The sequence below is a fragment of the Natrinema sp. CRL1 genome, assembly GCF_059162405.1.
Genome location: NZ_JBLVOY010000001.1, coordinates 381510 through 489959, shown reverse-complemented (window position 1 = coordinate 489959; position 108450 = coordinate 381510). Strand labels below are relative to the sequence as shown.

The window sequence follows — 108450 nt, the reverse complement described above, 5'->3', positions numbered from 1 at the left end:
TGGCATAACAATACCCCGCGTGCTGGAAGCGACGCCCGTTCCCGAGGGCGCGACGAGCCGGTTCGATTCCGGCGGGGAACCTATGAGTTCCGAGGGCGCGTTCCTGCGCCACCGCTTGCCGGGCGACGTGACGCCCGTCGACCTCGAGCGAGTGCTCTGGGCGGTCGTGATACTGGCCCTGCTCGCCGACGTCGTCACGACGTTCGTCGGCCTCCATATCGGCCTCTCCGAGTCGAATCCCGCCGCTCGCGGGGCGATCGAAGACTACGGGCTGGGCGGGATGCTCGCGCTGAAAGGGTTCGCCATCGGCGTCGGGCTGGTCTGTCGGCTCCTCCTCGAGCGGGAGTATCGCCCGATCGTCCCCGCCGGGCTCGCACTGCCGTGGCTGGCCGCCGCGGTGCTTAACGCCTACACGATCGCGAGCGTGCTCTGATTAGCCAGCCGTGGCCAGCAACAGGAACCCGTCAAACGGCGATATCGAAGGCCGCCGATCGACGAGTCGACTACGGGTTTCGCTCGAGGCCCCGTCGCCACTCCCGAACTTCGGCGAGGACCGCTTCCCACTGGTCGCGCCGGCCCGGAATCTCGCGGCCGGTCAGGCGCTCGCGTTCGGCCTCGAGTCGGTCGCGAATTTGACCCGGCTCCTCGACGTTCCAGAACGCGAGGTTCGAGCCGCCGGCGGTCTCGATCGTGACAGTCCCGTAGCCGACGACCCGGCCGATCGGATCCTGCTCAACGGTCGTGTTCTGGATCCGCTCGAGGGAGACGATTCGAACGGTCTGCCCGAGGACGCCGTGTCGGGTCGCGGCGACCGTATCCGTGACGACGAACGCCGTTCGCGAGACGCGGGCGTACTGCCACAGCGCCGGCGCGAGGACGACCGGCAGGCCGGCGAGGGCGACCGGCGGGAGCGCGTCGACGACGACCGCGGCCAGCAGGCCAATTGTGCCGACGAGCGCGAGCGTGGCCCACGGGAGGACGGTCTGGATTCGCGGGCCGGCCTGCCAGCGGATCCGATCGCCGTCCTCGAGCGGGAGCCACGGGGGAGCCGACGCCGACGGATTGGCGGCCGGTGTCGTCTCGTCGGCACCCCCGGACGACCCGCCGGCTTCAGATCGACTGGTCCTCGTCATACTCGTAGGACTGGCGGTCGTCGGCTCGCTGGGTCGCGGATCGGTTCTCGCTGGACGATTGGCCGGCTGCCCCGTCTTCGACGGCCGTTCGAATCGCTCGGAGTTCGGTGAGGATCTCCTCGAGCACGTCGTCTTTCGTGCGGTCGTCGGCGGAGTCGCCGCGCTCGCGTTTGATCCGCTCGCTGATCCGCTGCTGGACGGCCTTCGGGTCGGGAACTGACTTGAACGCCATCTCGACACCGGACCCGCCCGCAGTACTAACTTCGACGGACCCGTAGCCGAAGTGCGTGCCCAGCGCGCTCTGGCTGTAGGAGATGTCCTGGACCTTCTCGTGTTCGATCCGCTTGACGTCCCGCGAGAGCACGCCGGTCTTCTTGTACAGCGCGCGGTCGGTCACGACGTAGTGGGTGTTCGTCACGCGGAGGTACTCGCTGGCGATGATGACGACGCCGATCAGGACGATCGCCAGCGGAATCCCGATCGCAACGGCCGGAATGAGCGTTCGCCGATCCGGGCCGCCGGCCCAGACGACTTCCTCGTCGTCGTCCAGCGACAGCCACTCGAGGTCAGCGGTGTCGATGCCATCGGCTTCGATTCCGGTACTCATCGCGTTTCCTCCCCGTTGCTGGCCGCGTGCTCCCGTTTCAGCGAGAGCACCGTCCGATCGAACTCGCAGACGAGCGGTTCGTCCGGATCGTTCGCTTTGAACGCTTCGACGTGCATGGTGACAATTCCGCGCTCGCCGTCGCTGGTCTCGCGCTTGTCCGTGACCGTCGACCGGGCGCGGATTGTATCGCCGTGGAAGACCGGGTTCGGGTGTTCGACGCAGTCATAAGAGAGGTTCGCGACAATCGTCCCGTCGGTCGTCTCCGGGATCGAGACCCCGACGGCCAGCGACATCGTATAGAGGCCGTTGACCACCCGCTGACCGAATTCGGTGTCGGCCGCGAACTCCCCGTCGAGGTGGAGGGGTTGCTGGTTCATCGTCATATCGCAGAAGCGCTGGTTGTCGCTCTCGGAGATCGTCCGCCGGCGCTTGTGGTCGATGGTCTCGCCGACCGAAAACTCCTCGTAGTACAGTCCCGTCACGCGTTCGAAATCACGCAGATCCTACAAAAGCGTGGCGTCGTCTCGGGTTCGAGGCGCGTGCCGGAGACTGCCCTGCAACTCGACTTCCCCGATCCGAGCGACAGCGACGTTATTCGACCATGCCGGTCTCCTCGCCAGCGTCCTGCTGGACCCAGATGGTCTTCGTATTCACGAACTCCCGGATGCCGTGTCGGGAGAGTTCGCGGCCGTAGCCCGAGTCTTTCACGCCGCCGAAGGGCAGCCGCGGGTCGGACTTGACGAGTTCGTTGACGAAGGCTAGCCCGGATTCGAACTGGCGGGCGACTCGCTCGCCGCGCTCTAAATCTTCAGTCCAGACGCTTGCACCGAGCCCGAAGCGGGTGTCGTTTGCCTTCTCGATCGCGGTCTCCTCGTCCGGGACACGGAACACCGTCGCAACCGGGCCGAACAGTTCCTCCTGATCCGCGGGCGCGTTTTCCGGGACATCCGTGAGTACCGTCGGCGGGTAGAACGCGCCGTTGCGGTCCATCGGCTCGCCGCCGAGTTCGAGCTCGCCGCCCTGTTCGACGGTCTCCTCGACCTGCTCGTGGAGGTCGGCCATCAGATCGTCGCGGGCCTGCGGGCCGATATCAGTGTCATCGTCCATCGGATCGCCGACGACCTGCTCGTCCATCGCCTCGGTGAACCGATCGACGAACTCGTCGTAGACGTCCTCGACCACGATAAACCGCTTCGCTGCGATACAGGACTGGCCGTTGTTGATGAGCCGGGCCTGGACCGCCGTCTCCACCGTTTGCTCCATCGGCGCGTCCTCGAGCACGACGAAGGGATCGCTCCCGCCCAGCTCGAGGACGTTCTTCTTGAGCTGGCTACCGGCGGTTTCGGCGACCGCTCGGCCCGCCCCGTCGCTGCCGGTGATGGTGACGGCCCGGACGCGGTCGTCCTCGATCACCGCGTCGATCTCGCTGGAACTGATCAGCAGCGAGGTGAACGCGCCCTCCGGGAACCCCGCCTGTTCGAAGACGTCCTCGATGGCCCGCGCACAGCCGGGGACGTTCGAGGCGTGTTTCAACAGGCCGACGTTGCCCGCAGCGAGGTTGGGGGCGGCGAACCGGAACACCTGCCAGAACGGGAAGTTCCACGGCATGATCGCGAGCACCGGGCCGAGCGGCTGGTAGGCGACGACCGTGTGGGCGCTCTCGTCGCTCGCGATAACTTCGTCTTGTAGGTGTTCGGCGGCGTGTTCGGCGTAGTAGTCACAGACCCACGCGCACTTCTCGACCTCGTCGTGGGCCTGTCCGATAGGTTTCCCCATCTCCTCGGTCATCAGTTCGGCGTAGTCATCCGCGTTGTCCCGGAGGACCTCGGCCGCCTTCGAGAGGAGTCGCTGGCGGGTCCGGATCGGCGTGTCGCGCCACTTTTCGAAGGTTTCACTCGCTCGCGTTAGGTGTTCGTCTCGCTCCTCGGTCGACGTCTCTTCGAAGCTGTCGACGATGTCGCCGGTCGCCGGGTTGGTACTCTCGATAGACACGTGGCGATCGACCACGACGAACTGCTTAGTACGCGGGGTGTGTTTGGCAGCGACTAACGCAAGTCCTTTTGTAACGATAATTCATTTCGCACAACACCTATTCGTAAGGAGTTGCTAGCGACGACTATGACAGCAGACACGTCACGCGACGATTCACAGCCGCCGCCCGAAGCGCAAAAGACCGTCCTCTTCTGCCCGGAGTGTGGCCACGAGAGCCCGATCGCCGGCGATTGGGAGACGATGACGGCTGGCGACGAGCGATTACTCGTCTGTGCCGCCTGTGGGTCGGTCGTCGACCGCCGATCACGACGGCGAGTTGACCTCGCCGAAGCGGTGTAACACGGATTGCAGCTATTTTCGAGTGAAGTTACAAACGGCCGTGCAAACGGTCCGTCTGGAAAGAAATCGATATCGAAGCCGCTGGTGAGGGTCCCCCACCCCTCGTTCAGACTGAAAACGCGCTCGAGCGGGCGGGGTGGGTAGATGGATAAATACGAACGGGTCCCCGACCGGCAGCTGTCTCAGGAAAACGACTCGAGATCGACATCGCGGTCGATGTCGCGGTCCGCCGTCGACGAGTCTTGCTCACGGAGGTGGTCATAGGTCGGCAATTCCTCGAGCGAGGAATCGCGACGGACGGCCTTGACGATGTGTTTCGGATCGGTAACGAGACGGTGCAGGAGGTAACTGCCCTGTGACCGACCGCCGCCGGTCTTTTCGGACTCGATGACGCCGAGGAACGCCTGTTCCTTGAGTTGGCGGTAGAGTCCGTTCTCGGTGATCGGATCGTTGGCGACGAGTTCGCAGATTCCGACGTAGCGCTCGTAGACCTCTCGGGTTTTGTAGGTCTCTCGATCGCCCGTGATGATGCGGCTCGCGAGGGCGTATAAGGCAAGTTTCGCGTGGACGGTCGCGCCGCTGGTGAGTTCCTCGATGCGGTTGATCTCGGCGACCTCTTGGGCCTGCTGGATGTGCTCTTCCGAGACCGTCTCGCTGCCGGTGCGGCGGGCGAGTTCGCCGGCCTCCTTGAGGATCTCGATCGCCTTGCGCGCGTCTCCGTGTTTCTTCGCGGCGAGGGCCGCACAGAGTTCAATCGTGCCGCCCTCGAGCACGTCGGGCTGGAAGGCGTCCTCGCGATTGCGCATGATCTCCCGGAGCTGGGACGCGTCGTAGGGATGAAAGAACAGTTCGCGGTGGCCGAAGCTGCTGTCGATCCGTTCGTCGAGGGTCTCCCGATACTGGACCTTGTTGCTGATCCCGATCACGCCGATGTACGCGTCGGTTTTCCGGGCTTCGCGAGCGCGCGAGAGCTGCATCAGAATGTTGCTGTTGTCCAGTTTGTCGATTTCGTCTAAGATAACGATGACTGCGTCGAAACACGCCTCGAGAATGCGCCAGATGTGCTGGTAGTACTCCATCGTCCCGACGCCCCGAAGCGGGATGTTTTGGTGGTAGTCAGTCTGTTCTTTCAAATTGAGCGCCAACTGGCGCGTCGTTCGGGTTTCCGTGTTCGCCTCGGAACAGTCGACGTAGAGCACGCCGCAGTCGATATCGTTGCTCCGCGCTGCGTCTTGGGCTCGAGTCGCGACGTGCCGAGAAATGAGACTTTTGCCGGTTCCCGTCTTGCCGTAGAGCATTACGTTGTTCGGCGGATCGCCGCGCGTGATCGCACCGACCTCGGCCGCGACGGATTGGATCTCGTCGTCACGGCCGACGATCCGGTCCTCATCGGGGACGTGACCGACGTGGAGGAGTTCCTTCCGATTAAAGATGGGGTCGTGAGATTCGAAGAGCGGATCCCCACCCGTCTGCTCAGCCATAGTTTCGTTCTGGAAGACTGTCTTTATAAATCTATGGAAGGTAGTTCAGACTGATAGACGTCCGAGAGAGCCGTGACAAATGCTTTATAAGCCAGATATAGTACAGTTACACCGCTCAGCCGGATGCAGACTGAAATCACGTCCGGAGCGCTGCACACCCCTCGTTCAGACTGAAAGGACAAGGCAGCAGAAGGAGCGGATGGGAGGTATCCGGAGATATGAGATGACCCCGGTTGGACGGAGAACTGATCACTCTGTCGGGCGGAGTCACGGACCGATTTCTCGCTGGCTCGAGTCGCTCTCACGGTTGCCCTACTCGAAGGGGATCGGTTAGACGACAGTCGAAAGGACAGTTCGGATTCCCCGGCATCCATCGACGCCCATCCCTGCTCGGATCGGTTTTCACTCTGAACAGGGGGTGTGGGTCCCATCACCGTCAGTTATCCGTCTGACCGCCCCCTCGTGCAGAGTGAAAACGTCCGAAACTATGACCGATCGTTTCACTCTGCACGAGGGGTGGGAACGATTCTCGAACTGACGGACACTGGCCGAACGTTCGTCCCGCCGTCTGGCCCTAGTGTCCGTCGGCTCGTTTTTCACTCTGCACGAGGGGTGTCTGTCAGTTGAACACCGGTCACGGTGCCTGCGGTCCATTCAGCGATGGCAGCACAGTCACTGTCGGTCGAACCGCCTCGAGACGGGGGACACCCGAGCGACCCCCTCTCCGTCGAAACGCGCCGGCACACCGACGACTTTGACCCTGGCCATCCGAGATGGCAACATGGTCCGCAGAAGCGTGCTGTTCACGCCCGGTGATCGACCCGAAATGTGCCGGAAAGCGCCCGAGTCCGGAGCGGACGTGGTCGTCTTCGACCTCGAGGACGCCGTCTCCCCCCAGCGAAAGGCCGAGGCCCGCGAGGCCGTTCGAGATGTCCTGACCGACTCCGAGTTCGATCCCGGTTGCGAGGTCTGCGTTCGCGTCAACGGGACCGCCGAGACTCGAGCGGCCGATCTCGAGGCCCTGTTCGGAACCGGACCCGACGGCGCTCTCGAGAGCGTCATGCTGCCCAAAGTCGGCTCGCCCGACGATATCCGCGGGCTCGTCGACGAACTCGAAGGGCACGGCGCGTCGCCGCCCGTTTTCGCGCTGATCGAAAGCGCCGCCGGCGTCCTCGCGGCACCCGAGATCGCGGCCGTGCCCGCGACCGACGCGCTGGTGTTCGGCGCGGAAGATCTCTCGGCGGACATCGGGGCGACTCGGACCGCGGAGGGAACCGAAGTGCTCTACGCGCGAGAACGCGTCGTGCTCGCCGCGGCGGCCAACGAGTGCACCGCGATCGACACCATCGTCTCCGACTTCGAGGACGAGGAGGCGCTGCGCGAGGACGCCGACTTCGCGATCCAGTTGGGGTACGATGGCAAACTGGCGATCCACCCCGCACAGGTCGGCCCGATCAACGAGGCGTTTACGCCGTCGGCCGCGGACCGCGAGTGGGCGATCCGCGTCCTCGAGGCCAAACGCGAGGCCGACGCCGAGGGGCGTGGCGTCTTCGCGGTCGACGGCGAGATGATCGACGCGCCGCTGATCGCCCGCGCCGAGCGGATCGTCGAGCGGGCCGAGGCCGCCAACCAAACCTGAACAAACGATCAGTATAAAAGGTGCTTTGAACGATCAAATTGGACGGGGATCCCATTCCATGATAGATATTCGCTACGCTTATCCCTCGGTCGCCGGAATCATCTGCGTATGAGCGATGATACCAACCCGTTCGAAAGCCTGCAGTCACAGATCGACGACGCGGCGGCGTACCTCGATGTCGGCGACGACGTTATCGAGCGGCTCAAACACCCCGAGCGAGTGCTCGAGACGAATCTCACGATCGAACGCGACGACGGCGACCTCGAGCGGTTTACGGCCTTCCGCTCGCAGTTCAACGGCGACCGCGGCCCCTACAAGGGCGGCATCCGCTATCACCCGCAGGTCTCCCGCGACGAGGTCAAGGCGCTCTCGGGCTGGATGACCTACAAAACCGCGATCGTCGACATTCCGCTCGGCGGCGGCAAAGGCGGGATCGCGGTCGATCCGGACGACTACTCCGAAGCGGAACTCGAGCGGCTCACCCGCTCGTTCGCCAAAGAACTCCGCCCGCTGATCGGGGAGGACCGAGACGTTCCCGCCCCTGACGTGAATACGGGCCAGCGGGAGATGAACTGGATCAAAGACACCTACGAGACCCTCGAGAACACGACCGAACCCGGCGTCATCACGGGCAAAGCGCTCGACTCCGGCGGAAGCGAGGGCCGCGTCGAGGCGACCGGTCGCTCGACGGTCATCGCCGCCCGCGAGGCCTTCGACTACCTCGACAAAGATCTCGAGGACGCGACCGTCGCCGTACAGGGCTACGGCAATGCCGGCTGGATCGCCGCCAAACTGATCGACGAGATGGGCGCAACCGTCGTCGCCGCCAGCGACTCGAGCGGCGGTATCTACAACGCTGACGGCTTCGATCCGGTCGCGGCCAAGGATCACAAGAACGAGACCGGCAGCGTCGTCGGTTACGAGGAAAGCGAGGCGGAACTCACGAACGAGGAGGTCCTGACCCTCGACGTCGACCTGCTGATCCCGGCCGCACTCGAGAACGCGATCGACGCCGACCTCGCCGCGGACGTCGAGGCGAACGTCATCTCGGAGGCCGCGAACGGGCCGCTGACGCCCGCGGCCGACGAGGTACTCGAGGAGAAAGACGTCTTCGTCATTCCGGACATCCTCGCGAACGCGGGCGGGGTCACCGTCTCCTACTTCGAGTGGGTCCAGAACCGCCAGCGCTTCTCCTGGTCCGAAGAGCGAGTCAACGACGAACTCGAGACGGTCATCGTCGACGCCTTCGACGCCCTCGTCGAGACCTACGAGGAACACGACCTCGAGAACCCACGAACCGCGGCCTACGTCGTCGCGGTCCAGCGGGTCGCCGACGCTTTCGCGGAAGCCGGGAGCTGGCCCTGATTCGGGGCCGGTTATCCCAGTCACGAACCCGGTCTGTACGGCCGATCGAGTCACGGGCGCGGTCGATTTCCTTCCGGGCTGACAGACGGTCGTCGTTCCAACAAACACTTACCAACTGAACCGCCATTTCTCAGGAAATGAATCGACGAACTGTTCTCGCCGGCGCTGGAGCTGCAGGCCTCGCCGGCCTCTCAGGCTGTTTAGGACTGATCGGCATGGACGAACACGAGTCCTCGCCCGCCGGGGTCGAGGCCGACGCGCGATCGGCGACCGGCTACGACCAGATCGGTATCGAGGAGGTCGTCGTCGAGCGGGAGGTCGGCCCGCTCTCCGAGCAGGTCAGCGTCACGAACTACAAGACGACCCACGAGAAGTCGGTGGATATGGGCCCGCTGGGCCAACAGCGCGGTGCCGTCTTCATCGTCCTGACGACGCCGCAGGTCTCCCTGCTCGGTCGGGAGTTCAATCCCGTCGAAGAGATGTCCGCCACCGAACTCATGGAACTCGTCGCGAGCAACTACGACGGACTCGGCGACGTCTCCCCCGACGAGGAGTTCTCCGTCTCGATCCTCGAGGAGGAGACCACGCGCTCGCGGTTCACCGGCGAGGCCCAGTTCGACGGCGCGGACGTCGATGTCGACGTCCACGTCAGCGAAGCCGTCGAGGCCGGCGAGGACCTGCTCGTCAGTATCGGCGTCTATCCCCAGCAACTCCGGGGCCAAGAGGAGGACAACATCGTCTCGCTCATGGAATCCGTTACCACCGACGTCGACGAGGACGCCTCGAGCGGGGATGGCGGGTCCGACGGCGACGGCGGCAACGAGAGCAGCGATGACTCAGGAAGCGGCAACGAGACCAACAGCAGCGACGGCAACGAAAGCGACGACGGGCTCCTCAACTGAGCCGGTCCGGCGACCGGGTCGAACGGGAGAGTCGCTCGGTGTTCGACAGCCGCGCCGATCGCGAGAACTGCTCAGCATTCGGCAGCCCCACCGCCTCGAGCCCGCAGCTACCGGCACCGTCTACAGCCCCAGTTCTCGGCCGATCACTAAGTGTTGGATCTCGCTAGTGCCCTCGCCGATCTCCATGAGCTTCGCGTCGCGGTAGAACCGTTGCGGTGCGAAATCGGTAGTGTAGCCGTACCCGCCGAGGACTTGGACGGCGTCCTCTGCCACTTCGCGGGCCGCCTCGCTGGCGTCGAGTTTCGCGAGCGCGGACTCTCGGGTGACCGGATCGCCCTGGTCGTACGTCCGCGCAGCGCGGAGGGTGAGCAGTCGCGCCCGCTCGGTCTTGCGGTGCATGTCGACGATCGTGTCCCGGACCGCGTCGAACTCGCAGATCGGCTGGCCGAACTGTTCGCGCTCTTTGCTGTAGGACTTGGCGTGTTCGTAGGCCCCCTGTGCGAGTCCCGTCGAGAGCGCGGCGATGGAGATGCGACCCCCGTCGAGGGTCTTTTTCGTCTGTTCCCAGCCCTCGCCTTCCTCGCCGAGCAGGCGGTCCTCCGATAGGTGCACGTTCTCGAGGGAGATTTCGCAGGTCGGCGAGGCGTTCAGCCCCATCTTGTCCCAGATCGTCGTCACCTCGAAGCCGTCGTCTTCGCGCGGGTCGACGATGAACGTCGAGATGCCGTCGTAGCCCGCATCGGCGTCGGTGACCGCCTTGACGAGGATCGAGCCGGCCTCGGAGGCGTTCGTGATGAACTGCTTGGTGCCGTCGAGGACCCACTCGTCGCCCTCCTTTCGGGCGGTCGTGTCCATGTCCGACGCGTCGGAGCCGCTACTTGGTTCGGTCAGCGCCCAGCCGCCGACGTACTCGCCCTCGGCGAGCGGGCGCAGCCAGCGCTCTTTCTGGGCCTCGGAGCCGAACAGTTCGATGGGTTTCGACGCGAGCGACGTGTGAGCGACGTAGGAGAGCCCGACCGCGCCGGAGACGCGGCCGAGTTCCTCGGCGACCAGCGCGTACATGAGCGTGTCGCCGCCGAGCCCGCCGTACTCCTCGGCAATCGGGACGCCCATCACGTCGAGGTCGGCCAACTGGTCGAAGATTTCAGCGGGGAACCGATGCTCGTCCTCGATCTCTTGGGCGATCGGCTCGATCTCCCGTTCGCAGAAGTCCCTCACGGTCTCCCGGATCATCCGGTGTTCGTCGGGCAGGTCGAACTCCATACGTGACACTTGCTAGCGCCCGAAATAAGCGCACCGCCGATCCGTAGATCCCACGGCGATGGCCGTCTCCCGCGACCCGTCTCGACGGGTCTACTGCCAGCCGCGGTCGTCGTCCTCGTCGGAGTCGGTCGACCCGTCTCGATCGCCCCGCTGGTCCCGGCCGTCCGGCCCACTCCGATCGTCGGATTCGTCGTCCCAGCCGCCGGAATCGTCCCATCCGCTCGAGTCGTTTCGACCGTCCAACCGGTCCCGACCATCGGAATCGCCCCAGCCCGACCTGTCGTCTGATTCGAACCCGCCAGATTCGGTTCCGTCTCCGTCGTCGTCCCGGCCGGCCGGTCCGAGACCGCCGTCACGAACCGCCTCACGCCGATCGGGGATGAGGTCGAGGTCGCCGTCGGTGTCACCGAGGATCAATAACGCGTAATAGCGGAAGTACGTCGTGATCGGGACGTAAAACAGCAAGGCAAAGACCGCAAACAGGACGAGCCCGACGATGGCAACCAGAGCCGCCAGTATCAGGCCGATCATATCGAGGGCGATGAACAGCAGGAAGGCGACGATCCCGAACGGAATCGCCAGTATCAGCCCGCCGAATCCGAGGACGATCCCGGCGGCGATACCGACGATGAGCTGGAGAACCCAGACTAGCAGCAAATAGACGACGTAGTCGGCCCAGCTCGCTTTCAGCGTCGTCCAGAACCGACGCCACGAGGCGAGCACGCCGCGGTCCTCGAGCAGCATGATCGGCGTAACGAAGTCGGTAGTAAATCGCATCACGATACTGTAAATGATCCCCAGCGCGAGCGCATAGAGGATGTAGAGCAGGAGAAGGCCGGCCGAAACGCCGTCGAAGCCCGACTCCATCGAGAGGAAGACGACCGCGGCAGGGACGATCGCGAGGATGCCGAACAGGAGTTGGAGCCCGAGCCGGAAGAGGAACAGCCACAGTCCCGCCCCGAGGTTCGCCGAGAAGTAGCGCCGGAGACCCACGTCGGACGAGCGAAGCGACTCGAGGAAAACGAACTCCATGACCGCGGCGATGAACTCGTAGGCCAGCCAGAGCACGAGGAGGAGCGCGAGGATCGCAAGCGCCCAGAAGAGCACGTCGTCGACGGGAACGTCCGTGGCTCCAGTCGGCTGTTCGCCCTCGAACGTCGGCTCCTCGGTACCCGTTCCGAAGTTTCCGGGGACTCCGCCCATCCCGCCGATGCCGGACGAACCCACGAAAAAGACGACGAGCGCGAGCTTGAGCCACGTCCCTTTTCGAACCGGTGTCAAGCGGTTTCGCGTGACATCGATCGCATCGCCGAGATCGTCGATCGCATCCATATTATGCACGGATACTTTCGCCGCAGTGATAATAATACTGTTCTGACGGGCGGCGGCGGACGAGTCGAACGCTTGACCGGTCGATGGCAGACACGTTCTCCCGGCAACACTTCGAGGAACATTTAACCACAACTGCCGACAGTGCGAGTATGGATATCCGCCGGCTCGCACGAGGATCCGTCGAGTGGAGCCGCATCGAGCGTGTCGTCCGTACGCTGGCGGATCGCTACGACCGGGAGGAGGTCCGCGTCGAGTTCCTCGAGGCCGACAACTGGCTCTCGACGCCTTGCGTGATCGACGACGAGTGGTTCGTCAAGATCGTCACCCGGCAGAACGCGCTGGTCCACGCCGTGCTGACGACCGGCCGAAACGTCGGCGCGTTCTCCTCCGGAAGTGAGGGCTTTTTCGACCGGTTCGATACCCCCCGGGAGATGGTCGAACACGAGTACGCGGCCACCGAGCGAATGCGCGAAATCGGCGTCAACGCGCCCCAACCGATCGACGCCTTCGAGGTCAACGGCCTCGGGGTCCTCGTCCTCGAGTACCTCCCAGACTTTCGGTCCCTCGACGACGTCTCCGACGATATCGTTGCGGATCGAGCCCCCGAACTGTTCGCGATGCTCGCGACCGTCCACGACCACGGGCTCGCCCACGGAGACCTGCGGGCCGAGAATATCCTCCTCTGTGACGGCGAGTTCTACTTCATCGACGCCACCAGCGTCAACGACGACCGCGTCGACGAGACCACGGCCTACGATCTGGCCTGTGCGCTGGCCGTCCTCGAGCCCCGAATCGGTCCGCGGGACGCCGTCGACGCGGCCGCGACGGCCTACGACCCCGACGCGTTGCTCTCCGCGCGGGAGTTCCTCGACTTCGTCCGACTCCGGCCCGACCACGAGTTCGACTCGACGACCCTGCGGAGCGAACTCGAGAAGGCGGCCGATCTGGGCGGGCAGTGACCGGGCAGGAGGACGGCCGGCGACCGAGCCGACAAGCGGCCGCGGCACAGGCCAGTGCAGGCACCACGGGTTTTCCCGAAGTGGCGCTATGGTCGCGCATGTGCGCAACGTTTACCGACGAGGATGTCGGGAAGCGGGTCGAAACCGCCGGCGGCGACCGGCTCGGCACCGTTACGATGACCGAAGAGGGGACGGCATACATCGACGCCGACGAGGGTGCGACGAGCGCGATCCAGTCGATCCTCGAATGGGAGACCGACGAGGGCATCGTCCCACTCGATGCGAGCGCCGTCAGCAAGATCACCGACGATGCGATTCGGCTCGAGGCCGAGCACGACTCGCTCGCGGCGTCGGACGAGGGGGCCGATCCCGTCATCGAGCGCGACGAGAGCACCGACGCACGAACCGACAGCGACGAACAGCGGACCATGGGGCCGCCATCTGGAACGCCCGACGAACCGGCTGCAAGCGAAGAGGGACGGACCGGCGAGGGCCTCGAGCCCTCCACGGAGGGGATGACCGAAGCGGGCGACGAACGCCACGAGGATGTAGAGGACGCGCCGCCGGAAGGCGAGCGGACCGTGACCGAGGATCGCGGGAAAGAAGAGGACCGATAAGCCGGACTGTAGACTCTCGAAAGATCGGAGGTGGCCCCCGTGTGAGGATATATTACAGCAAAACGCGTACTGTGTGGTGTGTCCGAAAACCGCTCCACGCAACGGCGACGTCACAACCGATCCTTGCCCGTTCGCGGGGGACTCGCCGTCGTGGTCGCCGTGCTGGCGAACGCGGCCCTGGTTGTCGGCGTCGGCTCGCTCGATCTCGCCCCGGGGTTTCAGGCGTTGACGCTTCCACCGGTCGCCTTTCTGTCGGCACTCGGAGCCGCCGGTGCGGCCGTCGTCTACTGGCTGCTGAGCCGGTACGTCGCGGACGTCGATCGCACCTTCCTGCGCGTTGCGGGTGCCGTGTTGGTCCTCTCGTTCGTCCCCGATATCGCCTTGCTCACCGCCGACCCGGCGGCTACTGTGCTCGGCGTCGTCCTCCTCATGATCATGCACGTAATCGTCGCCGGCGTGGCGGTCGGGACGCTCGTCTACTGGGGCCGTGATCGATGACCCGAACCGTGCTCGTGACGGGAGCCACCGGAACCGTCGGGCAGCATGTCGCTGGTGCACTCGCGGACCGTCCCTGTGACAGCCGCGTCGGCGTCCGCGATCCGGAGGCCGCGCAGTCTTCCATCCCGCCTACCGCCGACATCGTGGCGTTCGATTTCGAGAAACCCGAGACGTGGGGACCGACGCTATCCGGCGTCGACAGTCTCTTCCTCGTTCGGCCACCCATAGTCGACGACGGGACCGTGGCGGCGTTCGCCGAGGCGGCAGACCGCGTCGGCGTCACCCACATCGCGTATCTTTCCACGCTGGGCGCGGACAAGAACGTCCTCGTTCCGCATCATCGCATCGAGAAACGGGTCGTGGCGACCGACGCCGCTCACACACTATTCCGCGCGTCGTTTTTCATGCAGAACCTCCTCGAGGTCCATCGGGCCGACATCGTCGGTCGTGACGAAATCTTCGTACCCGCCGGTGACGGGAAAACGAGCTTCGTCGACGCACGCGATCTCGGCGAAATCGCGGCGATCGTACTGACCGAATCCGGACACGAGGACCGAGCCTACGATCTCACCGGCCCCGAAGCACTCACCTATCACGAGGTCGCGGCGATTTTTAGCGACGTTTTGAATCGGCCGATCACGTATCCGCGGCCCTCTCTGGTGGAATTCGGGGCTCGCATGCGTCGGCGCGGGGCCCCACTGGGCTTTATCCTGCTCATGTGTGGAATCTACACGACGGCGCGTCTCGGGTTAGCCGGTCGCGTCGCCGATGACAGTCGGCGGATTCTCGGTCGGGACCCACACGGAATGGGGACGTTCGTCAAGGACTATGCGGATGACTTCCGAGCCGATTCCCCGACCACCGGGAGCCGAATCTGACGCGAGCGGTTCCACCTGACTCGAGCCGTGTGAATTACCAGCAGGATTTTCACCGCTGCCGCCGTTCGTTTGTATATGAGCCAGCAACTCGAACAGGGACACGGCCACTACATCGGCGGCGAGTGGACCGACGCGGAACGGAGTCCCTCGAGCAGTCGGACGAAGTCCGACGACGGGGACGGAACCACCTTCGAGAGCGAGAATCCCGCCACCGGGGAGACGCTGGCGACCTTCCAGCGCGGGACCGAAGCCGACGTCGACGCGGCCCTCGAGGCGGCCGAGGACGCGTTCGAGGAGTGGCGGGCCCTGTCCTACATCGACCGCGCGGAGTACCTCTGGGACATCTATCACGAGCTTCGGGAGCGCCACGAGGAACTGGGCGAGATCGTCTCGAAGGAGTGCGGTAAGGAGATCTCCGAGGGGAAAGCAGACGTCACTGAGGCGTGGCACATGGTCGAGTGGGCGGCGGGCAACGCGCGCCACCCCCACGGCGACGTGGTTCCGTCGGAGGTCGCGGGCAAGGACTCGTTCATGCGACGCAAACCGCGGGGCGTCATCGGCTGTATCACGCCGTGGAACTTCCCCGTCGCGATCCCGTTCTGGCACATGGCCATCGCCTTAGTCGAGGGCAACACCGTCGTCTGGAAGCCCGCCGAGCAGACGCCGTGGTGCGGTCAGATCATCGCCGAGATGATGGACAACGCCGGAATTCCGGACGGGGTCTTCAACATGGTACAAGGATTCGGCGACGCCGGCGCGGCCATCACTGACGACTCTCGCGTCGACACTGTGCTCTTTACCGGCTCCGCGGAGGTCGGCCACGAGATCGCCGGCAAAGTCGGCGGCGAACCCGGCAAACTCGCTGCCTGCGAGATGGGCGGCAAGAACGGGATCGTCATCACCGAGGAGGCAGATCTGGACATCGCTGTCCACGCCGCGGTGATGAGTTCGTTCAAGACCACCGGCCAGCGTTGCGTCTCGAGCGAGCGCCTGATCGTCCACGAGGACGTCTACGACGAGTTCAAAGCGCGGTTCGTCGACATCGCCGAGGACATCGCCGTCGGCGATCCGCTCGCCGAGGACACGTTCATGGGGCCGGCCATCGAGGCCGACCACCTCGAGAAGATCCGCCAACACAACGACCTCGCTCGCGAGGAGGGCGCGACCGTCTTGGTCGATCGGTTCGAACTCGAGGAGAGCGAGATTCCCGGCGGTCACGAGGACGGCCACTGGGTCGGCCCGTTCGTCTACGAGATCGACTACGAATCCGACCTGCGCTGTCTGAACGAGGAGTGTTTCGGCCCGCACGTGGCCCTGCTCGAGTACGCGGGCGACATTGAGGACGCGGTCGAAATCCACAACGACACCCCCTACGGGCTGGCGGGAGCGATCATTTCCGAGGACTACCGCCAGCTCAACTACTTCCGCGACCGCGCGGACATCGGACTCGCGTACGCGAACCTGCCGTGTATCGGCGCGGAAGTCCAACTCCCCTTCGGCGGGGTCAAGAAGTCCGGCAACGGCTACCCCAGCGCCCGCGAGGCAATCGAAGCCGTCACCGAGCGGACCGCGTGGACGATGAACAACGCCGACGATATCGAGATGGCACAGGGGCTATCGGCGGACATCAAGACATCCGAGGACTGAGGAAGACACTCGAGGCCGTCTCGACGCGCCACTCAAGGGCGAGCCCGACAGCGACGGACCGTCGTTCGATTTCCCAGCGGTATTAACCGAACACTCGTCTTTCAGTTTCTACTCGCGAACGAATCGCTTATCCGGGGATTCGTGGAAGGGGCGAGTACATGAAGGCAGTCGTTCTCGCGGCGGGTCAGGGAACACGAATGCGACCGCTGTCGGAGTCGGTGCCCAAACCGATGCTCCCGGTCGCCGACCGACCGCTCGCAGCCCACACCGTCGACGCGGCGATCGAGGCCGGAGCCGACGAAATCGTGCTCGTGATCGGCTACGAGGCCGAGACGGTTCGGGACTACTTCGGTGCCGAGTTCCGGGGGGTCCCCGTCTCCTATGCCGTCCAAGAAGAACAGGCCGGAACCGCCGACGCGGTCAACGCCGCTCGAGACCACCTCGAGGGTCCCTTCGCGGTCCTCAACGGCGACAACCTCTACGATCAGGCCGCGATCGATCGGCTCTTCGACGCCTGCCCGGCGGTCTGTGCGATCGAGGTCGACCGACCGAGCAACTACGGCGTCCTCAGCACCGAACCCAGCGGGGATCGCGTCACCGAAATCGTCGAAAAGCCCGACGAGCCGCCGACGAACCTCGCCAACGCCGGAGCCTACGCCTTCCCGGCCGAGGCCCGCGAGTGGCTCGAGGTGCCGGCAAGCGAGCGCGGCGAACACGAGATTACCGACGTGATCGCCCGCGTCATCGACGCATACGACGTCACACCCGTCACGCTCGAGCGCTGGCTCGACGTCGGCCGGCCGTGGGAGCTACTCGAGGCAAACGAGTGGAAACTCGGCGACCTCGAGCGCCGCATCGACGGCGACGTAAGCGAGGACGCCACGCTCGAGGGGCCGGTGGTCGTCGAGGAAGGCGCAACGGTCGACCCCGGCGTCGTGATCGAGGGGCCGGCACTCGTCCGGGAGGGCGCGGAGATCGGCCCGAACGCGTACGTCCGCGGTGCGACGCTGGTCGGCCGGGACGCGGAAGTCGGCCACTCGGTCGAGATCAAAAACAGCGTCGTCTCGCGGGGCACGTCGGTCAGTCACCTCTCTTACGTCGGCGACAGCGTGCTCGGCCGGAACGTCAATTTCGGCGCAGGGACGAACGTCGCGAACCTCCGCCACGACGACGCCGATATCAAGTTCACCGTCAAGGGTGACCGCGTCTCGACCGGCCGCCGGAAGTTCGGCGTCGTCGCCGGCGACGAGGCCAAGACCGGCATCAACACGAGTCTCACGCCCGGTCTGAAACTCGAGGGCGGTGCGACCACGCGCTCCGGCGAAACCGTCGACCGGGACCGGTAACCGGTACCGACGAATCGTCCCAAACGCCGTTTGCGGGCCGTTACCAGCGCTTTTGGCCAATAGTTTTCTTCCGGTAGCCGTTGCTCGAGCAACAGCCCTTATATTGTTCTGTTGACTGGTGGCACGCATGTCGACGGCGACGGTTCGCGGAACGATCAGGGGGATGGGGAAACGAGCGAATCCGGCGTTTGCGGTCGCTGTCGTGGTGGTGCCGCTCATCGCGCTCGGCTACGCGGTGACGGCCGCGACGGTCCAACAGCACACCTACGTCCACGTAATGGCGGGAGTGCTCTGGACGGGCTTCGATATCTTCATCGGAGCCGTCCTCGGGCCGGTCATCGGCGGTCTCGACGACGAACAGAGCGCGGCGGTGTTCCAACGGCTCACGCCCAAGACGGCGTTTCTCCTCCCGTCGCTGGCGTTCGTGACGATCGCCGGCGGCATCACGCTGGCCCAACGAATGGGCATGTTTCCCCATGCCGAGTCGTGGTTGGCGCTGTTTACCGCGGCGAACCTGATTCCGATCCTGTTGCTCCTCGGCTGGCGGCTGAACGCGTGGCGTGACCGGCGCTGGCAGGTCCCGTTCGTCCTCGCGACGGTCGGCTCGCTCGCGTGGGTCGGGCTCACCATCGACGGCTTCGCGATGACCGAGCCCGCGATCGCCGTCGCGCTCGGGATCGTCACGATCCTCTCGGTGCAGGGCTTTGGCTTCCTGCTGCCGGGCGAACTCCGAATGTACAAGGAGATGCGCTCGCCGAATCCGGATGCGTCGATCATCGCCGCGATCGGCCAACAGAACGCGATGCTCGGCGGCGTGCAGGGTTTTTTCCAACTCGTCCTCATCCTCGATATGGTCTACCTGCGCTACGGCGGATTCCCGTTCTGACTCGCGAGAACGACGAAGATGGCTCTGGAGAGTCGCGGAGCGACCGGCTGAACGGAATCGAAACGAGAGGCGAGGCGAAAGGTGGGACGAGGAGACGGGTGCGGGCGTGGCTCGGTTCCCGGGAAACCGAGCGCGCGACGGGCCGGAGCGACGCGCAATGCCGGTGAGACGTGAAAAGCGCCTATGCCGGCACCCGTACCCAGAACGTGCCGAGATAAAAAGTCAGCGGTCGGGGTCGACTCAGTGTGCGCAGCCGCGGCCGGGACCGCTACAAGCGCCGATCACGCAACGCCGGGAACTCCTCGCGAACGTTCGCCACCGTCTCCGGCTCGATCTCGGTCGTAACCAGCGCCGGCTCGTCGCCGCTCGAGGCCAGCGAGACGCCCCACGGGTCGTAGACGCTCGAGCGGCCCAACAGGGTGGCGTCGTCGAACTCGCCGGCACCGTTGATCGTCGCGACGTAGGCCTGATTCTCGATGGCGCGGGCCCGCGAGAGCGTTTTCCAGTGTTCGATGCGCGGATAGGGCCACGCGCTCGGGACGAGAATCAACTCGACGCCGTCCTCGACCAGCCGCCGGTAGAGTTCCGGGAACCGCAGGTCATAACAGGTGGTCACGCCGACGGTCAGCCCGCCGATCGACGCCGTCTCGAGTCGCTCGCCGGGGACCAAAAGCTCCGATTCGGCCGATTCGTAGCCGAACAGGTGGTGTTTCCGGTAGACGAGTCGAAGGTCACCGTCGGCATCGAACAGCGCAGCGGTGTTCGCCAGCCCGTCGTCGGCGGGCGTCTCGACGGTTTCGGTCGCCCCCAGATCCTCGACGATGCTGCCCGCGAGGACGGCGATTCCGTGGTCAGCGGCCGCCTCTCGGAGGCGGGTAAACGTCTCGCCCGCGAACGGCTCCGCGTTGCGCGCGTAGAGATCGAACGCGAAGTAACCCACGTTGAACAGTTCCGGCAGCGCGACCAGATCGGCCCCGCGGTCGGCGGCCCGCGCTACCGCCTCGAGCGCCCGATCGACGTTCGCCTCGACCTCGCCGGCTTCCACCCGGAGCTGTGCGAGCGCGAGGGTGAGCGAGTCGCCGGTGTCGCCTCCAGCGGCCTCGCGGTTCGTATCGACGGTCATACTCCCACCGTGGCCTCCAGCATCCTTACTGTGTCGTCTGGAGGTCCCGCTCGAGCGCGCGCTGTAAGTTCTCGAGTTCCGAATCGAGGTTGCGCTTGAAGAACTTCTCGACGCCCGGGAGCTTGCCGTCGACGACGAACGAGTTCTCGAGGCGCGCGCCGTCGTCGGTTTCGACGATTTCGTGTGTCCCGGTGACCTCGAGGACCTTCGATTTGCCGACGAATTCGACGTACTCGGGCGGTCTTCGGGTGACGTCTTCGGTGTTTACGGTGACAGTCTTGCGGACGAGCGGGATGGGGAGTTGCACGTGCCAGGTCACCCGCCGCCCGTCGGAATCGTCTACCGAATACTCCTCGACGACGCTGATCGCCCGGGCGCGGTTCGCCGGATCGGCGATGAACTCCCAGACCCGCTCGGGCGACGCTGACACGTCGAACGACCGGTTGACCCGTACAGTCATGCCCGTACGTGTGCGATTGTCGGATAAAAAGACCGTGGACCGCGGGCGGTTGGTGGGGGCGATTCGAGCGGTGGGTCAGTCCCGCCGGAGCCCGATTCGACGCTGCTCAACTGATCGTAACGCGCCACGTCGTCGACCGAGCGCGGCCCCACTTCTCGATATCGACTTCGTCCGTCTTCTCCGCGAGATGGGGGAGTCGAGCGCCTACCTGTTTCGACGAGAGTCCGATCGCGTCCGCGATGTTTTTCGCCCGGAAGTACTGCTCGCCGCGGGCGGCGCTCTCGCGGAGGTACGAGATAATTCGCTGCTCTTCGTCGGAATAGTCGGTCATCGTCCGTGGGTCCCTCTAGGTTGTCGTCGGTCTTAACTTTTAACGGCCGATACGGCCCGATCGCAAAGCGGTTGCCGTCGTCGCTCGGGGGCGAGCCGGGTTCGATCGTCGTCAGTGCCAGTAGAGATGGATGCCGACGACCGCCAGCGAGCTAAAGAGGACGGCCGCGGCAAAGCCCCACGCCGCGGTCACGTCCGGTGCGCCAGTAAGCATCAGTAGTGCGCCGATCACCGCGAGTGCGCCCAGAGCGAGCGCCAGTCCGACGCCCTTGTCGGTCGTCTCGGATTCCGTAGCCATGTCCGGGCGTTGTGTGTGGGGTCTCTTAACTTCACTCATTCGGACGAACTGTCGGGCTCGACAGGCAGCGGCTTTCAGCTCACCTCGACCAGCGACGATGGCCAGGCCCGCGCTGCAGCGGGTGGGGCCGATCAGTTGATTGTCGTGTGCTCGGACTCTTCGTTCAGCGCGAGATTCGCTGCGATTTCGGCGTTTCGCATCGCGTACTGTGCGGTCTGCTGGAGGCTGACGAGCACTTCACGGATCCGCAGCAGGTCCTCGTTGTCCATCTCGGGCAGCCCCGAGAGGATTTCCTGCTCGAGGTCGTCGATCTCGTGGAACAGCTTGCGGACCTCGTTCGATTTATCGTAATCGCGCTCGACGGCCGCTTCGACGGCTCGAGACGTGATCTCGTCGACGAGGTCGTTCAGCTCTCGGATCTGGCGCATCACCGAACTGTCGACGTTTAAGGTGTGGCCCTCGGTTTCGATGACAATCTCGGCGATATCCTCGCCGTTGTCGGCGGTCAACTCGAGGTTCTTCGCGATCGAGCGGTAGCCGATCAGCGGAAAGCCGGTGTTCAGGCCGACTGCTCGCGCGAGGTTGGGGTTCTGGTAGGCCGTAAAGATCAGGCGCAAGAGCAGGACGAAGATCTTGTTCGCCTGTCGCTCCCGGTTCAGAGCGCGCTGGGCCAGATCGGGGTTGCCGTGGGCAAGCGCTTTGATCCCCTCGCCGCGCATCGTCTGTCCCGTTCGTTCGAGGCGCTCTAAGAGGTTGTCGAGCGTGAAGTCCTCGGGGTCGACCGAACAGCGGATCGAGATGCTCTCGGGGGTCTCCTCGATGACGCCGAGCCCCATCAGCTGGGTCTCGGCCTGATAGACCGCGTTGATGTGATCGGACTCGAGGGCCCCGTCTTCGCGCTCGATGCGGATGATGCGCCGCCCGAGGACGTACTGGGCGACGATCGCGCGCTCGACGGCGTCAGCGTCGAGGTCGTCGGTGTGGATGATCGCTTCCGTTTCCTCCGAGTTAGCGGATTCGGGCATCACGGTCAGGGTCCCCTTCCCGCTGGTCCGCAGGGAGACCTCGTCGCCTTTCTCCACGTCGTGTTCGGACGCCCACTCCGCGGGGAGCGTCATCGCGAGCGTCGATGGGCCGAGTCGTTGCACTTTCCGCGTTTCCATGCAACACCCTACGATCGACCCGGCCTTAATCTTGACTATATGGTCATTATCCACAACCGAATCGTTATATGGTTGATTTCTACTGCCGTTCCGACGAACACCTTATATGCCCACGTGCAAACGGAGTAGTCCTTAGACACTGCAGCGGATACTCAGACGACGTTAACTAGACGGGTGGTAAACCGACCCGTGCGGACCTGCAGCCAGCCGCGGAGTTCCTCGTCGATTTCCTCGTCGTCGGTATCGACGCGCAGCGAATCGATCCCGTCGAGTTTCTCGGCGGCCGCGACGACCGCGATCTCGTCGGCTCGCCGAATCACCGCTGGCGAAATCTGGTGGTTCCCACGGCCGAAAACGAACCCTTGCCCGCCGATCGGCGAGACGACGATCGTGACCGGGTCCGTAAGGGCCTCGAGGATATCCGACTCCGCGCCGTCGCGGGCGAGTACTTCGCCGTGCTCCGCGCTCGAACTGTCCGCGTTTCCGTCCGCATCGTCGCGTTCGGCCGCACGCCAGACGTCGACGCCGAGCGGCGACGGCTCGATGCCCAGTTCTTTCTCGATTGCGCCGACGGTGCTTCCGGGTCCGAAGACGTAGGTCCGACCCGGTTCGACCTCGCGGGCGAATCCCGCGGCCAGCGAGTCGACGCTGCCGCTCGAGACCTGCTTGCTCGATTGGACCGCCGGCGCGACGGGGACCGGGACGACGGCTTTGAGTTCCGTCCGCACCTCGCCTTCGCGGTACGCGTCCTCGTCGATGTCGTTGACCTCGCGAGTCTCGGTCCGGTCGAACTCGGCGGCGATCCGGCCGGCGTCGGCCGGCGTCACGCCGAACACCGACGAGTAGATCTTGACGCCCGCTGGTACGCCGAGCAGCGGCGTCTCGCTCTCGGCCGCCTCGAGCACTTCGGCCACGTCGACGGCGGTTCCGTCGCCGCCGACGAAGAACACGAGATCGACCTCGCGCTCGAGTAGCGCGCGGACGGCCGCCCGGGTATCGGCTGCGGTCGTCGAGGCGGTTTCGGTGTCGCTGGCGTCGGTGTCGGCCGGTTCGTAGACGACAGTGGGCTCGTAGCCCGCGTCTCGCGCCGCGCGTTCGCCCATTTCGCCGGCAGCCGTATAGACGGTGAGCTCGGGCGCGCGACGATGCAGCGATCGCAGCGCCTCCCGCGCTCGGTCCGGCGCTCGCGGCTCCGCGCCGCGGCGGCGCGCCTCGGCGACGTTTCCGTCGGTTCCCTTCAGTCCGACCCGACCGCCCATCCCCGCGATCGGGTTGACGACGACGCCGATGGACTCCATGGCGGGGGATGGGAACCCCAGTCGGAAAGCCGTATCGCAGGACGTGCCGGGGCCATCCCGCCGATCGGGAGGCATCGACGCCTACGAAACTCGAGTCCGAGTCGCGGCGACCAACTCGGTTTCTGAAAGGTTAAGAGGGACGCGGACGGATCGCCGATCATGTCTGCACTGATCGACGCCGCCGTTCTCGCGACGGAAACGGGAGCCGAACCGGAGCTACCGATGGCCGTCGTCGGCTGGGGAGCGCTCGCACTGGGCTTGCTGGTCACGATCGCGTGGCTCGCCTCCTTCTACCGCTGATACGGTTTCCTGTAACGGTTTCCGGTTGGACCGCAGGACGGTCGCGGTCCCACCGGCACTGACTTACAGTAGACCGTATGAAAACTCACGACGTTCACGGAGAGTCGACGCGCTCGCGGAGCCACGCGGCCGCCTCCGCGACGGTCGCCCCGTCAGTCCCGTTCAGTTCGATCCGGACCGACTCGCCGGGATAACTCCCGACGGCGACGTCGAATCGCTCGCGGAGATCGGCGATCCGATCGAGCAGCGCGCTCTCCGGTTCGTCGGCAACGACCGTCTCCCGGTAGGTCGGCGTCCCCGTGAACTCCTCGGCGATCGACTCGAACATCGCTTTCATCTCCGAGGGCACGCCGGGCAGCACGTAGACGCCTTCCAGCGCCGCCCCGGGGGCGACTCCCGGTTCGTTGTGAAGCGCCCGCGCGCCCGCCGGTAACTCCGCCGTCCCCGACGCGAGATCCTCGCGGGTGTAGCCGTCCGCCTCGAGCCACGCGAGAGCGTCGTCGTGTTCCTCGACCGAGCGGCCGAGCGCGGCCGCGACGCCGTCCATGGTGAGGTCGTCGTGTGTCGGCCCGAGGCCGCCGGTGACGATCACGGCGTCGTACTCGGCGCGGTACTCGTTGACGACGCGGGCGATATCGCCGATTCGATCCGGGACCGTGGTCACCCGTTCGACATCGACGCCGCGGCCTGCGAGCCGCTCGCAGAGCCATGCGGCGTTCGTGTCCGTCGTTCGTCCGGCGAGCAGTTCGTCCCCGACCGTTACGACCGCGACGTTCATACCGGTCGTTCGCGCCCGGTCCTCAAATGGGTCTCGCCCTCGAGTGGATCACTGCCACTGGCACGAAGTTTGATCAAACACCCAACAGAATCATCAAATATCATATAAAGTAATACTCACGATAACCACAAGATTCAATTCAGGTAATTAGTAACGAAGAGAGTATGTCTCGGAGTCGGACACAACATACCGAAGCGGATTCGGCCGCCATTCTCGCCGCACTGGGGAACAAATACAGTGCGGAAATCCTCTGTGCAGCCGGAACGCCGAAATCTGCGCAGGCGCTGAGCGAAGACATCGAGATCCCGATTGCAACCTGCTATCGCCGGATCGAGGAACTCGTCGACGCCGGTCTGTTGACCTGCGAGGGACGACAGCTCTCCGAAGAAGGGCGACGGACGAATATCTACCGCCGCACGCTCGACGAGATCGAAATCGACTTCTCCGACGAGACGCCCGCGTTCTCCCGGAAACGCCGCACGGAAGCCAAAAACCGACTGCAGGACCAGCTCACCGACTGAGGACGGTCGGACGAGGGACTCGTCGGAACGTAACCTGACTCGAGCAAGTAGCCTACCGACTACTGTCACTGAGGATTTCTGATCGTCCCCTCGTTCTCGAGCGAACGCCTCTGTCAGCAGACAGCACTCGATTTCTCCCGAGAACCGTTCGACTCGCTCGTAGGAAGCCGGCCCGCGATCGAGGATACTCGGCCATCTTTAAGTATTCTCGAGAGGATACTGAGATATGACCGAACCAGCTGCGGAGCGCGACGCCTCTGACCCTGTAACGGACGACGGGATCGTCGGAACCCCTCGCGTTCTCCGCGTCGGGCACGATCGGCCGATCCGGATCAGCGCCGGCCACCGCCTCCAACACCACGACGGCAAGTGTTCGCGACCGCACGGACACAACTACGAGGTCGCCGTCACCGTCACGGGAACGCTGACGGAAGAGGGGTGGGTCGCCGACAAAGGAGATATTACCGACGTGATCTCCGAGTGGGACCACATGTTCCTGCTCGAGGCCGGCGATCCCCTCGTCGAGGCCTTCGAAGCGGCCGGGGACGACGACGGGGTCGTCATCCTCGAGCAGCCGCCGACGGCTGAAGTGATGAGCGTGCTCCTCGAGCGGAAACTCGCGGCGGCGCTGCCCGAGACGGTGACCGACGTGGCGGTCCGGGTCAGCGAGACGAGCGAACTCTGTGGGGGGAGCGAGCGCTGAGATGCCGGTTTCCGATTCCGTCGACCGCGAGGCCGGCACCGAGACCGATTCGGGAGCCGACGACGGCGACCGCCCCGAGGGGCTGCCGATCAACGAACTGTTCTACTCCCTACAGGGAGAGGGCACGCTCGCCGGCGTCCCCTCGGTGTTCGTCCGTACGAGCGGCTGTAACCTCCGGTGTTGGTTCTGTGACTCCTATCACACGTCGTGGGAACCCACCCATGCGTGGCTGGGACTCGAGGAGATCCTCGCCGAAATCGAGTCCCACGACGCCGACCACGTCGTCCTGACCGGTGGAGAGCCGCTGCTCCACGAGGAAAGCGCCGCCTTACTCGAGGCCCTCGACGACCGGGGCTATCACACGACCGTCGAGACCAACGGCACGATCTATCGCGACGCGCCGATCGATCTCGCCTCGATCAGCCCGAAACTCGAGAGCAGTACGCCGACGCCCGAGCGCGACCCCAAAGGCGAGGGCGAGTGGGAACAGCGCCACGAGCGCGACCGGATCGATATGGACGCGCTGGCGCGGCTCGTGGCAGACTACGAGTTCCAACTCAAGTTCGTCGTGACCGACGCCGAAGACATGCCGGAGATCCTCGCCCTGCTCGACGACCTCCGCGACGCCGCCGACGTGCCGATCCGTGACGACGACGTACTCCTGATGCCCGAGGGCGCGACCCGCGACCGACTCACGGAGACCCGCACCCGCGTCGCCGAGCTCGCGATGGAACACGGCTTCCGGTACACGCCGCGACTGCACGTCGACCTTTGGAACGACGCGCCCGAAACCTGAGACTGCGAGCGACCTATGACCGACACCACTGACACCGACGACACCGCGGCCGACGAATCGGCTTCCGAACGCAAACGCGCCGTCGTCCTCCTCTCGGGGGGCATGGACAGCGCCACCGCCGCCTACGCGGCTCGCCAGCGGGGCTACGAGATCTACGCCCTGCATACCTCCTACGGCCAGCGGACCGAGGACCGCGAACTCGAGTGTGCCCGCCTGCTCGCCGACGAACTCGACGCGGCCGACTTCCTGCGACTCGAGACCGACCACCTCTCGGCGATCGGGGCCTCGAGTCTCACCGACGAGGAGATGGCCGTCGCGGACGCCGACCTCGAGAGCGAGGAAATTCCGACGTCGTATGTTCCGTTCCGGAACGCGAACCTGCTCGCGATGGCGGTCTCCTACGCCGAAGCCAACGACTGTGAGGCGGTCTTCATCGGCGCGCACAGCGAGGACTTCTCGGGCTACCCCGATTGTCGTCCCGAATTCTTCGAGGCCTTCGAGACTCTGGTCGACGTCGGCACGAAACCCGACACCGAGATTTCGATCGAAGCCCCGTTCGTCGAGCACTCGAAGACCGACATTGCTGAGCGCGGCGTCGACCTCGGGGTTCCCTACGAACACACGTGGAGTTGCTACCGCGAGAACGAACCCGCGTGTGGCACCTGCGATGCCTGTGCGTTCCGGCTACAGGCGTTCCAGAATATCGGCGTCCGCGACCCGATCGAGTACGCCGAGCGCCCGTCGTACGTCGACGGCGATTCGTAGGGCTACATCGTCGCCCCGTTCTCGCGTTCGCCGGTCGATGGAAACCTTCACCAGTCAACGCGTTGAACAAACCGCTAAGGTTACAATGCTGGATTGGTTCCGAGACGAAGACGGCGGCTGGCAAATCCTGGACGGCCGACGCGGCGAGTTCGTGGCGTTGCTCGTCGGATTCCCGCTTTACCTCGTCTACATTCGCTGGGATATCGGGCTCCCGAAACCCCTCGAGTACTGGCCGGCGGTGCTCCTCGGCGCGTGCTGCGGGTTGCTCTACGTAACCACCTATCGGGACCGCATCGCCGACCGCGTTTCCGACTACACACCTGACTGGGCCGACGCGGGGCAACTCCTCTCGCTCCTCCTCGGCGGGGCCGGTCTGAGCCTCCTCAGGCTCGTCCACATCGCCGATCCGACGCTGGTGTTCCTGCTTTCGGCGTGCGGTACGATCCTGCTGTGTTACGCCGTCAGGCTGTGCTCGCCGGTCCACCCCGGCCTCGAGCCGCCGCCTCGCGGGGCCGACCCGCCGCCGGCGGTCGACGGGACGGACGCCAGCGTCGATCGCTGAGACCGCTCGGCGCTACCACGCGGCCTCGAGCACCGCTTCGATTTCGTCGATCGAGGGGTCCAGCCCCGGCGGCGCGTTCGCCATGAACGGGTCGTTCAGGATCGACTCCGCGACCGCGGTGAATTCCGCGGGCTCCGGGCCGTCGACCTCGCGGAGTCGCGAGGGCAGGTCGAGTCCGTCCCGGATTTCCGTAACCGCGTCGACGACCGCTGCCTCCCGATCCGCGGCGTTGTCGACGCCGAGCGCGTTCGCGAGCATCCCCGCCCGGGCGTCCACGCCGTCCTGATCGAACAGATACTCGAGGACGTGGGGGACGACGACGCCGTGGGCGGCCCCCTGCTGGACATCGTACGTCCGCGTGAGCCCGTGGCCGAAGGCGTGAACGATCGAGGCCGTCGTCTCGCCGGGCCGCGAGATGCCGTACTGGACGAGCACGATCCCCTCGAGAATCGTCTCGAACGTGTCGATATCGCGGTCCCCGTCGCCGAACGCGTCGAGTCCGTCCGCGAGTTTCTCGAGGCCGTGTCTGGCCGTCGCGTCGGTTATCGGCGTCGCGTTGCTCGCGTAGAGCGTCTCGATGCCCTTGTCGAAGCCGTTCATCGCCGAGCCCGCGAGCACCGACTCGGGCGTAGTCGCGACCAGTTCAGGATCGTAGAGCGCGGTCGCGGGCATCAATCCGGGATCGGAGAGTCCACCGCCGATTTCCTGGTCGACCAACCCCGAGTCGGGCGAGGCGGTGACCCCGGCCACCATCGAGAGGTCCGCGCCTGCGAGCGTAGTGGGAACCGTGACAATCGGGACCAATCCCTCGTCGGGCACCGAAAGCGTACCCGACTCGGCGAACTCCCGGCCGGCGGCCGCCGGGCCTCGCTTGGTCGCTGCGAGGACACTGATGACCTTCGCAACGTCGAGGCTGCTGCCGCCGCCGAGGCTCACGAGCGCGTCAGCGTCGACGTCCTCGAGTCGGTCGCGGCCCTCGAGGGCCGTCTCGAGGCGCTTCTCCGGCGTCGTCTCGTCGAAGACGCCGGCGAGCCGATCACCGAGCCCCGATTTCACCGGGTCGGTCACCGCGGGCGTTTCGCCTACCGTCGAGCCACAGACGACCAGCGCGCGCTCGAGGCCCTGCGCCTCGAGTTCGGCCGCGAGGTCGTCGACGCAGCCGGCACCGAATTTGATGGTCGGTGGCTCGTACTCGAACCGAAAGGACCGGTCGCGGTCGCTCGAACGAGACGGGGTCATGACCGTTCGTACGGCCGGCGCGTTGTTAAAAGGGACGCGGCGGCGCTCCGCTCGACGGCACCATCAGACGCTAAAATCGATACTGAGTCGCCGTTCGGCTCGGTCGGCCCACGGCCGCAAGATCGCGTGGACCGCCTCGTTCATCGGCGCGTCGACGCCCGCTTCCTCGGCGTGGCGGACGACGGAGCCGTGCAGCGCCTCGAGTTCGAGTCGCTTGTCGTGGGTTAGATCGTAGTGTAGCGACGAGTACATCTCGGAATCCAGATCGCGCGCGAACTCGAGCCACTCCTCGACGGTGTCTGCGGGGAGGTCGACGCCCTCGGCCCTGCCGACGGCACAGACCTCTTCGATGAGCCGGCGGTACATCGCCTACGAGGCGTCGGTCTCGCGGAGTTCGCCGACCGGCAGTCGAGTCGTCGCGGTCATCCCCGCCTGTGCGCAGATGAACGCGAACTTGCGCCAGAGTTCGACCCGGATGTCCGCGGCGAGTACCGCGTCGACGCCCTCGCTCTCGGAGAGGGCCGCGTCGAGTTCCTCGATTCGGTCGGTCCGCTCGCCGTCGAGTTCGCCGTAGACGAACCGCGCCGGGCCGCCGGTGTGCTCGACGATGCCGGGCTCGCCGATAGTCGAGAAGATGTAGGCCACGCCGCCGACGACGTGGTCTGCGCCGATTCTCTCGGCCAGCCACGCCTCGTTGTCGACGCCGTTTTGGAACGAGACGACAGTCGTCTCCTCGCCGAGTAGCGGCTCGAGATCCGCCGCGGCGTCGCGCGTGTCGTGGGCCTTCACGCAGAAGAGGACGGAGTCACACGGCCCGATTTCTGCCGGGTCGTCGGTCGCCGGGAGCTCGACCGCCGTGTCCCCGCGGACGCTCTCGAGGCGCAGTCCGTCTGACTCGAGGGCGGCGAGGTGGTCGCCCCTCGCGACGAGGTGGACCTCGTGACCCGCGTCGGCGAGGCGAGCCCCGAGGTAGCCGCCGACACCGCCGGCACCGAAGACAGCGAATTTCATACGCTCCGTACGGACAGATCGGCCAAAGAGGTTGTGGGCTGGCTGGGTCGAGAGTCCGGTCGGGTCCTCGCTCGCGTCGACGGGCGGTCCGTCGAATTCGGCCACTCAGTCTTCGATCCCGTCGCGTTCGTCCGCGAGTCGCTCGAGCGCCGCCGCGAACTCCTCGCGAGTGTTGACGTTCTCGAAGGTCTCGAGGCTCGCGTATTCTCGGACCTCCTCTTCGTCGACTACGACGTAGTCGAGTTCCAACAGCGGTTCGACGATCCGCCGCTCGTCGCGCTCGAGGGCGCGCTCGCAGGCGTCGACCATCGCCGCGGTCCGGTAGACGGCCTGGGTCGTCTGGAACCACTGGTCCTCGAGTTGGGGCACCGCGGCCTCGCGGCCGGCCGCCCGCTCGAAGAGGTAGTCGACGAGGTCGGGGTCGACGAACGGCATGTCGCAGGCGACGACGACGGCGTACTCACTCGCGGCGTCCCGGAGCCCGGTCATGATGCCCGCCATCGGCCCGCGGTCGGGGACCGGATCGACCGCGACGGATACCTCCGGCCCGCCGTCGAGCGCCTCGCGGATCGTCGGCACCTGCTCGTCCCGGCAGTTGACGACCATCTCGTCGACCACCGGCTCGAGCCGATCGACCACGCGGCGGAGCATCGGCGTGCCGGCGAGGTCGGCGACGGCCTTGTCGTCGTCGCCGAAGCGGGTCGAGTGGCCGCCGGCGATGATGACACCCGAGCGCCCGACTCCCTCGGTTTCGGGGGACATAGTCGACCGTTGGGCGACCGATCGCAAAAGTGTGCGGTCGCGTTTCGGGTCGCGATCGAGCGGACCGTTTCAACCCGACAACCGCCAGAGCGCCCGGTACAGCGTCCACAGCTCGCAGTCGAAGCGATCCGCGATCGATCGGTAGCGCTCGAGGTAGCGTTCGTAGTCCGACACCGACGGCGGGTCGGGATAGGGCTGCTCGAGTTCCTCCGCGTCCCGGAGCGCCGACCACTCCCGAGGACCGGTGACCACGTATTCGTCGGGATCGACGAACATGAGGAACGCCGAGGCGACGGAAACGTCGACGGCCGCGAGGTCGGTCAGTCGATCGATCGCCTCGGCGGCGGTCGTCGCGTCGACAGCGTCGCCGATGGCGCTCCGGACCGCGTCGAAGTCGTTGCTCCGGAATCGATCCTCCGCCGCCCGTCGCTTGTCGTCGGGATAATCGCCGAGGTGGCGACGGTAGTACCACCTGACGACCCACGCCGCGTCGCGGCGGCCGTACTCACCGGTCTCGAGGGTGGCCGGAAGCGTCTCGAGGGCCTCCTGTTCGACGGCGTACAGGGGTTCTCGATCGCGGTACTCGGCCGCTCGGTTCTCGACGAGCGACCGTGTGAGTTCCATCGTGTGAACACAGGTCACGCATGTCCCTCAGCGTTTCCCTGTCGGCGGGAGTGTGGCTATCACGGCCGGGCCGGCGACGATTCGATCGCTCGATCCGTCGTTCGAAGCCACATACCGTTAGTGTGTCAGAAAGCCTCATGCATGGTCGGGTGGTGTGTTTCGTCTAACGGGTGCGATACCTGGAGGTAGTACACAATGTCCAGCGAGAAACGAGAGCCAGTCAAGACGATCTGTCCGTACTGCGGTGTCGGGTGCGGCATTCAAGTACAGCCGGGCGAGGAACCGGGGGACGTCCAGTTCATGCCTTGGGGCGACGCCCCGGTCAACGAGGGACGAATCTGCATCAAAGGCGGTGCGGCGACGGAAGTGGTCGACCACGAGGATCGACTCACCGAGCCGCGGATCAAGGAAGACGGCGAGTTCCGGGAGGCCTCCTGGGAGGAGGCTTACGAGTACATCGTCGGAGAACTCGAGCGGATTCGCGAGGAATACGGGCCGGACGCGATGGGCTTTTTTGGCTCCTCGAAGGTGATGAACGAGGAGAACTACCTCCTCCAGAAGCTGGCTCGGCGCTACGGCACCAACAACGTCGACAACTGCACGCGGATGTGCCACGCCTCGACGGTCTGGGCACTGCGGACGAGTCTAGGTGCGGGGGCGATGACAAACAGCATGCGCGATCTTCGGGAGGAGGCCGATGTCTTCTGGATTCAGGGGGCGAATCCGGGCGAGCAACATCCCATCGCCAACAGTCAGTACTTCCGGCAGGCCGTCCTCGAGGGTGCGACGGTCATTCAGGTCGATCCCCACGCGAATAAGACAACGCGGTCGTTCCAGATCGACGATACGGAGCGCCATCAGCACCTGCAGTTGAATCCGGGAACCGATATTCCGCTGCTCAATATCGTCCTCAAGACGATCCTCGAGCACCACGAGGAAAACCCCGACGACGGGTGGATCGACGAGGAATTCGTCGACGAGCGCACGGAGGGGTTCGACCATCTGAGAGAGACCCTCGAGGACTTCGATACGGAGGCCGCGGCCGAGGAGTGTGGCGTCCCGCTCGAGGAGATCGAACTCGCGGCGAAGAAGTACGCTGAGGCCGACAACGCGGCCATCTTCACCGGCATGGGGATGAGCCAGCACGCCTGCGGCGTCGACAACGTCCAAAACGAGATCAATCTGGCGCTGATCACGGGCAACCTCGGCCGGCCCGGGACGGGGGTCAACCCGCTTCGCGGGCAGAACAACGTCCAGGGGACCTGTGACGTCGGGGCGATGCCGAACGTCTTGCCGGGCTACCAACTCGTCGATGACGACGAGGCCCGCGAATCGGTCGAAGACGTGTGGGGCTTCGAGATACCCGACGAACCCGGGCTCACGAACGTCGAGATCTCCTACGAGGCGGGTGACTCGATCAAGGGCCTCTACGTCATGGGCGAAAACCCCGTGATGAGCGAGCCCGACGCCAACGCCGTCGCCGAGCGATTGGCGGACCTCGAGTTCACCGTCGTACAGGACATCTTCCACACGGAGACCGCGGACTACGCCGACGTGATCCTCCCGGCGACGACGTGGGCGGAACGCGGCGGGACCGTCACCAACACTGACCGGCGGGTCCAGCGGATGCGCGGCGTGGGGAAAGTCCACGAGAACACGAAACACGACCGGGAGATACTGAGCGAGCTCGGAACGCGGCTGTTCGGCTCCGGTGGGTTCGACTTCGAGGACCCCGAGGAGATCTTCGAGGAACTCCGGCAGGTCTGTCCCAGCTACCACGGCATGACCTACGACCTGCTCGGTGAGGAAGGACTGCACTGGCCCTGCTACGAACCCGGCGACGAGGGCGATCCGTTCCTCTACGAGCACGAGTTCGACACCGAGAGCGGCCGAGGCCACATCGAGGGCGTCGCCCACCAGCCGCCGGCCGAGACGCCCGACGACGAGTACCCGCTGATCCTCACGACCGCGCGCCTCGAGGAACACTACAACACCGGGACGATGAGCACGCGATCGCCGACGCTCAATAAGCAGACCCCGGAGAACTTCGTCGACGTACATCCCGCCGACGCCGAGCACTACGGCATCGCGGACGGCGAGTACGTCCGCCTGCGCTCGCGGCGGGGCGAGATCACGCTCGAGGCACACGTGACCGACGACACGAAGGAGGGGGTCGTCTGGACGACGCCCCACTTCGCCGCCGCCTCGGCGAACAAGCTCACGAACCACGTGCTCGACGAGCGGTCGAAGATCCCCGAGTACAAGGCCGCCGCCGCGGAAATCGACGTCGAGGTCGAACCGCTCGGTGAGACCACAGACCCCGCGGCCGGCGACGACTGAAATCGACCGGAGGAGACTGCTTATTTTTCGGCCCTCGCCTCATCGGCCACCGCCACACCGGTCAGCTCGAGCCACGGGTCGGCCGCCGACTCGGCGAGGATGCGTTCGACCACCGGTCGGTCACACCCCTCACAGACCGACCGGATGCCGATGCGGGGTCGCCGACAGCAGTGCTCGAGGCGCTCGGCAGTGGTCGGGACCTGCTCGCGACAGATCGGACACTCGTCTCGCAACAGTCGCAGCCCCGTCAGGAGGTCGCGGCGCTCGTCGACCGCGAGGTCGTCCCAGCCGTCGATCCGGGTGCGGAGTTCGGCCGCCGCAGTGAGGTCGGCCGCGAGCGCCGCGGTCGATTCCCACCGGACCCGCTCTCGGCCGTCGAGGAGGAACGCAGTCTCGCCGACCTGCTTGCTTTCCGCTCCGCCGAGCATCGACCCGACCTCGGCCGCGCTCGAGTCGGCCGCGTCGGTCCTCGAGAGGCGGTCGTCCCACCGCCGTCGGAACGCGGGATCGAGTCGAATCGCGCCCTCGTCGGCCGTCACAATGCCGGCGGCGGTCAGGGTGCTCACGAGTTCGTCGGGGGAGACCGTCTCGATCGTCGGGTTGGCCGCTGTCGACTTGCCGAATCGCTCGAGAACGCGATCCGGGAGATACCGTCGGGTGATCGCCGGCGTGCCCGGGACGAGGTAGCCCCGGATGCGGATGAGCACCAGGCAGACGCCGAACGCGAGCGCGCCGGCGACTGCCGAGCCCGCGAGGGCGAGGCCGGCCGCGAGGGCGGCAGCGATGGCGACGTTCACCGCGGTACACGGCAGACACCGGTTGGAACCGGTGTACGCGGGCTGCTCGAGTCGGGCGAGCGTCTCGGGGATGTCGACCATCGGCGGTCTCGTGTACGCGTCGAACGATCAAAAAGCGCCACCGTGCTCGCTGGGAGACAGGGGAGCGTATAATGCCGTCCAAGGTATTTTACCTGTTTAATGAACACACTCATTTAGCCCGTTTCGAGCGGCCCCGAATCCATTGGTAAGTATTATCAAATCACGGGGTGGCGTCAACTGTGCCGTGGTATCATGGCACAAGTATCCACTGCCTCAGACATGACGGTCGCGGAACAACGCGATCTGGCGACGACCCTCGGCGTCGACACCCCAGGGGACGGGGCGATCACGTGGGAGCGACTCGCAGGACAGATCGAAGCACAGTCCGACTCGATGTTCGCCTCTCGCGGCGACGCGATTCGGGCCGATCTCGCCGGGCGACTCGATCGGGAGTTACTCGAGCGAGAACGGGAGGCCATCGCGGACGAGATCGGCCGTTTGCCGACCGTTCGCGACGGGGACATCCCGGACGAACCACACGGACTGTATACAGCGGTCGCTGAGCCCGGGTGGCGTCTCTACGACCACCTGCTCGAGGTCGGGTTCTTCGAGAGCCTCGACGAGAACCTGCCGCGGTTTACGGCGGCGCACGTCGAGACGACGGCGCGCGAACTAATTCTGGCCGACCCTCTGTCGTCGGCGCTCGACGAAGTCGGCTTCGACGAGTCGGAGAAAACGGCGCTGCTGGTCGATGTCACGAACAACGACGAGCGGCTGGCCCGCTGGGTGCCGTCGAATCAGATCCCGGCTGACGTCGAGTTCGAGACCGACACCGTCCCGCCGCTCCACCAGCGCGCGATGGGCGGGGCGCTGCTGTGGATCCGCGGGCTCGACAGACACCTCTGGCAGAACGAGGTGCTGATCACCGACGAGATCCTCGACGCGGCGGTCAGGTACGTCAAGGCGATGCTGGGCGGGCTGTTCGTCTCAGCGACCGCGGCCTGCGATCTCGCCGGCGAGGAACGCGTTACGGACGAACAGCTGACGGCCGCGTTCACTGCGGGCTCTGCCGTCCAGATCGTCAGTCAGGAGGAGCTGCTGCATACCGTCTTCTACATCACCGACGAGATGCGCGCTCCGAGCGAACTGAGGTGATCACGCATGGCACTACGCAACGACAGGGCCGTACAGGCCGCACGGGATATCGAACTGCGAGAGATCGAGGACGGCTATACGCTGGTCGGCGGGCCCGATGAGTCGGTCACCGAACAACACGACACCGACCGCATTCCGGAGGTCGACGTCGATCAGGCAATGCTGAGCGAGACGGGCGAGGACCCCGAGTCCTGGCTCATGTACGGCGGGAACTACGAACAACACCGAGCCACGCCCGCCGACACCATTACGCCCGAGAACGTCTCCGATCTCGAGCTCGAGTACGAGCTGTCCGTCGGCACCGGCTCGAGCATGGAGGGGACGCCCATCGTGATTCCGGGGGACCCGCCGATCATGTACCAGACGAACGGACCCAATCACATGAAGGCGATCGACCCCCGCGAGGGGGAGGTCCTCTGGAGTTACACCTACGCGCCGCCGATCGGGGTCGAACTGTGCTGTGACGACAACAACCGCGGGGCCGCCGTTCTCGGCGACAAGGTCTACATGACGACGCTCGATTCCGGCGTCGTCGCGCTGGACCGCTACACCGGAGAGGAGGTCTGGCACACCCAGACCGCCGACCACGAGGCCGGCTACTCGGCGACGTGGGCCCCGGTGATCCACGACAGCACGATCTACACGGGCAGCGCCGGCGGCGAGTACGGCGTCATCGGGTTCATCGCAGCCCTCGACGCTGAGAGCGGCGAGATACGGTGGCGAAAGCACACGCTGCCCGAAGACGAGTGGGTCGGCGAGAGCCGCACCCACGGCTGCGGGACGAGTTGGATGACGCCGACGATCGACGAGGAACGCGGCGTCCTCCACTCGCCGGTGGCGAACCCCGGTCCCGACTTCGACGGGACGGTCCGCCCGGGGCCGAACTTCCCGACCTGCGGGACGATCACGATGAACCTCGAGGACGGCGAGACAGAATGGGGGTTCCAGAGCAGCCCCCATGACGTCTGGGACTACGACGCGGCCGCGCCGCGGGTACTGCTTCGAGACGTGGAAGTCGAGGGCGGCTCGATGGACATGGTCGTCGGCTCGGACAAATCCGGCTGGGTGTACATGATGGACGCCGAGTCGGGCAAGCTCCACGAGCGCAGCGAGGAGATCTGCCAGCACATCAATATGTGGGAGATGATCCCTCACATTAGCGAGGACGAGCGGGTGCCGTTCGTCCCCGGCGCGCCCGGGGGCAACGACTGGCAGCCGCCGTCGTACAACCCGGCGACGGGGCTGGTGTACGTCATCCACCAGAACTACCCGCAGGACCTCTACTGGCGCTACGAGGAGTTCAGCGAGGGCAACCCCTACTGGGGCGGCGGCCTGGACGATCCGGCCAGCGAGTTCCCCGACGAGTGGAACGGCAACATTACCGCCTTCGCGGCGGTCGATCCGTCGACCGGCGAGCGCGTCTGGCGCGACTGGATCGAGAGCGAAGACGAGTTCTACATGTGGGGCGGCTCGCTGTCGACGGCGACCGGACTCGTGTTCAACGGAACCCAAAACGGCGTCTTCGTCGCGTACGACGGCGAGAGCGGCGACCGCCTCTGGGAACACCAGTTCGACGTCCCGATCAGCGCCTCGCCGATGAGCTGGTACGACCCCGGCGAGGAGAAACAGTACGTCGCCGTGCAGGTCGGCGGCAGCGGCTGGCTCCGACAGGGAACCCGCGGCGACACGCTCGCCGTGTTCTCGATAGACGCCTGAACACCACGACAGGACAACACAACAATGTCAAACGAAAACCAATCTCGCGAAGACGTTTCCCGTCGCGGGGTACTGAAGGGGGCCGCGGTCACCGGCACGGTCGCGATGACCGGCACTGCCGGCGCTTACCGCGACGAGATCGATTTCCGGCTTCCGGCCACGCAGAACGATGGTGAGGGCCGAACGCTGTCCTTGCTCGGCATCGTCGGCGGCTGGCAGGGCGTCGCACCGGCGGAAATCGACGGCGCCTCGAACCCGCCGCTGCGGCTGATCGAAGGTGAGGAGAACGAAATCGTCTGGACGAACGGCGACGGCTCGCGCCACAACTTCACGATCGAGGGCGAGAACGGCGAAGTCGTCCAAGCGACCGACTTCGTCGAGGAGCAAGGCGAATCCACCTCGCTCACGATCACTCCCGAGGAGCCGCTCGCACAATACTACTGCGTCCCGCACCCGGTCCAGATGCGCGGCCCGGTCGAACTGATCAGTCCGGACGAGGTCCACGAACTGCGAGTACAGGTCGAAGACGAGAGCGGCGAGCCGCTCGGTGCCGAGGTGTTCGTCGGGGAGGAACACGCGTTCTCCGACGTCGCCGCACGACCGGAGCCGCCGGAGAACGAACAGCAGACGCAACGAGAGCCCGGCGACGACGAGGGCGGAAACGAGTCGGATGGTAACGAAACGGAGACCGACGACGTTCAGGAGGAAGAGACGCCGGCCGCGGAGGACGCCCCGGCCGTCGCTCGCTTCGACATGCTCGAGGACGGCGAGTACGACCTCGAGGTCTGGACCTACGGCCACGAACGGGTGACCGATACGGTGGCGATCGACGGTGACGACACTGAGGTCACCGTCACGCTCCCGGCGATCGAGCCGGGAGAACCGACCGAGACCTACTCGCTGACACTCGAGGAGGGCCAGTGGGTCGGACAGGAGCCAGAGGCCATCGCCGACGAGACGAACCCCACCCTCGAGTTCGAGGCGGGCGAGACCTACGCGATCGAGTGGGAGAACGCGATCGGGCGACGCCAGCCCGACCGAGAGAACCGAACCTTCGAACCGCTGCCCGGCCACAACTTCGTGGTCGCCAGCGACGGCGACACGAACCAGTGGAACACCTACGTCCGCTCTGCCTTCCTCGACGAGGAAGGCGACACGCAGTCCGTCGAGTTCGTCGCCGAGGAGGACATGGGCGTCTACCTCGACCAATCCCAACTCGAGGCGGTCGGCGAGATCAACGTCGAGTAGCTCGTCGACCCGCCGATCAACCGCTCCGCTTTTTTTTTCCCGCTCGCCTCGAGAGGCACCACGAGTCGAACTGACGCCTCAGTCCGCCGGCTCGCCGCCGCGCTCGCGCTCGAGGGTCGTCAGGGCGACCCCCGCGATCACGACGAGGCCGCCGGCGATCGTGATCGCGTCGGGGACCTCCGCGAGCAAGACGACCGCGAGTAGGGTCGCGCCCACCGGCTCGCCGAGCCACGCGACGCTGACGACGACCGACTCGAGGTGCTCGAGGACCCAGTTGCTCACCGTGTGGCCGAAGACGCCGGGGCCGACGGCCAGCCCGAGGAAGCACAGCCACTCGCGGGGCGGGTAGCCGACGTAGCTGTGGCCCTGCAGGCCGACGAGACAGCACAGCGCGAGCACGCAGACGCCGTAGACGACGGTCACGTAGGGAAACAGCGGCACGCGCTGGCGGATCGAGCGGCCGGCGAGCACGTAGCCGGCGACGGTCACCGCGCCCACCACGGCGAGGGCGTTGCCGTACGGCGTCGCGCCGGAGAGGGCCCCACTCCCGGCGTCGCCGAGCGACATCGCGGCGGCCCCGACGATCGCGACGGCGATGCCCGCTACCGTCGCGCGGCCGATCCGCTCGCCGAGGAAGAACCTCGCACCGAGGGCCACGAAGATCGGTTGGGTCTGGACGAGCGTGACACTCGCCGCGACCGTGGTGTGCTCGAGGCTCTCGAACCACGCCGCGAAGTGGACCGCGAGCGCGAGGCCGGCGACGGCGGCACCCGCCAGATCGCGCCGCGAGAGTCGCCCGAAGGCCGCGCGGTGTCGGGTCACGGCAAGGGGCGCGACCAGCACCGTCGTAAAGAGGACCCGGTAGAAGGCCGCGACCGAACTCGGGGCCGCGCTCCAGCGAACCAGAATCGCGCTAGTGCTCGTCGCGAACACCGCGACGGCGAGGGCGACCGCCGGCGTGACCTCGAGGTCGAGATTCACACGTGATCGCACTCGCTCGAAGTCCCAAACGGGTTCCGGAACGAATCAGCGGATCGCTACTCGTCGGGGAGCCACGTGCCGCGGTAGATGGATGCGATCTCGAGATCGACCGCGTCTAGTCCGACGATGATATCCTCGTCGGGGTTCAGGTCCTCAGTCTCCCACTCCTCGAGGAAGGCGACGGCGTCCTCGCGGTCGCCGTAGGGGCGCGGGTCGATCCCCATCGGGTCGTCGGCGGCCTCGTCGTCGGTGATGAGGACGAAATGGGCCTCGGTCGCGTCGATGAGGTCGCCGGTCCGGCGGTCGACCGTCCACGCCCCGGTGATCGGTGACTCCGGCGTCGACGAGGCGATGTAGGCGAACAGACAGCCCGGGGACTCGAACGTCGCCCCCAGCCCGTTTTCGTGAACGAGTTGCCCACGACCGCCGAAGTATTTTTGAACCGACATACTGCAGACTGCACAGACATCGTCGTCACCGAACTCGACCGGTCCCTCCTCGACGCCCTCCATCGTCGGCTCGTACACCTGCGCCTGAGAGCCGTCGTCCTCGTCGTCACCGCCGAGACACCCCGCGATGCCAGCGGCTGCGCCTACCCCGAGCGCACCCAACAGTTCCCGGCGCTCGAGTCGCTTGCGGTCAGTCATGGTCCGTCCTAGCGGCCCAACGGGCAAAAACGAGCGTGGTACACCTCTCGAATCCGAACGGAACGGCCTCTCCCGACCGGCCTCGCCGATCACTCGAGTTGCGCTTTCGCCAGCCGGTGGCGTGCCCGGAACATGGCCTCGAAGCCGAGCGTCGAGACGGGCTCGACCGCGTCGCCGAGGCCGCCGAACGGCAGGTCGTACTCCACGCGATCCCGGATGACTGTCTGCTCCCGGTCGGCGAAGAACGCGTGCGTGTGCTCCCAGTGGTCGAACGGGCCGTGCACCATCTCGTCGCGAAAGTACGCCGTTCCCTCGCCGCGCTCGCGGGCCGTGATCACCGACGTCCAGTGCTGGCGCGGCCCCACGCCAAACGGGCGCATCGACAGCGCGATTTCCGACCCGGGCTCGAGTACGTCCGGCTCCGGCTCGCCGTCGGGACCGATCACGCGCTCGACGCGCAGATGGAGCCAGTCGGGCGTGACCGCCTCGAGCCCGGAAATCCGCGAATGAAACCCCCAGACCGAGTCGAACGGCGAGTCGACGGTCGTTTCGCGTTCGTATGTCTGCATGAACTATCCTGGAGTACGACGCCCAGCCTGAAAACTGAAATCCCAACGGCGACGACGGAGAGCGTCAGGGGAGTTACTTCAGCCGTTCCTGCAAGAACGAGGGATGGGCCGCGGTGACGCCGTCGATCTCGAGGAGTTCCTCGGAGATAATCTCGCCGAGGGCGTCGCCGTCCTCGGCGCGCACTTCGGCCATCAGCATGTGGTCGCCGCTGGAACTGTACAGCGCCTCGACCTCCTCGAGGTCCTTGATCGCTTTCGTCGCCTCGACGTAACGCTCGCTTGCCACGTCCAGTCCGACCAGCGCGATCGTCTGACTCGAGAGCTTTTTCGGGTCGATATCGGCTGAATAGCCGACGATGACACCCTCCTCCTCGAGTTGATTGATGTACTTGCGTACTGTGGGCTTCGAGACGTTCGCCCGCTCGGCGATCTCGGCGTAGGACGCCTGTGCGTCCTCCTCGAGAACATCGAGAATACGGTCTTCCGTCGCCTGCGTACTCATGAGAGTATGTTTTGCTCGGGCAGAAAAATATCTTTTGTATACGAAAACGACGGATATCCGAACGGAAGACGGCGAGCGGGCGGCTGTCAGGCCACAGTTCGACCGGATAACCGCCGGACTTATTCGCCCGCTGGGCCCAGATTCCACACCGGTATGGTCGACCCGAATCTCGTCAGCGGTTTCGTCTGGGTGCTCTGCGGGCTCGCGATTCTGGGACTCGGCTCTCTCATCGCGTTCCGCGGGCGCGTCGACCTCCACGCGAACTACGACGAGTCGGTCGACCCGGGCCACGCGGCCCGGTGGGCCGGCGGGACCGCCCTCCTCATGGGGGTCCTCGTGGTGGCGTACGGCATACGCGAGATGCGGGCCGGCTTCGATCCCCGCTTTCTCGCAGGACTGATCGTCGCCTTGCTCGTCCTGCGATACCTCTCGACCCTGTTCGCCGGCGGATTCGGCGCTCACGAGTAACCGGTGGCCAACTGCGGCGACAGCAGTACCCGGACCGACGAGTTAATGATTGCTGAAACGTGAGGTGGATAACATGTTGGCCAGCGATCGTGACCCCCGATCTCCCCTCTTCGCCGTCGCGCTGGCGCTCGTGCTCCTGACCGCGGGCTGTGCCACGCTGCCGAGTAGCGGCCCGACGCCGGCCGACCTCGAGCAGGAAATCAGCGAGGCCGAGCCACCGAACGACGTCACCGCGACGGTCGAGGTTCGCCGGACCGTTGACGGCGAAACGACTCAGTACACCGAAGACGTGTGGCTCCGAGCCGACGGGAAGAGCCGAATCGAAACCAGCGCCGGCGGCGCGGATACCGTCATCGCGGACGACGGCGACGAGCGCTGGCACTACGACGCCACACACAACTGGGCGACTCGCCTCGAGACCGATCCGAACGCGACATCGTATCTCGAGGGACTGTACGACCAGCAAGAGCGCTACCTCGAGGCCTACGAGATCACGGCGACCGAGGAGACGACGGTCGACGGCCGCGACGCCTACCGCGTCGCGTTCGATCCGCCGGACGGCGAGACGATCGAGCGCTCGATCAGTGTCCTGATCGAGGACACCGAGTACGTCATTCCGCTAGCGACCAGCGAGGGCGAGCCCGCCGACCGCAGCGTCGACCGCGTCGAGGTCTGGTACGATCAGGAGACGCTGTTCCCGGTCAAACACGCGGTCGAGGGTGAGGGGGTCTCCCTCGAGCGGACCTACCGAAACCTCTCGATCGACGGCGGGATCGACGACGAGCGCTTCGCGTTCGACCCGCAGGCGGCGGGTGCGAACGGCACGCACGTCGAGTCGATCGAGTTCCCGTCGATCGGCAGCTACGAGACCGTCGACGCGGCCGACGCGGCCGTCCCGTTCGCGATCGCCGAGCCGCCGGCGGACGCGCTGCCCGACGCGGTCGAACTCGACTCGATCACGAGCTACGAGTTCCCCGACGAGAACCGGACGCAGGTCTCGCTCCAGTACCGAACGCCGGACGACGAGACGGTGTCGGTCACGACCAGTGACGGCCCGCGACGGTTCGCGGTCGGCGGCGACGCGGTCGCGGTCGGAGCCACGAGGGGAACGATCGCCGAAACTGACGAGGGGACCGAGTTACAGTGGTCGTGTGGCGAGCAAACCTATTCGGTCTTCGCCGACGAGGCGTTCGACGACGGCACGGCCGTGGCGGTCGGCGAGTCACTCCGGACTGACTGCTAACGGAGTCGATATCCCGTTCCTGTCCCCGCACGTTGCACTCGTGGGACTGTGAACCGTCTCGAGTCGAGTCGGACGACTGCGAAAAAACGAACCGCGGAGATCGCGCGAATCGGGTCTACGTGTGGCGCTCGAGCAGGTCGTAGCTGCGCTCCCACTCGACGTCCTCGTCGAAGTACCGCTCTGCAAGCGGCTGGTCGGGAAGTTCGCCGACGGCGGACTTCTCTTCCTGGTAGGACGGGCGGTCCTCGTCGACGTAGTAGCGGCCGGTCAGGACGGTGCCCTCGTTGAGCACGTCCTCGGTCTCACGCATCATCTCGGCCGCTTCCGCGCGGTCGTGGATGTCGTGATCGTAGTCGTCGGACTCCTGGATGTCGACGTAGGGGACGTACTGTCGGGCGTCCTTGTTCCACGTCGGACACTGGGTCAGGAAGTCAATGTGTGCGAAGCCGTCGTGCTCGATGGCTTCCTTGATGATCTCCTTTGCCTGATTCGGATTGACCGCAGCGGTGCGAGCGACGTAGCTCGCGCCAGCGGTCAGCGACTGTGACAGCGGCCGAATCGGCGTCTTCGCGCTGCCCGAGGGCTGGGTCTTGGACTTGTGGCCCTTCGGGCTGGTCGGTGAGGTCTGGCCCTTCGTCAGGCCGAAGATCTCGTTGTTGAACACGATATAGGTCATATCGTGGTTCTCCCGCGCCGAGTGGATGAAGTGGTTGCCGCCGATTCCGTAGCCGTCGCCGTCACCGCCGGCGGCGATGACCTCGAGGTCGGTGTTGGCGAGCTTTGCGGCGCGGGCCACGGGCAGCGAGCGCCCGTGGATCGTATGGAACCCGTACGTGTCGAGGTAGCTGTTTAGCTTCCCGGAACAGCCGATCCCGGTGACGGTCAGCACCTCTTCGGGCGTCTTGCCGATCTCCGGCAGCGCCTGTTTCAGTGACTTCAGAACGCCGAAGTCACCACAGCCCGGACACCACGTCGGCTGCGGTTCGACGCCGGGGGTAAACTCGTCCCGGTCGATTTCCCGTTCCTCTCCGATCGCGTTGAATGCACTCATGGTTCAGTCACCTGCAGCGGGTTCGATTCGTACCTGTGCGGTCGGTTCGCGGTCCTCGTCGGCGAGGTTAACCTCGTAGCCCTCGACGATCTCGGCGGGCTCGAAGGGGTTGCCGTTGTACTTCAGCAGGCTGGTCAGCTTCTCGCCGAAGCGACCCAGTTCCTTCTGGAGCAGGCCGCGGAACTGCGCGGTGGCGTTCATCTCGACGACCAGCGCCTCGTCGACGCTCTCGAGGAACTCGGTCACTTCTGTCTCGGGGAACGGCATCATATCGGAGACGCTGATCCCTTTGACGGAGTGGCCGTTCTCGTTGAGTCGGCCGATGGCCTCCTCGACGGCACCCTGGCTCGAGCCCCACGTGATGATGCCGTAGTCGGCCTCCTCGGGCCCGAAGTAGGTCTGGGTGGACTCGCGCTCCTCGTCGAGTTCCCGACGGATCGACTCGAGTTTCTCGAGACGACGGTCCATCTGGGCGACGCGGTTGTCGGGGTCTTCGCTGATGTGCCCGACGGGCGAGTGCTCGTTACCGGTCGCGAGGTATCGCCCGCCCTTCTGGCCGGGCAGCGACCGCGGGCTGACGCCGTTCTCGGCGTCCTCGTGGTTGAACCGCTTGAACTTCCCGGAGTTGTCGTGTGCGGCCTCTCGAAGCTCGTCTTCGGTCAGCGTCGACCCGAGATCCGGCTTGGGTTCGCGGTCGAAGAACTCGAGATCGACGTTGGTGTTCTCGCCGCCGAGCTTCTGGTCGTAGATGAGGATCGCGGGGATCTGGTAGTCCCACGCGATCTCGAAGGCGAGTCGGGTCTGTTCGTAGGCCTCTTCGATGTTGCCCGGCGCGAAGACGACGCGCTGGGAGTCGCCCTGACTCGTGTAGAGCACGTGCTCTAGGTCGGACTGTTCGGGCTTGGTCGGCATCCCGGTCGAGGGACCAGCGCGCATGGCCTCGATGAGAACCAGCGGCGTCTCGGTCATCTCGGCGAGCCCGAGCGGTTCGCTCATTAGCGCGAAGCCGCCGCCCGAAGAGCCGGACATGGCCTTGACGCCGGCGTGACTCGCGCCCACTGCGAGCGCGGCCGCGGCGATCTCGTCTTCGACCTGCTCGGAGACGCCGCCCATGTCGGGGAAGTTCTGGCTGAGGATGGTGAACACGTCCGTCCACGGCGTCATCGGGTAGCCGGCAATGAACCGACAGCCGGCGTCGATCGCGCCGTAGGCGATCGCGTTCGAGCCCGACAGCAGCGCCTGCTGACTCTCGTGAGAGCCTTCGGGGACCCGAAGGTCGTGCTCGAAGTCGTACTCCTCCGTGACGATGTCGTGGGCCTCGTGGAGGATCTCGAGGTTCGACTCGAGGATGTCCCCGCCCATGGCGTCTGCCATCAGGTCCTCGATGTGCTCGAGATCCATGTCGAGCAGCGCAGCGGTGACGCCGACGCCGGCGGTGTTGCGCATGACCTCGCGGCCGTGCTCGCGAGCGAGCGACCGGAGGTCCATCGGGAAGACGTGCCAATCGTTCGCTTCGGCGCGTTCCTCGAGATCGATCGCCTCAACGTCTTCCTCACTGACGAGTCCCTCGTCGTAGACGATGATCCCGCCCTCGCGGAGGTCGTCTAAGTTCTCCGAGAGGGGTTTGATCTCTTCGTTTCCGTAGTAGGCCTCTTCCTGTGGGTTGCGAGCGAAGGAGTCGCCCAGTGCGAGCAGGAAGTTGTAGCCGTCGCCACGGGACTGTACTTCGTGGTCTGCGGCCCGGATCTCGACGTAGGTGTGGCCACCGCGAATCCGCGACGGATAGTGGCGGTGTGTAAATACGTCGAGCCCCGAGCGCATCAGCGCCTTGGCAAAGTTCTGGCTCGTCGAGTCGATCCCGTCTCCGGAACCGCCCGCGATTCGCCAGATGAGTTCGTCGCTGCTCATAGGTGGATCAGTGGCCGATGGGCCAACCGTACCCGGATTTTCGGTCTACCGTACCTAAAGCCTTTGCTATAGATTACCAAGGAACTTTCGTGAAGAATGGACAGCCATTGAAGAATATGTATGAAAGATCATTACTATAAGCGCAACGCGAGCGCCTACTTGTCCACATTCGTTCGGAGAACGGAAACCGCGTTCGTGACCATTGAACTACTCTGCCGTGTTCGACCGTTTTCCTAGGCTACTACGCGAGGGCGGCAGGATCGACCGGCTCGAGTCCCGTCTCCGCGACGAAATCGGCGAGGAAGTCGACGCGATCAGGGATCTCACTGGGACGATGAGAATCGGTGCCGACGGTGACGGCCACGTCGTGGTCGCGCAGAATGGACAGCAATCGGTCGGAGGGATGGACGATCTCGGCGTCGGTCAGCGCTCGGCCGGCGTTGATCTCGGGAACCGTTCGGGAATCGGCGAACGCTCGCGCCACCCGCTGATATTGCGCCTCCGTCGCCCGTCCCCGCAGTGGCGGTGTCCGCTCGAGCAGGTCGACATGGGCCGCGATATCGAACAGGTCCGACTCAACGAGCGCGGTCAGCGTCTCGAAGTAGTCGTCGATGACAGCATCGCGCTCGGCGTCGGACATCGCTGTGAAGTTCGACGCGACCTGGACGTTATTGCCGCCGATGTCGTGGACGCTCCCGATCGCGTAGTCGAACTCAGCCTCCTCGAGAAACGCATCGATCGCGCCCTCGTCGCGCGGGTCGTAGTCCATCTCGACCGCGTCGTAGATCTCGAGGTCGAACTCCTCGCGGACCCGTTCGATTCCTCGCCGACGCCGCTCGTAAGTGAGGTCGAGGTTGAAGCCATAGAGGCTGCGCATCGATTCGGGTCGCCCGCGCGGGGCCACGTTGCAGTGGTCGGCGAAGCCCACGCCCTCGAGGCCGGCGCTTTCGGCGGCGCGTACCATCCTCCTGAGAAAGCCGCCATCCGAGTAGTTCGAGTGGACGTGAAAATCGCGCATAGGCCGTCGACCACGAAAGACGGGTTAGTAGTTTCGCTCGCGGAACAGGTTCGAACAGTGAACCGCAGTTTTAAACATTGGATAGCGGACATATTCGCTGCTCGAACGGAGTAACATCGGTGTAATCACCTAACACTGGTATCCGCGAGCGCTTAAGTCGGACACGGCCCCATTCACGTGTACGGATACGTTCAAATGTCACAGCAAAAATCTGATTACGTAGACGACGCCGAGATCGACGCGACGCTCGACGAACTCCCGACCGACGACGCCGTCGAGACGGCCGTCGAGAACCTCGAGGCCAACGGTTTCGACGTCGTCGTCGCCGACTCGGCCGACGAGGCCCTCGACGCGGTCCAGTCACAGATCCCCGCCGACGCGTCGGTGATGAACGGCCACTCCACGACCCTCGAGGAGATCGGCTTCGCAGAGTACCTCTTGGAGGGCGACCACGAGTGGGAGAGTCTGGCCGACGAGATCTGGAGCATCGACGACGACGCGAAGCGCCAGGCCGCTCGCCGAGAGTCACAGACCGCCGACTACTTCCTCGGCGGCATCAACGCGATTGCCCAGACCGGCGAACTCGTCGCCGCCGACCGCTCGGGCAGTCGGATCGGGGCGTACCCCTTCGCCGCGAGCAACGTCGTCATCGTCAGCGGCGTCAACAAGATCGTGCCGACGCTCGACGACGCCCTCGAGCGCCTCGAATCGGTGGCCTACCCCCTCGAGAACGAACGCGCACAGGAGGCCTACGGCGTCGAGTCGGCCATCGCCAAGGAACTCATCTTCCGCCAGGAACTCGAGGAGGGGCGGACGACCGTCGTGCTCGTCCGCGAGCAGCTGGGATACTAACGAGCCGATCACGCTCGGATAGTCTCTGCAGTGCAGAGACACCCCTGACACGGTGTTTTCGCGCTACCGATTTCGCACAGTATCGAGACTGTCATGATGGTGGATCTATCACGTCGGCGCAGATATGTTAATCATTGTTCGTGATGTACAATCACTGATCAACGCAGATGCAACTCACAGAAACACGGGAAGTCGCGTGTCCCGAATGCGGTGAATCGAGTACCATACCGGTCCCTGACGCCGATGTGGAACTGAAAATCAGCCCGTATCGAGCGGCCTTCGGAGAACACACGAAGGTGGAGTGCTCGGCTGCGCACACGTTCTGGGTCTACTACTGCTAATAGGACCAACTGCGTCTACAACGAGGGTGTGCCGTCGGACCGGCGAGTTACTCGTTTTTCGGGTTGCTCGGATGGTAGTCCGTGTCGTACTCGCCGGGCCGGTCGTCGACACGGTCGGGGTTGATCCGGCCGCTCAGGAGCATGAAGTCGACCAGTGTCAGCGCGAGCATCGCCTCGACGACGGGGACGCCCCGCGGCGGGAGGACGGGGTCGTGACGGCCGATTACCTTCTCCTCTTTGAGTTCGCCTGTCTCCCAGTCGGCGGTCTGCTGGGATTTCGGGATCGAGGTTGGCGCGTGGAGCGTTACTTCGCCGTAGATGGGCTCGCCGCTCGAGATGCCTCCTTGAATTCCGCCGTGGTCGTTTTCGACCGGCGTCGGGTTGCCCTCGTCGTCGAACTCCCAGTCGTCGTTTCGCTCTTTGCCGGTCCACTCGGTTGCCTCGGTCCCGAGGCCGAACTCGAAGGCCGTCGTCGCCGGCACCGCCATCATGGCCTGGCCGAGCCGCGCGGACAGCGAGTCGAAGCGGGGTGCGCCCAGCCCGACCGGAACCCCCTGCGCTTCGAAGTAGATGCTGCCGCCGATAGAGTCGCCTTCCTCCTGGTACTCTTCGATCCGCTCTTGCATCCGCTCGGCGGTCTCGGGGTGGGCACAGCGGACGTCGTTCTCTTCGGAGTGTTCCTTGATCTGCTCGAAGCTCACGTCGGGGGCCTCGATATCGCCGATCTGGTTGACGTGGGCCTTGAGTTCGATTCCCTCCTGTGCGAGGATTTTTTTCGCGATCGCACCCGCGGCGACCCAGTTGACCGTCTCACGGGCCGACGAGCGGCCGCCGCCGCCCCAGTTGCGCGTCCCGAACTTCGCCGAGTAGGTGAAGTCGCCGTGAGAGGGTCGGGGTGCGGTGATAAAGGGTTCGTACTTGCCCGAGCGGGCGTCCTTGTTCTGGATGACCAGCCCGATCGGCGTGCCGGTCGTGTAGCCGTCCTGAACCCCCGACTTGATCGAGACGTCGTCGGGTTCGCCGCGGCTGGTCGTGATCATCGATTGGCCCGGCTTTCGCCGGTCGAGATCTGCCTGAATGTCCTCTTCGGAAAGCTCGAGGCCGGCCGGACAGCCCGAAACCGTACAGCCCATCGCCTCCCCGTGGCTCTCGCCGAACGTGGTCACCTGAAAGAGGCGACCGAAGCGGTTGCCGTTCATTACCACGTCGTCGGTGGCGGGGCCACTTAGCGGTGCAGGGTTCGAACGCGGCCCGATTCCCGCCCCGGGACTCGAGCGAGCCGTAAGTCTGTGCGCTGCCCGGCCTTTCAGGCGGACGTCGTCCCGGCGACCGTCGCCCACAGCGAGGCGAGCGTCGCGACGAGGGTCAACGCGATCGCGACGGTATAGCCCCCAGTGTAGGCGATACTCGAAGTGCCGAGCAAGGGCATGATCAGGGCGCTGGTCCCGATCGCGACGTTGAACACGCCGACGATCGCGGTGTCTTTCTCCGGATCGTAGATGCCCATCACCAGCGGCACGTACAGCGTCGCACAGCCGCCCAGTCCGAGTCCGGTCAGGAATATCGCGACCACGAGAACCGATAGGTGTGGCAGGAACAACAGCGCGATACCGGCGGCCGCACAGCAAATCGAGGCGAGGAAGGCCCGACGCGAGCCGACCAGGTCGGTCGCGTAACCGCTGCCGAGCCGTGAGATAATGCTTACGCCGCCAATCAGGCCGTACGCGGTCGCGGCGTCGGCTGTGGTCAACCCCCGCGCGGCGAACAGGTCGATCGCGTACGCCGTCAGCAGTTGGTACCAGGCGAAGGCCAGCCCGACCCCGACGAACAACAGCCGGAAGCTTCGGGTGCCGACCAGTCCGCGGGTCCACTCGAGGAGGTCGCCGGCCGTCGCCGTCGAGCGCTCCGCCCAGGTCGGCCGGCGACAGGTGAGTCCGGCGAGCAGGAACGTGACTGCGGTTACGGCCATGATCGCGAGAAAGCCCTGCCGGACGCCGACACGCGTAAGAGTCCGTTGCCAAATCGGCGGCAGGACGAACAGTCCCAGCCCGTTCCCGACGAAAATGAGTCCCGTGGCAGCACCGCGACGCCGGTCGAACCAGCGGGGGACCACCGACGCGAGCACCACGAAGACCGTGCCGAGCGCCAGCCCGAGGACGGCGAACACGACCGTCAGCCCGACTGGGGATTCCACTGCGTACAGCGTCGGGGCGATCGCGCCGATGGCGACGGCACAAGCGAGCAACACGATGCGGGCCGGAACCCGGGCGGCGAAGACCCCGATCACACCGGACCCGATGAAAAACGTGAACAGCATGACGGCGAAGACCCCCGAGAGCGCGACCGGCGACACCCCGAAGGCTTCGCCGAACGGCTGCTGGAAGACGCCGTAGGAGAACGCCGTACCGAACGTAAAGACCATCGCGATCGCGCCGACGATCGCCACGACCCAGCTGCGGCGGCTGTCGGGACGTTCACCGGTTCCGGGTTCGGTCGTCACGTCCTCGCGTCGCCGGTCCGCCGTCGAAAACGTTCCGTTTCGGACCCGGATCCGGGTGTGAAAGATACCGGATACGTACACGATAGAGACTGAGACACTGCGGTACTGCGACTCGATTCGACTCACCCCACCGATGTCACCACGCTTATACAGCTCACCGCGAAAGTCCGCGGGTAGAACCAATGCGCTGGCAGTACCGGACGACGGTGCTCGTGCTCTGTCTGCTCGCCTTTTTCGTCACCTACTTCGCGCGGATGGCGATCAGTCCGGTCATTCCGTTCATCGTCGCGGATTTCGGCGTCTCGAACGCGGAAATCGGGCTCGCGCTGACGGGGATGTGGCTCGCCTACGGGCTCTCGCAGTTCCCGAGCGGCGTCCTCAGTGATCGGTACGGGGAGAAACCGGTCATCCTCATCGCCGTCGGCGGGACCGTAATCGCGAGCGTCTTGCTCGCGTTCTCGCCGGTCTTCGCCGCGTTCGTCGTCCTCGCGGTCGGACTCGGCCTCATCGCGGGGCTGCACTACGCCGTCGCGACGACGCTGCTCTCGCGGACCTACGACGAAGTCGGCCGCGCGGTCGGGATCCACTCGATGGGCGGGCCGCTTGCCGGACTGGTCGCCCCCGTCGCGGCGGCGTGGGTGGGGACCCGGTACGGCTGGCGGCCGGCGCTCGCGCTCACCGTCGCGGTCGGCGTGCCGGTCTTCGCGCTGTTCGCGTGGCGGATCCGACCGACCGAACCGCGGCGGCCGGAGCAACCAATGCGCGACCGGTTCGAGGTTGCGACGCTGTTCGAACTCGTCTCGCGGCCGGCCGTCGCGTTCACGCTCGCGATCGCCATGCTCGGGACGTTCATCGTGCAGGGACTGCTCACGTTCCTACCGACCTTCTTCGTCGAGCACCGCGGCTACTCCGCGACGGTCGCCGGAACGGCCTTCTCCGCGTTTTTCGTCGTGCGAACCGTCGGCCAGTTCCTGCTGGGTGCCCTCTCCGACCGGTACGGGCGCGACCTCGCGATCGGCGGCTCGATGCTCGCCGGGACGATCGGTTGCTTCGGACTAGTGGCGGGGCAATCGCGGGTCACCGTTGGCATCGCCGTCCTGCTGGCCGGCCTCGGCTCGAGTTTCTTCGCGGCGCTCGATCCGCGATTCCTCGACCAGTTCGGCGACGCCGAACGCGGTGCCGGCTTCGGGCTCGTCCGGACGTGTTACACCGTCGTCGGCTCCGCCGGCTCCGTTGGCGTCGGCCTGCTGGCCGATCTGTTCGGCTGGGGAACATCGTTTCTCGTCCTCGGCGGGCTGTTCGCGATCACCGTCTGTTCGCTCGCCGTGAACCGAGCATTTGGCCTCGGCTACTGACCGCAGTGTCAACGCACGACGACCACGCGAGCCGTCTCGAACGCCGCCCTCCTGCTCGTCTCGCGATCGCATGTGAACGCCATAACTTACAGAAAACTATGCTAACACATATACATATTATTATATGTGTGTCGCAGTCCTTCTAGGAAATAGGAAGTTCTCTTCCGATACTATGACCGCATCCACCATCTCTCCAGACGCGCACAACACGTTCGAAAGCACCATTCGCGGCTACACGGTCGGCGGCCGCGCCCACAGCCTCTCGGCGTGGTTCGTCCTCTCGCTCCGGCTCATGATGGGGTGGGCCTTCGCCTACTCCGGGTTCACGAAGCTCGTCGCAGCCGAACCGTTCAGCGCCGGCGGTTACCTGACCACCGTCGCAGCGACCAACGGCAACCCCCTCGCGAGCGTCTTCGCGTGGATGGGGTCGACCCCGTGGGTCGTCGAATTCGTGAACGTCGCCGTTCCGTGGGGCGAACTCCTCATCGGTCTCGGGCTGCTCGTCGGTGCGTTCGTCCGCCTCGCGGCCTTGTTCGGTGCGCTCATGATGCTCCTGTTCTACTTCGGCAACTGGGACATGGCTCACGGGTTCATCAACGGCGACTTCGCGTACATGCTCGTCTTCCTCGCCGTCGCCGCCTTCGGTGCCGGCCGAATCCTCGGCCTCGACGCCCGACTCGAGACCTACGACCTCGGCGGCGAGACGCTCCTCGAGCGCTACCCGCGCCTCGAGTACCTCCTCGGATAGGCGGTCTCTGTCTCTCTTTTCTCGGTTCGTCGCTACAACCCGTTTCGGCTGCTACTCGCAACCCGTCACCCAATCAGCCGCGGACAGCAACGATCTCGAGCGGCTCAGGGCAGTTCGAACTCGATCGCCGCGCCCTGTCCGAAGCCGACGCACTCGGTTGCGATGCCGCGGTCGACGCCCTCGCGGTTCATCTCGTGGACCAGCGTTACCGGCAGTCGTGCGCCGGAACAGCCCAGCGGATGGCCGATGGCGATCGCGCCGCCGTTGACGTTTAGCTGATCGTCCGGAATACCGAGTTCGCGCTGGGAGTACAACGTCTGGCTGGCGAAGGCCTCGTTGATCTCGACGAGTCCGTAGTCGTCGATCTCGCGACCGGCGCGCTCGAGCAGGCCCTCCGTCGCCGGGACCGGGCCGACACCCATGATCGTCGGGTCGACGCCCGCGACGTAGCTGGTGCCGACTTTCGCGAGGACCTCGAGGTCGTTCTCGTCGGCGAATGCCTGACTGGTGAGCATCACACCGGCCGCGCCGTCGGCGATCTGGGAGGCGTTGCCGGGCGTGACCGTCCCGTCCTCCTTGAAGACGGTCGGCAGTTCGGCGAGCTTCTCGGGGGTCGTGCCGGGGCGAAGTCCCTCGTCCTCGTCGTGGACGCCGTCCGCTGTTTCGAGGGGGACGATCTCGTCGTCGAATTTGCCTTCCTCGGTTGCTTCGACCGCGCGCTGTTGGCTGCGCGCGCCGTACTCGTCCTGTTCCTCGCGGCTGATATCGTACTCCTCGGCGACCTTCTCGGCGGTCATCCCCATCTGGAGGTTCCGCATGCCGTACTCCTCATCGAGTTTCGGATACATCTCGCCGCTGTCGGCCGCGCCCATCTTGACACGACTCATGCTCTCGACGCCGCCGGCGATGACGGCGTCGTGGCGACCCGCGGCGATCGAGTCCGCGGCGCTGATGATCGCCTGCGCGGAGGAGGCACACTGGCGGTCGATGGTCGTCGCCGGCACCGACTCGCCGAGAGCCGAAAAGAGCGCGATCTGCCGTGCGATGTTCGTCCGCTGCTCCGAGCGCTGCTGGGCACAGCCCCACATTAGATCGTCGACGTCGTCACCCTCGACACCCGTCTCGGCGAGCATCTCGTCGACCAGCGGGATCGAGAGGTCTTCGCTGCGAATATCTGCGAGCGCACCGTCTTCTTTTCCCTGTGCCGTTCTAACAGCGCTAACGACCACTGGCGTATTATCTGACATTGTATGTAATCATTTTTCGATGGCATAAATAACTGCTCCATCCGGTAAGCAGTTCGGGAGCGGCACGCAACAACCGCGAAGCGGTTGATAAAGACACAACAGGCGTCACTGGGCCCGTTCCGACACCCACACGTTGATCGAGCGGCTCGAAGAGGACGAAGGTCCTACGTGACCGAGACGAACGCCGCGCTATACGGCCTTGTTACACAGCCTGTTAGTCAAAAATATTAACTGTGGCGCTGTTGGCCAGTACGTATGGTCCGCCGCCGCCAGATCCTCCTTACGACACTCGCCGCCGGAGCGACCACGACCGCGGGTTGCATGGGCGACGATCTCGCTGACGAACCGGCTGCCGACACGACTCCGGCAGATCTCGAGCGTCGGGACGACGGTATCTACGAGGTCAATATCGACGCGATCAGCGACGGACAGGTGCAGATCGTAGCGGGTGGTTCCACGGCAGGGACGGTTGTGTACGTCTCCCCGATCGGGGTCGAGTGGATCTACGGGCACCTTCGAGACGTCGATAGCTCGGCGTCGTTCGATATCGCTCCGGTCCTCGACACGACTGACGACGGAGCAACCCTCTTTGTGGCTCCGGTCTACGACGCGGACGCCGAGAACTGGACGATCAACGCCTACGCCGACGAGGCGTACTACGAGGCCCGGGAGACCCATCAGATCCACCTCGGGAAGTTCATGGGGACCGTCGCCGACCGGGACATCAAGGAACACGACGCGGCGTTTACCGAACATCACGACGGTGTCTATCGAGCGACCGTCGAGTACGGTCCGACGCCGGCTGCATCCGAGGATTCCCGCATCGTTCACGTCTCGAATATGACCGTCGCGGAATCCGATACCGACGAGACGGACTCCGAAGTCGGTGGCTACCTGAATCCGAACGTCGTCGACCGCGACCCGCCCGCGGTTCCGAACGCCGAGTTCTCGTTCGACTACGACGGCGCGGCCCGCCAAGTCACGATCACGTACGAGGGTAGCGATGCGTTCCAGAGCGAGTCTACGTGGATCGGAGTCGGCAGCGATCCCACCGACGAGCAGTTCTCCGGCGAGATCACGCCGGGCGATCAGCTCACCGTCGCAGTGACGGACGCGAGCCCGGGTGACGTACTCGTGATCGTCTGGAACAGCCCCGAAACGGACGACGGAATCCCGCTCGGCGGCTTCGAGATACCGGAGTAAGGGGTCACCCGAGCGAAGGGCCGAGAGCCCGCGCGAGGAAAACGGCTGCCAGCGATCTGCAGCTAGCCGCTTCCGTCAGACGACAGTCGCTACTGTCCGCCGTTACGCTCGAGGGCGACGCCTAACTCCTCGAGCACGTCGAAGAAGCCGGGGAACGAGACATCGACGTGGTCGGCACCCTCGATGGTGGTTTCGCCGTCGGCTGCCAGCCCGGCGAGTGCGAGCGCCATGATGATCCGATGGTCGTCGCACCCGGAGACGGTCGCGCCCTCGAGGTCCGAGTCGCCGCCGTGAACCGTCAGCGAATCCCGCTCTTCGGTCGTTGCAACGCCCATTTTCCCGAGTTCCTCGGCCATCGCGCTGACGCGGTCGGTCTCCTTGTAGCGGACGTGTTCGGCGTTCGTAATGTGCGTCTCGCCGTCCGCGACCGCGCCGAGCGTCGCGATCGTCGGCAGTAGGTCGGGTGTGTCCTCGACGTCGACCTCGATTCCGGAGAGCGGGGCCGCCGAGACGTCGATCGTTCCGTCGTCGCGGTCCCAGTCCACGTCGGCACCCATCCGCTCGACGATGTCGACGATGGCGCTGTCGCCCTGCGCGCTGGGGTGGGCACCCTCGATGCGGACGCCGTCGCCGTCGTCGCCGGCGATCGCACCCGCCGCGAGCGGGTACGAGATCGAGGAGAAGTCGCCGGGGACGGCGTACTCGCCGCCGGTTGGTGCATACGATTGCTCGCCGTCGACGGCGAAGCCGGTCTCCGTCTGCCGGGCCTCGACGCCGAAGTCCGCGAGCACCTCGAGCGTGATGTCGACGTAGGGGGCGGACTTGAGTTCCGTCTCGAGATCGATCGCGATCCCCTCGTCGGTGACCGCGCCGGCCATGAGCAGGGCGGTGATGTACTGGGAGGACACGTCGCCGGGGATCGACACCTCGCCGCCCGCGAGGGGGCCGGTGACGACCAGCGGGGCCTGTCCGTTCCCGCGGGTGCTCTCGGCCGCGGCGTCGAGGTCAGCCAGCGCCTCGAGCAGCGGCCCCTGAGGCCGCGAGCGCAGGGACTCGTCGCCGGTCAGGACTGTAGTCCCGTCAGCCAGCGCCGCCGCGGCGGTGACGAGCCGCATAGTCGTGCCGCTGTTCGCACAGTCGATAACGTCCGCCGGCACGTCGGGGCGGCCGTCGAAGCCGTCGACGTCGAGCGTCCCGTTCGCAGCCCGATCGACATCGCCGCCGAACAGTTCGATTGCACGGGCAGTCGCTTGCGTGTCCGCGCTCCAGAGTGCGTCGCGGACGGTCGCGCCGTCGGCGTAGCCCGCAGCGAGGATCGCCCGGTGGGTGTAGCTCTTCGAGGGCGGTGCCCGCGCCGTGCCGGCGACGCTCGAGGGCGTGATCGTGACGTTCATGCTCGCTCTGTGGAGTGGCCGCGCCTTACCGATACCGATCCCAGCAGTATCGACTCGAGATGGGGGGTTAGGATTCAAACTCGGCTAGCAAAGCCTGTGTCCCGGCGATCGGTGTTCGAACGAGAAGCATCGGATTTGCAGGCGAAAAAGACGCTGAATTACGGACACCCGATCGAGGCCGCGATCTCTCGCAGCGGGTCGTCTTCGACCAGACTCGAGACCTCGTAGCTCACGCCGCCGCAGTCCCAGAAGATGCTCTGGATCCGGCCGTCCCGGTAGTAGGCCGTTCGGCCGTCGATCTCGACCTCCTCGAGGAGGGATGGTTTGAACCGAGGCTCCTCGCGGACGACGATGAAGAGTTCGCGGGCGACGACGTTCGGATCGTCGTACCACAGCGTCGTCGTCGTGCCGCCGTACTTGTCAGCCCGCTCGACGACGGTGATTCGATCCGAGAGATATGCCCCGGGGAGATCCGAGTCCGGCAGGTCGTACGGGACCGCGTCCTCGGCGTTCTCGATCGAGTCGAAGATCCCCGACGGCTCCGACCCGTCGGTGACGACGTCGGCGTCTGCCGGCGGCTGGTAGGTAAACGTCTTCGGCTCGAGGTCCGCGTCGATCGCGAGGTCTTCGTACGTCACGGTCAGGTCGTAACGAGTCTCCTCGCCGTCGCGGACCGCGTTCCGTTCCTTGACCGGATACCGATACTCGTCGTCGATCCAGAGCGTCCGCGAGACGTCTAGGTCCTCGAGATCGCCCGACGACAGCGGGACGGCGTAGGTCGTGTCGCCGACGACGAGATCGATCCGTCGCCCGGTTTCCTCGAGCGGTGGCCGCGTCTCGACGACGTGTGCGTCGCGTCCGTCGACGATCGCCGTCCCGCCGTAGCTGAGCCGGTACTCCGCGAGGAGGGTCTCGAGTACCTGCAGCGTGCGATCGGCGTCGAGTTTGCTCCCGTGAAACTGGACGTCTACCAGGTCCGTCTCCGGATTGTACTCCCACGTGACCTCCCGGTTAGTCACGATGACCGAGTCGGCCGGCACGTCCGGATCGGTCGACTCGAGGACCTCGATCCGCTGTTTGGCCGGCGGCTCCCGGGCGATCCGCTCCGTGCGCTCGACGGTGTCGTCCGGCGTTTGGACCGTCACGGTTCGCCGGGCCTCGAGGTCGGTCATGTGGCGGCGCGTCTCGATCGCATCCCGGACGAAATCAGCACCCGAGGGTGAGTCGTCGGCCGGCGAACTAACGCAACCGGCGAGCGCGATCGCGGCTCCCGCTGCCAGAATCCGACGACGGTTCATATGCGGTGATTACCACCTTTATTGATAAGTTTGTGGGTTCGAATCGATCCGGGCTAGCCGGGATCCCCGGGATTATGTGGGCCGGCGTCACAGGTCCGTGCATGAACGTCGACGTCGACCTTTCCCCGCTTCGCGAGCGGTTCGCGGCCGAAGGCGCAGACGGCTACCTGATCGACGACGATGCCTCGGATTCGGACCAGCGGTACGTCTCCGGCTTTACCGCCCCGGATCCCTACCAGACGCTGGTGACTCGAGACGGGGTCCACCTGCTCGTTTCCGGGCTCGAGTACGGGCGAGCGAGCGCGGACGCGAACGCCGACTCGGTCACCCGACGAGCAGCGTACGACTACCAGCAACTGGTCGCCGACCACGGCCAGTACGAGGGGAAGATCCGCATGCTCGCTGCCTTTCTCGAGGACCACGAGGTCGAGTCGGTCGCGGTCCCGCAGAACTTCCCGACGGGGACCGCGGACGGCCTCCGTGAATTCGGGCTCGGCGTCACGGTCGAACGCGAAGGGGTCATCGCGACCATCCGCGCGACGAAAACCGACTGGGAAATCGACCAGATCCGGGCGAGCCAGCGGGCCAACGAGGCCGCGATGGCGAGAGCCGAGGAGCTGATCGCGACCGCCGACATCGAGGACGGGATTCTCGTCCGCGACGGCGAGGCGCTCACTAGCCAGCGCGTCACGGAAGAGATCGAGGTGACCCTGCTGCGCCACGGCTGTGGGCTAGACGAGACCATCGTCGCCTGCGGAGCCGACGGTGCGGACCCCCACGACCGCGGCAGCGGCCCGCTCGAGCCCGACGAACTGATCGTGATCGACATCTTCCCGCGGGACAAGAAGATGGGCTACTTTGCAGACATGACCCGCACGTTCGCCCGCGGCGACCCCGGCGAGGAGGCCCGCAGGCGCTACGAGGTCACCCACGAAGCGTACGAGGCCGCCCTCGAGACCGTCGAAGCCGGCGTGACGGGAGCCGACGTACACGGGGCGGCCTGTGACGTGATCGAGGACGCGGGCTACGAGACCCTGCGGAGCGATCCGAACACCGAGACCGGCTTCATCCACAGCACGGGCCACGGCGTCGGCCTCGACATCCACGAGGAGCCGAGCGTCTCGCCCGCCGGCGGCGACCTCGAGCCGGGTCACGTGATCTCGATCGAACCCGGTATCTACGACCCCGCGGTCGGCGGCGTCCGCATCGAGGACCTGATCGTCGTCACCGAGGACGGGTACGAGAACCTGACCGACTACCGGATCGGGCTCGAGCCGACCACCGACGGAGAACGGTAGACTGCCGCGGGTTCGGTGATGTATTGGTTCGGACCGGAATATCGGCTGATACTGCTATGTCAGTCGTCGTCCGCCGAATACGACGTGCCGGCGTTCGAGGGAGTTCCGGTCGATGCGCCTTCGGTCCGTTCTAGTACGGCGATCGTCCCCGCCGCGTACGCGACTAAGCCAACACCCGTGACGAGGACCCCGAGGCCGAGCCGTAGCTCCTCGGAAATCGGGAGCGCGGGACTCACACCCGTGAGAGCGGCGAGCGTAGCGAGCCCGACGCTGAGTCCCGTCCATCGTTTATCGGCCCACGTCTCGCCCGTGGCGTAGGCCGGATACAGGCGGCCGATGCGGAAGGTAAGTCCGAGCCCGCAGGCCCAGCACAGCCCGGCGACGAGCGCGAGGCTGCCGTATCCGCCGAGCCAGTAGAGCCCGGCCCCGATTCCGCCGCCGAGAGAGAGCGCGATGAGGGTGTGTCGACTGGCGCGTTGCATGGTCGAGGAAACGTTCGACCGCCAGATAAATGTAATCGAATATACGTTATGGGTGCTCGTCGTGAGCCTCGCTTCGGGTACTGAAACGGAGCCGGACCACGACGACTCGAGCCCTCAACGATAGCCGTCGTCGTCCGGCCCGCGTGCGGCGTCGATCCGCTCGAACTGGTCGTCGCTCAGTTCGAGGTCGACCGCGCCGACGTTCTCCTCGAGTTGGTCGGTCGTCCGCGCGCCGACGATCGGCACGCAGGTAAACCGGTCTTGCTCCATGAGCCAGCGCAACGACACCTGTGCGGGCGTGGCGTCGACCTGCTCGGCGACGGTCTCGACGGCCTCGAGTACCTCCCATGCTTTTTCGCTCGTGTAGCGGTCCTCGAACAGATCAGTGAGGCTGCCGCGGGCACCGTCGGGCGCGATGACGGTCCCGTCGTCGGCCCGCTCGTACTTCCCGGTGAGGAAGCCGCCGGCCAGCGGCGAGTACGGACAGACCGCGATGTCCTGATCGGCACAGACGTCGAGGTAGTCGCTCACGTCGTCCGTATCGGCCGCGTTGAACATCGGCTGGGTCACGTCGAAGCGCTCGAGGCCCTCGGCGTCGCTCGTCCACAGCGCCTTGGTGAGCTTCCAGGCGGCCATGCTCGAGGCCCCCAGATAGTGGACTTTCCCCTCGCGGACGAGTTCGGTGAGCGTCCGCATGGTCTCCCGGATCGGCGTGTTCTCGTCCCAGCGGTGGATGTAGTACAGGTCGAGGTAGTCGGTTCCGAGCCGTTCTAAGGTCCCCTCGATCTGGGCGCGGATGTGCTTGCGCCCGAGCCCGGAGTCGTTCGGTCCGGGTTCGCCCCGGCCGTCGAACGGGAAGTAGACCTTCGAGGCGAGGACGATGTCCTCGCGGTGGTGACCCCGGTCCTCGAGCCACTCGCCGATCCAGCGCTCGCTTTTCCCGTTCGGATCGCCGTAGACGTTCGCCGTGTCGATGAAGTTGATGCCGTGGTCCCAACAGGCGTCAAGCAGTTCGTGGGCCTCCTCGCGGTCGGTCTCGACGGTGCCGTCGCTCTCCTTCCCGAAGCGCCAGGTGCCGAAGCAGAGTTTCGAGACCGTCGTGCCCGTATCGCCGAGCGTGGTGTACTCCATGCGTCGCGGTTCATCCCCGAACGATAAAATGGGTGGGAAACCGGCGACCGATCGATACGTACGCACCTCGAGACCGTCGATTGGCTCGAAGTGGTCCGAGCCGCCGTTCGACCGTCATCGCAACGAAGACGTCGCGGCCGGTTTCGTCGCCGACAGTGCCCCGACTCGACTACCGCCGATGTTCCAGTTGCCGACGCCGACCTCCGAGCCGTCGTAGTCGGTCGAACCGAGCCGTCGATGGTCGTGTGTGATCGAGGTGGATCGTCACGAGTACGCCTTCTTCGAGCGATCCCGCCGACCCCAGCTTCCACGATCTCACGGCCATGCAGCGACGGACCGTCGATTTCAGAACGGCCCGCCGTGGACGACCCCTTCCATGACAGTTCGTTCGGCCCGCCGAAGCAACTCCCCCGCCGTCCCGCTCGAGCAATCCAGCCGATCCGCGACGTCCTCGAGGGACCCATCCCGGGTCGCGTGGTAGTAGCCGCAGTCGACGGCCGCGGAAACGGCTTCGAACTGGCGCTGGGTCAAATCCGCCCGCGTGTCGATTCGCCCGGCGCAGTACTTCCCGACCGAGCGGACGTCGACGCGCGCCGTATCGGCCACGTCGTCGACAGCTGTCTGGATCGCCTCGTCGGGACCGACCGCCGTCAGTCGTATCGTCCCGTCGTCGCGGAACGCTACCGGCGGGATGACGATCAGCCCCGGTTGTTCGACCGCGTCCACGAACGTTCGATCGGCCCCCGTCAGCGACTCCCGCACGTACAGGTAGAAGGAATCGTCGCGACACGGTGCGATCTCGTAGTCGAGCAACGTGGGTGCGTCCTCGAGGGCGTGCTCGTAGGGGACTCGCGGACCGTCGATGTAAAACAGCATCGCGTGTTCGTCGCCGTACTGATGGCCGTAAAGCAGCCTCGATGCGGTATACCCCTCGTGTTCGACGATGAACTGGTGCATCGGATGCTGCTCGGCCGGTGGTCGCTGGAGGGTCACCTCGAGATAGCGCATTTCGCTGCTCGAGATACGTTCGCTGGCGCCTACAAAGCTACCGTCTCGATGGACCGGCGGCCGGCAGACGGCAGACGGCGGACCGAACGCCGTGACGATATGGTATAAACGCCCCTCATATATGCGGAGCAAGTCGAACGCTCGTCCCGGACGATGCTCCGCATGTCATGACGACTCCACGGATGCAGCCGACTCGTGACGCGGAGTGGCCGGACGTTCGAACCGAGGGGAGCGATCTAATCCGGGCGGCTGGTGTCGCGGGTGCAGGCGGCGCTGGCTTTCCGTCCTACGCGAAGTGGACGAACCTCGACGCGGTCGATTCCCTCCTGGTGAACCACCAGGAGAGCGAACCGAACTACTACATCGACAAGTGGCTCGGAAAGACCCGGGCGGAGACGTTCGCCGCGCTGTTCGACGCCCTCCTCGAGCAGGCGTTCGATCGGATCGTCGTCAGCGCGAAGTGGAAAGACCGCGACGAACACGTGCGAGAGCTCGAGACCGAGACTCGTGGCACGGTGATCCGGCCAAACGAACTCCCTTTCGACAGGGACGCGAAATCGGGCGTCGTGTTCGCCTACACGGAGAACAAGTACCAGTACGGGATGGAGAGCGTCCTCCTCAAGACCGTCGACGGCACGGTTATCGGGAACGGCCTTCCCACCGATCACGGTTGGCTCGTGCAGAACACCGAGACCCTGTATAACATCTCTCGCGCGTTCACCGACGGCACACCCGTGACTCGCAAGTACGTCCACGTCAGCGGCGACGTGCCGCGGGATCGGTTCCTCGAGGTCCCGATCGGCACGCCCGCGTGCGAACTGCTGCGAGCGACGGGGCTTCCGCCCGAGTCGCTGCCGTCGGACGCCGTGATCGCCGACGGCGGGCCGGGCTGGTGTTTTCCCGCCGATGCGCCGCCGGCTGACTACGGCGTCCGCAAGCACACGAACTGCCTGCTCGTCCTCGACGAAGCGACCGTCGCGGAAAATACGTACGGTGAGGGCCGAACCGACGTGCTCGAGGAGTACGAGTGGACCGATCGAGAGGTGGAGTCCGAACCCACCGCGACGATCGAACCGTCCCGCGTCCGGATCCCGCTCGCGACGAACCTCGAGCCCGACGTCGTCGAACCAGCCGATCCGATCGTCGCTGTCGGCGATCGGGTCGAAACCGGCGACCGGATCGCAACCCCGCGGTCCGACGGCATCAGTAACCCACAGCACGCGTCTATCGGCGGCGAAGTGACGGCGGTGTCCGCGTCGGCTATCGAGATCGAATCGCTCTCGAACGGGTAGCGAGCGCAGCCGCGGTGCGCCGTCGCGCACTGACCCGGTGGGCTGGCTCACACCGAATCCCGACGAATCAGCGGAACGACGGCAGCACGTCTTCCTCGTAGAGTTCGATCGCCTTCTCCTGTTCCTCGCCGATCTGGTGGACGTAGACGTGATCGTAGCCGGCGTCGATCGCCTGCTCGATGCTGTCGATGTGGGCCTGCGGGTCCGGCTCGGTGGTCGTGCCGGCCTCGGCGATGTCCTCCTTCTCGACCATCTGGGCCGCCTGTTCGAAATGGGCCGGCGTCGGGAGTTCCTGCCCGAGTTCGCCCGGAATCGAGCCGTTTGGCCACTGCTCGAGGATCGTCTCGATCGCTTCGTCCTCGCTGTCGGCGTAGCAGCCGTGGAGTTGCGTGTATTTCGGGCCCTCGCCGCCGGCGTCCTCGTAGGCCTCGACCGGCTCCGATTTGGGGCCGGAACACCAGAGGCCGTCCGCTGTCTCGGCGACCCACTCGGCCGTCTGCGGGCCGAACGCGCTCCCGATCGTCGTCAGCTGCTCGTCGGGCACGGTGAAGAGTTTCGCGTTCTCGACCGTGTAGTACTCGCCGTGGTGACTCGTCGTCTCGCCGGTCCACAGCGAGCGCATCACGTCCATCGCCTCGTCTAGCATCTCGAGGCGGACGTCGTGTTCCGGCCAGCGCTCGCCGGTGACGTGTTCGTTCAAGTTCTCGCCGGTGCCGACGCCGAACGTAAACCGGTCGCCGAGCATCTCGTCGACGGTGGCGACCGCGTGGGCGACGTTGACCGGATGGATCCGGATCGTCGGACAGGTGACGCCGACACCGACCTCGATCTCGTCTGTCACCGTCGCGATCCCGCCCAACGTCGACCAGACGAACGGTGACTCGCCCTGTGCGGAGACCCACGGGTGAATGTGATCCGATATCGAGAGGAAATCGAAGCCGGCTTCCTCCGCCTTGCGGGCGATGTCGACCAGTTCCTGCGGACCGAACTCCTCGCTCGAGAGGGTGTAACCGAGCTGTGGCATTCCCGATCCGCTATCACGGACCGACGGGTAACGGTTGCACCTGCGAGGGCAAGAGCGCGTGCGCAGTTCGGAAGTGCGCAATCCGGAACGAACGAAGTGAGTGAGAACCGGGGTGCGAACCGGACCCCAGCCATGCAAATGCTTGCGAGAATCGAACCCCTTACCCGCCGTGCGTGGGAACCGCTCCGTATGGAAGCCGTAGTCGACGCGACGGACCTCGAGAAGCGCTACGGCGAGACGACGGCGCTCGCGGGGGCGTCGCTGTCCGTCGAGGCCGGCGAGGTCTTCGCGCTGATCGGCCCGAACGGGGCCGGCAAGACGACGCTTGTCCGCGCGCTGACGGGAACGACCGATCCGGACGGTGGGACGGCACGGATTCTCGGCGAGACGCCGTCGGCCGTCGACCGCGACCGGCTCGGCGTGTTGCCACAGGAGTTCTCGCCGCCGGCCCGGCTCACCGCGCGCGAACTGCTGGCCTACTATGCGGGACTCTACGACGACGCGCGGGATCCTACCAACGTGCTCGCGGACGTGGGTCTCGTCGACGCCGGCGAGACGTGGTACGAGAACCTCTCGGGCGGCCAACAGCGACGGGCCTGCGTCGGCTCCGCGCTGGTCAACGGCCCCGATCTGCTCTTCCTCGACGAGCCGACGACCGGCATCGACCCCGCCGGACGCCACACCGTCTGGCGGCTGATCGAGGACCTCGCCGACGCCGGGACCACGGTGGTTCTGACCACCCACGACATGGCCGAGGCCGAACGCCTCGCCGACCGCGTCGGCCTGCTCGCCGACGGCCGCCTCGTCGCGCAGGGAACCCCCGAAGCGCTCGTCCGCGACCACGGCGGCTCGAGCCGGCTCACGGTCGAGACAGCCGCCGATCCGGACGCCTTCGCCGACCTCGAGTACCCGGTCGAACGCCCGGAGCGCGGTCGAAACCGCAATCCGGAGAACGCGGTCGTCGTCAGGGATATCGACCCCGCCGCGATCGGCGCGGTGGTCGACTACCTCGAGGCGCGGAACATCGAGTACACCGAACTCTCGTGGGCCGAACCCGACCTCGAGGACGTCTACCTCTCGCTGGCCGACACGGCCGAACGCGAGCGGACGGACCGACTCGAGGGCGAGCGCGGAGCCGACGACTCCGACCTCGCGAACGCGGGTGAGACGGCATGAGTCGGCTGGGGCGCGTAGGGGCCGAAACGAGCGCCGGCTGGCGGTCGTTCGTCCGCCGGCGGACGGCGGTCTTTTTCACCTTCTTCTTCCCGGTGATCCTAATCGTCATCTTCGGCGCGCTCATTCGGACCGATCCGACCGGCGAGGGGCTGTTCACGGAGCCGGCGGCGTACTACGTGCCGGGCTATCTCGCCGTCGTCGTCCTCTTTACACCCCTCTCGCGGATGGGCAGCGAGGTCGCACGCCACCGCGAGGGCAGCCGCTTCGAGAAGCTCGCGACGACACCGCTTTCCCGCGGCGAGTGGCTGCTCGCCCAGATCGTCGTCAACGCCGTCATCATCGGCCTGGCGAGCCTGCTCATCCTCGGATTAGTGATCGTACTGACCGGCGCGGAGATCGCGTTCTCGCCGTTTCTGGTGCCGTACATCCTCGTCGGCGTCGTCTGCTTCTGTAGCGTCGGCGCGATGCTCGGCAGCTTCACCGGCTCCCAAGACGGCGCGGTCGCCGCCAGCAACGCGATCGGGCTCCCGCTGCTCTTTCTCTCGGAGACGTTCATCTCGCTCTCCCAACTGCCCGGCTGGTTCGAGCCGCTGGTGAACCTCTCGCCGCTGACCTACTTCGCGCGTGGCGTGCGGGCCGCGACTTACAGCGACGCGGGGACGCCCGCGGTCGCCGGCGTCGACCCCGTGCTCGCGAACCTCGCGATTCTCGCCGTCCTCGCGGTCGTCGCGTTCGCGATCGGCGCGTGGTCGATTCCCCGGACGGACTGACTGCGGGGCTGAGACGAATCGACAGCGAACGATTCTCCGCCGCGAGAACGAACCGATTTACGCCCGGCACTCGAATCGCCGCCAACCAGTATGCGCTCAGCCCACCCTACGGAGCAGGCCGTCGGCATGGACCACTACGTCAGCGAGACCGACGGCGTCGGCGGTCGCCTGCGCGAGGACGACGCGGACTTCCGGGTGCGCGAACTCGAGCGCTTCGAGACCGAACCCGTCGACGCGCCGACGGACGCCTATCCCCACCTCGTCTTTCGGGCGACGCTGCGAGGGTGGGACACCAACGATTTCGCCTCGCGGCTCTCCGACGCGCTCGGCATCTCCCGCGAACGGGTCAACTGGGCCGGCACGAAGGACAAGTACGCCGTGACCACCCAGCTGTTTTCGGTCTACGGGGCCGATCCCGCCGACCTCCCCGAGATCGACGGCGTCGAGCTCGAGGTGCTGGGCCGCGCAGGACGGAACCTCGAGTTCGGCGACCTCGCGGGCAACGAGTTCGAACTGGTCGTCACCGATCCCGAGCGACCCGACAACGCCGCGGCGATCACCGACGAACTGTGCGATTTCGGCGCGCTCGAGAACGGTGGTAGCGGCGGTGAGCGAAGCGATTCCGCGACGGCGATCGGCGTCCCCAACTTCTTCGGCCAGCAGCGCTTCGGGAGCCGCCGGCCGGTCACGCATAAAGTGGGCCTCGCGATCGCCCGCGACGACTGGGAGGGCGCGGTGATGGCTTACCTCGGGAATCCGACGGACGCCGAACCCGAGGGAACGCAGGAAGCCAGAGCCTTCGTCGAGGAGACGCGAGACTGGCAAGAAGCCCTCGAGCGGGTGCCACACCGCCTGCGCTACGAGCGGTCGATGATCCACGCCCTCGCCGAGTACGACGGTGAGTCGGGTCCCGAACAGTTCAGAGCGGCCCTCGAGCGGGTTCCCTCGAACCTCCAGCGGCTGTTCGTCCACGCGGCCCAGTCCTACGCGTTCAACCTGATGCTCTCGGAACGGCTCGAACGCGGGCTGCCCTTCGATCGCCCCGTCGCGGGCGACGTGGTCTGTTTCTCCGATACCGACGCACCCGACGGGCTCGCACTGCCCGACACCGACCGGCTCCAGCGCGTCGACGAGCGGCGGGTCGACTCGGTGACCCGTCACTGCGAGCGCGGCCGGGCGTTCGTCACCGCGCCGCTGGTCGGCACCGAGACCGATCTCGCCGACGGCGAGCAGGGCGAGATCGAGCGGAGCGTTCTCGACGATCTCAGCCTCGAGCCCGCGGACTTCGATCTCCCCGGCGAGTTCAATTCGACCGGCACCCGGCGAGCCATGCTCCTCCGGACGGATCTGGCCCTCGAGACCGAGCCGCTGACCCTCGAGTTCGCGCTGCCGAAGGGGTCGTACGCGACTGTCGTCCTCCGGGAGTACCTGAAGGTCGATCCGGTCGATCTCGGCTGAGCGAACTGTGACTGACGCCAGTTCCCGGCGATCAGCGCCGACGCGAGCGGCGACACGACACAATCTTTAGGTCGTTGTCACGAGTACCGACGCGACGAATGGACACCGCGACTCACTGCGCGCCGAATCGGGCACCCTCTCGAGCATGATCGGCACTACCGGAGACCGCGAGATCGTCGACTGGCGGAAGACGACCGAGGACGGAGAGACGGTGTACGAGATCGAGTACGACGGGCCCGCCCCGCAGCTGACGGGCCGATCGAAGTCGCTGTTCGGCGCGAGCAGCGGCGGGACGGTCCCGGCCGGCGAGCAGTACTACCAGCTTCCGGACGGCAACGAAATCGCCGCGACCGAGGCAGCGTTCGAGACCGACGGACACACGTTGCGGGTCCGCCGCCAGCAGTCGATCGTCGCCCGCCTTCGGCGGTATCTGCCGTGGTGACGGCCGCGTCCAGTACAGTTAAATTCCTGTCACAAATCTCGGTATACATGCTCGAGTCCTACTCGCTGTTCCTGTCGGCGATATACGTCGTACAGGGGCTACTGGGCTGCTTCGAACAACGGATCTACAGCGACACGCAGCGAGCGCGCGCACCGCTGGTCTCGAGAGTCCATCTCCTCGTTTCGATTACGGTCACCGTCGTCGGCGTTGCCAGCGCGTTCTGGGTTCGCCTGAGCGGACTCCCGACGATCTGGTATCCGATGATCCTCTCGTGTGGACTGTTCGTCCAGATCGTCGTTCAGAGATGGATGTATCGCGCAATGGGCGTCCGTCACAGTCCGGTGATCGACCGCGTTTCGGCGCGTCTGCACTGACTACTGCTTCGAGCCGTCCGTTTCAGAGGTAGGTTCGGAGAATCGCACCGAAGCCGGCGGCTCCGATACAGACCGCGATAAGGCCGCCGATCCCGGTTACGGCGAGTGCCCCGCTGAGACACGCAGCGACCAGCAGCGGCTTTAGCCAGCCGTCGTTGCGACCGACCAGTCGGTCGGCGATGGCGAGGTAGGCGATCGCGCCGCCGATCGCCCACACCAGATACGCGACGACGATGAGCGGGGCCGCCAACAGGATGCCGATGATCGTGATGACCAAGAGTAGTATCACGAAGCCGAGCGCGAGCAACGAGATGATCCCGTACGCGAAGGTTCCGACCGGGTCCTCGAGCACGTCCGCCATCATCCGCTCGGTGAACTCGGGAGCGACGGCGACCAGAATCGCGCCGACGACCAGCGTGGACAGGAACGCGCCGATCGCGCCGCCGAGGAGTCCGTTCGTCGTCCCGATATCGACGTTGACGCCGGGGTCGGTCTGTGCGAGCAGCGAGGCGATCCGTGGCCAGTATTCGAAACCGATCATACACCTCCTACGAGCTACGGATACGTAAACCGGACTATCACGACGGTCGTGGATTCGCTGACAGGCTTTTGCCCGCTCGAGCCCTCTTGGACCTATGCACAGCAAACGGCTGCAGCGGGAGATCGACGACCTCGTCGCGCAGGGCTGGACGATCGACGAAGAAACCCCCGACCGGGTCGTGATGGTCGACCGAGAATTCGGCTCGGTTGGATCGCACGTGTTAGTCGCGCTCCTGACGGTCTGGTTCTCGATGGGGCTCGGCAACGTCGTTTGGGGCGCGTACAACTACGTCTCGCGGTCACAGCGCCGGGTGCTATGGGAAGACGCCGTCGACTGCCCAGGCTGTGGCGCGAACGTGCCGGCGTCGGCCGACTACTGCCCGTCCTGTGGCGAGGGCCTCGAGTCCGCCGTCGAACGCGATCGGAGCGAGGGAGTCGCCTGTCCGGAGTGTGATGCGGTCGCCACTGCGGGGTCGCGATTCTGTCCCGCCTGCGGAGCGAAACTCGTGGGTGCACACGGGACCGAACCCGCGGAGGACCGAACTGATACGTAGCTCGCCCGCCATCGGACGAACGAGCAATGGAACTGGATTCGGACCCTCACATCCTCCTGACGAACGACGACGGGATCGACGCGCCCGGGATCCGGGCGCTGTACGACGCGCTCTCGGCGGTCGGCACGGTCACGGTCGTCGCGCCCGACCGGAACCGGAGCGCGGTCGGCCGGTCGCTGTCTTACGGCCGGACGCGGTCGGCCGACGACGACGACGGCGCGCTGGACCTCGAGGCCGACTCGTTTACCTCACTGGTCCCCCACGCCGACCACGACCTCGGCTACGCCGTCGACGGCACTCCCTGTGATTGTGCCATCGTCGGCGTCAAGGCCCTCGAGCCAGCCCCCGATATCGTCGTTTCGGGCTGTAATTCGGGGGCGAATCTCGGCACGTACGTCTTCTCCCGATCGGGGACAGTCAGCGCCGCCATGGAGGCCGCCTTCCTCGGGACGCCCTCGATCGCCGTCTCGATGGACACGCTCGGCCACGACGCGACCCTCGAGCCGGCGGACTTCGAACGAACCGGCGAGATCGCCGCGAAACTGGTCGACGGCGCGCCCGGGACCGGATTGTTCGACCGCGTAGACTACCTGAACGTCAACGTGCCGCGGCCGGAATGCGAGCCAAACGGCGTCGAACTGACTCGGCCGACCGATGTCTACGAAATGGACGGAACCTTCGAGGACGGCCGATTTCACCTGACCAATCGGCTCTGGCAACAGATGGCAAACCGGGACATTCCCGACCCCGAGGACACCGATCGACACGCCCTGCTCGAGGAACAGGTCTCGATATCGCCGCTCAGAGTTCCCTACGAGGTCGTCGACACGGACGCCGTTCGAACCATTCTGAGCAACATTCTGTGATCGCAGTCACTCTCGAACCCGATTCTCTCGAGAACCCTACGAATTTAGACGGTCGGCTCACAAGGGGCAGGTGAGCAATCGATGTCGGACGGTAACCACTCCGCGGGAAACGACGATCGGGAGCGGGATCGAGAGCAGGTCCCCTCGAGTCCGCCGAGCGACATCGGCCCGGCAACCGGAACGAAACGGGACGCCGATTCGGTCGTCGCTCACAGCGGCGATGGGATGACACCCGACGGCAACGCTGGAACGGAGATGACGACGGATACGGAGGCGGAATCCGAGCCGACATCGGCGATCGCACCGGACGATCCGCGGTCGACGCGAGCGATCAAAGACGCGGTCCTCGCGGACGTGAAGGCGTCTTTCGACGACCGACCTGACGAGGCGTTTCCCGGTCGCCCGTCCGACGCGTTCATCGAGACGGAGTTCTTCGATTTCGGCTACCTCGAGGCCTACGAGGAAGTCGAGCGCTACTGGGTGAATCGGCCGTACGCCTACGTGACGATACTGTACGACGAGGCGACCAACACGAATCGGTACCACGTCGTCGAACCCGACTTGGACGAGTTCGAGGAGTACGTCCGCGAGGACCTCATCCGGTCGCTCCGGAGCGATCTGATGTACAAGGAGTTCGACGGCGAGGTCGACCGGGCAGCGGCCTTCGACGAGGAGGTGCCGCGAGTCATGCGAGAACACGCCGCGACCGTCGGCGACGGCTCTCTTCAACAACTGCTCTACTACCTGCGGCGGGACTTCGTGAACTACGGGAAGATCGACCCGATCATGCGCGACCGTAGCGTCGAGGACATTTCCTGTGACGGCGCGGCGAAACCCGTCTTCGTCTACCACCACGGCTACCGCGACCTGCGGACGAACCTCGCGTTCAGCGACGACCGGCTGAACGCGTACGTCGTACGCCTCGCCCAGCGTGCCGGCAAGCACCTCTCGGTGGCCGACCCGCTGGTCGACGCCTCGCTGCCCGACGGCTCCCGGGTCCAGCTCACCCTCGGCGGCGAGGTGACGACCCGCGGTGCGAACTTTACCGTCCGAAAGTTCGCCGACGTTCCGTTTACCCCGGTCGACTCATCAACTGGGGCACGTTCAGCCTCGAGCAGATGGCCTACCTTTGGCTGGCCGTCGAGAACAACGCCTCGCTGATGATCGCCGGCGGCACCGGGTCGGGGAAGACGACCAGTCTCAACGCGGTTTCGATGTTCGTCCCGCCGGAGAGCAAGGTCGTCTCGATCGAGGACACGCCGGAGATCACGCTGCCCCACGACAACTGGATTCAAAGCGTCACCCGAAAGGGAATTACGGGCGGGAGCGGCGCTGTCGGCATGTTCGACCTCCTGCAGGCCGCCCTGCGCCAGCGGCCGGAGTACCTTGTCGTCGGCGAGATCCGGACCGAAAGCGACGTCGCGCTTACGTTCTTCCAGTCGATCGCAACCGGCCACACGGCGTATACGACCTTCCACGCGGACTCCGTTCGGGGACTGTTGAGCCGGCTTCGAAACGAGCCGCTGAACGTCCCAGCCCAGATGATCGGCAACCTCGACATCGTCGCCATTCAGCAGCAGACGACCCACGAGGGCAAGCGCGTCCGGCGCAACAGGCGGCTCGTCGAGTTCACCCCCGATGAAACCGACACCGACGATATCGAACCCCACGAACTGTTCCGGTACGACCCTAAATCGGACGGGTTCGAACAGGTCGCCGGCTCGACTATCCTCGGGACCATCGCCGACGAACGGGGCTGGACCCCCGGCCGCATCGAACGGGAACTGAACCGCCGCGAGTCGGTCCTCGAGTACTTACTCGAGTCGGAGATCACCGACTACGAGAGCGTCGCCCGCGTCATTCAGGGCTTCATTCGCGATCCGGAGTACGTCCTCGAGGAAGTCCGCGCCGGCGACCTCGATCCCGACGCGATCGCGGTGACGGAGGCCGACGACTGAGCCGTGACCGACCGCGATCGGAGCGATGACGGCGACCGCAGCCCGTTCGACGACGACCCCGAACGCGGGGCCGACGAACCCGCGTTCCGCGAGCCGTCCCTCGACGAGGAGACGGCCGCGGCGGTTCTCGAGGACGCCCTCGGCAGCGAGTCGATGGGGGCGCCTACGGCCGATTCGACGAGCCTGTTCTCCGAGTCGGAGGATAGAACGGCAGATACCGAGCCGGGAGAGACACAGGTCGACGGCATTCCGGGCGACGAGGTGGGCGATACCGAACCGGAACCGGAGGAGGCCCTCAGCCAGCCCCTCGCCGACGAGCGCCAACTCGGGGTCGAAGAGCAACGCGAACTCCGCGACGCCTACGGCCGCATCCGCGCGTTTTTCAAGACGCGGCCGGAGCGCTACCGCGGGCTCCAGCGGCGGCTGAAGCAGGCCCGATTCCGGGATACCTACGACGAGTACCTGACCGACAGCGTCCGGTTGGCGGGGGTCGCCGCGGTCGTCGCCGGCATCGCGGGCAACCTCGTCCTCGTCGCGCTGGCGCTAACCGGGTCGATGGACGGCGTTTTGGGTCCGCTGTTCGGCCTCTCCGGGCGCGTCCAGGAGGCCTTCCTGGCGAACCCCCTGATCGTGGCGGCGCTGCTGGTTCCGCTTGGCTGTTCGGTCGTCGCCGCAGGCGGCGTCTGGATCGGGCGGAACTACTACTACCCGCGAAGCGTCGTGGCGGCCCGCCGCCGGAGCATCGCGCTCAATCTGCCCTACGCGATCACGTTCATGTACGCGCTGTCCAGCGGCGGGATGAACTTCGTCGAAGTCTGTCGCCGGCTCGGGGACAGCGAGGAGGTCTACGGCGAGGTCGCAAACGAGTTCGACCTCGTCGTCCGCGAGATCGACCTCTTTGGCAACGACCTGCTGCAGGCGCTGGACAACGTCCGCACGCTCACGCCCAGCGACGATCTCCGGCGGTTCCTCGACGACCTGCTCGGCGTCCTCGAGTCCGGCGGCGACCTCGAGACGTTCTTAGAAGAGGAGGCCGAGGAGACCCTCGACGACGCGCTCGAGGAACAGGCGTCGTTCATCGAGACGCTCGGCGTGCTCAGCGAAGTGTTCGTCGTCGCGTTCGTCGCGGCCCCGCTCTTTCTGATCGTCGTGTTGATGGTGGTCAGTTTCTTGGGCTCGGAGACAGTCGGCCTGATCGCAACCCTCGTCTACGTTGTCTTCCCGCTGGCGATGGTCGGCTACTTCCTCGGCGTCGACCTGCTCTCTCGGCCGTATCAGGAGCCGACGGCCAGCCTCGCGGTCGAAGAGACGCGGACGGTCCCGACCGAGTCGGTCGCCGACGACCCGCGATTTCCCGCCTACCAGCGGTCCAAGCAGGAGACCGGTTTCCGGGCGTTTCTGTCGGACCCGTTCCGCGCGATCCGTCGGCGTCCGATCCTGTCGCTCGGGATAACGGTGCCCGCCGCGGTCGCCGTCGCCGGCGTCGGGATCTGGACCGGGCTCGCCGAGCCGACGGCTGCCGGCTTCCTCGCCGCGCCGCTCCGGACGACCGTCGGGCTCGTCGTCGCCCCGCTGGTGACGGCGACCGCGCCGTTGATCGTGCTCCACGAGCGCGAGCGCCGGCGGACGAAACTTATCACCGAGCGGTTCCCCGACGTGTTGAGCATCCTCGCCAGCGCGAACCAGATGGGCATGGATGTCGTCGACGGGTTCGATCTGGTCACGCGCTGGGCGAGCGGCACGCTCGCCGAGGAACTCGATCGGGTCCGCAACGACATCGCGTGGAACCACGACCTCACCCGCGCCCTGCTTTCCTTTGCCGACCGGCTGAACGTCCCCCAACTGACCCGGACGATGACGCTGGTCGCGGAGGGCTCTCGCTCGAGCGGCGACCTCAACGGGCTGCTCGAGATCGCGGCCGCGAACACCCGCGCGCAGGCCAAACTCGTCCGCGAGCGCCGACGCGAGGTGGGCTCGTACGTCGCTATCGTCGTCATCGGCTTTCTCGTCTACCTGCTGGTCATCGTCATGATCAGCGCGAGTTACCTCGCGCCGATCGCCGAACTGGCGGCCGAAACCGACGCGAGCGCGGCCGAGGGACCGGTCTCGCTGGGTGCGATCCCCGTCGAGGCGTACGAACTCCTCTTCCTCCACTCGGCGCTCATTCAAGGGTTCGGGAGCGGACTGATCGCCGGCAAACTGGCCGATAACGACATTCTCAGCGGTCTCAAATACGGACTGGGGCTGGTCGTGCTCACCGTCGTCGCCTTCTTCCTCTTGGTGTAACCATGAACGGACTCACGTTACCCGGCCGGCACGGCACCGACGCGACATCGACAGCGGCGACCGACGGGTCTTCGAGACGCCGCCGGACCGATCGAGCCGTCTCGCCCGTCATCGGCGCGATCCTCATGTTCGCGCTCGTCCTCGCCGTGCTCGCCGTCCTCCAGACGACCGCGATCCCGGCGCTCAACGAGGGCCTCGAGTTCCAGCACAACGAGCGGGTTCGGACCGACGTGGGCACCCTCGACGAGACCGTCGAACGGGTTGCGGCGACCGGCAACGGCGAGACGGCGTCGATCGAAAGCGGACTGCGGTACCCGCCCCGGCTGTTCTTCATCAACCCACCGCCGGTCTCCGGGACGGTCCGGACGACCGAGACGGGGACGATCGAGATCGGCAACGCGTCCGCGTCGGGCGAGACCGGCGACTACTGGGACGGCACGTCACGGACGTTCCAGACCCGCTCGCTCGAGTACGTCCCGGACTACAACGAGTACGGGAGCGCACCGGTAACGGTCGCCGAGCCGTGGGTCGTCGCCGACCGCTTCGAGGAGACGACGCGGGCGACGACCGAGCAGGACCTCGTCGACGGCCGCCGGCTCGATCTCGTCGCATTCCAGGGGGAGCGTTCCACCTCGAGCGCGGGCGACGTTTCGATCGCCGTCGAGCCGACCAGCGCGCCGGCGCGGACGGTGACGGTCCGAGACGACGGCGAGCCGGTCACGCTGACGATCCCGACCCAGCTTCCCGAAGACGAGTGGGAAGACCTCCTCGAAGACGAGCTCGATCCAGCGGGTGAGACCGGAAACGGCCGGTACGTGACTGGTATCGACTGCCAGCGAGCGGCCCCGGAGCCGTGCGGGGAGTTGACGTTGACGCTCGAGCAGGGGGCGACCTACGAACTCCGGCTCGGTGCCGTCGCGATCGGCAGCGGCGTCGACGAGGAGGCGGAAGCGTATCTGACCGATATCGACGGCAACGCGACGGCGGTCCCGGAGACCGGCCGCCAGCGACTGGTCGTCGAAGCCCGCGACCGCTTCGACAACCCCGTCAGCGGCGTGACGGTGTCCGGCGGTGTCGACGGCGACGGCTCCGTGCGAGCCGTCGATCCGGTCACCGACTCCGAGGGCCGGGCGACGTTCGTCTACGAGGCTCCCGCCGATATCGACGGGAGCAGCGATATCGAGGCGACGCTTCGCTTCGACGAACGTGCGGACGCGGAAGTCGCGTTCGACATCCGCGTGATGGACCGCGACGGCGACGGTTCGGGTGGCGGCTCGGACGGCGGTGGCGGGGGGACCGGCGACGAATCCGGATCGTCGCCGACCGCCGCGATCACCGCCGTGAGCGAGAACACGAACGGTAATCAGGACCGCTACAGCGTCTCTCTCGAGGCAACCGACGCCGACGGGAACCTCGAGTCGGCCGAATTCGAACTTCGGAACCCTGACACGGGCGAGCGGATCGACGCGGCGACGGCGGATCTCGGCGGTGACCGCGATACCACGACTCGGACCCTGCGCGCTCGAGGGAGCGAGCAACTCGCGGCGTATCGGATCGTCGTCACCGCGATCGATACGGACGGCAACGCTGGACGCGCCGAGACGACCGTGAGCGGGAGCGGCTCGTAGCTCGAAGCTGGAACCGGACCGACGTTGCTCCCGAAACCGCCTGATTCCGGCGCGTTCGTCGCGTGAAACGGCTCCGACTCCCATCGCCGTCGAAAACAGGCCTGTTTTACCTGTGTCTCCCGATGCGTCGATATGGAGTGTCGTCACTGCACGTCGCCGCTCGAGAAACCCGGGGACTTCTGTCTGGTCTGCCGGGAGGCAAACACCGAGGCGATCGTCCTCGAGGCGGCACGCGACAGGGCGACCATCACGATGCTCGCCGGCGAACCCGACGAACCGGCCGATCGAGACGCCGACGAACAGGTTCTCGGCGAGACGACGATCACGACGACGCCGGAGGAGGGCGAAAACGAGCCGATCGAACTCCGGAACTTCGCGGGGCTGATCGGCGACGAGATCCGGCGAAAACGCCCCGAAGAGGTCTACGCCGGCGGCGTGCGAGCGGTGATTCGCGCCGTCCGCGACGACGTTCACCACCCGTTCTACCGCGTCGACGAGGACGAACCCGTGGCAGCGGTCCTCGAGCGCCGCGGGTCTCGCGCGCTCGACGTGGTCGAGACGCCGCCGGCCGAGAAGATCAGCGGCAGTCACTCGACGCTGATCGGCGGCCGGACAGGAATGCGGGCTATTCACGCCGTCGCGGATCACCCCCACGTCAAGAAGGTGATTCCGGGCCCCATCGACGCCGGCGGGAAGGGCTCCCAATCCGGCATGCGCGCGAAGGTGACTCGGGCCGACGATGGCGGCAACGTTCGCATGCTCTTGCGAGACGGCTCGAGCGTACAGGAAAACCGTGTCGTGACGACCGCTCGCGACCGGGAGATGGGCGAGCGAATTCGAGACGATCTCAACGACGTGCTCGCAGAGGCGGAGTTCCAGTAGCCACTCGTCGCCCGCCGTCGACACGGACCGCTAGCCATCGATGTCGATTCCGCGATCGGGAGACTCTCGAGGCAAATATTGTGTCGAGCCGATGGCAGTGACAGTTGCTGCTGGTTGTCCGAGCCTTATCGGGACGGCCGTAATTAGATATAATTAGCCATGCTCGAGCGACCGGACGCCGTCCTGACCCTGATTCCGCTGTTGGCGACGAGCGGTCTCGCGGTTCGGACGCTGCTCGCGGCCCCGAGTATCAGCCCGGGACTGCTTACCGCGCCGCTTGCGATCGCCGGCTACCTCGCTGCGCTAGCGCTCGTCTTTCTCGAACTGCTGGCGTGGCCGGTCGCCGAGCGAGTCGGCGGGTCGTGATCGGATCGGCGAGGCATCGGCAGCCCGCGAGAGCCGTCACGACTCAACAGGTTTAAGAATCCGCTGGCGGTAGTGAGCACTACTATGGCCAAGAAAGGACAGGTCGGTAGCGCTGGCCGCTTCGGCGCCCGCTACGGCCGCGTCGCACGACGTCGCGTCAGCGAGATCGAAGACGACATGGAAAACGCGGAAGTCGACGGCGACGACGTCACCCGCGTCGGCACCGGCATCTGGAAGAACGAGGAGACCGGCGAGGTCTTCACCGGCGGCGCGTACCGTCCGGAAACCCCCGCCGGCCGCACCGTCCAGCGCTCCATTCGCGCTGCCCTCGCAGAGGACGACGAATAACGCGTCTTCAGGTCCCGCATGAGTTACAAATGCTCTCGCTGTAAACGCGACGTCCAGCTCGACGAGTACGGCGGCGTCCGCTGTCCCTACTGCGGCCACCGCGTGCTCCTGAAAGAACGCAGCCGCGACGTCAAGGAAGTCGACGTCCAGTAACCGCGCGTGCCTTCTCACGACGCGACCCTCGAGTTCGACTACGAGACGCCGTCGCGTGCTCGACTCGTCGCCGAGAGCGTCGCCCGCGAAATCGGCGAAATCGACGACGAGCGCTCACAGACGACTATCGACCGGGAAGGCACTCGTATTTATGTCGAGATCGATGCCGACGATGTCATCGCGCTCCGAGCGGCGCTGAACACGTGGTTTTCACTAATTGACGTCGCGGAACGGACCGCCGACGTGGGCGCAGCGGTTCTCGAGTCGGACTAAGATCGCGGCCTCCGTCTGATTGGTCTCTATCGATAGGTCCTCGTCCCGTAGCCGATCGCATCTCGAGCGATCACGCCGACCCGACCCTGTACGGGCAGGCAGCGCGGTCTTTACCCTCGTTTCCGAACCGACGGTATGGCCGAACGGGAGGGAACGTGGCTCGGACTGCGCCGGGACGCCAAGCCGCTGGTGATCGCCGGACTCGCGCTCGGGATCGGTCTGGGTGGCTTCTTCGACGGGATCGTCTTTCACCAGATCCTCCAGATCCATCACATGCTCTCGTCCTACCCCGACTCGAGTATCGCGACCGACCTAGAGCTCAACGTGATGGCAGACGGGCTCTTTCACCTCGCGACGTACGTCTTTACGATCACCGGCGTCGTGTTGCTCTCTCGAGCGTGGCGGTTCCACTCGGTCCCGAACTCCGGGCGAACGCTGTTCGGTGCGGTGATCATGGGCTGGGGCGTGTTCAACGTGGTCGAGGGTGTCGTCGATCACCACCTGCTCGGACTGCACCACGTCTGGCCCGCCGGCCCCGGCCCGATCATCCTCTGGGACGCGGCCTTTCTGCTCTGGGGCGTGCTCTTCCTCGTCGGGGGCTATCTCGTGATCCGGACCGACAGCGCTGCGACGCCGACAGCGGGCGACGACGCGGTCACAACGGACGGACGCGGGTCGAACTAAAGCCGACCCGACCGGCTGCCGGCTCCGCCGCCGACCGGAAGACAAAGCTGGTCTTTATCAGTCCGGAGGGCGACGGTCGAGATATGCAAGGAAACCTGCCGCCCGAGGCACAGGAGAAAATCGAGCAGCTTCAGGACCTACAGGAGACGGCACAGGAAGTCGCCGTCCAGAAACAGGAAGCCGAATCGAGTCTCACCGAGGCCCAGAACGCTCTGGACGAACTCGAGAACATCGACGAGGGAACGACGATGTACCGAAACGTCGGCGAACTCCTCGTCGAGACCGATTACGATCAGGCCGAAGAGGACCTCGAGGACAAGGTCGACTCCCTCGAAATCCGTCTCGAGACCCTCGAGAAACAAGAAGAGCGCGTCCAGGACCAGTTCGAGAGCCTGCAGGAGGAACTCGAGGACCTGCTCGGCGGCGGCATGGGCGGCGGTCCGGCCGGCCCCGGCGGCCCGGGCGCTGGCGGCGCGTAAATGCCGACTGACGAGCCGTCGGACGAGACCGTCGTCCAGACGGCGGCCGACGCCGCGGAAGGCGTCATCTTTTCACAGTACAAACAGTCCGAGGTGCGCGATTACGACGTGACCGTCGTTTTCGAGGACGGCGTCCTCGAGGTCGACGTCTACCTCAACGCGCCCGCGGACGACGAGGCCGATCCCGACCCCGAACAGATCGCCGACGACGCCGCGCTCGCGGCGCGACACGCGGTCGACGAACTGTTCGAGGCATAACACGCGGCCGCGTTTCGAGTCGCTGTCCTCCTGTTCTGGTGAGCGGCCCGCTCGAGTCGTGAGCCCTCTCTACCGGAACCGGCCGCTCCCGATGACTGCGAGCCCGAGGGCACCAATGAGTATCAGCGCACTGAGTAGGATCTCCGGGATGGATCCAATTTGTTCACCGCCGACGCCCACGACGACGAGCAGTCCGGCGATTGCGGCGGGGAGCGGCCGCGCGACCAGTTGCTGCCCGAAGGCCCGAAGCGACCAGTACCCCATCTCGAGTGTCGACGCAACGGCGTTTCCGAACGGGCGGTTTCCGTCCGGGTTTTCGGCCGGCTCGAACCCCTCGAGGTCGGCCTCTGAGACCGTCACGATCTCTCCGGTGTTGACTCGTCTGCCATCAGCGTCCCCGACACGGAGTAGTGTCACGGTCTCTCCGCTCGTTCCGACGACGCGGTAGATTCCGTTGGAGTAGTCGCTATCGGTCGGGCGGAAATGGTCGTAGATGGATGCCGAAGTCATTCTATTACCTGTGCGGGCTCGAGTTTCGTTCCCTACCGCCGAGAGCCGGGTGCGAGCAACTCGATCGGATGCGGAACCTCGCGCTCGAGCAACGCCTCGAGCTGATCGCCACACGACGTTCCGGACGCCACGACGGTTTCCGCGCCCTCGACCTGTGTCGCCAGCCGCTCGCCGACATCCATACTCAGTTCGTAGTACTCCTGCTTGTAGCCGAAGGAGCCGGCCATGCCACAACATTCGGCGTCGGAAGTCTCGGGCGCGTAGCCACAGCGATCGAGGGCGGCCACGGTCGGTGCCTCGAGGTCGAGCGTGCGCTGTTGGCAGTGGGAGTGGTAGGCGACCGGCTCCGCTCCGTCGCCAGTCGACAGAGAATCAGGGTCGGCCCCGTTCTCGAGCAGGCCGTAGACGTACTCGCAGATCTCGTAGCTGTTCTCGCAGAGCCGATCGAACGACCGCTCGGGGAGCAGGCGCTCGTACTCGCGGTGCATGGCCGCCAGATCCGAGGGTTCGATGACGACCACGTCCCGGCCGGCATCGATGTCCTCGGCCAGCGCGCCGAAGAGCCGGCTGGCCTGCCGGTCCGCCGTCGCGATCATCCCCTGAGAGAGCGCCGCCCGACCGCTCTCGGGCAGGTCTGGAACCCGAACCGGAACGCCCAGCGTCTCGAGCGTCCTGACCGCGGCTTTCCCGCGCTCCGTGTCGACGTAGTTCGTGTAGACGTCCGGGTAGCAGACGACTTCGCGGTCGATCTCGACCCCGCCGTCTCGAGCGGCCCGCGCTGCTCGCTTTTTCGAGCCGGCAAAGCCCCCTCGACCCTCGAACCAGTCGACGAGTGACTCCCGCCGGAACGTCGGCAGGTCTCGCCGGCGGTCGATTCCGAGAGCGTGCTCGAGGGCTGTGCGGACGGGGCCGGCGTCGGCGAGCCAGTTCGAGACGGGCGCGGTCGCGCTAGCGGCCTTCGCGACGGTGCCGATGTTGCCGAAGAAGCGCTTGCCGGGGTCGAAGCCGCCTCCTTCCTCGTCGGGTGTGAGCCCGTCGACGAGGAAGTCGTACGACTCCGCGTCGCCGCTGCGGTTGATCCGATCCCGGACGACGGTATTGATCCACGGGATGTCGATCTTCACCGGGCAGGCATCGACACAGCGCGTACAGCCGGTACAGAGGTCGTTGAACTCTGCTGCGGATTCCTGGCCGTGGACGCCGGCTTCCCAGCCGGTCGCGATCCCGCCCGAATAGGTCTCACCGCCGAAGCCGTGGCCGCCGACCGACTGGAAGTTCGCACACGAGTTCGAACAGGCCCCACAGCGGATGCAGTACAGCGTCTCCCGGAGCTGGTCGTCCTCTCGCATGTCCGTGCGGCCGTTGTCCAGCAAGACGAGGTGGAAGTCGCGGTCCGGGTTCCCGGGTTCATCGGTCGCCTCGTCACTGCCACCTGTAATCGGCTCGTCCGGCGACTCGAAATCCAACGTCGGTGAGTCGGTTGGCGGGGACAGCATCGTCACGTACTGCGAGATCGGCTGCCCCGTCGCGCTCTTGGCGATCAGATCGACGAAGGGCTCGAGGTCCGACAGCGTCGGGATCAGTTTCTCGACGCCCGCGATCGCGACGTGGGTGTCGGGGGTCACCGCACACTTGCGGGCGTTGCCCTCGTTCGTGATGAGCGTGATCGTCCCGCTCTCGGCCACGACGAAGTTCGCGCCGGTGATCCCCACGTCGGCCTCGGTGATGATCTCGCCGAGGTGGTCCCGGGCGAACCGGGTCAGTTCTTCTGCCGTCTCGAACGGTTCGTCGGGGTCGAACCGCTCGTTGAACAGGTCGGCGATCTGCCCGCGATCGAGGTGCATCGCCGGGCCGACGATGTGGGAGGGCGTGTCGTCGGCGACTTGCAACACCCACTCGCCGAGATCGGTCTCCGTGACATCGATGCCCGCTTCCTCGAGGCCCTCGTTGAGATCGATCTCCTCGGTCGTCATCGATTTGGATTTGACGACCGACGGCTCCGCGGCCGCCGCGTCGACATCGGCACTGCCTGTGGCCTCGCTCTGGACTACGTCTGCCACGTACGCGTTCGCGTCCGCGGCGTCGTCCGCCACGTAGACGGTGCCGCCGTTGGCTTCGACGGCCGCCCGGACCGTCTCGATCAACTCGGGCAGCCGCTCGATGGCGTCTTCCTTGATCGCCCGCGCGTCGGCTCGCAACGTCTCAAGCTCGTCGGTCCCGCCGTAGGTCTCTTTCCGGCGGTCGTTCGAGGCGCTCGCCTGTGCGTGGATCGCCGGCCCCTCGGTCTCGAGCAGGTGTCGGATCCGCTCGGCCCGCTCGGAGCGCGTGCGCTGGGCCATCCTATCGATCCTCCAGGACGATTACGTGGACCTCGCCGGGACCGTGGACGCCGTGGACGAGGTCGCCCATGTCCGCCGTCGCGCTCCGGCCGGTCGCGAAGACGACGCTGTCCCGTCCCGCGTCGAACCCGTCCGCGAGACGGTCGAAGCCGGCGCTAAGATTCGGGACGACATCGCTCTCCGCGACGACCGCGACGTGGCGTTCCGGGTAGACGGCGATCGGTTCCGCGCCGTCGGCCGTCGACTCCACGGCGACGCTGCCGTACTCCGCGATGGCGAACCCGACCGGAGTGACGCCCGTCCGTGCCGCCTCGAGGTCGGCGGTCGTCGGCTCGGTCGTTACCGCTTCGGGAAGCGAGACGCCCTCGTAGGGAAGCGCCGCGCCGACGGCCGGCGGATCGGCGACCGCGTCGATCCGCTCGCTCGCGTCGTCGGCCACAACGCGCTCGAACCCCACCTCGAGTCCCTCGAGCGCGCGTTCGAATCGACCGATAGTGTCGACTGTCATCGTCACTCACATCCGGGCGAACGGGCAAGAGACTGACGGTCGATCCGGCGTGGCGGTCGTCGACTTTCGATCCGCTGCTCGCTAATCGAACGCGATTTGACTGTTGTATTTGCGTTCGAACTATCGGGTATCATTGTGTGAACTACAAACGGTCGTTCGGGGGAGAGACGACGTGGTACCTATGAACGACACGGAACTCGGCACCCACGAGTGGTGGGAGTCGTACAAGGAGACGGTCAACAGCGATCCGGAGATGGATGTCCGGGGACACCAGCAGTTCTCGGAGAACTTCTACGTCGAGATCGGGGACGAACGGGTCCTCCTCGAGATGGACGGCGGCGAGATCGAGAACCTTGTCCCCAACCCGACGATGAACCACCAGTGGTCGTTCGGCGTCGAGGGCGACCGCGAGACCTGGGAGGAGTTCGTTCAGGAGACGCCGCCCGCCTTCAACCACGAGATCATCGCGTCGCACTATCGAACCGCGGTTCGCAACGAGGACGGCCACCTGCAGTTGACCGGCGACAACAAGCGGATCTTCCAGCACCTGCGCGCGTTCCAGCGAACGCTCGATCTGATGCGCGTCGCGCACAACGACGGAGGGAGCTGAAATGTCCGAGGCGTACCAGCCGGGCGACGTCGAGCCGATCAGCGGATCGTACGTCCACGTAGAGGTCGAGGGCGTCGACCATCGGATCTACTTCGAGGAGAACGGCCCCGAAGACGGGATCCCGCTGCTCTGCCAGCACACGGCCGGGAACAACTGCCAGGAGTGGCGCCACCTCCTGACCGACGAGGAGCTCACCGAGGAGTTCCGCGTCATCGCCCACGACCTGCCCTATCACGGGAAGTCGGTCCCCCCGACCACGCAGGAGTGGTGGACCGAGGACTACACGATGACCGCCGAGAAATTCACCGAGACGCTCGTGAACCTCGCCGACGCGCTCGAGCTCGAGGACCCCATCTACATGGGCTCGAGCATGGGCGGCAACATCGCGCTCGAACTGGCCGACTGGTACCCCGAGCGATTTCGGGCGCTGATCGGCCTCGAGTGCGGCGCGCACAGCCCGGGCTTCTACATCGACTGGCTCGACCATCCCGAGGTGAACACGACGGAGGTTAATGCCTACGCCTGCTGGGGGCTGATGGCACCCCAGAGCCCCGAACGGGCGCGACGAGAGACGATGTACCTCTACGAGCAGGGCGCGACGGGCGTCTTCAAGGGCGACCTCTACTACTACTCCGTGGACCACGACTACCGCGACAAGCTCGATCAGGTCAACGCCGACGAGTGCCCCCTCTACATCGCCAACGGCGAGTACGACTACCTGACCACGCCCGAGGACGGCCGCCAGACGGCCGAGGGGATCGGCGAGGGCGCGACCGCGATCGAACTCGCCGAGATCGGTCACTTCCCGATGAGCGAACACCCCGAGCTGTTCAACGCCTACATCGCGGAAGTGCTCGCCGACGTTACCGGCAACCGAGACGAGGACCTTCCCGACGTTCTCGAGCCCGACGACGTCGGGATCGAACTCCACCAGCGGGGTCCGGCGCGAGAGAAACCGGCCGAGTAGTTCCCGGTCTCCCCGTTCCGCCCGCTCGATTTACCGGCCGCCCGTTTTCACCGTCTCGAGCGAATCGAGGATCGATACCGTTCCGGTTCGTCCGCCGTTCGTTCGGCCGGGCGAGGCGTCGCCCCCGACGAGACACAAGACCTATGCCGTGTGTGTCTAGTTCTCAGGGACAGCCCCAATGACGGAAACGACGTCCCGACCCGGCCGATACGGCGAACGAGAGACGGACGACGGGATCGTTCGCATCTTCGATACGACGAACGACGCGGCTTGGATCGAGTCGGACACGACGCTCTCGGTCGCTTGGCAGACCTGACCGTCTCCCCGTGTGGTCTCGAAAAATACCGGAGACGCGGCGGCGTTACTCGGAGACCGTCAGCTCGCCGTAATCGAACTCCTCGCCCATTTGCGAAAGGCTGTCGAGTTCGTCCTGCTCTTCGCGCAGCGTCTCTTCTAAGGTATCCGCGACATCGTCCATGCCGAGCTGGTCCGCCATCGGGATGAGTTTCCCGTAGACGGCGATCTCGTAGTGTTCGGACTTCTGGCCGGCGGCGATGTTGAATCGGTCGATGGCCTCCTGACTGGGATCCTTGTCCATGAACTCCTCGTGGGCCTCGATCATCCCGTCGACGACCGGATCCGTCTCGGCTTCCGCGTCGGCGTCGAGTTGCTCGAACACGTCTTCGATGCGCTCGACGTGGTTTTGGGTCTCCTCGCGGTGCTCGGCGAAGCCCGACTTGAGCGCCTCGATCGAGGCGGTCCGCTCGAGTTCGTCGAGGGCCTCGACGAGTTGCTGCTCGGTGTAATACGCGTGTTTCAGGCCGTCTACGAAGAGGTCTTCGGTTGAGTCGATAGTCATGTGCTCTCCTCCGAGTGGACAGCCCTGATTTCAATAAGCGGGTGGCTTGCAGATGAGACGGTCGCCGGCTGCTGGCGGTTTTGTTGCGGTGGCGCGGTGGAACTGGGACTACTGCGCTTCGCAGATCGCCACGAAGTTCTCGAAGATCTCGTCGCCCTCCTCGGTGTGGGCGACCTCGGGGTGCCACTGGACGCCGTAGAGGTTGCGGTCGGTGTCGCTCATCGCTTCGACGTCACAGACGTCGCTTCTCGCGGTCAGTTCGAAACCGTCGGGCAGTTCTTTGACTTCGTCGGCGTGACTCGCCCAGACGCGGGTTTCTGGGTGTAGCGAACCGGTTAGCGGGTCCTCGTCGTCGACGATGTCGACGCTGACGTCCGCGTAGCCGCCGTACTCGCCGCCGCCGACGCGGCCGCCGAGTTCCGCTGCGATCAGTTGCATTCCCAGACAGATGCCGAGGACGGGGATATCGGCCTCGAGGTACTCGGCCGACGCGCCGATCCGATCCATGTCGGGGCCACCCGAGAGGACGACGCCGTCGGCGTCGACGTCTTCGGGCGGCGTGTCGTTGTCGATCAGTTCCGTGTCGACGCCGAGGTCGCGGAGCGCTCGGCGTTCCAAGTGGGTGAACTGTCCGTGGTTGTCCACCACGACGATCTTCGTCATTGCGTGCTCGTAGCGGCTCACTCGGTAAAAACGGTCCGAAAACCGCGCTCGACTCGTGAGCGAGCGGGCGCTCTCGCCGCCCCGTGATAAGCGATGCACGACTCGAGGCGCGGGCTTTTCAATGGTCACTACAATCCCGACGTAGAATGAATCGCCCGAGTGTCGATGCCGGCGATATGCGGTGGGGATGGACCTGTCCGCTGTGCGAGACGGACGTTTCGGTCTCGAGGGATCCCGGTTCCGAAACGTTCCGGTGGGAGTGCGACGACGAGTCCTGCGAGGCGGTCGGCTTCGGATTCAGTTCGCGACGCACGGCCAGACTCGCCCTCAAGGAGTACCGCGAGCGGTATGGGAACATCTACCGGTAATCGACGGACGACTGGGTTGCTCGAGCCCCGATATCGAATCCACCGATGCAACCCGTGAACCGCCGTTCCGGTACGTTTATGCGTACATCACCGGATGACAGTGACATGGCTGTCGATCTGAGCGACTTCGACCATCCGGCGTGGCTCACTGTGGTGGGAACGGGTATCGGCTACGGACTGATCCTCGCCGTGCTGACGGTGGCGATGTTCGTCGTGCCGTGGCTCGTCTTCTCGGCTCTGTAGCGACGAAATTACCAACTGTCTCGTACTCGTTTTCTCGCTTGTCACGACCGAACGGCCGGCTCACTCGAGCGAGATGACGACTTTTTGTACTTGCCCGGGCTGTCCGGATTCGCCGGGCGTGAGCGCCCGCGGTCACGTCCATCGATCCAGGCCCGTCTGCGTTACGCTCTCCTCGATGCGTTCGAAGCCGCGTGCGACCTCGTCGGCGTCGACGCCCCACTCGTCGGTGACGTACTCCCGTGCGGCCTCGAGGTCCGGATCGACGCTCACGTCGAACTCGTAGTCGTCGGTCACGTCGGGGTCGCGGAACAGTTGCCGAACCCGGTCGCCGTACTCGACGTGGTCGCCCCGCGCCTCGAGCACACTCCAGAGGTCGCCGTATTCGGTGATTGCCGAAATTGCCGTCTTCGGCCCGATCCCGTCAACGCCCTCGTTGAAGTCCGTCCCAATGAGGATGGCCGCGTCGATCAACTGCTCGAGAGTCAGTTCGTGGTGGGCCAGCGTGGCCTCGAGATCCATCAGCTCGGGATCCCCCTTGCTCGTCAGTTGGCGCAGGGTAAGCGGGGAGCCAAAGAGGAGGGCGTCGTAGTCCTCGGAGCCGACGTAGTCGGCGTCGCCCCGCTTGACCATGTGGGCGGCCTGGGCCTCGCCCTCCGCCGGCGCTTCGACGATCGGCACGTCGAGCAGCCGGAGGAGTTCGCGGCTGGTCTCCTGAATCGTCGGGGTCAGCCGCTGGGTCCGGGACTCGAGTTGCGCGATGGCGACCGAATCGCCTTCCTCGCGGGCGGTCTCGAGTTGCTCTTCGTAGCTCCGGCGCTGTTCGCGGCGGGACTCGATCTCGTCGTCTTTCAGTTCGGAGGGGCCGCCGTCGAAGACCATTACCGGCGTGATGTCGTGTTCGAAGAACTTGGGCAGGCCTTGAACGATCCCGACGAGATTGGCGACCTCAGTGCCGTCGCCGGTCGTGTACGTCGTGCTGTCGGTCCACTTGACAGTCGTCGTCAGATACCGGTAGAGCCAGTTGTGCGCGTCGACGGCGACGGTCCCCTCGATGTCCTCGAAGGGAATCTCCTCGATGACGGCGATGTCCCGAAGTGCGGCGTTTCCCATTGCGGGTCATTTGGGCGGACCGGGATTTGAATCGTTGGCTTCCGGACGGGGCTCGCGTGATCGGTCCTGGATATCGCGCCCCCAGCACTACGTTTTTGCGCTCAGACCACCAGTAACGGAGTGAACGTGGATTCGAATCAGCGATACGGCCGACGGACGGTTCTGCGATCGACGGGCACGGTTGCCGGTGCGCTCTCGCTTGCGGGCTGTCTCGGAGCGAACGGGGACGACGAGCCGGCGCTGTATACGACGCCGGCGGCCGACGAGTTCGATACGGTCGTCGACAGCATGTGGCTCGAAGACAATCTCGAGGGCGTCAAACTCCTCGATATCAGAGACGAAAGGGCGTTCACCGGCGGCCACATCGCTGGGGCACACCGGCTCCCGGATACCGAACTGATGCGGGATCACTACGCGGAGACAGACGACGGCTACGAGGCCTCGCCGGAGGTAATCGCGGACATCGTCGCTGACGCCGGCATCGAGCCCGACGACGACGTGGTAGTCTACGGCCAGGGATCGAACCTGTGGGAAACCTACGCAATCTATACGCTTCGCGCGATCGGTCACGACGGAGCTGCTTCCCTGCTCGACGGGGGCTATGCGGTCTGGGAAGACGCCGACGGCGAAACCGAAACCGGGACGCCCGACCCCGCTACTGGCAGCTATGTTCCCGAACTCGAGACGGACGTGATCGCGACCCGCGAACGCGTCGCCGACAACGTCCGCGAGGACGGCGCGGACGTCCAACTCGTCGATAATCGGTCGCCTGCGGAGTACGTCGGGACGGAGAAAGACGACGAAGTCAACCGGTACGGCCACATCACCGGGGCGATAAACATCGATTTCACGCAGAACCTCGTCGACGGCGGCGACCGGTTACGCTCGCCGGACGCCCTCGAACGGCTGTGGCTCGAGGAGGCCGGACTCGATCCGACCGAAGAGACGATATCGTACTGTTCGACCGCCGTCCGCGGCTCCGTCGGCTGGTTCGTCATGGAACAGCTCGGATGGGAAACCGTCCGGAACTACGAGGGGAGTTGGAACGACTGGGGCACGCTGTCCGAAGACGACGGCTACTACTACACGACTGGAGAGGGGACGGGAACAGTGATCGATACCTTCGCGTGAAGACGGCGTCCTCTCGGAACTCCTCGGCGAGCCCGTGATCGAGCGGGGCGTTGAACGGACATTTCTGCTCGTCGCAATCGGGCCCGGCCGGGGGATCGGTTCGCTGCACTCTCCGTGATAACGGTGCTCTCCTTCTGCCGACCGATCGACTCGGTCCTCAGTCGTCGCGTAACTCGAGGTCGGGCGGCTCGCTGCCGCGCCGAGACTCGAGGAACGCCTCTTCGTCTGCAGAAAGGTCACGAGCGCGGTACTCCTCGAGACCGGCCTGATAGCGCTCGCGTGCGGTCCGGTTCGCGTCTGCCTCCGCGCTCGGACTCGAGTCCACATCCGGATCCGCGTCGGTGTCCGGGCCCGGATACTCGAGGATCAGTTCGGCGATGCCCGTCGTCTCGCCGGTGTAGGCGAAGTCGGTCCGGTAGAGCGCCTCGTAGGCGAAGGGGTTGTTGACGGCGATCCGGAGCCGGTCGTAGCCGCGCTCGAGGGCCCGATCGCGGACCAGCCGACAGAGTCGCGGGCCGATCCCCTCGCCGCGGCGCTCGCGGTCGACGGTCACGTAGCGCAGCCACAGCGTGTCGCTATCCGTGCGGTCCTCGTTGAACGCGACGGCCGCGACGATCCGGCCGTCCTCGGCTCGAGCCACCGCCTTCCCCGTATTCGTCATGACAAACTTCCCGGCGTAGCTGAACCGTTCGTGATCGAGTCGAAGCTTGGGACCGTCAGGCGGCCACTCGAGCAGTTCGTACTCCACGAGAGCGCTTGGCGAGCGAGCCACTACAATGCACGGGTCGAGCCGTTCCGCGTCGGCTTCGGCACGGTTCCGTCCCGGTTCAGTGACACCGAAGGGGTCAGCATGGTCGGGTCATTGCTGGAAACCGGGAAAACAAACGAGAGAAGACGTGAGGGGTGCGCGGACCGGGATTTGAACCCGACTGCGAGACGATCACCCTCGCATTGCTCGGGTGCTGCGACTCGCGTGCTTCAAATCCCTCTACGAGTTCTGCTGCTCGCGATATTGCTCGCAGCAGAAATGCGCGGACCGGGATTTGAACCCGGGCCATGAGCTTGGAAGGCTCAGGTCCTACCACTAGACCATCCGCGCGCACTTCCCGGTTTTCGTCCCACGTTTAAGGCTCTTCCTTTTCCACTCGAGTCCTCGCTCGCGATTCGGCCGGTATCGGTTGAGCGGTTCGGGCCAGAAAACGGCGTCACGTCGAGTAGTGGATGGGTGGGGTCGATTACGAAACGGCTGCGACAGGTCGGTGCTTGGGAACGCTATCGCTCGAGGAGGGCACCCGAGGAGCCGACGACGATGTCGACGGAACCGGTAGCGACGGCCTGGAGGTTCTCGCCGACCGGCGTCTCGTTGCGGGTCCACGTGCCGTCCTCGAGTTCGAAGACCGCGCCGCCGCTGCCGACCGTGTAGCCGGTGCCGGCATCGGTCTCGATGTCGAAGAGGGCGGCGTCGCCGAGGCTCTCGGGGACCCACTGGCTCCCGTCGTAGGTGAACACGGAGGCGTTGCCGCCGCTGACGCGGATGTCGTCCGCGGCGTCGCTGTCGAGACCGTAGTAGGTGACGCCGGCGTCCTCGATGCCGATCGGGTTCCACGTGACGCCGTCGTCGGTGGCGAAGACCTTCCCGTTGGTGTCGATGACGTGGCCCGAGCGAGTGTCGTAGAACTCGATCGCCTTCAGCCCGGAGCCGCTACCGGGGACCTCGTAGTTCCACGTGCCCTCTTTGCCGTTGTCGAAGCTGTAGTGAACGGAGCCGGAATCGTCGGCCACGTACACGTCCGCTTCGCCCGCGGGGCCGGTGACGGCGATGTCGTTGAAGTTCGCCGTGAAGTCGTTGGGTGCCGAGCGGTCGATGAGGTTGCCGGTAGTCACGTCGTACTCACCGATTGCGCCGCTCGCGCCGACGAACCAGAGCCGCTCGCCATCGTCGGTGGTGTCGACGCCGTAGAGGTCGTTGCCGTTGCCGGTGGGACCGCCTTGGAGGACGACCTCCCAGCCGTCGGCGGTGCGTTCGATGACCAGTCCAGCGCCCGCGACTGCGTGCGGGTTCGTCGCCGTGTAGGCGACGTCGTGGATCGTGCCGTCGACCGGGGTCTCGACGACCGTCCAATCGGACTCGGCGGCGGAAACCGTTGCGGGAACGGTAGCTGCGGCAAGCGATGCGCCTGCGGCCTTCAGTGCCGAACGTCGAGTGAGACGCGTCATAGCGCATCCGGTGCTGGCGGCGAGACGATCATAAAAGCCGGACGTTCTTCAGACCATTCCAGTCCATTCCGGACGTTTCACTCTATTTTACTCCGTTCTCAGTGACTGATACTCGGCCGGATATTCGGTGCGCAACTGGGCTAACACGCAAAATCCTTCCCAACGGTGATTGTGATTGGTTCCCGCACAAATGACCAACACATCCCGTGGGCTATCAGCGGTACGGACATCGAAACGACACAGCGAGATCCCCCTCGAGCAAGCGGTCGACACCGCACGCGGAGCCCGCGACGGCTACGACCCAGTGCGCTACCGATTCCGTGATCGGTCGTCGCCCGCCACCGTCGCGTAACAGTTGCCACTCGAGAGTTCCCACTCGCGGAGTTCGAGATCGCTGTCCTCGAGATCGGCCTCGAACTCGTCGGGCGCGTAGATGTGATAGAAGCGATCGACCGGTTCGCCGCCGGGGAGGGTCCACTCGATCGTCGTATCGAAGCCCTCGGTCTCATCGAACTGGTTGTGGGCAGTCGACCATGCGCTGACCAGCGCGCGACCATCGGGCGACAGCACCCGCGCAAGTTCGTTCAAACTTGCTCGGCGGGCTGCTCTCGTCGGCAGGTGATGCAGCGTCGCGACGTAGACCGCGATATCGATCGCGTCATCTGCCAGTGGAAGGCTCGCCGCGTCGCCCTGTAGCAGTTCGACATCGAACTCGCGCTCGAGCGCCCGGTTTCGCCCCGTCTCGAGCAGCCCACGACTGACGTCGAGACCGATGACAGACTCGCAGTCGGCAGCGAGGAGTTCGGCGTGCCGGCAGTTACCACAGCCGAGATCGAGTCCGACGCCGCCGCGCCCGCGGTCGGTCGCACTTGCGACGAAGGATTCGACTTCGGGCCACGCGTACTCCCGCGTGGACGCGAAGTGTGTCGCGATCCGATCGTAGGTGTCACGCACGTCGTCTCGGCTGTGTGCTCGCTCCTGGTCCCCGGCCATCGTCTGATTTCGTCGGGGAGTTCGGAAAAAGCGTTCGTAAGCCGCTCGGGTTTCGTCCGAGTTCCCCTCGGCGAGCGGCTGTCGTGTGTCGCTGCTGTGGGTCTCAGAGCCGCCGCGCTTCGTCGAGTCGGGCAGCCACAGGGACCCAATGTCCTCTATCGGCACTCGAGACTAACGGTGGAGACCGGCTCGTCGCACTGCGGACACACCGGCGGACTCGAGCCGTGGACGGGGCGTGACGATGAGAATGTGTGACCGTGACGGGGACTCGAGGAATTCGAGGGGTTTATCTATTCCCGACGGGAACTGGAGGATGCGTACGAGGGCTCGTAGATCAGGGGTAGATCACTCCCTTGGCATGGGAGAGGCCCCGGGTTCAAATCCCGGCGAGTCCACTCGAAATTTTGCGTTTCAGGCTTTCTACTTGCTGAATTCCGTTCCCTAAGGGTGTTCTGACGGCTATCGATACGACAGTGCTGACAGCGGCTTGCTTGAGAGTCATGTTCCTGTTATAGGTCTTCGATGAAGTCGCGTCGCTGTTCCATCTTCTCACGGTCTGTACGGCGGTCGTAGTGGCGATCAAGAACTTCCGAGGAAACGTCACAGCGGTCGCTGACGATTTTCTCGGGGATGTCCTCGCGGAGCTGGTACGTAATCGCGCCGCGCCGGATCGTATGCGGCGAGAGACTGCTCGGGCAGTCGTAGTAGTGCCCGTACTCCGTGGCTTCGCAGTCGTTCGGATCGCGGTCATGGGGACACCCCTCGATCATGCAGGGCTGTGTGAGCCGGTACACTTCCGACCGAATTTGGCCGGAACTCAGCCGGCCCTGATCGCTCGTTACCAGCGGCTCGCGGCCGTGGTCGTCCACGACATCGTGGCGGTGGAAGCGGATGTACTCGTCGAGGACATCGCAGTAGTAGTCGTCGAGCGCGATCGCCCGCTCGGCCGGCTCCTGATTCTTGAGCGGTGTGTCGGTATCCGGCCTATGGCGGAGCCAGAAGCACTGGTCCTCGGGTTCGTAGTCCTCGAGGTCGACTGCTCGAAGACTCCCGAGGCGGATCCCCGTATGCCAGAGTATCGCCATGATGACGTGCTCGCGGCTCGCGCGCTTGTACCGCTCGAGGTAGCCGATGATCTTGTGGGCTCGATCGGCGTCGAGCATCTCGTCGCGCGCTTCGTCACCGCGATCGACGTCCGGAAGCTTCACTCGCTCGCGCATCCCCGGTTCGACGGCATCAATCGAGGCGCAGAACTCGAGGAAGACGCGCAACGTCGCGAGCTGCCCGCGGAGCGTGACGATGTTCACGTCCTGTTGTCGCCACACCCGGTAGCGGTGGAGATCCCGACCGGTGAGATCGTTGAGGTTGTCGATTCCAACCTCGTTGCACCACTCGACGAAGGCATTGAGCCGGTACTTGTGGTTCTGCAGCGTCTTCGCGCTGATCTCGAGTTCGCGGTGTGAGACGTAGAGGTCGACCGCCTCACGGGGCGAGATCGGCTCGAGGTCGTCGCTCATCGTTTACCCCTAAGTCGGCGAGAGATAGGCTCGACCTCGGATCCGCAGACGGTGCACATCACACCATCGTCGCTGCAGACGGCGAGGACATACGAATCGACGGTCGGACACAGCCCCGTGGTGTACGCTTCGTTAGTCATCGCTGTCATCGTCCTCGTCGTCATCAGGTTCGGAGACCTGCAGTCCACACGCGTCGGCACGACGGTAGACACTCTCCTCGAGCAGCACCTCAGCGTCGGGCGTCAATGTGTAGCTGTTCGTCCGGCCGTCGAGTTCCCCTTGTTCGACGAGTCCATCGTCGATTAGACGGTCGAGATTCTGGTACAGCCGTCCGTGGAGCACCTCGTCGTGGTACTGCTCAAGGCGCTCCTGAATCGCGAGCCCATAGGATTCCCCGTCGGTCGATTCAAGGTGAGCGATCGCCTCGAGGATGTCACGCTGGAAGCCAGAGAGATCGCCCCACGCGATACCGCCGTCGGCGACCAGCTTGGGCTCGGCGTCGTACTCCTGCGCGAGTTCGTCCGCACAGTCCTCGCAGACATAGCCGTCGGGCGTGAAGACTTCCTTCCAGTTAGTGCAACTCGGCGTATCGCAGGTGTAGGGACTGCGGGCGTTCATCGGCTCACCCCCTGCTCGTTTCGAGTAGCCAGGTGATCGTCGATCGCCGTCTGGATCGCCGTCGCCGAGCGCATTCCCTCGCCGTGGATCGCGTCGAGGGTGGCGATAACCTCGGTGAGAACAGCGTTCTGGTATCGCAACTCGCTCACGATCGTCTCGAGCGTATCGGCTTGACGTCGTTCCTCGGGCGAACCCGAAGTGGGACCGCCGTCAGCGTGGATCGTCGCGCATGATCGGCAGGCTGGTTCGTCGAATCGGGCGTCGTAGCACTCCGCTCGAGCGCCGCAGGCGCAGCGAGCGTTAGACCTTTTGGCTGGCGATGCCTCTTGCCGTGCGTGGGGTGTATGCCCCACTGAAGTTCCGGAGTTCATACTCTGATCGACGGAGCTACCTTCTGGGCGGCGCTGGCACGCCGCCCGGTCTCACATACCAACAAGAGTCATCTTCAGCCGAGTTGGTAGCTCCGTACCTGCACCATTAGAGTGGCATTGCATAAATGCAACGGTCAGGTATACAAACCAAACTTTAGTCTAATCAGCAAATTCCAGAGTATTAGGTGGGAATGTAGCATAACAGAGTATGATGAGACAATCTGGGACATGGATGACGATCTGGGATGATCGGATTTTGGAGATCATCCGGGATGAGGATGCAGGGAGAGTAGGAGATTTAACGGAAAGAGACGCTATTCATATTTCTCCATCTTCTGTATCCCGAAGATGCAAAAAACTTGCAGAGCACGGATTACTTACTCCTCTCGGAAACGGAGTCTACACAATCACCGATCGAGGAAAAGCGTACCTCGATGAAGAGTACGACGCCGAAAACGAGGTCTACCTCAACGGAAACGGCTCGAACAACGGTCCCACTGCAAGCCAAACCTCCGAATCGTAATGAGTCGAAAACCCGCCTGCTGGATGTGCACGCTCGATGAACGGATCCTTGAGTGGCTCTCGGAGGATTCGTGGTCGACACCACGGCATATGTCTCGAGCAGTCAATCTCACCGCATCGCGTGGGCGGGTTAGGGAGCGTTGTCAACTGCTTTCTCAGGTAGGACTGGTTGCCCCACTCTTTGAGGATAGTCACATGTACGAAATCACATGTGAGGGTCAGGGATATCTCGATGGAGAGCTCGATGTCGAGAATCGGCAAAAGCCATCACCTCGAACTCTCAAAAATAGTTACTAAAGAGATCTTGCTTGTCCATAGACGTAGCAGCTACTCTATAGATTCATCATCAGGAAGTATGTTATCTTCCACGGCAAATTGAATTTGTCGGGATCTTGAAACTAACTCACTGTATGTTATAATATCAATTCTATTTAAATGGCTTTGAATTATCCGTAGACCCTCCCGTTCATCCTCGTTTAAGTCTTTTCCAATAATAATTATACCACGTGGTTTTAGAACATGCAATCCGTCCTTAGAGTAAATTCGATGCTGGTCTTGTTCTAGATTGTATATGTAGTTCTGAACTTGTGTAATTGCCTTTGTTAGCTCAGCAGCAGGATAATATGTTTTATGGGAACTATCATAGTTGACCACTGGGTGATGAGGACGCTTGAGTTCAATAATATCTAAATATCCATTTATTGATTCGAGAGCCAGATCGACTTCATCTTCACGAGTCAAATTTCGCTTTACCAGTTTCACATACTCTGTACCGAGCATCCAGAGGTTCCTTTCCAGGAACTTTTGGTACTTTTTCTCCTTCTTGTCTTCACTAACTAATCCTTCAAAATCATCGATTGTTTCTCTCATTCGGTACGACCGAATGTTGGACTCTATTTCAAAAAGGGAAAATAGTCCACTTTCGACCCCCTCTTCTGAAGATATTAAGACGAAGCTGATATTTCGAGTTGTCCTCTGAAACAGACTTATTAATTCATCGTCCCCGAGAGATTCAATCTTATTCTGAAAGAAATCATAGCATCTCGTGATAAGTCCACTGCTCTCTGTTTCTTTGCCTTCAAGCATCTGAATATATTCCTGGGAATTATTGTTAGATACCCGTAAGCGAGGTTCATTCTCAAATTTTTCCCATAGCATCCCGTCAATTATATCCAAAAGATCATCTATATTTCTGTCTTTACACTGGTCCCGGATTGCGCAAAGAAGTAGCGAAATAGTCACCAGTCTTTGTTGTCCATCAATTAGTTCGACAATTCTAGTAAATGAACCTTGTATTGCGGTCTGAGATCTCTCTGAGATGATTATCGTGCCTAAAAGTTGGTCATCGTCGTCATTCAGAGATGTCAAAGTGCCCCATAATTGGTTCCACTTTGGAGGACCCCAAATATATTCTCTTTGGAATTTGGGGATGTTAAAAATGGAGTTTGAGGTGAATAAACCATAGATCGTATCAACTTTTGCTTCGAATGCCATATTTCAAGTAAAACTATTTCCAACTTAGTCTTCCCGCTCTGGTCGAGTTGAGTAGACTGCTATTCAGACTTGCAGGTTATATTTTGATCTCTGATGTTTACGTTGAAATCTCCTATAGCCAGCTAACCTTACTACGCTCTCTCTGTTGAGCTTCTGGGCTGAAGCTCCCTCGATAGTGTTCAAGAAAGGTTTCGAGGTCGTTCCAACCGCCCCAGTCACAGACCAAGAGCGGATCGACATCGTCGGAGGCGAGTGCAGTCGCCCAGGTCCGACGGAGATCGTGGAACCCAAGGTGATCCCAGCCGGCGTCTCCCGTCTCCTCGTACAGCTGGTCGGCAGCCGATCGCACCCACCGCCGGAGTGATCGCGTACTCGTGATCTCGACGAGCGACGAGCTGGTCGGCGCGTCGCGGACGTCGTCGACCGTCCGGATAGTCGTCGCGAGATCTCGCGGCACGGGTGTCTCTCGGAACTTGCCGCCCTTCCCGTGCCAGACGCGGAGCATCGTCCCGGCATCGGTATCGACGATGTCCTCCGGCGCAACGTCGAGGACCTCATGTGAACGGAGGCCGCATCGCGCTCCGAGCGCGAACGCGATCCGCTGCTGGGTATCCTCGGCCGCCTCGAGCAACTCTTCTACTTCGTTCTGGCTGAGCCAGACCTTCATGTCGTCGCGGTTCTCATGCTGTTGTAGATTCATGCGTCCGGGATGCCTGCATGTCGGACAAGAACCGCCGGGAATCTAGTTTTTTCGGTGGTGCTCGAGGGGGAGATCGGGCCGATTCTGTCCGACTCTACCGTAATTCTCGGACAGGCAAACGCGATCTGCTATAGATACGGTCTGACTTTTGAACGAATCGTTTGTGCTCTATTACGCACCCTTACATCATCATCCCAGTTATTTTCGTTCCAGGAGATAGTAAGTCGCCCAGATCCATTTACGGTCACTGTGTTTTCGTCCCCTCGCTTGGTGTTTAATTGTTTAACATCTAAGGACTCGACTGCAGTATCGATAATCGAGTTTCCACTTAAATCTCCATCTCCTTGACCAGTGCTGAATGTAAGACCTTCACAAAGGTCTACGAGGGTCCGCATCTCGCTACTCAGATCTGAGTCGCTCAGATCATCGTCATCTCCAGGCTGGCTAAAGCTTATTTTGCTAACTGTGTCAGCTAAATTATAGACATCCTCTATTTCGTCTTGGCCAAAGGATTTTCGAGTGAAATAGTCATTATCTACATCCAGGTCAGAAACATCCGCGATGAACGCGGGAATCCATGCCTCTGCCATGTCTTGTCTCGTTTGGAAAACAAACTCTCCTGTATCGAAGTAGAGAACATATGATGTTTCTAAGATCGTTTCGTTTTGCTCGACTTCTTCATTATCATCATTTCTCACTCTAAAGCTCTCATCAGTATCTGTGACATACGTGAAATAACAGAAGTTGTGCGAATCTCTGCTAGTTTCGTAATAGAGATCGCGCCCTTTTTCGAGGTATTCTAATTCATTACCAGTTACTGGATCTTCATCTTCTTTCCGTGTGATGAATTCGTCATCATCAATATTGTCGGCTAATTCTTCCGGCGATGGAAGTTCGGATGTAGGCAAGTCAAATTCTGCCAGTCGAAAGGTAGTTCTGGTCGTCATCTAAGAGATATTGTACATCCTAATCATAAATTCTTTTTGGAATGTTATATAGAAATGAATGTATATTAAATTAATATCTATCCAAATACATTCGCTTTAATCCTATTTCGATTTTTCCTATAGAACACGAAAATAAAGTTATCAATATATGAGGTCCCCCTAAGCGCCGGTAAGATGTTCTTGGAGATCGGCTTCACAGACACCCCTATCCGACTCTACTACGATTCTCGAACAGTTAGATCTAAAGCAAATATGATGCTATAGACATATACAATTCAGAGCCAGGAGTTTACAAAAGATGGTACAATCTGATTTGGCGTCATTCTGCCATGAACTTGCAAATCGTGCCCCAAGTCAGACTAGTCGAATTCTTAAGGGAGAGAAACAGGTTATCAAAAAGGATCTCTTAAAGCAGGATCCAGAACAATTCGTTAATCAGTACCTTGTCTGGCCTGTGTGTGAATCAATCGGATACAATTTCATCACGGAACGGTATCTTGAGGGACATGGTGGTTCGATTGACGTATATATATCCAATACTACAGAGCCAATTCTATGCGAATGCAAACGTCTCAACCACTACAAACGGGCTATCCGGGATCTGAGAGAGTACTTGGATCATAGAACCACCGAAACAAATTACGGTATTGCAACAGATGGTATAAACTGGCTACTGATACGAGAACCAGGCGACCAACGAATGAATGTAGAGGTTCTCGAATATCATTCATTTAGAGGTGCGATATTCGATTGTCTTGTCTCACTCGGTGTTGTTCAAGCTCAGCTCCAGGGGGAACGCGTGCTATGGAACTCTTCGGTTGGAAAGGTTGCTAATGCATCTTACGAGAAATATGGTCAATTGCGCCGTGTTCCAATAGCCGATTCCGTTGCTGACTTCGTCGATAAATTCTCTGTCAATAATATCTCTGCTCATATGTCGTCCAGTAGCTTTGATGAAACACTGGGATCATACGAAAACCAGTCGTCTGACGATAGCACAGAAAGTACCTTAGACGACTTTATATAGCAAATCCCCTGTCCTCAATGTTCAGTTTTGACTCTACAGAAACTGAGGAACTGGATGTACGGTATAGAGATTGTATCTAATCTCGCTCGAAATGCCATCGAGGACAGGCTTCGCGGACACCCTTGTGACCTCAAAGAGTGGGTTCTCGGACATTACTGCCCTATAATCTAATGAGATTGACGAAATAATAGATTACATTGAAGACAAGGGCATGTGAAGGGGATGATATTCATACGAATGGAAGCAGAACAGATTGAAAGAAGTTCAGAGAAAGAAACTGAAGCCAAGTCCGTTACGTGGCAGGAACGTATTGTCCGCTGGCGATATGAATCGAAAAGTACGCCTAAGCGGGTCGCTGGTTTTTGGTTGAAAGCAGGTATCGAGGCGATCGTGATTATTGGTATTCCAGTGGGATTGTTCGTATTGACAACTACAACCTTAGTTAGTTTCTCTCTTTCTTCCCTTCCTGTACTTCCGACAGGTGTGGAATCAAGGGTAATCGCGTGGGTTATACTTACCGCTGGAGGCTGGGCACCTCTTCGCTGTATGTTGACTGAGGAGCTCGAAATAGTCAGTGCACAATAGCAGCTGGAGGTGAATTATGGTTCCCACCTACGACACTATCTAAGAAGGCTTCTGCAGTAACGTCCCCAGCTGTCCCGAGCATATGGGCCACAGTGAACGCTATTTTCATGATAAGATGGGCAGGAGTGGGTGCTGACACTATAAATCTAAGCTCGAATATTGGATAAGTCACTGCAACTGCAATACCTATTGCGGGAGCAGATACGCTGGCAATAGTGATGCCAACTATGGCTCCGATCAACACGATTGAATTGACTAATATCGCAATAAAGATAACTAGCGAGCGTTTCTCTTGACCACTCATATTTTCGAAAAACTCCCGAAGGGACTCAACACCTGAGACCCGAAATAGGGAAACAGTTAATGCTGTATAAATCACGAACCAAGATATTGCAGTATACATAATGTAGCCCGCGAGTTCGGGAATAAAGAAATAGCTCCCGATGAGAGTCGGACTCATAAATAGGGAATGGCCGATACTAATCGGAACGAGGAAAAAGCCGAGTATTGCCCAATATCGGAGCACAACTCGGGGAATTCCTGGCGCCTCGCCCATTGTTCTGGAATGAAGGTACACTGTTCTAACGGGTAAAACTTTTCGCACATCATCAAAGTCCACAGAATAACGCTCTCAGGTCTTACCAACCGGGAAATCAGTCTGGGATTTTGGTCTAACCACGTCGATTAAGTTGGCGGGCCGTATCTTGATCTACATCCGATTCGCGCAGGTTTATTTCTTAGACGTGAGATATCGCAAGCCATGACGCGAATGACTGCTGAGGTGTTTTTCGGGGGAGTTGATGATCGGATCCAAAACCTTCAGTCAACTCTTCGGTTCGTTTCGAAGCAGAAGCCAACAGGTGCAGATCTCACAGGATGGATAATAGAAAACACAACCGCTAGCTCAGAAGAAGGTGTTCGAGGGAATATCTCGTTTCTCGAGACGATCGACCTACTTGAGAACACGCCTGATGGCTATCAAACCACGAATAAGGGTGAAACCTTCTGGAGAAAAGATGAGCCCCTGGTCATGTACGAGGGACTCGCAACAGCAGTCGATGGGTTTCGCGAAATCTGTCGGACAATTCCAAATGGCCATCGAACGGTAGAAGAGATACAACTGCAGCTCCAACGCGCTTACCCTGACTACGAATTACCGAAAGACGTTGTCACTAGGCACCTGAGCTGGCTCGAGTCTCTTGAATTGGTCACCAAACAGGATGGAATTTACTCGATCCCGATCGAAGACGGCGAGTTCGAAGTTGGTGAGACATACAGCCGGTGGTTCATCCACGACGTCCTCAAAGGAGAGCGGTACAAAGGAATCGCGACACCGAGTGAACATCCTCTAATTTTCATCTTCACGGGTGACTCTGGGAGCAACTACGGCTACAAAGACGAGTTCCTCGAGGACGATACTTTCCTCTACACTGGTGAAGGAACCGAGGGCGATATGACGATGGACGACGGGAACAAGGCAATCCGCGACCACAAGGAGAACGGTGACGATCTCCATCTCTTCGAAGACACGGATATGCCGTGGATCGTCACATACCTCGGTGAGTACGAATATCTCACACATCGTACCGAGACACTGGAGGACGAAAACGACGAACCTCGCGACGCCTTCCGATTTCGGTTAGCTCCCGTCGGCGGAACAGAGATCGAGAGCGAGAGAGGGACACCTCGATCGCTATCGGATGAGGAACTGTTTCAGAAAGCAAAGCAGAGCTCTCCATCAGGCTCAACGACCTCAACACGTAGCTCGAGCGGTGGACGCTCATACCCGCGCTCCGAATTCGTCCGAGAGTTCGCACTTCGAATGGCAGACGGTGTTTGCCAGGGCTGTGAAGAAGATGCACCGTTCGTGAACAAGAAGGGTGAGCCGTTCCTCGAAGTTCATCACCTTACTCGCCGGAGTGATGGTGGTCCTGACGATCCGGAGAACGTTATTGCCCTGTGTCCGAACTGTCATCGCCGAGTACACGAGGCTCGTGATGGTGACGAATTCAATCAAGAACTGAAAGAAATAGTCAAACCGCGAAACGAGAAATATCTCTAATCGTTGTTCTTTAGCGTACGCAGCATATTTTCAGAGTTGATATTTCAGCAATCATGTTACATTAGAAGAATTGAAGTAATAGCAATATCTCCTGATCAGTAGGTATGAGGCCTGGAAACAAGGATTTCTCAGATTTAGACCATGAGGGTGCGGATTTCTCTGATCTCGACTTATCTGGTGCTGTCTTCACTAATAGTAACCTCCCGTCTGCTAATTTTGAGGGTGCCACTCTTAGGAATGCGGAATTTTATGATACTAATCTTCAGAATGCAAATTTCAGTGATGCAGACCTTACAGGTGCCAAGTTACAAGGCGCGGAGATTCAAGTAAGTGACTTTACTCAGGCAACGCTCGAAAATGCCGATTTAAGTCATGTAGAGGCATTTCAGATCGACTTATCGGGAATCGATCTGAGCTCCACTAATCTAGATTATGGCGACTTCCGACTCGCTGACTTTGACCAATCAATTTTAAATGATAGTAAGATCGTTGGTATAAACCTCTACAATGCTAGTCTAGTAGGCACTCGTATAAGCGGTTGTACCATCAAGAACGCTTCATTAGTCGATTCCGATCTTTCTAGCGCTGATCTTCGACAAACCACCTTCGACAGGGGGGACGTACGAGGGATAAACATTGAAAACGTACAATTAAGCGGCTCAACAGAATTTAAAGGCTTTTGCTGGGAGCCAGAGGGAACCCGTAGTTGGGACACATTAGCAAAATCTTACGATGAGATTCGTGAAGAGTTCAAGCAAAATGCGTTGAACACCTCTCAAAAATCGCTGTACTTTCTGCAACAGAGAGCGAGAACTATCGAAGCCCTGTACGAGCGTAGCTATATATCATTTGCACTGAGGGGGACTTCCGAGTTGCTGACCGGATACGGCGTTCGTTTAAGATACACCGTAGCTTGGACAATACTGCTAATTGTAGCCTCAACTCTTTGGTACTCCTCTATCCCCGAATCAACATGGGAAGGTGGCCCTTTACACTACAGTATTACTACTTTCGTGACCTCTGCCCCTCATCCTCCTACTGGCGTACAAAATGAATTCATGAATAGACTTACCAGAGCAGTTGTGCTGGTGGAGACCTACTTTGGGACTGTTTTGATTATTCTATTAGGCTATGTTCTCGGCAATCGAGATTCGATGTAAAGTGTTAGTAGCTGTTCCAAATCAGAGCGCCTCGCCCTTTGGATAATCGTTCGGATCGATCACGGATACCTCCCACGTCCCTGCATCTGTCTGCGTCACCCGCACTGGTTGATCTTTCACATTTCCATCTTCGTCGACCAATCCAAGCGCCCGAAGTTCGCTCTTCGGGAGTACAACACCGCCCGACGTACGACCGACTTGTGTCAACTGGTGGATCGGCATGGCTACGTTCCTAACTAGCGCTGAATCTGTTTAAACATTAGTCTCACCAGTACGAGACTATGATATTCCCGACCGCTATCACTTGCTCGAGAGTCCCATTTGACCATGGGTGCAGACAACCCGCCACCGACCGACGAGAAGCCTATCGACGAGGTCTATCACGACCGGAATCTCCTCGCGATCGCTTTCGCCAGAGCGATCCGGCTCACGTGGGGCCCGAACACCGCGGGCTGGTACTGGCACGAGGAGTGGCCCGTCGTCTGGGTCGATACCCCAACCGGCCAGAAATCCTGGCACGTCACCCCCGACCTCGAGGAGGTCCTCGAGCGGTCGTCGCTCCAACAGACCGACCCAGAAGGCGGCTACGACGGCCACTCGAGGACGCTGAAGAACTGCCGACTCGCCCGCTACATCACCGGAGCCTACTGATGACCGAACGGATCGAGTTCGGCTCGAAAGCGGCGGCCGACCAGTTCCGTGAGGAGTACGCGGACTACCTCTGTACCGACGACGATCGCCGACTCAAGACCGTCGCGATCTCTTCGGACGTACCCGACCACGTTCTCGAGACGGCGACGGTTGAAGCGTCCGATAGCCAGGCCGATCGTGACGGTTCGGGCCAGCTCCCGCTCGAGGATCACGAAATCGAGTCGATCGACTGGTCGAAGGGACGGGCGAACGTCCCGTGGGCCCGCTCGGTCAAGGCGGTAATGCGCGACGAGGGCGTCGACGACTGGCTCGCGTACCTCGATCCGTCGCTCACCGTCGACGAACACCACGACGTTGCCAAGCGGGCCACTCGAGACGAGCGCGGTGATCGCCTCGATTCCGAATCGGACGTCGACGAGCAACTCGCCCGGACGCGAGCTGCTGGCGATCAATGCGGTAACGCGGCGACCCACTGTGAGGACGGCGACGATGCCGCCTGCGAGTTCCTCACTGACGAATGTGGCTTCGATGAAACTGAGGTACAGACGCTCCTCTCGGATTTCGACGAGGAAATCCCCTCCGACGAAATCACCGGGAAGTGGCTCGGTGCGATCCGGCGGGCCTGGCAAGGCTACCACAACGCGACCGACACGCTCGAAGCGGCCCTCGCAGAAGCCGGCGATTCGGTCAACCACGCGATCGCCGCCGCGAAGGCAATCAATGGCATCCGCCGAGCGCACGGTCAGGACGAAATCAAGACGTTCAGCGAACTCGAGCGACTGCAGCGGCCCCTTCGGTGGGATCCAACGGCGGAGATCACTGCCGAACCCGACACCGACGACCAACCGCTCACCGATGACCACCTCCTCGAGGACGAGACCGAGGAGACGCTGTTCGACCACGCGGTGAACGAACCCGATGAAGGGGTCGAGAACCCCTCGAGGGAGTTCCGCGCGGCTCAGCAAGACGGCTACCTCCGACAGGGTGACGGCGACGATGTCGACGAACGCGAGGGACTCGGTCAGTTCGGAGCCAGGAGAAGCGACACGAAAGCACTCGAAGACTTCGAGAGCGACTCATGACAGGCTACTTCTGCCCCGTCGAGGGGTGCGACAAACACGACGACGAATGGGACGACGACCAACCTCCCTTCGCCTCGAGGGAGGCGGTCAGGAGCCACATCAACGCGATGAGCGGCGACGACCACCAGCGAGCAAGGGACGAAGGGGCCTGGGAAGGGGCCCCGACCAGCAGCGAAGGCACAGACGGCGACGGGCTCGAGAGCAGCGACGAGCAGCAACCCGAAAGAGCCGAGAGCAGCAACGACCAGCGAGACGAGCAGGCAGAAAACAGCAACGAAGGGGACCAAAGCAGCCCCTCGAGCAGCGACACGACCGACGAGAGCAACGACGACCAGGGAGACGAGCAAGTGAAACCCGCAGATAGCACCGACCCGTGGGACCCAGACGAGCAGGCAGATAACCAGCAAGAAGGGGCCGCTCAAGGGGGCCCGAGTAGTGGCTCTTCTCCCTCGAGCAGCGCCTCGAGGGGCGGCCCGAGTCTCCGGACGACCGCGGTCCTGATCGGGGCGGCCGTCGCCGTGGCGCTCCTGGTCATCTTGTGGCGCCGTCGCCGGTCGAATACCATCGACGCCGACTCGGCCGACCCGACGCCCAACGAGGACGACTCGAGCGGCAACGGCATCGACCGCGAGGCCGGGGGTGGTCTCGTTGACTGACGACCGAGACGGCGACCGCGAGGACGAGCCCGAGGAGTCCCTGGAGGAAGATGCGTACGCAGATATCGACCCAGAGATCGCCGAACAAGTCGCGGAAGCCGACGCCGAAGACACCGACGACGAGATAGACGTCGACGACCCAGCGGAGGAGCCGGAAGACGACGACAGTCCAAGTACCGGCGATCGAAAAACGGTCGGCCACGTCTACTGTCGGGCCCTCGGAGCCGGCGCGGCGATCAGCCAGGACCGGATGGGGTCAGGCGTCGACGACCGGTCGGCGGTGATCGACGAGTACGCCGACCTCGCGAAGGAACTCGACCTCGACGAGTACATGGACCAGTGGTACCGGGAGAACCTCAGCGGCAGCTCGGAACTCGGGCCCGGTCAGGGACTCGTGGCGATGACCTCGCTGTTCGCCGTGATGGTTCTCGTCGAGGATACGGAGATGCTCGACGGGGCGATCGACTCCATGAGCGGAGCCACTGCGGAGGTGGAGGCATGAACCTCCGCGAAATCGCGACCGGCGGCGACCCGCGGAAGGCTCTCGCGACCAAGTTCTTCCAGAGCAAGCAGGCCGAAGCCTTCCTCTCGATCGTCGCTCACCGCGAGCGGCGGATCATGGAGGCCGTCGCCGATCTCCAGAAGGCCGTCGACGATGACGACATCGAACCCCTCGAGGGACTCCCGTCGGTCGACGACCGCGTCGAGCAAATCCGCTCGATGGCGCTCGCGATGATCGACGACTCGCTCCCCTCGTGGTACGTCGAGGAAGCGATTGACATCGACAACGCCGACGAAGCCGCCCAGTACGCCGACCTCTCCGACGAGGAGTGGCAGACGACCAAAGAGACGTGGGCCGACCGCTACCGCGAGCAAGGCGTCGAGGGAGGCGTCGACGAACTCGCGACCGCTCACGTCCGGACTCGCTTCGATGTCGACGACCTCGAGACGTTCCGCGAAGCCGTCGTCGAGTGGCCGAACGAGCGGCAGCAAGCCGTCCTCGAGGAAGCCCTCGCCGGCGGTCTCGAGATGGCCGAGCAGGGGATCCACGACGTAACCGACGCCGTCGACTCGGAGGACCGATGAACCTCGCGTTCGGTGCCCGCACGAACTGGGGCAAATCGTACGGCCTGCAAGCGTATACGGAACGCAACGCGCCGGAGTACGACCGGACGGTCCTCGTCGACTACAAGGACGAGTACACCGGCCTCGTCGAGTCGGGACTCCTGCAGCGGCTCCCGCTCCGACCGGGGACTGACGACCTCTCACGGGCCGAATGGCGACGGATCTTCGAGGACAACGGCAGCCTGCAACTCGCCCGCGACGGCATGACCGACGACGCCTGGCGAAAGGCGATCGCGACCGCCATCGCCGCGCTCGCCCAGCTCGAGGAACGCACGTTCCTGGGGCTGGACGAGGCCCACCGCCTCGCTCCCCAGCGGGACGGTTACCCCGACGAGTTCGACACGCTCGCGACGACCTGGCACGGCGACGGGATGGGCGTCGCGTGGGTCACCCAGCGCTTCGCGAAGCTCGATGAAGACATCGCCTCACAGTGTCAGGCGTCGATGCTCGGGGGGTTCGGCTCCGGCAACGACCTCGATAAAGTCCGTGGGATCGTCGAGTATCCGGCGGATGTCCACAAGGCCGACGCCGAAACCTGCCCGCGGACGCTCCCCGATGAACTGCTCGTCGACGGCGAACCGCTCACACTCCGACGGTTCAGCGACGACGCGGGCAACACGATCGGCTCCGAGTGGATCTACTCAGACGACACCACCCTCAGACGTATCGATTCACGCGACTGGACGCTCGAGAGTACCCACTACGGAAGCGATCGCGTCCGAATCAAACACCCCTTCGACGACTAATCAGATGCGAACCGATGTCTCGCTCCGCGGGAGCAAGGCCGACCAGTTCGAACGGATTCAAGAACAACTCGAGAACCGCCGCGGTCATGATCTTTCGCGGACCGATGTCGTTGGCATCTTGATGGCCGAATTTGAGCAGGATCTCGATGGCGAACGCGGCAGTTCTGCTGAAATCCTTGGCAGGTAGTAGAGTTAATATCCGTTCAGTAAGTATAGGAAGATCCTCTAACAGGGAATACCGATCTGTTTTGAATTCTAGTAGATAGGGCAGTGAGTAGTCGGAAGTATGATTACAATGTATTAGAGTCCATGAATATGGGGATTGTGTGTGAGAACGACACATTGAAAATAGAAGAAATGTCTGAGACCCAGTCTTCACAATTTGAATCGGTTCAAGAAGACGTCTTAGATCCAGATATTATCTCAACAATGATTGAAGATCAACGTATTCCTAACTCTAAATTCAGAGAGTTATGGAAATCCCACTATGGAGATTATGAAGTAACTGATCGAAGATTGAAGATTTCTTGGAAATTATTATGGTCAGAAAAATTCACACAATACAAAAGACAGATTCCTTGGCTTTCATATCTTCAGCAGCAGGAGCCATTGAGCCCAGTCCCCCTATTTGACACGGAGGTTAAAGGAAACAAGCATGTTGTTAAAACAGACACCTATGGGAATAATAATGAAAACGTTCTAAAATATAGCGATCGATTT

The 108450-nt window shown here is 63.7% G+C and carries 122 protein-coding genes, 2 tRNA genes and 1 pseudogene (1 of these 125 cut by a window edge); 70 read left to right on the top strand and 55 right to left on the bottom strand.

Features of this window, described 5'->3' with window-relative positions; translation table 11 throughout:
* Positions 1 to 82: 82 nt before the first annotated feature.
* Positions 83 to 433: a DUF5658 family protein gene (locus tag ACJYUO_RS02680; RefSeq protein ID WP_494343865.1), complete on the top strand. Its 351-nt coding sequence runs from the start codon at positions 83 to 85 to the stop codon at positions 431 to 433.
* Positions 434 to 503: 70 nt separating this feature from the next.
* Here the strand turns inward: ACJYUO_RS02680 and ACJYUO_RS02675 are convergent, their stop codons facing one another.
* The 4 genes from ACJYUO_RS02675 to ACJYUO_RS02660 all read right to left on the bottom strand — a co-directional run bounded on the left by ACJYUO_RS02675 (position 504) and on the right by ACJYUO_RS02660 (position 3732).
* Entirely contained in the window at positions 504 to 1133 is a 630-nt protein-coding gene (locus tag ACJYUO_RS02675) for a PH domain-containing protein (protein WP_494343864.1), read from the bottom strand.
* Positions 1111 to 1740 carry a PH domain-containing protein gene (locus ACJYUO_RS02670; RefSeq protein ID WP_494343863.1) on the bottom strand — a complete coding sequence of 210 codons (630 nt, stop codon included), beginning with the start codon at positions 1738 to 1740 and terminating at the stop codon, positions 1111 to 1113. The genes ACJYUO_RS02675 and ACJYUO_RS02670 overlap by 23 nt, the downstream gene beginning before the upstream one ends.
* Positions 1737 to 2222 carry a MaoC family dehydratase gene (locus ACJYUO_RS02665; RefSeq protein ID WP_494343862.1) on the bottom strand — a complete coding sequence of 162 codons (486 nt, stop codon included), beginning with the start codon at positions 2220 to 2222 and terminating at the stop codon, positions 1737 to 1739. The genes ACJYUO_RS02670 and ACJYUO_RS02665 overlap by 4 nt, the downstream gene beginning before the upstream one ends.
* Before the next feature lie 109 nt (positions 2223 to 2331).
* The gene (locus tag ACJYUO_RS02660; protein WP_494343861.1) at positions 2332 to 3732 is read right to left on the bottom strand and encodes an NAD-dependent succinate-semialdehyde dehydrogenase; all 1401 of its coding nucleotides are present in this window, start codon (positions 3730 to 3732) and stop codon (positions 2332 to 2334) included.
* A gap of 126 nt (positions 3733 to 3858) precedes the next feature.
* Here ACJYUO_RS02660 and ACJYUO_RS02655 point away from each other — a divergent pair, with 126 nt between their 5' ends.
* Positions 3859 to 4071: a DUF8106 domain-containing protein gene (locus tag ACJYUO_RS02655; protein ID WP_494343860.1), complete on the top strand. Its 213-nt coding sequence runs from the start codon at positions 3859 to 3861 to the stop codon at positions 4069 to 4071.
* Between the two features lie 182 nt (positions 4072 to 4253).
* Here ACJYUO_RS02655 and ACJYUO_RS02650 read toward each other — a convergent pair whose 3' ends face one another.
* Positions 4254 to 5552, bottom strand: a complete 1299-nt coding sequence (locus ACJYUO_RS02650) for a Cdc6/Cdc18 family protein (protein ID WP_494343859.1) — start codon at positions 5550 to 5552, stop codon at positions 4254 to 4256.
* A gap of 781 nt (positions 5553 to 6333) precedes the next feature.
* Between ACJYUO_RS02650 and ACJYUO_RS02645 the strand changes: the two genes are divergently transcribed.
* The 3 genes from ACJYUO_RS02645 (at position 6334) to ACJYUO_RS02635 (ending at position 9458) form a co-directional block, all read left to right on the top strand.
* A complete protein-coding gene (locus tag ACJYUO_RS02645) occupies positions 6334 to 7191 on the top strand; it encodes an HpcH/HpaI aldolase/citrate lyase family protein (RefSeq protein WP_494343858.1) in 858 nt (285 codons plus the stop codon).
* A 108-nt stretch (positions 7192 to 7299) separates the two neighbouring features.
* Entirely contained in the window at positions 7300 to 8556 is a 1257-nt protein-coding gene (locus tag ACJYUO_RS02640; RefSeq protein WP_494343857.1) for a Glu/Leu/Phe/Val family dehydrogenase, read from the top strand.
* Positions 8557 to 8693: 137 nt separating this feature from the next.
* Positions 8694 to 9458, top strand: coding sequence for a DUF6517 family protein (locus tag ACJYUO_RS02635; RefSeq protein WP_494343856.1), 765 nt, complete (start codon positions 8694 to 8696; stop codon positions 9456 to 9458).
* 120 nt (positions 9459 to 9578) lie between these two features.
* On the opposite strand, the gene ACJYUO_RS02630 is transcribed toward ACJYUO_RS02635, so the two are convergent.
* Both ACJYUO_RS02630 and ACJYUO_RS02625 read right to left on the bottom strand, forming a co-directional pair.
* Positions 9579 to 10721 carry an acyl-CoA dehydrogenase family protein gene (locus tag ACJYUO_RS02630; protein ID WP_494343855.1) on the bottom strand — a complete coding sequence of 381 codons (1143 nt, stop codon included), beginning with the start codon at positions 10719 to 10721 and terminating at the stop codon, positions 9579 to 9581.
* 90 nt (positions 10722 to 10811) lie between these two features.
* Complete coding sequence (locus ACJYUO_RS02625) at positions 10812 to 12053, bottom strand: DUF7544 domain-containing protein (protein ID WP_494343854.1); 1242 nt, start codon at positions 12051 to 12053, stop codon at positions 10812 to 10814.
* A 149-nt stretch (positions 12054 to 12202) separates the two neighbouring features.
* Between ACJYUO_RS02625 and ACJYUO_RS02620 the strand changes: the two genes are divergently transcribed.
* The 7 genes from ACJYUO_RS02620 to ACJYUO_RS02590 all read left to right on the top strand — a co-directional run bounded on the left by ACJYUO_RS02620 (position 12203) and on the right by ACJYUO_RS02590 (position 18884).
* The gene (locus tag ACJYUO_RS02620; RefSeq protein WP_494343853.1) at positions 12203 to 13012 is read left to right on the top strand and encodes an RIO1 family regulatory kinase/ATPase domain-containing protein; all 810 of its coding nucleotides are present in this window, start codon (positions 12203 to 12205) and stop codon (positions 13010 to 13012) included.
* 98 nt (positions 13013 to 13110) lie between these two features.
* Positions 13111 to 13629 (top strand): DUF8593 domain-containing protein, encoded by a 519-nt coding sequence (locus tag ACJYUO_RS02615; RefSeq protein ID WP_494343852.1) that lies wholly within the window; start codon positions 13111 to 13113, stop codon positions 13627 to 13629.
* A gap of 78 nt (positions 13630 to 13707) precedes the next feature.
* Complete coding sequence (locus ACJYUO_RS02610; RefSeq protein ID WP_494343851.1) at positions 13708 to 14127, top strand: DUF6069 family protein; 420 nt, start codon at positions 13708 to 13710, stop codon at positions 14125 to 14127.
* Complete coding sequence (locus ACJYUO_RS02605) at positions 14124 to 15005, top strand: SDR family oxidoreductase (RefSeq protein ID WP_494343850.1); 882 nt, start codon at positions 14124 to 14126, stop codon at positions 15003 to 15005. The genes ACJYUO_RS02610 and ACJYUO_RS02605 overlap by 4 nt, the downstream gene beginning before the upstream one ends.
* Positions 15006 to 15080: 75 nt before the next feature.
* Positions 15081 to 16652: an aldehyde dehydrogenase family protein gene (locus ACJYUO_RS02600; protein WP_494343849.1), complete on the top strand. Its 1572-nt coding sequence runs from the start codon at positions 15081 to 15083 to the stop codon at positions 16650 to 16652.
* A 158-nt stretch (positions 16653 to 16810) separates the two neighbouring features.
* Positions 16811 to 17998, top strand: a complete 1188-nt coding sequence (glmU, locus tag ACJYUO_RS02595) for a bifunctional sugar-1-phosphate nucleotidylyltransferase/acetyltransferase (protein ID WP_494343848.1) — start codon at positions 16811 to 16813, stop codon at positions 17996 to 17998.
* Between the two features lie 163 nt (positions 17999 to 18161).
* Positions 18162 to 18884, top strand: coding sequence for a hypothetical protein (locus ACJYUO_RS02590; RefSeq protein ID WP_494344424.1), 723 nt, complete (start codon positions 18162 to 18164; stop codon positions 18882 to 18884).
* A 268-nt stretch (positions 18885 to 19152) separates the two neighbouring features.
* On the opposite strand, the gene ACJYUO_RS02585 is transcribed toward ACJYUO_RS02590, so the two are convergent.
* The 6 genes from ACJYUO_RS02585 to ACJYUO_RS02560 all read right to left on the bottom strand — a co-directional run bounded on the left by ACJYUO_RS02585 (position 19153) and on the right by ACJYUO_RS02560 (position 23556).
* Positions 19153 to 20007, bottom strand: coding sequence for a carbon-nitrogen family hydrolase (locus ACJYUO_RS02585; RefSeq protein WP_494343847.1), 855 nt, complete (start codon positions 20005 to 20007; stop codon positions 19153 to 19155).
* Between the two features lie 25 nt (positions 20008 to 20032).
* Positions 20033 to 20467 carry an SRPBCC family protein gene (locus ACJYUO_RS02580; protein ID WP_494343846.1) on the bottom strand — a complete coding sequence of 145 codons (435 nt, stop codon included), beginning with the start codon at positions 20465 to 20467 and terminating at the stop codon, positions 20033 to 20035.
* 106 nt (positions 20468 to 20573) lie between these two features.
* On the bottom strand, positions 20574 to 20798 hold the full coding sequence (locus ACJYUO_RS02575; RefSeq protein ID WP_006429547.1) for a DUF7123 family protein: 225 nt from the start codon (positions 20796 to 20798) through the stop codon (positions 20574 to 20576).
* A 111-nt stretch (positions 20799 to 20909) separates the two neighbouring features.
* Positions 20910 to 21095, bottom strand: coding sequence for a DUF7525 family protein (locus tag ACJYUO_RS02570; protein ID WP_138245779.1), 186 nt, complete (start codon positions 21093 to 21095; stop codon positions 20910 to 20912).
* A 131-nt stretch (positions 21096 to 21226) separates the two neighbouring features.
* Positions 21227 to 22258: a PhoU domain-containing protein gene (locus ACJYUO_RS02565; protein WP_494343845.1), complete on the bottom strand. Its 1032-nt coding sequence runs from the start codon at positions 22256 to 22258 to the stop codon at positions 21227 to 21229.
* A 152-nt stretch (positions 22259 to 22410) separates the two neighbouring features.
* Positions 22411 to 23556: an ATP-NAD kinase family protein gene (locus tag ACJYUO_RS02560; RefSeq protein WP_494343844.1), complete on the bottom strand. Its 1146-nt coding sequence runs from the start codon at positions 23554 to 23556 to the stop codon at positions 22411 to 22413.
* 159 nt (positions 23557 to 23715) lie between these two features.
* Between ACJYUO_RS02560 and ACJYUO_RS02555 the strand changes: the two genes are divergently transcribed.
* Positions 23716 to 23856 carry a hypothetical protein gene (locus tag ACJYUO_RS02555; protein WP_494343843.1) on the top strand — a complete coding sequence of 47 codons (141 nt, stop codon included), beginning with the start codon at positions 23716 to 23718 and terminating at the stop codon, positions 23854 to 23856.
* 94 nt (positions 23857 to 23950) lie between these two features.
* Here the strand turns inward: ACJYUO_RS02555 and ACJYUO_RS02550 are convergent, their stop codons facing one another.
* On the bottom strand, positions 23951 to 24634 hold the full coding sequence (locus ACJYUO_RS02550; protein ID WP_494343842.1) for a competence/damage-inducible protein A: 684 nt from the start codon (positions 24632 to 24634) through the stop codon (positions 23951 to 23953).
* Positions 24635 to 24798: 164 nt separating this feature from the next.
* Here ACJYUO_RS02550 and ACJYUO_RS02545 point away from each other — a divergent pair, with 164 nt between their 5' ends.
* The 5 genes from ACJYUO_RS02545 (at position 24799) to ACJYUO_RS02525 (ending at position 27981) form a co-directional block, all read left to right on the top strand.
* The gene (locus tag ACJYUO_RS02545; protein ID WP_494343841.1) at positions 24799 to 25155 is read left to right on the top strand and encodes a helix-turn-helix domain-containing protein; all 357 of its coding nucleotides are present in this window, start codon (positions 24799 to 24801) and stop codon (positions 25153 to 25155) included.
* Positions 25156 to 25381: 226 nt separating this feature from the next.
* The gene (locus ACJYUO_RS02540) at positions 25382 to 25858 is read left to right on the top strand and encodes a 6-pyruvoyl trahydropterin synthase family protein (RefSeq protein WP_494343840.1); all 477 of its coding nucleotides are present in this window, start codon (positions 25382 to 25384) and stop codon (positions 25856 to 25858) included.
* Between the two features lies 1 nt (position 25859).
* A complete protein-coding gene (locus ACJYUO_RS02535) occupies positions 25860 to 26654 on the top strand; it encodes a 7-carboxy-7-deazaguanine synthase QueE (RefSeq protein ID WP_494343839.1) in 795 nt (264 codons plus the stop codon).
* Between the two features lie 15 nt (positions 26655 to 26669).
* Positions 26670 to 27419 carry a 7-cyano-7-deazaguanine synthase QueC gene (gene queC, locus ACJYUO_RS02530; RefSeq protein WP_494343838.1) on the top strand — a complete coding sequence of 250 codons (750 nt, stop codon included), beginning with the start codon at positions 26670 to 26672 and terminating at the stop codon, positions 27417 to 27419.
* A gap of 85 nt (positions 27420 to 27504) precedes the next feature.
* On the top strand, positions 27505 to 27981 hold the full coding sequence (locus ACJYUO_RS02525) for a hypothetical protein (RefSeq protein WP_494343837.1): 477 nt from the start codon (positions 27505 to 27507) through the stop codon (positions 27979 to 27981).
* Positions 27982 to 27993: 12 nt separating this feature from the next.
* On the opposite strand, the gene ACJYUO_RS02520 is transcribed toward ACJYUO_RS02525, so the two are convergent.
* The 5 genes from ACJYUO_RS02520 to ACJYUO_RS02500 all read right to left on the bottom strand — a co-directional run bounded on the left by ACJYUO_RS02520 (position 27994) and on the right by ACJYUO_RS02500 (position 31617).
* The gene (locus ACJYUO_RS02520; RefSeq protein WP_494343836.1) at positions 27994 to 29220 is read right to left on the bottom strand and encodes an iron-containing alcohol dehydrogenase family protein; all 1227 of its coding nucleotides are present in this window, start codon (positions 29218 to 29220) and stop codon (positions 27994 to 27996) included.
* A gap of 63 nt (positions 29221 to 29283) precedes the next feature.
* Complete coding sequence (locus tag ACJYUO_RS02515; protein ID WP_494343835.1) at positions 29284 to 29586, bottom strand: ketopantoate reductase family protein; 303 nt, start codon at positions 29584 to 29586, stop codon at positions 29284 to 29286.
* A gap of 3 nt (positions 29587 to 29589) precedes the next feature.
* Positions 29590 to 30231, bottom strand: coding sequence for a ketopantoate reductase family protein (locus ACJYUO_RS02510; RefSeq protein ID WP_494343834.1), 642 nt, complete (start codon positions 30229 to 30231; stop codon positions 29590 to 29592).
* Positions 30232 to 30336: 105 nt separating this feature from the next.
* Positions 30337 to 30993, bottom strand: coding sequence for a molybdenum cofactor guanylyltransferase (locus tag ACJYUO_RS02505; protein WP_494343833.1), 657 nt, complete (start codon positions 30991 to 30993; stop codon positions 30337 to 30339).
* 69 nt (positions 30994 to 31062) lie between these two features.
* Positions 31063 to 31617: a hypothetical protein gene (locus ACJYUO_RS02500; protein ID WP_494343832.1), complete on the bottom strand. Its 555-nt coding sequence runs from the start codon at positions 31615 to 31617 to the stop codon at positions 31063 to 31065.
* A gap of 195 nt (positions 31618 to 31812) precedes the next feature.
* On the opposite strand from ACJYUO_RS02500, the gene fdhF reads away from it, so the two are divergent.
* Complete coding sequence (gene fdhF / locus ACJYUO_RS02495; protein WP_494343831.1) at positions 31813 to 33957, top strand: formate dehydrogenase subunit alpha; 2145 nt, start codon at positions 31813 to 31815, stop codon at positions 33955 to 33957.
* A 20-nt stretch (positions 33958 to 33977) separates the two neighbouring features.
* On the opposite strand, the gene ACJYUO_RS02490 is transcribed toward fdhF, so the two are convergent.
* Entirely contained in the window at positions 33978 to 34835 is an 858-nt protein-coding gene (locus ACJYUO_RS02490; protein ID WP_494343830.1) for a DUF8054 domain-containing protein, read from the bottom strand.
* A gap of 192 nt (positions 34836 to 35027) precedes the next feature.
* Between ACJYUO_RS02490 and ACJYUO_RS02485 the strand changes: the two genes are divergently transcribed.
* From ACJYUO_RS02485 to ACJYUO_RS02475, 3 genes are read left to right on the top strand one after another with little or no spacing between them, the layout of a single operon-like run.
* Entirely contained in the window at positions 35028 to 35930 is a 903-nt protein-coding gene (locus ACJYUO_RS02485) for a hypothetical protein (RefSeq protein WP_494343829.1), read from the top strand.
* Between the two features lie 6 nt (positions 35931 to 35936).
* Positions 35937 to 37646 (top strand): pyrroloquinoline quinone-dependent dehydrogenase, encoded by a 1710-nt coding sequence (locus tag ACJYUO_RS02480; protein ID WP_494343828.1) that lies wholly within the window; start codon positions 35937 to 35939, stop codon positions 37644 to 37646.
* A 24-nt stretch (positions 37647 to 37670) separates the two neighbouring features.
* Entirely contained in the window at positions 37671 to 38894 is a 1224-nt protein-coding gene (locus ACJYUO_RS02475) for a plastocyanin/azurin family copper-binding protein (RefSeq protein ID WP_494343827.1), read from the top strand.
* A gap of 78 nt (positions 38895 to 38972) precedes the next feature.
* Here ACJYUO_RS02475 and ACJYUO_RS02470 read toward each other — a convergent pair whose 3' ends face one another.
* The 4 genes from ACJYUO_RS02470 to lrpA1 all read right to left on the bottom strand — a co-directional run bounded on the left by ACJYUO_RS02470 (position 38973) and on the right by lrpA1 (position 41593).
* A complete protein-coding gene (locus tag ACJYUO_RS02470; RefSeq protein ID WP_494343826.1) occupies positions 38973 to 39875 on the bottom strand; it encodes a DMT family transporter in 903 nt (300 codons plus the stop codon).
* A 56-nt stretch (positions 39876 to 39931) separates the two neighbouring features.
* Positions 39932 to 40522: a nitrous oxide reductase accessory protein NosL gene (locus ACJYUO_RS02465; protein WP_494343825.1), complete on the bottom strand. Its 591-nt coding sequence runs from the start codon at positions 40520 to 40522 to the stop codon at positions 39932 to 39934.
* 89 nt (positions 40523 to 40611) lie between these two features.
* Positions 40612 to 41091, bottom strand: coding sequence for an SRPBCC family protein (locus ACJYUO_RS02460; protein WP_494343824.1), 480 nt, complete (start codon positions 41089 to 41091; stop codon positions 40612 to 40614).
* Positions 41092 to 41164: 73 nt separating this feature from the next.
* The gene (gene lrpA1 / locus ACJYUO_RS02455) at positions 41165 to 41593 is read right to left on the bottom strand and encodes an HTH-type transcriptional regulator LrpA1 (RefSeq protein WP_494343823.1); all 429 of its coding nucleotides are present in this window, start codon (positions 41591 to 41593) and stop codon (positions 41165 to 41167) included.
* A gap of 153 nt (positions 41594 to 41746) precedes the next feature.
* Between lrpA1 and ACJYUO_RS02450 the strand changes: the two genes are divergently transcribed.
* Together ACJYUO_RS02450 and ACJYUO_RS02445 are read left to right on the top strand one after the other, a co-directional pair.
* A complete protein-coding gene (locus ACJYUO_RS02450) occupies positions 41747 to 42061 on the top strand; it encodes a hypothetical protein (RefSeq protein ID WP_494343822.1) in 315 nt (104 codons plus the stop codon).
* 73 nt (positions 42062 to 42134) lie between these two features.
* On the top strand, positions 42135 to 43304 hold the full coding sequence (locus ACJYUO_RS02445) for a LolA family protein (protein ID WP_494343821.1): 1170 nt from the start codon (positions 42135 to 42137) through the stop codon (positions 43302 to 43304).
* A gap of 115 nt (positions 43305 to 43419) precedes the next feature.
* Here ACJYUO_RS02445 and ACJYUO_RS02440 read toward each other — a convergent pair whose 3' ends face one another.
* The 3 genes from ACJYUO_RS02440 to ACJYUO_RS02430 form a co-directional block, all read right to left on the bottom strand.
* The gene (locus tag ACJYUO_RS02440) at positions 43420 to 44355 is read right to left on the bottom strand and encodes a thiamine pyrophosphate-dependent enzyme (protein WP_494343820.1); all 936 of its coding nucleotides are present in this window, start codon (positions 44353 to 44355) and stop codon (positions 43420 to 43422) included.
* 3 nt (positions 44356 to 44358) lie between these two features.
* Positions 44359 to 46263, bottom strand: coding sequence for a 2-oxoacid:acceptor oxidoreductase subunit alpha (locus ACJYUO_RS02435; RefSeq protein ID WP_494343819.1), 1905 nt, complete (start codon positions 46261 to 46263; stop codon positions 44359 to 44361).
* 241 nt (positions 46264 to 46504) lie between these two features.
* Positions 46505 to 47281 carry a PHP domain-containing protein gene (locus ACJYUO_RS02430; RefSeq protein WP_494343818.1) on the bottom strand — a complete coding sequence of 259 codons (777 nt, stop codon included), beginning with the start codon at positions 47279 to 47281 and terminating at the stop codon, positions 46505 to 46507.
* A gap of 195 nt (positions 47282 to 47476) precedes the next feature.
* Between ACJYUO_RS02430 and ACJYUO_RS02425 the strand changes: the two genes are divergently transcribed.
* Both ACJYUO_RS02425 and ACJYUO_RS02420 read left to right on the top strand, forming a co-directional pair.
* On the top strand, positions 47477 to 48133 hold the full coding sequence (locus ACJYUO_RS02425; RefSeq protein WP_494343817.1) for a lactate utilization protein: 657 nt from the start codon (positions 47477 to 47479) through the stop codon (positions 48131 to 48133).
* A gap of 167 nt (positions 48134 to 48300) precedes the next feature.
* Positions 48301 to 48474: a hypothetical protein gene (locus tag ACJYUO_RS02420; protein ID WP_494343816.1), complete on the top strand. Its 174-nt coding sequence runs from the start codon at positions 48301 to 48303 to the stop codon at positions 48472 to 48474.
* 47 nt (positions 48475 to 48521) lie between these two features.
* Here the strand turns inward: ACJYUO_RS02420 and aroC are convergent, their stop codons facing one another.
* Together aroC and ACJYUO_RS02410 are read right to left on the bottom strand one after the other, a co-directional pair.
* Complete coding sequence (aroC, locus tag ACJYUO_RS02415; protein WP_494343815.1) at positions 48522 to 49673, bottom strand: chorismate synthase; 1152 nt, start codon at positions 49671 to 49673, stop codon at positions 48522 to 48524.
* 107 nt (positions 49674 to 49780) lie between these two features.
* Positions 49781 to 50896, bottom strand: coding sequence for an MFS transporter (locus ACJYUO_RS02410; protein WP_494344423.1), 1116 nt, complete (start codon positions 50894 to 50896; stop codon positions 49781 to 49783).
* Positions 50897 to 51156: 260 nt separating this feature from the next.
* Between ACJYUO_RS02410 and ACJYUO_RS02405 the strand changes: the two genes are divergently transcribed.
* Positions 51157 to 52329, top strand: coding sequence for an MFS transporter (locus tag ACJYUO_RS02405; protein ID WP_494343814.1), 1173 nt, complete (start codon positions 51157 to 51159; stop codon positions 52327 to 52329).
* 172 nt (positions 52330 to 52501) lie between these two features.
* Positions 52502 to 53077 (top strand): DoxX family membrane protein, encoded by a 576-nt coding sequence (locus tag ACJYUO_RS02400; protein WP_494343813.1) that lies wholly within the window; start codon positions 52502 to 52504, stop codon positions 53075 to 53077.
* Positions 53078 to 53181: 104 nt separating this feature from the next.
* On the opposite strand, the gene ACJYUO_RS02395 is transcribed toward ACJYUO_RS02400, so the two are convergent.
* The gene (locus ACJYUO_RS02395; RefSeq protein WP_494343812.1) at positions 53182 to 54324 is read right to left on the bottom strand and encodes a thiolase family protein; all 1143 of its coding nucleotides are present in this window, start codon (positions 54322 to 54324) and stop codon (positions 53182 to 53184) included.
* A 255-nt stretch (positions 54325 to 54579) separates the two neighbouring features.
* Here ACJYUO_RS02395 and ACJYUO_RS02390 point away from each other — a divergent pair, with 255 nt between their 5' ends.
* Positions 54580 to 55527 (top strand): hypothetical protein, encoded by a 948-nt coding sequence (locus ACJYUO_RS02390; protein WP_494343811.1) that lies wholly within the window; start codon positions 54580 to 54582, stop codon positions 55525 to 55527.
* Between the two features lie 89 nt (positions 55528 to 55616).
* Here ACJYUO_RS02390 and aroA read toward each other — a convergent pair whose 3' ends face one another.
* Entirely contained in the window at positions 55617 to 56921 is a 1305-nt protein-coding gene (gene aroA, locus ACJYUO_RS02385; RefSeq protein ID WP_494343810.1) for a 3-phosphoshikimate 1-carboxyvinyltransferase, read from the bottom strand.
* Positions 56922 to 57079: 158 nt separating this feature from the next.
* Positions 57080 to 58219, bottom strand: coding sequence for a LolA family protein (locus tag ACJYUO_RS02380; protein WP_494343809.1), 1140 nt, complete (start codon positions 58217 to 58219; stop codon positions 57080 to 57082).
* Between the two features lie 101 nt (positions 58220 to 58320).
* Here ACJYUO_RS02380 and ACJYUO_RS02375 point away from each other — a divergent pair, with 101 nt between their 5' ends.
* The gene (locus tag ACJYUO_RS02375) at positions 58321 to 59517 is read left to right on the top strand and encodes a M24 family metallopeptidase (RefSeq protein ID WP_494343808.1); all 1197 of its coding nucleotides are present in this window, start codon (positions 58321 to 58323) and stop codon (positions 59515 to 59517) included.
* Between the two features lie 59 nt (positions 59518 to 59576).
* On the opposite strand, the gene ACJYUO_RS02370 is transcribed toward ACJYUO_RS02375, so the two are convergent.
* The 3 genes from ACJYUO_RS02370 to ACJYUO_RS02360 all read right to left on the bottom strand — a co-directional run bounded on the left by ACJYUO_RS02370 (position 59577) and on the right by ACJYUO_RS02360 (position 62138).
* Positions 59577 to 59999 carry a sterol desaturase gene (locus ACJYUO_RS02370; RefSeq protein ID WP_494343807.1) on the bottom strand — a complete coding sequence of 141 codons (423 nt, stop codon included), beginning with the start codon at positions 59997 to 59999 and terminating at the stop codon, positions 59577 to 59579.
* Between the two features lie 114 nt (positions 60000 to 60113).
* The gene (locus ACJYUO_RS02365; protein ID WP_494343806.1) at positions 60114 to 61130 is read right to left on the bottom strand and encodes an aldo/keto reductase; all 1017 of its coding nucleotides are present in this window, start codon (positions 61128 to 61130) and stop codon (positions 60114 to 60116) included.
* 345 nt (positions 61131 to 61475) lie between these two features.
* A complete protein-coding gene (locus ACJYUO_RS02360) occupies positions 61476 to 62138 on the bottom strand; it encodes a helix-turn-helix domain-containing protein (RefSeq protein WP_494343805.1) in 663 nt (220 codons plus the stop codon).
* A gap of 167 nt (positions 62139 to 62305) precedes the next feature.
* Between ACJYUO_RS02360 and ACJYUO_RS02355 the strand changes: the two genes are divergently transcribed.
* Positions 62306 to 63430 carry an NADH dehydrogenase subunit gene (locus tag ACJYUO_RS02355; RefSeq protein ID WP_494343804.1) on the top strand — a complete coding sequence of 375 codons (1125 nt, stop codon included), beginning with the start codon at positions 62306 to 62308 and terminating at the stop codon, positions 63428 to 63430.
* A 67-nt stretch (positions 63431 to 63497) separates the two neighbouring features.
* Here the strand turns inward: ACJYUO_RS02355 and ACJYUO_RS02350 are convergent, their stop codons facing one another.
* Positions 63498 to 64454: a TIGR03557 family F420-dependent LLM class oxidoreductase gene (locus ACJYUO_RS02350; RefSeq protein ID WP_494343803.1), complete on the bottom strand. Its 957-nt coding sequence runs from the start codon at positions 64452 to 64454 to the stop codon at positions 63498 to 63500.
* Positions 64455 to 64643: 189 nt separating this feature from the next.
* Here ACJYUO_RS02350 and ACJYUO_RS02345 point away from each other — a divergent pair, with 189 nt between their 5' ends.
* From ACJYUO_RS02345 to ACJYUO_RS02325, 5 genes are all read left to right on the top strand, one after another.
* Positions 64644 to 65630, top strand: a complete 987-nt coding sequence (locus ACJYUO_RS02345) for an ABC transporter ATP-binding protein (RefSeq protein ID WP_494343802.1) — start codon at positions 64644 to 64646, stop codon at positions 65628 to 65630.
* A complete protein-coding gene (locus tag ACJYUO_RS02340) occupies positions 65627 to 66400 on the top strand; it encodes an ABC transporter permease (protein ID WP_494343801.1) in 774 nt (257 codons plus the stop codon). Before ACJYUO_RS02345 ends, ACJYUO_RS02340 begins: the two co-directional genes overlap by 4 nt.
* A gap of 90 nt (positions 66401 to 66490) precedes the next feature.
* Complete coding sequence (gene truD, locus ACJYUO_RS02335; RefSeq protein ID WP_494343800.1) at positions 66491 to 67858, top strand: tRNA pseudouridine(13) synthase TruD; 1368 nt, start codon at positions 66491 to 66493, stop codon at positions 67856 to 67858.
* A 145-nt stretch (positions 67859 to 68003) separates the two neighbouring features.
* A complete protein-coding gene (locus tag ACJYUO_RS02330; protein ID WP_494343799.1) occupies positions 68004 to 68300 on the top strand; it encodes a hypothetical protein in 297 nt (98 codons plus the stop codon).
* Between the two features lie 47 nt (positions 68301 to 68347).
* Entirely contained in the window at positions 68348 to 68674 is a 327-nt protein-coding gene (locus ACJYUO_RS02325; protein WP_494343798.1) for a hypothetical protein, read from the top strand.
* A gap of 22 nt (positions 68675 to 68696) precedes the next feature.
* On the opposite strand, the gene ACJYUO_RS02320 is transcribed toward ACJYUO_RS02325, so the two are convergent.
* Positions 68697 to 69215 carry a DUF8173 domain-containing protein gene (locus ACJYUO_RS02320; protein WP_494343797.1) on the bottom strand — a complete coding sequence of 173 codons (519 nt, stop codon included), beginning with the start codon at positions 69213 to 69215 and terminating at the stop codon, positions 68697 to 68699.
* Between the two features lie 94 nt (positions 69216 to 69309).
* On the opposite strand from ACJYUO_RS02320, the gene ACJYUO_RS02315 reads away from it, so the two are divergent.
* The 13 genes and pseudogenes from ACJYUO_RS02315 to ACJYUO_RS02255 all read left to right on the top strand — a co-directional run bounded on the left by ACJYUO_RS02315 (position 69310) and on the right by ACJYUO_RS02255 (position 79949).
* Positions 69310 to 69768: a zinc ribbon domain-containing protein gene (locus ACJYUO_RS02315; protein ID WP_494343796.1), complete on the top strand. Its 459-nt coding sequence runs from the start codon at positions 69310 to 69312 to the stop codon at positions 69766 to 69768.
* A gap of 26 nt (positions 69769 to 69794) precedes the next feature.
* The gene (gene surE / locus ACJYUO_RS02310; RefSeq protein ID WP_494343795.1) at positions 69795 to 70634 is read left to right on the top strand and encodes a 5'/3'-nucleotidase SurE; all 840 of its coding nucleotides are present in this window, start codon (positions 69795 to 69797) and stop codon (positions 70632 to 70634) included.
* Between the two features lie 81 nt (positions 70635 to 70715).
* Positions 70716 to 72592, top strand: a pseudogene (locus ACJYUO_RS02305) (type II/IV secretion system ATPase subunit).
* A 3-nt stretch (positions 72593 to 72595) separates the two neighbouring features.
* Positions 72596 to 74878, top strand: a complete 2283-nt coding sequence (locus ACJYUO_RS02300) for a type II secretion system F family protein (RefSeq protein WP_494343794.1) — start codon at positions 72596 to 72598, stop codon at positions 74876 to 74878.
* A 2-nt stretch (positions 74879 to 74880) separates the two neighbouring features.
* Positions 74881 to 76506 (top strand): cadherin repeat domain-containing protein, encoded by a 1626-nt coding sequence (locus tag ACJYUO_RS02295; RefSeq protein WP_494343793.1) that lies wholly within the window; start codon positions 74881 to 74883, stop codon positions 76504 to 76506.
* A gap of 132 nt (positions 76507 to 76638) precedes the next feature.
* Positions 76639 to 77388: a DUF2103 domain-containing protein gene (locus tag ACJYUO_RS02290; protein WP_494343792.1), complete on the top strand. Its 750-nt coding sequence runs from the start codon at positions 76639 to 76641 to the stop codon at positions 77386 to 77388.
* A gap of 159 nt (positions 77389 to 77547) precedes the next feature.
* Positions 77548 to 77754, top strand: a complete 207-nt coding sequence (locus tag ACJYUO_RS02285; RefSeq protein WP_494343791.1) for a hypothetical protein — start codon at positions 77548 to 77550, stop codon at positions 77752 to 77754.
* An 84-nt stretch (positions 77755 to 77838) separates the two neighbouring features.
* A complete protein-coding gene (locus tag ACJYUO_RS02280; RefSeq protein WP_006429482.1) occupies positions 77839 to 78102 on the top strand; it encodes an eL43 family ribosomal protein in 264 nt (87 codons plus the stop codon).
* 18 nt (positions 78103 to 78120) lie between these two features.
* Positions 78121 to 78255, top strand: a complete 135-nt coding sequence (locus tag ACJYUO_RS02275) for a DNA-directed RNA polymerase subunit P (protein ID WP_006181151.1) — start codon at positions 78121 to 78123, stop codon at positions 78253 to 78255.
* 6 nt (positions 78256 to 78261) lie between these two features.
* Positions 78262 to 78528: a KEOPS complex subunit Pcc1 gene (locus tag ACJYUO_RS02270; protein WP_494343790.1), complete on the top strand. Its 267-nt coding sequence runs from the start codon at positions 78262 to 78264 to the stop codon at positions 78526 to 78528.
* A 135-nt stretch (positions 78529 to 78663) separates the two neighbouring features.
* Positions 78664 to 79212, top strand: coding sequence for a DUF2243 domain-containing protein (locus tag ACJYUO_RS02265; protein ID WP_494343789.1), 549 nt, complete (start codon positions 78664 to 78666; stop codon positions 79210 to 79212).
* A gap of 83 nt (positions 79213 to 79295) precedes the next feature.
* Positions 79296 to 79691 carry a prefoldin subunit beta gene (locus ACJYUO_RS02260; protein ID WP_494343788.1) on the top strand — a complete coding sequence of 132 codons (396 nt, stop codon included), beginning with the start codon at positions 79296 to 79298 and terminating at the stop codon, positions 79689 to 79691.
* Positions 79692 to 79949: a DUF3194 domain-containing protein gene (locus ACJYUO_RS02255; RefSeq protein ID WP_494343787.1), complete on the top strand. Its 258-nt coding sequence runs from the start codon at positions 79692 to 79694 to the stop codon at positions 79947 to 79949.
* A 69-nt stretch (positions 79950 to 80018) separates the two neighbouring features.
* Here the strand turns inward: ACJYUO_RS02255 and ACJYUO_RS02250 are convergent, their stop codons facing one another.
* From ACJYUO_RS02250 to ACJYUO_RS02240, 3 genes are read right to left on the bottom strand one after another with little or no spacing between them, the layout of a single operon-like run.
* The gene (locus tag ACJYUO_RS02250; RefSeq protein ID WP_494343786.1) at positions 80019 to 80459 is read right to left on the bottom strand and encodes a hypothetical protein; all 441 of its coding nucleotides are present in this window, start codon (positions 80457 to 80459) and stop codon (positions 80019 to 80021) included.
* Between the two features lie 32 nt (positions 80460 to 80491).
* Entirely contained in the window at positions 80492 to 82798 is a 2307-nt protein-coding gene (locus tag ACJYUO_RS02245) for an LUD domain-containing protein (protein ID WP_494343785.1), read from the bottom strand.
* Position 82799: 1 nt separating this feature from the next.
* The gene (locus ACJYUO_RS02240) at positions 82800 to 83306 is read right to left on the bottom strand and encodes an LUD domain-containing protein (RefSeq protein ID WP_494343784.1); all 507 of its coding nucleotides are present in this window, start codon (positions 83304 to 83306) and stop codon (positions 82800 to 82802) included.
* Positions 83307 to 83487: 181 nt separating this feature from the next.
* Here ACJYUO_RS02240 and ACJYUO_RS02235 point away from each other — a divergent pair, with 181 nt between their 5' ends.
* From ACJYUO_RS02235 to ACJYUO_RS02225, 3 genes are all read left to right on the top strand, one after another.
* Positions 83488 to 83916 carry a hypothetical protein gene (locus tag ACJYUO_RS02235; RefSeq protein ID WP_494343783.1) on the top strand — a complete coding sequence of 143 codons (429 nt, stop codon included), beginning with the start codon at positions 83488 to 83490 and terminating at the stop codon, positions 83914 to 83916.
* A gap of 1 nt (position 83917) precedes the next feature.
* Entirely contained in the window at positions 83918 to 84883 is a 966-nt protein-coding gene (locus tag ACJYUO_RS02230; RefSeq protein WP_494343782.1) for an alpha/beta fold hydrolase, read from the top strand.
* Positions 84884 to 85061: 178 nt separating this feature from the next.
* Positions 85062 to 85199 (top strand): DUF7331 family protein, encoded by a 138-nt coding sequence (locus ACJYUO_RS02225; protein WP_494343781.1) that lies wholly within the window; start codon positions 85062 to 85064, stop codon positions 85197 to 85199.
* A 45-nt stretch (positions 85200 to 85244) separates the two neighbouring features.
* Here the strand turns inward: ACJYUO_RS02225 and ACJYUO_RS02220 are convergent, their stop codons facing one another.
* Complete coding sequence (locus tag ACJYUO_RS02220) at positions 85245 to 85742, bottom strand: YciE/YciF ferroxidase family protein (protein WP_494343780.1); 498 nt, start codon at positions 85740 to 85742, stop codon at positions 85245 to 85247.
* A gap of 108 nt (positions 85743 to 85850) precedes the next feature.
* Positions 85851 to 86405, bottom strand: coding sequence for a GMP synthase subunit A (locus tag ACJYUO_RS02215; protein ID WP_494343779.1), 555 nt, complete (start codon positions 86403 to 86405; stop codon positions 85851 to 85853).
* Positions 86406 to 86551: 146 nt separating this feature from the next.
* On the opposite strand from ACJYUO_RS02215, the gene ACJYUO_RS02210 reads away from it, so the two are divergent.
* Together ACJYUO_RS02210 and ACJYUO_RS02205 are read left to right on the top strand one after the other, a co-directional pair.
* Positions 86552 to 86773, top strand: a complete 222-nt coding sequence (locus ACJYUO_RS02210) for a hypothetical protein (protein WP_494343778.1) — start codon at positions 86552 to 86554, stop codon at positions 86771 to 86773.
* A gap of 105 nt (positions 86774 to 86878) precedes the next feature.
* Positions 86879 to 87016 (top strand): hypothetical protein, encoded by a 138-nt coding sequence (locus ACJYUO_RS02205; protein WP_494343777.1) that lies wholly within the window; start codon positions 86879 to 86881, stop codon positions 87014 to 87016.
* 132 nt (positions 87017 to 87148) lie between these two features.
* On the opposite strand, the gene fen is transcribed toward ACJYUO_RS02205, so the two are convergent.
* Complete coding sequence (gene fen, locus ACJYUO_RS02200) at positions 87149 to 88126, bottom strand: flap endonuclease-1 (protein WP_494343776.1); 978 nt, start codon at positions 88124 to 88126, stop codon at positions 87149 to 87151.
* 126 nt (positions 88127 to 88252) lie between these two features.
* Here fen and ACJYUO_RS02195 point away from each other — a divergent pair, with 126 nt between their 5' ends.
* Complete coding sequence (locus ACJYUO_RS02195; protein WP_494343775.1) at positions 88253 to 89257, top strand: sulfurtransferase; 1005 nt, start codon at positions 88253 to 88255, stop codon at positions 89255 to 89257.
* A gap of 157 nt (positions 89258 to 89414) precedes the next feature.
* Here the strand turns inward: ACJYUO_RS02195 and ACJYUO_RS02190 are convergent, their stop codons facing one another.
* The 4 genes from ACJYUO_RS02190 to ACJYUO_RS02175 all read right to left on the bottom strand — a co-directional run bounded on the left by ACJYUO_RS02190 (position 89415) and on the right by ACJYUO_RS02175 (position 92467).
* Positions 89415 to 90005 carry a GNAT family N-acetyltransferase gene (locus ACJYUO_RS02190; protein WP_494343774.1) on the bottom strand — a complete coding sequence of 197 codons (591 nt, stop codon included), beginning with the start codon at positions 90003 to 90005 and terminating at the stop codon, positions 89415 to 89417.
* A gap of 280 nt (positions 90006 to 90285) precedes the next feature.
* Positions 90286 to 90356: transfer RNA gene (locus tag ACJYUO_RS02185), tRNA-Gly, on the bottom strand.
* A gap of 173 nt (positions 90357 to 90529) precedes the next feature.
* On the bottom strand, positions 90530 to 91474 hold the full coding sequence (locus ACJYUO_RS02180) for a WD40/YVTN/BNR-like repeat-containing protein (protein WP_494343773.1): 945 nt from the start codon (positions 91472 to 91474) through the stop codon (positions 90530 to 90532).
* Positions 91475 to 91783: 309 nt separating this feature from the next.
* A complete protein-coding gene (locus tag ACJYUO_RS02175; RefSeq protein ID WP_494343772.1) occupies positions 91784 to 92467 on the bottom strand; it encodes a class I SAM-dependent methyltransferase in 684 nt (227 codons plus the stop codon).
* 323 nt (positions 92468 to 92790) lie between these two features.
* Here ACJYUO_RS02175 and ACJYUO_RS02170 point away from each other — a divergent pair.
* A tRNA-Ala gene (locus ACJYUO_RS02170) sits at positions 92791 to 92862 on the top strand.
* A 114-nt stretch (positions 92863 to 92976) separates the two neighbouring features.
* On the opposite strand, the gene ACJYUO_RS02165 is transcribed toward ACJYUO_RS02170, so the two are convergent.
* From ACJYUO_RS02165 to ACJYUO_RS02155, 3 genes are all read right to left on the bottom strand, one after another.
* Positions 92977 to 93984 carry a tyrosine-type recombinase/integrase gene (locus ACJYUO_RS02165; RefSeq protein ID WP_006109943.1) on the bottom strand — a complete coding sequence of 336 codons (1008 nt, stop codon included), beginning with the start codon at positions 93982 to 93984 and terminating at the stop codon, positions 92977 to 92979.
* 132 nt (positions 93985 to 94116) lie between these two features.
* A complete protein-coding gene (locus ACJYUO_RS02160) occupies positions 94117 to 94602 on the bottom strand; it encodes a PadR family transcriptional regulator (protein ID WP_494343771.1) in 486 nt (161 codons plus the stop codon).
* Entirely contained in the window at positions 94599 to 94751 is a 153-nt protein-coding gene (locus ACJYUO_RS02155) for a hypothetical protein (RefSeq protein WP_494343770.1), read from the bottom strand. Before ACJYUO_RS02155 ends, ACJYUO_RS02160 begins: the two co-directional genes overlap by 4 nt.
* 433 nt (positions 94752 to 95184) lie before the next feature.
* On the opposite strand from ACJYUO_RS02155, the gene ACJYUO_RS02150 reads away from it, so the two are divergent.
* Both ACJYUO_RS02150 and ACJYUO_RS02145 read left to right on the top strand, forming a co-directional pair.
* Positions 95185 to 95496 (top strand): winged helix-turn-helix domain-containing protein, encoded by a 312-nt coding sequence (locus tag ACJYUO_RS02150; protein WP_494344422.1) that lies wholly within the window; start codon positions 95185 to 95187, stop codon positions 95494 to 95496.
* Positions 95496 to 95792, top strand: a complete 297-nt coding sequence (locus ACJYUO_RS02145) for a winged helix-turn-helix domain-containing protein (protein WP_494343769.1) — start codon at positions 95496 to 95498, stop codon at positions 95790 to 95792. Before ACJYUO_RS02150 ends, ACJYUO_RS02145 begins: the two co-directional genes overlap by 1 nt.
* Positions 95793 to 95822: 30 nt before the next feature.
* On the opposite strand, the gene ACJYUO_RS02140 is transcribed toward ACJYUO_RS02145, so the two are convergent.
* From ACJYUO_RS02140 to ACJYUO_RS02130, 3 genes are all read right to left on the bottom strand, one after another.
* Positions 95823 to 96989, bottom strand: coding sequence for a DUF262 domain-containing protein (locus ACJYUO_RS02140; protein WP_494343768.1), 1167 nt, complete (start codon positions 96987 to 96989; stop codon positions 95823 to 95825).
* A gap of 112 nt (positions 96990 to 97101) precedes the next feature.
* Complete coding sequence (locus ACJYUO_RS02135; protein ID WP_494343767.1) at positions 97102 to 97689, bottom strand: tyrosine-type recombinase/integrase; 588 nt, start codon at positions 97687 to 97689, stop codon at positions 97102 to 97104.
* A 128-nt stretch (positions 97690 to 97817) separates the two neighbouring features.
* Positions 97818 to 98636 carry a hypothetical protein gene (locus tag ACJYUO_RS02130; protein WP_494343766.1) on the bottom strand — a complete coding sequence of 273 codons (819 nt, stop codon included), beginning with the start codon at positions 98634 to 98636 and terminating at the stop codon, positions 97818 to 97820.
* Between the two features lie 298 nt (positions 98637 to 98934).
* Between ACJYUO_RS02130 and ACJYUO_RS02125 the strand changes: the two genes are divergently transcribed.
* A complete protein-coding gene (locus ACJYUO_RS02125; protein ID WP_494343765.1) occupies positions 98935 to 99663 on the top strand; it encodes a hypothetical protein in 729 nt (242 codons plus the stop codon).
* A gap of 237 nt (positions 99664 to 99900) precedes the next feature.
* Positions 99901 to 100248 (top strand): hypothetical protein, encoded by a 348-nt coding sequence (locus ACJYUO_RS02120; RefSeq protein WP_494343764.1) that lies wholly within the window; start codon positions 99901 to 99903, stop codon positions 100246 to 100248.
* On the opposite strand, the gene ACJYUO_RS02115 is transcribed toward ACJYUO_RS02120, so the two are convergent.
* Positions 100235 to 100804 (bottom strand): hypothetical protein, encoded by a 570-nt coding sequence (locus tag ACJYUO_RS02115; protein WP_494343763.1) that lies wholly within the window; start codon positions 100802 to 100804, stop codon positions 100235 to 100237. The two genes, ACJYUO_RS02120 and ACJYUO_RS02115, sit on opposite strands and share 14 nt — an antisense overlap.
* A 204-nt stretch (positions 100805 to 101008) precedes the next feature.
* Between ACJYUO_RS02115 and ACJYUO_RS02110 the strand changes: the two genes are divergently transcribed.
* Together ACJYUO_RS02110 and ACJYUO_RS02105 are read left to right on the top strand one after the other, a co-directional pair.
* Positions 101009 to 102310 carry an HNH endonuclease gene (locus ACJYUO_RS02110; RefSeq protein ID WP_494343762.1) on the top strand — a complete coding sequence of 434 codons (1302 nt, stop codon included), beginning with the start codon at positions 101009 to 101011 and terminating at the stop codon, positions 102308 to 102310.
* 104 nt (positions 102311 to 102414) lie between these two features.
* Positions 102415 to 103470: a pentapeptide repeat-containing protein gene (locus tag ACJYUO_RS02105; RefSeq protein ID WP_494343761.1), complete on the top strand. Its 1056-nt coding sequence runs from the start codon at positions 102415 to 102417 to the stop codon at positions 103468 to 103470.
* 21 nt (positions 103471 to 103491) lie between these two features.
* Here the strand turns inward: ACJYUO_RS02105 and ACJYUO_RS02100 are convergent, their stop codons facing one another.
* Positions 103492 to 103692 carry a DUF8053 family protein gene (locus ACJYUO_RS02100; RefSeq protein WP_494343760.1) on the bottom strand — a complete coding sequence of 67 codons (201 nt, stop codon included), beginning with the start codon at positions 103690 to 103692 and terminating at the stop codon, positions 103492 to 103494.
* 105 nt (positions 103693 to 103797) lie between these two features.
* Here ACJYUO_RS02100 and ACJYUO_RS02095 point away from each other — a divergent pair, with 105 nt between their 5' ends.
* From ACJYUO_RS02095 to ACJYUO_RS02060, 8 genes are all read left to right on the top strand, one after another.
* Entirely contained in the window at positions 103798 to 104121 is a 324-nt protein-coding gene (locus tag ACJYUO_RS02095; protein ID WP_494343759.1) for a WDGH domain-containing protein, read from the top strand.
* The gene (locus ACJYUO_RS02090; protein ID WP_494343758.1) at positions 104121 to 105203 is read left to right on the top strand and encodes a hypothetical protein; all 1083 of its coding nucleotides are present in this window, start codon (positions 104121 to 104123) and stop codon (positions 105201 to 105203) included. Before ACJYUO_RS02095 ends, ACJYUO_RS02090 begins: the two co-directional genes overlap by 1 nt.
* Positions 105200 to 105859, top strand: a complete 660-nt coding sequence (locus ACJYUO_RS02085) for a hypothetical protein (RefSeq protein WP_494343757.1) — start codon at positions 105200 to 105202, stop codon at positions 105857 to 105859. The genes ACJYUO_RS02090 and ACJYUO_RS02085 overlap by 4 nt, the downstream gene beginning before the upstream one ends.
* Positions 105843 to 106361, top strand: coding sequence for a hypothetical protein (locus ACJYUO_RS02080; RefSeq protein WP_494343756.1), 519 nt, complete (start codon positions 105843 to 105845; stop codon positions 106359 to 106361). The genes ACJYUO_RS02085 and ACJYUO_RS02080 overlap by 17 nt, the downstream gene beginning before the upstream one ends.
* On the top strand, positions 106358 to 106945 hold the full coding sequence (locus ACJYUO_RS02075; protein ID WP_494343755.1) for a hypothetical protein: 588 nt from the start codon (positions 106358 to 106360) through the stop codon (positions 106943 to 106945). Before ACJYUO_RS02080 ends, ACJYUO_RS02075 begins: the two co-directional genes overlap by 4 nt.
* Entirely contained in the window at positions 106942 to 107730 is a 789-nt protein-coding gene (locus ACJYUO_RS02070) for an ATP-binding protein (RefSeq protein WP_494343754.1), read from the top strand. The genes ACJYUO_RS02075 and ACJYUO_RS02070 overlap by 4 nt, the downstream gene beginning before the upstream one ends.
* 4 nt (positions 107731 to 107734) lie before the next feature.
* Complete coding sequence (locus tag ACJYUO_RS02065; RefSeq protein ID WP_494343753.1) at positions 107735 to 107917, top strand: hypothetical protein; 183 nt, start codon at positions 107735 to 107737, stop codon at positions 107915 to 107917.
* Between the two features lie 83 nt (positions 107918 to 108000).
* Positions 108001 to 108450, top strand: partial view of a hypothetical protein gene (locus tag ACJYUO_RS02060; RefSeq protein ID WP_494343752.1) — the 5' end (the start) only. It continues 669 nt past the right edge of the window; only the first 450 of its 1119 coding nucleotides appear in the window; its start codon is at positions 108001 to 108003; its stop codon lies off the right edge, out of view.

Coding starts and splice junctions, on each gene's coding strand:
- ACJYUO_RS02680 (WP_494343865.1), top strand. CDS start 83: ATGAGTTCCGAGGGCGCGTTCCTGCGCCACCGCTTGCCGGGCGACGTG.
- ACJYUO_RS02675 (WP_494343864.1), bottom strand. CDS start 1,133: ATGACGAGGACCAGTCGATCTGAAGCCGGCGGGTCGTCCGGGGGTGCC.
- ACJYUO_RS02670 (WP_494343863.1), bottom strand. CDS start 1,740: ATGAGTACCGGAATCGAAGCCGATGGCATCGACACCGCTGACCTCGAG.
- ACJYUO_RS02655 (WP_494343860.1), top strand. CDS start 3,859: ATGACAGCAGACACGTCACGCGACGATTCACAGCCGCCGCCCGAAGCG.
- ACJYUO_RS02650 (WP_494343859.1), bottom strand. CDS start 5,552: ATGGCTGAGCAGACGGGTGGGGATCCGCTCTTCGAATCTCACGACCCC.
- ACJYUO_RS02645 (WP_494343858.1), top strand. CDS start 6,334: ATGGTCCGCAGAAGCGTGCTGTTCACGCCCGGTGATCGACCCGAAATG.
- ACJYUO_RS02640 (WP_494343857.1), top strand. CDS start 7,300: ATGAGCGATGATACCAACCCGTTCGAAAGCCTGCAGTCACAGATCGAC.
- ACJYUO_RS02635 (WP_494343856.1), top strand. CDS start 8,694: ATGAATCGACGAACTGTTCTCGCCGGCGCTGGAGCTGCAGGCCTCGCC.
- ACJYUO_RS02630 (WP_494343855.1), bottom strand. CDS start 10,721: ATGGAGTTCGACCTGCCCGACGAACACCGGATGATCCGGGAGACCGTG.
- ACJYUO_RS02625 (WP_494343854.1), bottom strand. CDS start 12,053: ATGGATGCGATCGACGATCTCGGCGATGCGATCGATGTCACGCGAAAC.
- ACJYUO_RS02620 (WP_494343853.1), top strand. CDS start 12,203: ATGGATATCCGCCGGCTCGCACGAGGATCCGTCGAGTGGAGCCGCATC.
- ACJYUO_RS02615 (WP_494343852.1), top strand. CDS start 13,111: ATGTGCGCAACGTTTACCGACGAGGATGTCGGGAAGCGGGTCGAAACC.
- ACJYUO_RS02605 (WP_494343850.1), top strand. CDS start 14,124: ATGACCCGAACCGTGCTCGTGACGGGAGCCACCGGAACCGTCGGGCAG.
- ACJYUO_RS02600 (WP_494343849.1), top strand. CDS start 15,081: ATGAGCCAGCAACTCGAACAGGGACACGGCCACTACATCGGCGGCGAG.
- glmU (WP_494343848.1), top strand. CDS start 16,811: ATGAAGGCAGTCGTTCTCGCGGCGGGTCAGGGAACACGAATGCGACCG.
- ACJYUO_RS02590 (WP_494344424.1), top strand. CDS start 18,162: ATGGGGAAACGAGCGAATCCGGCGTTTGCGGTCGCTGTCGTGGTGGTG.
- ACJYUO_RS02585 (WP_494343847.1), bottom strand. CDS start 20,007: ATGACCGTCGATACGAACCGCGAGGCCGCTGGAGGCGACACCGGCGAC.
- ACJYUO_RS02580 (WP_494343846.1), bottom strand. CDS start 20,467: ATGACTGTACGGGTCAACCGGTCGTTCGACGTGTCAGCGTCGCCCGAG.
- ACJYUO_RS02575 (WP_006429547.1), bottom strand. CDS start 20,798: ATGACCGACTATTCCGACGAAGAGCAGCGAATTATCTCGTACCTCCGC.
- ACJYUO_RS02570 (WP_138245779.1), bottom strand. CDS start 21,095: ATGGCTACGGAATCCGAGACGACCGACAAGGGCGTCGGACTGGCGCTC.
- ACJYUO_RS02565 (WP_494343845.1), bottom strand. CDS start 22,258: ATGGAAACGCGGAAAGTGCAACGACTCGGCCCATCGACGCTCGCGATG.
- ACJYUO_RS02560 (WP_494343844.1), bottom strand. CDS start 23,556: ATGGAGTCCATCGGCGTCGTCGTCAACCCGATCGCGGGGATGGGCGGT.
- ACJYUO_RS02555 (WP_494343843.1), top strand. CDS start 23,716: ATGTCTGCACTGATCGACGCCGCCGTTCTCGCGACGGAAACGGGAGCC.
- ACJYUO_RS02550 (WP_494343842.1), bottom strand. CDS start 24,634: ATGAACGTCGCGGTCGTAACGGTCGGGGACGAACTGCTCGCCGGACGA.
- ACJYUO_RS02545 (WP_494343841.1), top strand. CDS start 24,799: ATGTCTCGGAGTCGGACACAACATACCGAAGCGGATTCGGCCGCCATT.
- ACJYUO_RS02540 (WP_494343840.1), top strand. CDS start 25,382: ATGACCGAACCAGCTGCGGAGCGCGACGCCTCTGACCCTGTAACGGAC.
- ACJYUO_RS02535 (WP_494343839.1), top strand. CDS start 25,860: ATGCCGGTTTCCGATTCCGTCGACCGCGAGGCCGGCACCGAGACCGAT.
- queC (WP_494343838.1), top strand. CDS start 26,670: ATGACCGACACCACTGACACCGACGACACCGCGGCCGACGAATCGGCT.
- ACJYUO_RS02525 (WP_494343837.1), top strand. CDS start 27,505: ATGCTGGATTGGTTCCGAGACGAAGACGGCGGCTGGCAAATCCTGGAC.
- ACJYUO_RS02520 (WP_494343836.1), bottom strand. CDS start 29,220: ATGACCCCGTCTCGTTCGAGCGACCGCGACCGGTCCTTTCGGTTCGAG.
- ACJYUO_RS02515 (WP_494343835.1), bottom strand. CDS start 29,586: ATGTACCGCCGGCTCATCGAAGAGGTCTGTGCCGTCGGCAGGGCCGAG.
- ACJYUO_RS02510 (WP_494343834.1), bottom strand. CDS start 30,231: ATGAAATTCGCTGTCTTCGGTGCCGGCGGTGTCGGCGGCTACCTCGGG.
- ACJYUO_RS02505 (WP_494343833.1), bottom strand. CDS start 30,993: ATGTCCCCCGAAACCGAGGGAGTCGGGCGCTCGGGTGTCATCATCGCC.
- ACJYUO_RS02500 (WP_494343832.1), bottom strand. CDS start 31,617: ATGGAACTCACACGGTCGCTCGTCGAGAACCGAGCGGCCGAGTACCGC.
- fdhF (WP_494343831.1), top strand. CDS start 31,813: ATGTCCAGCGAGAAACGAGAGCCAGTCAAGACGATCTGTCCGTACTGC.
- ACJYUO_RS02490 (WP_494343830.1), bottom strand. CDS start 34,835: ATGGTCGACATCCCCGAGACGCTCGCCCGACTCGAGCAGCCCGCGTAC.
- ACJYUO_RS02485 (WP_494343829.1), top strand. CDS start 35,028: ATGGCACAAGTATCCACTGCCTCAGACATGACGGTCGCGGAACAACGC.
- ACJYUO_RS02480 (WP_494343828.1), top strand. CDS start 35,937: ATGGCACTACGCAACGACAGGGCCGTACAGGCCGCACGGGATATCGAA.
- ACJYUO_RS02475 (WP_494343827.1), top strand. CDS start 37,671: ATGTCAAACGAAAACCAATCTCGCGAAGACGTTTCCCGTCGCGGGGTA.
- ACJYUO_RS02465 (WP_494343825.1), bottom strand. CDS start 40,522: ATGACTGACCGCAAGCGACTCGAGCGCCGGGAACTGTTGGGTGCGCTC.
- ACJYUO_RS02460 (WP_494343824.1), bottom strand. CDS start 41,091: ATGCAGACATACGAACGCGAAACGACCGTCGACTCGCCGTTCGACTCG.
- lrpA1 (WP_494343823.1), bottom strand. CDS start 41,593: ATGAGTACGCAGGCGACGGAAGACCGTATTCTCGATGTTCTCGAGGAG.
- ACJYUO_RS02450 (WP_494343822.1), top strand. CDS start 41,747: ATGGTCGACCCGAATCTCGTCAGCGGTTTCGTCTGGGTGCTCTGCGGG.
- ACJYUO_RS02445 (WP_494343821.1), top strand. CDS start 42,135: ATGTTGGCCAGCGATCGTGACCCCCGATCTCCCCTCTTCGCCGTCGCG.
- ACJYUO_RS02440 (WP_494343820.1), bottom strand. CDS start 44,355: ATGAGTGCATTCAACGCGATCGGAGAGGAACGGGAAATCGACCGGGAC.
- ACJYUO_RS02435 (WP_494343819.1), bottom strand. CDS start 46,263: ATGAGCAGCGACGAACTCATCTGGCGAATCGCGGGCGGTTCCGGAGAC.
- ACJYUO_RS02430 (WP_494343818.1), bottom strand. CDS start 47,281: ATGCGCGATTTTCACGTCCACTCGAACTACTCGGATGGCGGCTTTCTC.
- ACJYUO_RS02425 (WP_494343817.1), top strand. CDS start 47,477: ATGTCACAGCAAAAATCTGATTACGTAGACGACGCCGAGATCGACGCG.
- ACJYUO_RS02420 (WP_494343816.1), top strand. CDS start 48,301: ATGCAACTCACAGAAACACGGGAAGTCGCGTGTCCCGAATGCGGTGAA.
- aroC (WP_494343815.1), bottom strand. CDS start 49,673: ATGAACGGCAACCGCTTCGGTCGCCTCTTTCAGGTGACCACGTTCGGC.
- ACJYUO_RS02410 (WP_494344423.1), bottom strand. CDS start 50,896: ATGGTCTTTACGTTCGGTACGGCGTTCTCCTACGGCGTCTTCCAGCAG.
- ACJYUO_RS02405 (WP_494343814.1), top strand. CDS start 51,157: ATGCGCTGGCAGTACCGGACGACGGTGCTCGTGCTCTGTCTGCTCGCC.
- ACJYUO_RS02400 (WP_494343813.1), top strand. CDS start 52,502: ATGACCGCATCCACCATCTCTCCAGACGCGCACAACACGTTCGAAAGC.
- ACJYUO_RS02395 (WP_494343812.1), bottom strand. CDS start 54,324: ATGTCAGATAATACGCCAGTGGTCGTTAGCGCTGTTAGAACGGCACAG.
- ACJYUO_RS02390 (WP_494343811.1), top strand. CDS start 54,580: ATGGTCCGCCGCCGCCAGATCCTCCTTACGACACTCGCCGCCGGAGCG.
- aroA (WP_494343810.1), bottom strand. CDS start 56,921: ATGAACGTCACGATCACGCCCTCGAGCGTCGCCGGCACGGCGCGGGCA.
- ACJYUO_RS02380 (WP_494343809.1), bottom strand. CDS start 58,219: ATGAACCGTCGTCGGATTCTGGCAGCGGGAGCCGCGATCGCGCTCGCC.
- ACJYUO_RS02375 (WP_494343808.1), top strand. CDS start 58,321: ATGAACGTCGACGTCGACCTTTCCCCGCTTCGCGAGCGGTTCGCGGCC.
- ACJYUO_RS02370 (WP_494343807.1), bottom strand. CDS start 59,999: ATGCAACGCGCCAGTCGACACACCCTCATCGCGCTCTCTCTCGGCGGC.
- ACJYUO_RS02365 (WP_494343806.1), bottom strand. CDS start 61,130: ATGGAGTACACCACGCTCGGCGATACGGGCACGACGGTCTCGAAACTC.
- ACJYUO_RS02360 (WP_494343805.1), bottom strand. CDS start 62,138: ATGCGCTATCTCGAGGTGACCCTCCAGCGACCACCGGCCGAGCAGCAT.
- ACJYUO_RS02355 (WP_494343804.1), top strand. CDS start 62,306: ATGACGACTCCACGGATGCAGCCGACTCGTGACGCGGAGTGGCCGGAC.
- ACJYUO_RS02350 (WP_494343803.1), bottom strand. CDS start 64,454: ATGCCACAGCTCGGTTACACCCTCTCGAGCGAGGAGTTCGGTCCGCAG.
- ACJYUO_RS02345 (WP_494343802.1), top strand. CDS start 64,644: ATGGAAGCCGTAGTCGACGCGACGGACCTCGAGAAGCGCTACGGCGAG.
- ACJYUO_RS02340 (WP_494343801.1), top strand. CDS start 65,627: ATGAGTCGGCTGGGGCGCGTAGGGGCCGAAACGAGCGCCGGCTGGCGG.
- truD (WP_494343800.1), top strand. CDS start 66,491: ATGCGCTCAGCCCACCCTACGGAGCAGGCCGTCGGCATGGACCACTAC.
- ACJYUO_RS02330 (WP_494343799.1), top strand. CDS start 68,004: ATGATCGGCACTACCGGAGACCGCGAGATCGTCGACTGGCGGAAGACG.
- ACJYUO_RS02325 (WP_494343798.1), top strand. CDS start 68,348: ATGCTCGAGTCCTACTCGCTGTTCCTGTCGGCGATATACGTCGTACAG.
- ACJYUO_RS02320 (WP_494343797.1), bottom strand. CDS start 69,215: ATGATCGGTTTCGAATACTGGCCACGGATCGCCTCGCTGCTCGCACAG.
- ACJYUO_RS02315 (WP_494343796.1), top strand. CDS start 69,310: ATGCACAGCAAACGGCTGCAGCGGGAGATCGACGACCTCGTCGCGCAG.
- surE (WP_494343795.1), top strand. CDS start 69,795: ATGGAACTGGATTCGGACCCTCACATCCTCCTGACGAACGACGACGGG.
- ACJYUO_RS02295 (WP_494343793.1), top strand. CDS start 74,881: ATGAACGGACTCACGTTACCCGGCCGGCACGGCACCGACGCGACATCG.
- ACJYUO_RS02290 (WP_494343792.1), top strand. CDS start 76,639: ATGGAGTGTCGTCACTGCACGTCGCCGCTCGAGAAACCCGGGGACTTC.
- ACJYUO_RS02285 (WP_494343791.1), top strand. CDS start 77,548: ATGCTCGAGCGACCGGACGCCGTCCTGACCCTGATTCCGCTGTTGGCG.
- ACJYUO_RS02280 (WP_006429482.1), top strand. CDS start 77,839: ATGGCCAAGAAAGGACAGGTCGGTAGCGCTGGCCGCTTCGGCGCCCGC.
- ACJYUO_RS02275 (WP_006181151.1), top strand. CDS start 78,121: ATGAGTTACAAATGCTCTCGCTGTAAACGCGACGTCCAGCTCGACGAG.
- ACJYUO_RS02265 (WP_494343789.1), top strand. CDS start 78,664: ATGGCCGAACGGGAGGGAACGTGGCTCGGACTGCGCCGGGACGCCAAG.
- ACJYUO_RS02260 (WP_494343788.1), top strand. CDS start 79,296: ATGCAAGGAAACCTGCCGCCCGAGGCACAGGAGAAAATCGAGCAGCTT.
- ACJYUO_RS02255 (WP_494343787.1), top strand. CDS start 79,692: ATGCCGACTGACGAGCCGTCGGACGAGACCGTCGTCCAGACGGCGGCC.
- ACJYUO_RS02250 (WP_494343786.1), bottom strand. CDS start 80,459: ATGACTTCGGCATCCATCTACGACCATTTCCGCCCGACCGATAGCGAC.
- ACJYUO_RS02245 (WP_494343785.1), bottom strand. CDS start 82,798: ATGGCCCAGCGCACGCGCTCCGAGCGGGCCGAGCGGATCCGACACCTG.
- ACJYUO_RS02240 (WP_494343784.1), bottom strand. CDS start 83,306: ATGACAGTCGACACTATCGGTCGATTCGAACGCGCGCTCGAGGGACTC.
- ACJYUO_RS02235 (WP_494343783.1), top strand. CDS start 83,488: ATGAACGACACGGAACTCGGCACCCACGAGTGGTGGGAGTCGTACAAG.
- ACJYUO_RS02230 (WP_494343782.1), top strand. CDS start 83,918: ATGTCCGAGGCGTACCAGCCGGGCGACGTCGAGCCGATCAGCGGATCG.
- ACJYUO_RS02225 (WP_494343781.1), top strand. CDS start 85,062: ATGACGGAAACGACGTCCCGACCCGGCCGATACGGCGAACGAGAGACG.
- ACJYUO_RS02220 (WP_494343780.1), bottom strand. CDS start 85,742: ATGACTATCGACTCAACCGAAGACCTCTTCGTAGACGGCCTGAAACAC.
- ACJYUO_RS02215 (WP_494343779.1), bottom strand. CDS start 86,405: ATGACGAAGATCGTCGTGGTGGACAACCACGGACAGTTCACCCACTTG.
- ACJYUO_RS02210 (WP_494343778.1), top strand. CDS start 86,552: ATGAATCGCCCGAGTGTCGATGCCGGCGATATGCGGTGGGGATGGACC.
- ACJYUO_RS02205 (WP_494343777.1), top strand. CDS start 86,879: ATGGCTGTCGATCTGAGCGACTTCGACCATCCGGCGTGGCTCACTGTG.
- fen (WP_494343776.1), bottom strand. CDS start 88,126: ATGGGAAACGCCGCACTTCGGGACATCGCCGTCATCGAGGAGATTCCC.
- ACJYUO_RS02180 (WP_494343773.1), bottom strand. CDS start 91,474: ATGACGCGTCTCACTCGACGTTCGGCACTGAAGGCCGCAGGCGCATCG.
- ACJYUO_RS02175 (WP_494343772.1), bottom strand. CDS start 92,467: ATGGCCGGGGACCAGGAGCGAGCACACAGCCGAGACGACGTGCGTGAC.
- ACJYUO_RS02165 (WP_006109943.1), bottom strand. CDS start 93,984: ATGAGCGACGACCTCGAGCCGATCTCGCCCCGTGAGGCGGTCGACCTC.
- ACJYUO_RS02160 (WP_494343771.1), bottom strand. CDS start 94,602: ATGAACGCCCGCAGTCCCTACACCTGCGATACGCCGAGTTGCACTAAC.
- ACJYUO_RS02150 (WP_494344422.1), top strand. CDS start 95,185: ATGAGACAATCTGGGACATGGATGACGATCTGGGATGATCGGATTTTG.
- ACJYUO_RS02145 (WP_494343769.1), top strand. CDS start 95,496: ATGAGTCGAAAACCCGCCTGCTGGATGTGCACGCTCGATGAACGGATC.
- ACJYUO_RS02140 (WP_494343768.1), bottom strand. CDS start 96,989: ATGGCATTCGAAGCAAAAGTTGATACGATCTATGGTTTATTCACCTCA.
- ACJYUO_RS02135 (WP_494343767.1), bottom strand. CDS start 97,689: ATGAATCTACAACAGCATGAGAACCGCGACGACATGAAGGTCTGGCTC.
- ACJYUO_RS02130 (WP_494343766.1), bottom strand. CDS start 98,636: ATGACGACCAGAACTACCTTTCGACTGGCAGAATTTGACTTGCCTACA.
- ACJYUO_RS02125 (WP_494343765.1), top strand. CDS start 98,935: ATGGTACAATCTGATTTGGCGTCATTCTGCCATGAACTTGCAAATCGT.
- ACJYUO_RS02120 (WP_494343764.1), top strand. CDS start 99,901: ATGGAAGCAGAACAGATTGAAAGAAGTTCAGAGAAAGAAACTGAAGCC.
- ACJYUO_RS02115 (WP_494343763.1), bottom strand. CDS start 100,804: ATGGGCGAGGCGCCAGGAATTCCCCGAGTTGTGCTCCGATATTGGGCA.
- ACJYUO_RS02110 (WP_494343762.1), top strand. CDS start 101,009: ATGACGCGAATGACTGCTGAGGTGTTTTTCGGGGGAGTTGATGATCGG.
- ACJYUO_RS02105 (WP_494343761.1), top strand. CDS start 102,415: ATGAGGCCTGGAAACAAGGATTTCTCAGATTTAGACCATGAGGGTGCG.
- ACJYUO_RS02100 (WP_494343760.1), bottom strand. CDS start 103,692: ATGCCGATCCACCAGTTGACACAAGTCGGTCGTACGTCGGGCGGTGTT.
- ACJYUO_RS02095 (WP_494343759.1), top strand. CDS start 103,798: ATGGGTGCAGACAACCCGCCACCGACCGACGAGAAGCCTATCGACGAG.
- ACJYUO_RS02090 (WP_494343758.1), top strand. CDS start 104,121: ATGACCGAACGGATCGAGTTCGGCTCGAAAGCGGCGGCCGACCAGTTC.
- ACJYUO_RS02085 (WP_494343757.1), top strand. CDS start 105,200: ATGACAGGCTACTTCTGCCCCGTCGAGGGGTGCGACAAACACGACGAC.
- ACJYUO_RS02075 (WP_494343755.1), top strand. CDS start 106,358: ATGAACCTCCGCGAAATCGCGACCGGCGGCGACCCGCGGAAGGCTCTC.
- ACJYUO_RS02070 (WP_494343754.1), top strand. CDS start 106,942: ATGAACCTCGCGTTCGGTGCCCGCACGAACTGGGGCAAATCGTACGGC.
- ACJYUO_RS02065 (WP_494343753.1), top strand. CDS start 107,735: ATGCGAACCGATGTCTCGCTCCGCGGGAGCAAGGCCGACCAGTTCGAA.